We start from the raw sequence: 115343 nt of genomic DNA, 5'->3' as shown, positions 1-115343 counted from the left end.
GGCCCGGCAACTGCTCGCCCGCGGCTGGCAGGTACATGGGCTGCGTCGCACGGTGGGGCAACTGCCTGCAGGCGTTCTGCCGGTGGCGGCCGATCTGTCCGACCCCAGCATTCCTGCAGGTTGGCCCGAGCGTTCCCCGGATTATCTGGTGTATTGCGTGGCGGCCAGCCAGCACGATGAAGCCGGTTATCGAGCCGCCTACGTGGAGGGTTTGCGCCACGTGCTGACTTGGTTGGCGGACAAGGGGCAGCACCCGCGCCGCTTGCTGTTCGTGTCCAGCAGCAGCGTCTATGCGCAGCAGGGCGGCGAGTGGGTCGAGGAAGGTGCGGCTACCGAGCCCGAGGGATATTCGGGGCGGATCATGCTGGAGGCCGAGCGCTTGGCGCTCGAGAGCGGGATTGCCGCCAGCCTGGTGCGCCTGACGGGGATCTATGGCCCCGGCCGCGAGTGGCTGCTTAGCCAGGTGCGCCAGGGATATCGGGTGACCGAGGAGCCGCCGCTGTACGGCAATCGCATTCATGCCGAGGACGCGGCCGGTTTGCTGGCGTTCCTGCTGCAGGCAGACGCGGACGGGGTGGCGCTGCAGGACTGTTACATCGGTGTCGACGACGATCCGGCCCCGCTGGCCGAGGTGGTGGCCTGGCTGCGCCAGTACATGGGCGTTACCGAGTGGTCTGACGAGCAGCGCGTGCGCCGCACCGGCAGCAAGCGCTGCAGCAACGCGCGGGCACGGGCGCTGGGCTGGGTGCCGCAGTATGCGAGCTACAAGGAAGGGTACGCGGCGATCCTGAAAGGCTGAAGCCAAGCCTCGACCACCGGTGTCGAGGCTGGCCGGGTACCCGTAGGAGCGGGCTTGCCCGCGAATCGGATACCGCGCTGCATGGCACCGGCTTCGCCGGTGATCGCGGGACAAGCCCGCTCCCACAGGGATTGGGCTGGTCTTTAAATTTTGGACGAGACAATTGCTCCTGCAGGTAGTGGATCAGTCGCGCTCAAGCACCCACTGCCGCGCGCCAGCCGCGAGTTCTGGCATTTCGTCGGGCTGCGCACGGTTCACTGCACGGAAGATCTCCAGCTTGTCGTCATCACGCTTGAACACCCAGGGGGCGCCGCGTTGGTCGCGCTCCAGCCAGAGGCTGTCGTTGTCGCCGCCCATGGTCGCGCAATCGCCGGCCAGGCAAAGGGCGTAACGGTCCAGATCGGGCAAGCCGGTCACGCCGCCGTCGTCGGCGAAGCGGACCTTGGCGCCCTGGCCTGGGCCTTCGACGATTTTCCATTCGCCACCCAGGTACGCCTTGTACAGGGCCTTCTCGAAGCTGCCACCCAGCGGTGCGTCGGCGGGTGCCGGGGGCTTGCTGCGCACGAAAGTCTGCTTGGCGCCGGAGGTGTCGGTCGTTTGCAATTCGTCGCCATCGAGGCTCAATTGCTCGCTCTGGCCGCCTTCGAAATTGGCTTGCCATTGCTTGTCGGCCGCGACGAGGCTGCCCTCAGCGGCTTCGAAGCCATTGCTGTACCGGGCTTGCTGGCTGGCGACGTCAATCTTCCATTCGAACACCGGACCATGGCTGGACAGCGCCTTGCGCAAGCTGTCGCCCTTGACGGCGGCGTCGATGGCATCCTGGTTGATCCAGGTACCGTTGAAATCTTCAGGTTTGTGGCTGGCGCAGCCGCCCAGAAGCAGGGCTGCCAGCGCGAGAGGCAGGGCATGACGCATGGTGGGAACCTTCAGGAAGGAAAGGCGGCAGGCCGGGCGCCCGCCGCCTGGGGCATCACTCGATGACGAGGATGGCGTCCATCTCGACTTGCGAGCCCTTTGGCAGGGCAGCTACGCCAATCGCGGCGCGGGCTGGGTAGGGCTGCTCGAAGTAGCGACCCATGACCTCATTGACCTTGGCGAAGTGGCTCAGGTCGGTGAGGAAGATGTTCAGCTTGACGATATCCTTGAACGAACCGCCAGCGGCCTCGGCAACAGCCTTGAGGTTTTCGAAGACCTGCACGGTCTGTGCCTCGAAGCCTTCAACCAGCTCCATGGTCTTGGGATCCAGAGGAATCTGGCCCGACATGTAGACGGTGTTGCCAGCCTTGATCGCCTGGGAGTAGGTGCCGATGGCGGCAGGGGCCTTGTCGCTGTTGATGACGGTCTTGGTCATGTTGACTCCTTGCGGTTGACGGATTACGCACGCGTTCGGGTGATGCGGACCACGCCGGTCAGGGTGCGCAGCTTCTTGATCACGCGAGCCAGGTGCACGCGGTCGCGCACGCTGACCACCAGTTGGACCACGCTGACGCGACCGTCGCGCTCATCCATGCTGATCTTCTCGATGTTGCCGTCGGCGGCGTTGACGCTGCTGGCCAGCAGGGCGATCAGGCCGCGCTGGTGTTCCAGTTCGACACGCAGTTCGACATTGAACTCGCCGGTGACGTCCTTGGCCCAGGAGAGCTGCAGGCACTTCTCCGGGTTGTGTCGGATTTCACTGATGTTGCGGCAGTCTTCCAGGTGCACGACCATGCCCTTGCCCGCCGACAGGTGGCCGACGATGGGGTCACCCGGGATCGGCGTACAGCACTTGGCGTAGCTGAGCACCAGGCCTTCTGTGCCGCGGATCGCCAGCGGACCCTCTGGCGATGGTAGTTGCTCGCCTTCGGCGGACAGCAGGCGGCGGGCGACCACGTAGGCCATGCGGTTGCCCAGGCCGATGTCTTCGAGCAGGTCTTCGACGAGCTCCAGGCGGTATTCGGTGAGGATGGCCTGGACGCGCTCGGCGGCGATCTTGTCCAGGCTGCTGTCGAAGCCTGTCAGCACTTTGTTCAGCAGGCGTTCGCCGAGGCTGATGGATTCGGAGCGGCGCTGCTGTTTGAGCGCATGGCGAATGTGCGTGCGTGCCTTGCCGGTAACCACGAAGTTGAGCCAGGCCGGGTTTGGGCGTGCGCCCGGTGCACTGACGATCTCGACCGTCGAGCCACTTTGCAACGGCTCGGAGAGCGGTGCCAGGCGACGGTTGATGCGGCAGGCGATGCAGCTGTTGCCGACGTCGGTGTGCACCGCGTAGGCGAAGTCGACGGCAGTGGAGCCTTTGGGCAGCTCCATGATCCGGCCTTTGGGCGTGAAGACATAGACCTCGTCCGGGAACAGGTCGATCTTCACACTCTCGATGAACTCCAGCGAGTTGCCGGCCCGCTGCTGCAGCTCGAGGATGCCCTTGACCCATTGACGGGCGCGGGCGTGGCTGCCCTTGGGCTGTTCTTCCTCGTTCGACTTGTACAGCCAGTGCGCGGCGATGCCGTTGTTGGCCATCTCTTCCATTTCGCGGGTGCGGATCTGGATTTCGATGGGCACACCGTGCATGCCGAACAGCGTGGTGTGCAGCGACTGGTAGCCGTTGGCCTTGGGAATCGCGATGTAGTCCTTGAAGCGCCCCGGCAGCGGCTTGTACAGGTTGTGCACGGCACCCAGCACGCGGTAGCAGGTGTCGACCTTGTCGACGATGATGCGGAAGGCGTACACGTCCATGATCTCGTTGAAGGCGCGGCGCTTGCCGCGCATCTTCTTGTAGATGCCATAGAGGTGTTTCTGCCGGCCGCTGACCTCGCCCTCGATGCCGTCCGCCGCCAGGCAGTTGGCCAGCGAGGTCTCGATCTTGGCGACGATTTCCTTGCGGTTGCCGCGCGCGCTCTTCACCGCCCGGTGAATGAGCGAGGAGCGCATGGGATGCATGGCCTTGAAACCAAGATCCTCGAACTCCACGCGCACGGTGTGCATGCCCAGCCGATTGGCGATGGGGGCGTAGATCTCGAGGGTTTCCTTGGCGATGCGCCGGCGCTTTTCACCGGACAGCACTTCCAGGGTGCGCATGTTGTGCAGGCGATCGGCCAGCTTGACCAGGATCACGCGGATATCGCGGGCCATGGCCATGGCCATTTTCTGGAAGTTCTCGGCTTGCGCCTCGGCCTTGGTCTCGAAATTCATCTGGGTCAGCTTGCTGACCCCGTCGACCAGCTCGGCGACGGTTTCGCCGAACTGCTGGCTGAGGGCTTCCTTGGCGATGCCGGTATCTTCGATCACGTCGTGCAGCATGGCGGCCATCAGGCTCTGATGGTCCATGTGCATGTCGGCGAGAATGCTGGCGACTGCCAGCGGATGGGTCACGTAGGGCTCGCCACTGCGGCGGCGTTGCCCGTCGTGTGCCTGTTCGGCATAGAAATAGGCCCGGCGAACAAGATTGACCTGTTCGGGGCCCAGATAGGTCGACAGCCGCTCGGCGAGGGCTTCTATACCCGGCATGGTTTCACCTCTTGCAGAGGAAGAGGATCGTGTGCCGCGCGACGTCGACCGGGCATGAATCAGACGGCCTCGTTGTTCTCGTCCTCGAACGCAGCGAACACCGGATCCTCGGTGACGATCTCTTCGGCGGCGATGAATTCATTGGTCACGATGCCTTCGGCAATTTCGCGCAGGGCGACGACGGTTGGCTTGTCGTTTTCCCACGCCACGCGTGGCTCCTTGCCGCCGGTGGCCAGTTGGCGGGCGCGCTTGGTCGAGAGCATGACCAGCTCGAAGCGGTTATCCACGTGTTCCAGGCAGTCTTCAACAGTTACGCGGGCCATGGTCTTCCTCAGTAGCAGATGCGATTAGCGTGCAGCCCAGAATGGGCAGGCGGACTCGATAGTTTAAAAAATCACCAGCCAATAGGGAAGGGCTGTTTTGTCTGGTGATCCGTGTCACCTGCTCGTGGGGGCGGGCTTGCCCGCGAAAGGGCCGTAACAGACAGCCTCTCGCTTGAACATGACGATAACGCTTCCCGTCCCGCGAACACAACAGCTTCAGCGCATCGCGTCGCGCAAGCGTGGGGTCAGCTCCTCGAACAAAGTCTGTACCGAACGCAGCGCTCGACAATCGGGGCGGGTCAGCAGCCACAGTTGGGTGTCACAACCTGGCAGCGCGCCGCTCAAGGCCTCGACGCCGGGCAGGGTGTCGACCATGTAGTCGGCCAGCGCCGCCACCCCCATGCCGGTGCTGACCAACTGAGCAATGGTCGACATGCCACTGCACTGGTACCGCGGGATCAGGTCGGGGTGCTGCTGGTTGCGCCAGACTACCGTGGGGTGGTCCTGCATGGCGTCGTCAGGGGCGATCCACGGCACGCTGTTTGGCGACTCGGCCAGGCGCTCGCGAAACTCCGGGCGTCCGCAGATTACGTAGGAGGTCGAGCCCAGGCAGCGTCCGACCAGATGCTCCGGGGGTGTGTTGGTCAGGCGCAGGGCGATGTCGGCGTCGCGTCGGCTCAGGTTGGCGAAGGTGTTGGAGGTGCCCATTTCCAGCGACAGCGCGGGGTAGTTGGGCATGAATTCGGCCAGTGCGGGCAGCAACAGGCTGTGCAGCACGGCTTCGGTGCAGGTCAGGCGTACCGTACCGCTGACCACCTGCTCGCCGCTGGTCAGAGCGATGCGCGCGGCGTCCAGCGCCTGCTCGGCCCGTTCAGCCTGTTCGGCCAGGGCCTGTGCGGTGTCGGTTGGCAGGTAGCCCTTGCGGCTCTTGACGAACAGGGCGGTGCCCAGCGCCGACTCCAGTCGCCGGATCGAGCGAAACACCGTCGAAACATCGACCTTGAGCAGCTCGGCGGCCTTGGCCAGTGAGCGACCACGTTCCAGCGCCAGGACCAGGGCGAGGTCCGCGTGATTGATCTGATATTGCATTTGTGCACGCTCTGCTTGCCGATTTGCCAATGTCTGTTGCACTGGAGCCCACTTTATAGTGGAACGGCCCCCGGGAATCAATGCACCGGGCGAGCCACAGAATTTCCCCACGATGGGGCAGTGAAAAGAACAACAGCAGCAACCATCGTCGCCCTCGAGGCGCCAGCCATATCCCCACATCGCCGCTCCGAATCAAAGGATGTACAGCCATGACGTCGGTCTCCCCGTGCGCCCGTTCTTCCCGCGAGATGAATGAATTCCTGGAAGCCCACCCGGACACACAGTACGTCGACCTGTTGATCTCCGACATGAACGGCGTGGTGCGTGGCAAGCGCATCGAGCGGGCCAGCCTGCACAAGGTGTACGAGAAGGGCATCAACCTGCCGGCTTCGCTGTTCGCCCTGGATATCAACGGCTCGACCGTCGAAAGCACGGGCCTCGGCCTGGATATCGGCGATGCCGACCGCATCTGCTATCCGATCCCAGGCTCGCTCTCCAACGAGCCCTGGCAGAAGCGGCCGACGGCGCAGTTGCTGATGACCATGCACGAAATCGAAGGCGAGCCGTTCTTCGCCGACCCGCGTGAAGTGCTGCGCCAGGTGGTGAGCAAGTTCGATGCGCTTGGCCTGGATATTTGCGCAGCGTTCGAGCTGGAGTTCTACCTGATCGACCAGGACAATCTGAACGGTCGGCCGCAGCCGCCACGCTCGCCGATCTCGGGCAAGCGCCCGCAGTCCACCCAGGTCTACCTGATCGACGACCTGGACGAGTACGCCGACTGCCTGCAGGACATGCTCGAAGCCGCCAAGGAGCAGGGTCTGCCGACGGATGCGATCGTCAAGGAAAGTGCGCCGGCGCAGTTCGAGGTCAACCTGCATCACGTCGCCGATCCGCTCAAGGCTTGCGACTACGCGATCCTGCTCAAGCGCCTGATCAAGAACATCGCCTACGACCACGAGATGGACTCGACCTTCATGGCCAAGCCCTACCCGGGCCAGGCGGGCAACGGCCTGCACGTGCACATCTCGCTGCTGGACAAGAAAACCGGCAAGAACATCTTCGCCAACGACGATGCGCTGCAGAGCGAAACCCTGCGTCACGCCATTGGCGGTGTGCTGGAAACCATGCCGGCGTCGATGGCCTTCCTGTGTCCGAACATCAACTCTTACCGCCGCTTTGGTGCTCAGTTCTATGTGCCGAACGCCCCGAGTTGGGGCCTGGACAACCGCACCGTCGCCCTGCGCGTGCCCACCGACAGCAGCGATAACTTGCGTATCGAGCACCGCGTCGCAGGTGCCGATGCCAACCCTTACCTGATGCTTGCCGCGATTCTCGCTGGTATCCACCACGGCCTGACCAACAAGGTCGAACCCGGCGCGCCGATCGAGGGCAATTCGTACGAGCAGCTTGAGCAGAGCCTGCCGAACAACCTGCGTGATGCCTTGCGAGCGCTGGATGACAGCGAGGTCCTCAACCAATACATCAGCCCGGAATACATCGACATCTTCGTGGCCTGCAAGGAAAGTGAGCTGGCGGAGTTCGAAGTGTCGATCTCCGACCTCGAATACAACTGGTACCTGCACACGGTGTAAGCCCATGAGCGCAATCGCGGTTCCCTTGATCGGTGTCAGCGCCTGCCGCCAGCAGGTCGGGAAGAACTCGTCGCACACGGTGGGCGACAAGTATGTCGAGGCGGCAGGTTTTGCCGGGCTGCCTGTGATCCTGCCGGCGCGCGACACGGCCAGCGACCCGCAGGCGCTGCTGGCGCGTCTGAATGGCATTCTTTTTACCGGCTCGCCTTCAAATGTCGAGCCGCATCATTACAATGGCGCCCCCAGCGTGGACGGTACCCGGCACGACGTTGCGCGTGACCGCCTGACCCTGCCGTTGCTGCAGGCCGCCATAGCCGCCGGCGTGCCGGTGTTGTGCATCTGCCGTGGATTCCAGGAACTCAACGTGGCCTTGGGCGGCACTTTGCACCAGCGGGTGCAGGAACTGCCCGGCTACCTGGACCACCGCGAACCTGAGGACGCACCCCTGGAGGTGCAATACGGGCCTCGACACACGGTCGGCATTGCGCCGGGCGGGCTGTTCGAGCGCCTGGGCCTGGCGGAGCAGTTCGAGGTCAACTCGCTGCACAGCCAGGGCATCGACCGTCTGGCCCCGGGCCTGCGTGTCGAGGCACGGGCCCCGGATGGCCTGATTGAAGCGGTGTCGATGAGTGATGCGTCGGGCTTCGTGCTTGGCGTGCAATGGCACCCGGAGTGGCGTTTCGCCGAAAACCCGGTCTCCCTACGTCTGTTTCAGGCGTTTCGTGAGGCCTGCATTGCCCATGCTGCTCGGGAGGGCTCGCGCCAGAAGGCATTCTGACGTTACCCGAAGGTCTCGGATGACCCATCCCCTGCAGCAAGCTTTCAATGAGTGAAAGCGGGCCTTGTTCGCAAGGTCTGTGAAAACAATACCAATAGCAACGGCAAATAACTCATGAGCGAATACACAGAAGCCGGCCGCCCTCCCGATGTGGCGGCCGACGCGGGCAGCAACACCCAGCGCGCCAGCAAAGGCCTGGCCAAAGGTCGCCTGGGCCTGCTGGCCAGCGTGGTGCTGGGCATCTCCACCATTGCCCCGGTCTACACCCTGACCGGCGCCCTTGGCCCGACCGTGCGTGAGGTCGGCGCCCATCTTCCAGCGGTCTTCATTGTCGGCTTCCTGCCGATGCTGCTGGTTGCCCTCGGCTACCGTGAGCTGAACGCCGCGGAGCCCGACAGCGGCACCTCTTTCACCTGGTCGGCACGTGCCTTCGGTCCCATGATCGGCTGGATCGGTGGCTGGGGGCTGGTCGTCGCCACCACCATCGTGCTGTCGAACCTGGCCGGTGTGGCGGTCGATTTCTTCTACCTGTTCTTCGGGCAGATCACCGGGCATCACGAGTATGCCGCGCTAGCGGACAACCTGTTGATCAACGTCACTACCTGTTGTGCGTTCATCGCCCTGGCGGTGTGGATCTGCTGTCGGGGCATGGGGACCACCATGACCGTGCAGTACGGCCTGGTTGCCCTGCAATTGCTGGTGTTGGTGGGCTTTGGTTTTGCTGCGTTCGGCGAGACCACCGCGCCACCGCCGCTGGAATTCGATTTCGCCTGGTTCAATCCCTTCGGGGTCGAATCGTTCTCGGCCTTCGCGGCCGGGCTGTCGCTGTCGATCTTCATCTTCTGGGGCTGGGACGTGTGCCTCACCGTCAGCGAAGAGTCCATCGGCAGCGACGAAGTGCCTGGCAAGGCTGCCACCTGGACGGTACTGCTGATCCTCGGCCTGTACCTGTTCACCGCCATTGCCACCCTTCAGTTCGCCGGCATCAGCGACACTGGCCTGGGCCTGGGCAATCCGCGTATCCAGGAGAACGTCTTCGCCCACCTGGCAGGTCCGGTGATGGGGCCGCTGGCGATCCTGATGTCGATTGCGGTGCTGGCCAGCACAGCGGCGTCGCTGCAGTCGACCTTCGTGTCGCCGGCGCGCACCCTGCTCGCCATGGGCTACTACGGTGCGGTGCCGCAGCGCTTCGCCAGTGTCTGCCCACGCTCGCAGACGCCGCGTTACGCGACCATTTGTGCGGGCGTGGCTGCTGCCTTGTTTTACGTGACCATGCGTACCCTGAGCGAGAACGTGCTGGCAGACACCATCACCGCGCTGGGGATGATGATCTGCTTCTACTATTCGCTGACCGCGTTCGCCTGTGTCTGGTACTTCCGCGACAGCCTGTTCGACAGCCTGCGCCACTTCTTCATGCGCGGCCTGTGCCCGCTGGTGGGTGGGGTGATCCTGTCGGTGATCTTCGTGCGTACCGCGATCGACAGCGCCTCGCCCGACTTTGGCAGCGGCTCGCATGTCGGTGGGCTGGGGCTGGTGTTCGTGATCGCGGCGATCATCTCGGTGCTGGGGATCGTGCTGATGATGCTGTCGCGGCTGCGTGCACCGGCGTACTTCCTCGGGGCGACCTTGCAGCAGCAGGCGAGGTTGCAGTTGCAGGAATAAGGCGCAAGGGGTGGCTGCTGCGCAGTCCAATCGCGGGGCAAGTCGTTGCGACTTGCCCCGCGCTGGTTTCAGCGCGTGGTTCAGCCGACCAACTGCTTCAACAGCTCACCATGGCGCTGCTGCTGCTTCTTGAGCAGCAACCGGTTCGAACGGAACACCGACTTCAGGTCTTCGAGCGCGTCTTCGAAGTCATCGTTGACGATGACGTAGTCGAATTCGTTGTAATGCACCATCTCGCTGACCGCTTCCTTCATGCGCCCGGCGATGATCTCTTCACTGTCCTGGCCGCGCCCGTCCAGACGCTGGCGCAGGGCTTCCTGGCTCGGTGGCAGGATGAAGATCGACAGGGCCTCGGGCATCAGCTTGCGCACTTGCTGCGCACCCTGCCAGTCGATTTCCAGGATCAGGTCGAAGCCTTGGTCGAGGGTTTCCTGCAGCGCGCTGCGGGAGGTCCCGTAGAAGTTGCCGAACACCTCGGCGTGCTCGAGGAAGTCGCCTTGGGCAATCAATGCCTTGAACTCCTCGTGAACCACGAAGTGATAGTTCACTCCGTGGATCTCGCCTGGGCGCATGGCACGGGTGGTGTGGGAGACAGAGACGCGGATCTGCTGGTCTTGCTGGGTCAGAGCAGTGACCAGGCTGGTCTTGCCAGCGCCGGAAGGCGCCGAAACGATGTAGAGGGTGCCGCTGCTGTGCTTCATGGTGGGGTGGCCTTACTCGATGTTCTGTACTTGTTCACGCATCTGTTCGATCAGCACCTTCAGGTTGACCGCTGCTTGGGTGCTGCGCGGGTCGAAGGCCTTTGAGCCGAGCGTGTTCGCCTCGCGATTGAGTTCCTGCATCAGAAAGTCCAGGCGTCGCCCGGCGGCGCCGCCCGACTTGAGCACGCGGCGCACCTCGGTGACATGGGTGCTGAGACGGTCGAGCTCTTCGGCGACGTCGCTCTTTTGTGCCAGCAGCACCATCTCCTGCTCCAGGCGCTGCGGGTCGAGCTCGGCCTGCAGGTCGTTGAAACGGTCGACGATGCGCTGGCGCTGGGCGGCCAGCATTTGTGGCACCAGGGCGCGCAGGGTGGCGACTTCGGTGGTCATGGCGTCCAGGCGCTCGTTGATCAGTCGGGCCAGCTCCTGGCCCTCGCGCAGGCGGCCGGCCTTGAGCTCGGCGAGCGCCTCGTCGAACAGTGCCATCGCCTCGGTGTTCAGCGCCTGTGGGTCGGCGGCATCGGCTACCAGCACGCCGGGCCAGGCCAACACTTCGAGGGGATTGAGCGGGGCTGGCTGATTGATCAGCCCGGCCACGGTCTCGGCGGCAGCGACCAGTTGCGCGGCGCGCTCGCGATCGACCTGCAACGGCTTGCCGGTGCTGTCTTCGGACAGGCGCAAGGTGCATTCGACCTTGCCGCGCGACAGCCCCTGGCGCAGGCCTTCGCGTACCGCGCCCTCAAGATCGCGCAGGGCTTCGGGCAGGCGCAGGTGCGGTTCGAGATAGCGGTGGTTGACCGAGCGCAGCTCCCAGGCCAGGGTGCCCTGGCTGCCGGCGCGCTCGACGCGGGCAAAGGCGGTCATGCTGTGCACCATGGGGAGTACCTCGCGAATTCGGTTTGTACGGGGAAGCCTTTCGGCTGCAAGGCGCAGGATTGTAGCGCAGTGCGGCGATGGCGCCCAATCGGACCATGCTACAGGGCGTCGCAGGGATAGGTGGAAAAAGTCGACGGGTTGCGAGGCCGCGACAATAGGCATGTCCTCGCAGGACGCACGGCTCTATAATGGCCGCCTGATTCGAATTCCAGTACAGGTATCCCAGATGAAACGTCCAAGTGGTCGCGCTGCCGATCAGCTTCGCTCGATCCGCATCACCCGCAACTACACCAAGCACGCCGAGGGGTCGGTACTGGTCGAGTTCGGTGACACCAAGGTCATCTGCACGGTCAGCGTCGAGAACGGTGTACCACGCTTCCTCAAAGGCCAGGGGCAGGGCTGGTTGACGGCCGAGTACGGCATGCTGCCGCGCTCCACTGGCGAGCGTAACCAGCGTGAGGCCAGTCGTGGCAAGCAGGGCGGCCGCACCCTCGAGATCCAGCGCCTGATCGGCCGTTCGTTGCGCGCAGCCCTGGACATGAGCAAGCTGGGCGACATCACGCTGTACGTCGACTGCGATGTGATCCAGGCCGACGGCGGCACCCGCACCGCTTCGATCACCGGCGCAATGGTGGCCCTGTGCGACGCCCTGGCGGTGATCAAGAAGCGTGGCGGTCTCAAGGGCGGCAACCCGCTCAAGCACATGATCGCCGCGGTGTCGGTGGGCATGTACCAGGGCGAGGCAGTGCTGGACCTCGACTACCTCGAAGACTCGGCTGCCGAAACCGACCTCAACGTGGTCATGACCAGCGCCGGTGGCTTCATCGAAGTGCAGGGCACTGCCGAAGGCGCGCCGTTCCAGCCTGAAGACTTCAACGCCATGCTGGCGCTGGCGCAGAAGGGCATGACCGAGATCTTCGACCTGCAGAAGGCTGCATTGGCCGACTGAAGCTGCGCCAAGGAGGCGATGGACCCATGAGTGAGACGAATCTGCCGATCGAAACGCCGAGCGCCGAAGTTCGGCAATGGGCGATGTTCTGCCACTTCAGCGCCTTGCTCGGGCTGGTGATGCCGCTCGGGCATCTGCTCGGGCCACTGGTGATGTGGATCTGGAAGCGTGAGGTCGATCCGTTCGTCGATGCCCAGGGCAAGGAAGCGCTGAACTTCCAGATCAGCGTCACCATTGCCGGATTCATCTGCTTCCTGCTGATGTTCGTGGTGATCGGCATCGTACTGTTCGCCATCCTGGCGGTGGCAGTGCTGATTCTGATCATCCTGGCAGGGGTTCGGGCCAATGAAGGCAAGCCGTACCGCTACCCGCTGATCTGGCGGCCGATCAAGTAGCCCTGTGCGCTCACGGTAGCTGCAAACCGCCAGCTGCCTTGTGCAGGGCGCGCAGGTGTTCTCCTATCTGCTTCACGTTGGCCTCGATGGCCGCAATTTCCTTCGCGCGGGCTGGCTCCAGCAGCGCTCTGACTTCCTTGTCCAGGTCGGTACTCAGGCGTAGCAACTGCGCCTGCCGTTCACTGCTGACCTTTTCCAGATGCACCCGCTCCTGGGGTTGCGGCAAGCCGTAGCCATCCGCTTCGAGCAGCTCGGCCGGTCGGCTGAGGAATCCACTGTTGGCAAGCATCTGCTGCAGCGTGGCATTGGCCTTGTCGATGCTGCCGTCCTTGAGCGCGGTGGCATTGAGGTAGCGTTGCTTGACTTCGTCCTGGGCCAGCAGCAACTGGCGGCGCAGGCTGGCCTGCTCAAGCAGCAGCAAGGCCGCACTGGTGCGCAAGTCGGCCTGGGCGAACCAGGGGCGGCGTTGCTCGGCATCCTGGGCCAACCAGTCTTCCACGGCGCTCTGTTTGATCGGCAACTGCTTCTTCAACACTTCGAACATGGCCTGGTAGCGGTCGCGATAAGAGTCGAAGCGATAGCCCAGGCGCAGCGCTTCGCGCGGATCGTCGAGTACGCTGGTGTCGGCCAGACCCCTTCCCTTGAGGACTTCGAGCAAGCCGTTGGGCATGATCGCGTCGAGATCGCTGAAGCGCTGGTCGGCGGTGCCGCTGCGCATCAGCTTGAGGGTTTCCACCGCGCAATTGTTGGACAGGAAATAGTAATTGCCGTCGTAGCTCCAGTGCATTTCGGCAGCCTGGCGCACCAGGTCCTCGATCTGCTGGCGATCGAGCTTGAGCGGCACGGAGGCCAGGCTGCGCAGTTCGGTCTTGGTGTACTCGTCGATCACCTGGCCCAACGGCAGGACGAACAGGCGCGACGGATAGGCGCCGGTCAGGCCGTCCCAGCTGGACAGTTGCACATCATTGACGAACGCGCGGTACGACAACACCAGATGACGGTCCAGGTCCAGGCGGCAGTCTGGCCCGCGTGGGCGGCCCGGTGCGCAGATCACCAGGCGCAGCATGCTGTGTCCCCAGCGGCTGACCCAGTTCTGGTTGGCCTCGGCAAGCAGGTAGTCGACTTCGTAGACGCGCTCTGGGTCGATTTCGCCCAGCGGCTCGCGGGCGAAGTCACTGCCGGCGTTAAGGAACGGCAGGCCCTTGGCGCAGGTGTCCTGCTGGGGTGCCCAGCCGAAATGATCGTGCAGGTACTGGTTCAGGGCCGGGCGCCGGCAGCCATAGCTCGGGTCGAGGAGGAAGTACTCCATGTTGACCGCGACAAACTCCTTGGGGCTGCTCAGCTCATAGCTGTCCGGGGTGCGTACCAGTTGACCGTTGTGCTGTTCACGCTCGCCACGGCGGCCGACGTACTGCGGCCAGCCGGCAAGGTCAAGCAGGCGCGGATCGTCACTCAGGGTGAAGCGGCGAGCAGTCTGGCCACGGCATTGCTGGGGCAGGCCGATCTGGCCGAGGGTGCCCTGCTGGCGGTTGCAGCGGGCGATCAGCGAGCGCTCGGCACTGGGCCACAGGCGCGCGCGATCATAAATGTGGGTGAGCTCGTGCAGCACGGTGGCCAGCAGTTCTTCCCGCACCGTCCCGTGGGGGCGATGGGTTTTTTTCGCGGCGGCACTGCCATCGGCTAGCGCTGGCAGCAGGCGGCTGTTGAGATCTAGGGTCGAGACTGGCGAGGCCTGGCCGTAGGCATCGGCAGGCATCTTGTCGGTCCAGCCGACCTGGATACGGCGATCCAGGCGCTGTTTGAAGGAGGGGGGCAGCTTCGCCAGTGCCTCATCCAACAGCTGCTGGGAGGCCTGCTGCTGTCGAGCGTCCAGGCCGACAGTCTGCAGCTCGAGCTGCAGGTCGGCCAGGGCGGGCGTGCCGAGCAGCGTCAGGGCGCAGCCGAGCAGCCAGGCACGCACGCGCTTCACAGCGACAGGATGGCTTCGGCCAGTACCTGGTCGCTGGCGTCGCGCGCTTCAGGCACACGCTCGCGCAGGGTGTCGAATGCAGCTTCGAGCTGGGCGCCACGGATATCGCCATTGCTGGCGACGAAGCTGGCGGCGTCGTCGCGGGCTTCGCGCACGACCTTGGAGTCGCGGATCGAGGTGGTGGTGTCGGATGTGAAATCGATCGAGCGGCCAAAGGCGCGAACGATGATATTGCTGGTGGCCACCAGGGTTTGCGCCTGGGCCAGCTCGGCCAGCAGCAACATGCCGAGGGTAGCGGCGATCAGCGGTTTACGCATGGAGCATCTCCGAAAAATACAGGGAGTCAGGTGTGATCATTGGACGAGAATTGCTTCTGCCAGTTCAAGGTCGCCGACAGACTGATGCGAATAGATATGACGCAGTTCCGTCAGTGCGGCTTGCAGCCGCGCGCCGCGAATCCGGCCGTCACTGGCGACGAATGCGGCCGCATCATCATGGGCCATGCCGACGATCTTGCGGTCGAACGGCGCAGTGGTCACCTGGCTGGTGACATAGCCGGTCATGACCGGAAACTGGGTCGTGACATCCATGGCATGGGCGCTTCCCATACTGGCAATGGCGAGCAGCAAGGGCACAAGGTAACGCATGGGCTTGGACAACGCTCTGTCGGCAGGGTGAATGCTATTCCCGCAGGCGACGGGGGCGCCGTGGCCTGCGGGTACGATGGTTGGCGTCAGAGGGCCAGGATGGCCTGTGCCAGTTGCGCGTCGCTGGCTTGCAGTGCGGGCATCTGCTGGCGGATATGGATGAAGGCACTTTCCAGCTTCGCGCCGCGAATATCACCTTGGCTGCCAACGAAGCTGGCAGCGTCGTCACGGGCAGCCTGGACGATCTTGTCGTCACGGAACGAAGAGGAGACGTCGGAAGTGGCGTCGGTGGACGCGGCCACTGCGCCAACCACGGCATCGGTGGTGACGACGAAGCTGGTGGCGTGGGCGGTGCCCGCCAAGCTCAGCAGCATGGCAGCGCCAAACAGGTATTTACGGGACATGGGGGACTCCTGCGGGGGGTAGTTCTGATTATTCGGACGCTCGCACTGCTCGTCACGGTACTTTAGATAATAGGCAGCGCGTTTGACCAAGCTAACAGGCCGTTGTCGCAAGCGTATCACGTGGCTCTGTTTCCAGATGTGAAGGACGAGATCAGATAGAACTGTTACGGTCTTTTTTTAATTATCAGAAATTGTACTGCTTCTGTGTCGAGCTGCTCAACTGCGCGGGTTTGAAACAAAAAAACCCGTCGCAGTTCCCTGCGACGGGTTTTGAGAATTCGCGGTGCCGGCGTGGTGCCGGCAAGCCGGAGCTTAGCGCCAGAAAGGCTTGCTCAGCTCTTGGTAGCGCTGGGACTCGCTGATACCGGCGTCGGCCAGCAGGCGGGCATCCAGGCGAGCCAATTGACGGCGGCTGGCGATGCGACGCTGCCACAGCAGCAGGGTCGACAGGGCGCGCAGAGGAGCCGAGGCTTTGGATTCAACGTTGTTTTCGAAAACCAGACCGGAACTGAGGGTACGTTCCATGATGTGTCATCCTTCCGCTTGTGGCGGGATTAGGTAGTGATTTAACTGATGCCAATGATCCTCCTCTGTCGTCCATAACAGTAGATACAGTTCACCAGTATTGCGATGGGCCAGTTAACTGTTAAACGCTACTGTTGCACTCCGAATTGGCATAACTGTACTGGTCTGCACTGTTTTCGTGCATTTTCGCTGAGTTTTAAAATATCGGCGGGATTGAGGCGGGGATTTTAGCGGTACAGTAGTACAGTTTTATAGATTTAACCGTTTAACTGTTTTTTCAAGGCAGACATGATCGGGGGTGTTCCGCGAACACCGGCGCAGCCGGTGCCATGCATCGCGGTGTTCCTTTCGCGGGCAAGCCCGCTCCCACAGAGGCCTGAGCTGCTTTTGTAGGAGCGGGCTTGTCCCGCGATGGGCTCAGAAGACCGATACAGCTGGCCGATCAGCCAGCCAGCATCCGCCCGCTTTCTTCCAGGTTTTCGTGCCAGCTCAGCGCTTCGCGCAGGATATGCGGGGTGTGCCCGCCTCGCTGGCAGGCGCGGTCGAAGTAGTCGTTCAGTGCGGCGCGGTAGTCCGGATGCACGCAGTTGTCGATGATCGCCCGGGCACGTTCGCGCGGTGCAAGGCCGCGCAGGTCGGCCAGGCCCTGTTCGGTGACCAGGATGTCCACATCATGCTCGGTGTGATCGACATGGCTGACCATCGGCACCACGCTGGAAATCGCACCACCCTTGGCAATCGACTTGGTCACGAACACCGCGAGGTGGGCGTTGCGGGCGAAGTCGCCGGAGCCACCGATACCGTTCATCATCCGCGTGCCGCACACGTGGGTGGAGTTGACGTTGCCGTAGATGTCGAACTCCAGCGCGGTGTTGATCCCTATGATGCCCAGGCGACGCACTACTTCGGGGTGGTTGGAAATCTCCTGCGGGCGCAGCACCAGTTTGTCCTTGTAACGCTCGAGGTTGCCGAATACGTCGGCATTGCGGCGGGTCGACAGGGTGATCGAGCTGCCCGAGGCGAAGCGCAGCTTGCCGGCATCGATCAGGTCGAACGTCGAGTCCTGCAGCACTTCGGAGTACATGGTCAGGTCTTCGAACGGCGATTCGATCAGGCCGCACATCACGGCATTGGCGATGCTGCCGATGCCGGCCTGCAGCGGGCCAAGGCTGTTGCTCATGCGTCCGGCATCAACTTCCTGCTTGAGGAAGCCGATCAGGTGGTTGGCGATGGCCTGGGTCTCGTGATCCGGTGGCAGGACGGTGGATGGCGAGTCTGGCTGGTCGCTGATGACGATGCCGACGATCTTCGCTGGATCGATCGGGATCGCGGTGCTGCCGATGCGGTCATCGACCTTCACCAGTGGAATCGGCGTGCGGGTCGGGCGGTAGGTCGGGATATAGATGTCGTGCAGCCCTTCGAGGTTGGGGTTGTGCGACAGGTTGATCTCGACGATGACCTGCTTGGCGAAGATCGCGAAGCTGGCCGAGTTGCCCACCGAGGTGGTTGGCACGATGTGGCCCTGTTCGGTGATCGCAACCGCTTCGATGACTGCGATGTCCGGCAAGGTCAGCTGCTTGTTACGCAACTGCTCGACGGTTTCCGACAGGTGCTGGTCGATGAACATCACCTGCCCGTCATTGATGGCCTTGCGCAGGGTGCTGTCCACCTGGAAGGGCATGCGCCGGGCGAGTACACCGGCCTCGGTCAGTTGCTTGTCCAGGTCGTTGCCCAGGCTGGCGCCGGTCATCAGGCTGATCTTCAGTGGCGACTGCTTGGCACGTTCGGCCAGGGCGTGTGGCACTGCCTTGGCTTCGCCGGCGCGGGTGAAGCCGCTCATGCCGACGGTCATGCCATCCTCGATCAGGCCAGCGGCGTCGGCCGCACTCATTACCTTGCTGTGCAGGGAGGACAAGCGGATACGATCACGGTACATGGATTGTTATCTCGGGCTACTTGGGCTACTGCAGCGCAGTCTAGAGATTTAGCCCGATGCCGTCCCGCGACCATGGTCGTATGAGGAGCCTGGAAATAGAGCCGTTGATCTGGATCAGCAAAACGACAAGGCCCCAGGAAGAATCTTCCCGGGGCCTTCTAAAACAGTGTCGTCCAGCTCGGAAAAGGACTACTCCACGGCCTTGACCATGTCCTCGATGACTTTCTTGGCGTCACCGAACACCATCATGGTCTTGTCCAGATAGAACAGTTCATTGTCCAGGCCCGCATAACCGCTGGCCATGGAGCGCTTGTTGACGATGATGGTCTTGGCCTTGAAGGCTTCGAGGATCGGCATGCCGGCAATCGGCGACTTGGGATCGTTCTTCGCTGCGGGGTTGACCACATCGTTGGCGCCCAGCACCAGCACAACGTCGGCCTGGCCGAACTCGGCGTTGATGTCCTCCATTTCGAACACCTGATCGTACGGGACCTCTGCTTCGGCCAGCAGTACGTTCATGTGCCCGGGCATGCGCCCCGCCACCGGGTGAATCGCATACTTCACGGTTACACCGTTGTGGGTCAGCTTCTCGGTCAGCTCTTTCAGGGCGTGCTGGGCGCGGGCCACCGCGAGGCCGTAGCCGGGAACGATGATCACGCTGTCGGCATTGCTCAGCAGGAAGGTTGCATCGTCGGCCGAACCGGATTTCACCGGGCGTTGTTCTTTCGTGCCGGCCGCCGCGCCGCTATCGGTGTCGCCACCGAAGCCGCCGAGGATGACGTTGAAGAACGAGCGGTTCATCGCCTTGCACATGATGTACGAGAGGATTGCACCGCTGGAGCCGACCAGGGAGCCGGCGATGATCAGCATCGAGTTGTTCAGCGAGAAGCCAATGCCTGCCGCGGCCCAGCCCGAGTAGCTGTTGAGCATCGACACCACCACCGGCATGTCGGCGCCGCCGATCGGGATGATGATCAGCACACCCATGACGAAGGCGAGGACCAGCATCAGGGTGAAGGCGCTGTAGTGTCCGGTGAAGGTGAACAGCAAGCCCAGGGCGAGGGTGGTGATGCCAAGGATCAGGTTCAGCTTGTGCTGGCCGGCGAACTGTACGGGTGCGCCCTGGAACAGGCGAAACTTGTACTTGCCCGACAGCTTGCCGAAGGCGATCACGGAGCCGGAGAAGGTGATCGCGCCAATGGCTGCGCCGAGGAACAGCTCCAGGCGATTGCCGGTGGGGATCGGGTCGCTGATGCTGGCAACGATGCCCAGTGATTGGGGCTCGAGCACCGCGGCGATGGCGATGAACACCGCTGCCAGGCCGATCATGCTGTGCATGAAAGCGACCAGCTCTGGCATCTTGGTCATCTCGACGCGCTTGGCCATGATCGACCCGGCGCTGCCGCCGATCAGCAGGCCGACGAGGACATAGCCGATACCCGCGGTGGCGCCGCCGCTACCGACCGAGAGTGCAGCGAGCTTATAGATGAGGCCGATGGTGGTGAGCATGGCGATGCCCATGCCGATCATGCCGAACAGGTTGCCGCGCCGGGAGGTGGTCGGGTGCGACAGGCCTTTGAGAGCCTGGATGAAGCAGACCGAGGCGACCAGGTAGAGAAGGGTGACCAGATTCATGCTCATGCTTACTTCTGCCCCTCGTTCTTGGTTTTCTTCTTGAACATTTCCAGCATGCGGCGGGTGACCAGGAAGCCCCCGAACACATTGACCGCGGCCAGGGCCACGGCAAGGGTGCCCATCAGCTTGCCGGCCGGGGTGACCGTCAGCGCTGCGGCGAGCATCGCGCCGACGATGACGATCGCGGAAATCGCGTTGGTCACCGCCATCAGTGGGGTGTGCAGCGCCGGGGTAACGTTCCAGACCACGTGGTAGCCAACGTAGATGGCCAGCACAAAGATGATCAGGTTGTAGATTCCGTGGGAAATCAGCATGTCTTCCATTGTCGTGCTCCTCAGCCGTTCTTGCGCACGACCTGGCCGTCGCGGCACATCAGGCACGCGGCGACGATGTCGTCTTCCAGGTTGATCACCAGCGCGCCGTCCTTGTCGAACAGCAGCTTCATGAAGTCCAGCAGGTTGCGTGCGTACAGCGCAGAGGCGTCGGCAGCCAGCTGGGCGGGCAGGTTGGTCGGGCCGACGATGGTCACGCCGTGTGCCAGCACTACCTGATCGGCCACCGTGAGCGGGCAGTTGCCGCCTTGGGCCGCCGCGAGGTCGATGACGACCGAGCCGGGTTTCATCTGCGCCACGGTCTCGGCGCTGAGCAGCGTCGGTGCCTTGCGGCCGGGGATCAGTGCGGTGGTGATGACGATGTCGGCCTGCTTCGCGCGTTCGTGCACCGCCTGGGCCTGGCGTTGCATCCAGCTGGCCGGCATCGGGCGGGCGTAACCGCCTACGCCTTCGGCGCACTCGCGTTCTTCGTCGGTCTCATAGGGGACGTCGATGAACTTGGCGCCAAGGGATTCGATCTGTTCTTTCACTGCGGGCCGTACGTCCGACGCCTCGATCACTGCCCCGAGGCGCTTGGCCGTGGCGATGGCCTGCAGGCCGGCGACACCGGCACCGAGAATCAGCACGCGAGCGGCTTTCACGGTGCCCGCAGCGGTCATCAGCATGGGCATGAAGCGCGGATAGTGATGCGCCGCAAGCAGCACGGCCTTGTAGCCGGCGATGTTGGCCTGCGATGACAACACGTCCAGGCTTTGCGCGCGCGAGGTGCGCGGAGCGGCTTCAAGGGCGAAGGCGGTGATGCCGTGTTCGGCCATCCTGGCGATGAGCTCGCTGTTGAAGGGGTTGAGCATGCCCACCAGGATACTGCCGGGATTGATCCGGGCCAGTTCCTGGTCGCTGGGCGCCACCACCTTGAGCACCAACTGCGCGCCCAAGGCATCGCCAGCGTCACCCAAGGAAGCACCTGCGGCCTCATAGGCGCTGTCCGGGATGCTGGCTTTGAGTCCGGCGCCCCGTTCGACAGTGACCTGATGGCCCTGGCCGACCAGTTTCTTGATGGTTTCCGGGGTCGCGGCAACCCTCGCCTCACCCGTCTGCGTCTCTAGAGGAACACCAATGTGCACGACTTTGTCTCCTGCGGTGACCTTGTCATTGTTGATTCCAGCGCACTTCGGGTGGTGCTGCTGGAGCGGTCGTTGAGCAATGCATACCGCCGGTTCCGGGGCGGGCGAGGCATTTTGCAGACGAACCGCAGGTGCTTCAACCGGTTCTGGAGCGAAACGAAGTTAAAACTACAAGTCACCCTGTGACCACTTGTCGCAACCGTCCGCATCCAGGCCGTCAAGAACGCGGTATTGGGAGCTTAGGAGAAAAAATCGAAAATTTTTGGCGGTTTTCGTCCGTAGTTTGCTGGATGTCGTAAAAACAGCGGCAAACCCTCGCGGTTACTAGGGTTGATACGATTTTTTTCGCTAATGGAACAGTTTATGGATTTGCGACAAATCCATATATCTGTAGGTGTTTAAAATAATTGACTACGAAGTCAGCTTTTGGGTTTCATGTGCTTGCGGCGTAGTCGCGCGCCTGAATCACCAGCCAGTCGCGGAAGGCGCGCAGCGAAGCTGACTCCACCTTGCGCTCGGGAATCATCAGATAGTAGGCCTTGTCGCTCGACAGGGCATGCTTGTTTGCGACCACCAGTCGGCCCTCCGCCAGCTCGCGCTGGATGAGGAACGGCGGGATCAAGGCTATGCCCATTTCGTGCATTGCCGCCTGGCCCAGCATGGAAAACAGCTCGTAGCGCGGGCCGTTCATGTCGCGTTCCACGCTCATGCCCAGGCTGTCGAACCACTGCCGCCAGGCGTAGGGGCGGGTGGTCTGCTGCAGCAATGGCAGCTCCGCGATGTATCTGGCGTCTAGTGCGTCTCGTCCGTCGAGCCATTGCGGGCTGCACACCGGCACCGGATTTTCACCCATCAGGCGATGTGACTGGGTGCCAGACCAGTCGGCGTCGCCGAAGTAGATGGCGGCATCGAAGGTGGTGTCGGCGAACAGGAAAGGCCGCGTGCGGTTGGTGAGGTTGACCGTTACCTCCGGGTGGCGTTGCTGGAAGTCCTTCAGACGAGGGAGCAGCCACTGGGTGCCGAAGGTCGGCACTACGGCCAGTTCGAGGACGTTGGCGCCCTGCTGGCGCATCACCGACAGGGTATCCCGTTCCACCGCGTCCAATTGCGCCGAGACCTGGCGGCTATACGACAGACCAGCTTCGGTCAGCTTCACCCCCCGGCGCGAGCGTCGGAAAAGCTCCACATTGAGAAAGCCCTCCAGGCCACCGATTTGCCGACAGACGGCACCTTGAGTCAGCGCCAGTTCCTGGGCGGCCTTGGTAAAGCTCTCGTGGCGGGCGGCCGCCTCGAAGCAGACCAGGGCGGTGGTGCTGGGGATCTTGCGCCGCATGTACGTCATTCTCACTTATAAGAGGCGTTGGATAGGGATTTCGCTTATTACGGAGTGAGAAAATAGCACTAATAGGTGCGCAATCCTCGTTTGTCCGCCGACAGGTTCCGGCCTAGGATCAAGGCAACAAGAAATTTCGTCACATACCTTTCGAGGACTCTGCCCATGGCCGGTAAAGCAAGCTTCAACTGGATCGATCCGCTGCTGCTGGATCAGCAGCTCACTGAAGAAGAGCGCATGGTGCGTGACAGCGCTTATCAGTTCGCCCAGGACAAGCTTGCTCCGCGGGTGATCGAGGCGTTCCGTCACGAACAGACCGATCCGGCGATCTTCCGTGAGATGGGCGAGGTCGGCCTGCTGGGGGCGACCATTCCGGCGGAGTATGGTGGCAGTGGTCTCAACTATGTGTGCTATGGGTTGATCGCCCGTGAAGTGGAGCGGATCGACTCGGGCTACCGCTCGATGATGAGTGTGCAGTCTTCGCTGGTCATGGTGCCGATCAACGAGTTCGGCAGTGAGGCGCAGAAGCAGAAGTACCTGCCCAAACTCGCCAGTGGGGAATGGATCGGTTGCTTCGGTTTGACCGAACCCAACCACGGCTCCGACCCTGGCGCGATGATCACCCGTGCTCGCAAGGTCGAGGGTGGCTACAGCCTGACGGGCAGCAAAATGTGGATCACCAACAGCCCGATCGCCGATGTGTTCGTGGTCTGGGCGAAGGACGATGCCGGCGATATTCGTGGCTTCATTCTGGAACAGGGATGGAAGGGTCTGAGCGCTCCAGCCATTCATGGCAAGGTTGGCCTGCGTGCGTCGATCACCGGTGAGATCGTCATGGACGGCGTGTTCGTGCCGGAAGAGAACATCTTCCCCGAGGTCCGTGGTTTGAAAGGCCCGTTCACCTGTTTGAACTCGGCGCGCTATGGCATTTCCTGGGGCGCGCTGGGGGCGGCGGAGGCTTGCTGGCACACTGCACGCCAGTACACCCTGGACCGCAAGCAGTTCGGTCGCCCTCTGGCCGCCAACCAACTGATCCAGAAGAAACTCGCCGACATGCAGACCGAGATCACCTTGGGGCTGCAAGGCTGCCTGCGGCTGGGGCGGATGAAGGACGAGGGCACTGCGGCGGTGGAGATCACCTCGATCATGAAGCGCAACTCCTGCGGCAAGGCGCTGGATATCGCCCGTCTGGCGCGCGACATGCTCGGCGGTAACGGGATCTCCGACGAGTTCGGGGTGGCGCGTCACCTGGTCAACCTCGAGGTGGTCAACACCTATGAAGGGACGCATGACATCCATGCGTTGATCCTCGGCCGCGCACAGACCGGCATCCAGGCGTTCTATTAATAGAGGGCGCGGCCATGGGAGCACTGTCACATCTGCGGGTGCTGGACCTGTCGCGTGTGTTGGCCGGGCCGTGGTCCGGCCAGATTCTCGCCGACCTCGGGGCTGACGTGATCAAGGTCGAGCGCCCGGATAGCGGCGATGACACCCGGGCGTGGGGCCCGCCCTTCCTGCGGGACGCCCGAGGCGAGAACACCAGCGAGGCGGCCTACTATCTGTCGGCCAACCGGAACAAGCGTTCGGTGACTATCGACTTCACCCAGCCCGAAGGTCAGCGCCTGGTGCGTGAACTGGCGGCAAAGTCGGATATCGTCATCGAGAACTTCAAGGTGGGCGGGCTGGCGAGCTATGGGCTGGACTACGAACGCCTGAAGGCGGTCAATCCAAGGCTTATCTATTGTTCGATCACTGGCTTTGGTCAGACTGGGCCCTATGCCAAGCGCGCGGGCTACGATTTCATGATCCAGGGGCTGGGCGGATTGATGAGTCTGACCGGACGGCCTGAGGGTGAGCAGGGTGCCGGGCCCATGAAGGTGGGAGTGGCGCTGACTGACATTCTCACCGGGCTTTATTCTACGGTGGCGATCCTTGCAGCGCTGGCGCATCGCGATCAGTCGGGGGAGGGCCAGCATATCGATATGGCTCTGCTGGATGTGCAGGTGGCGTGCCTTGCCAACCAGGCAATGAACTACCTGACCACGGGCACACCGCCCAAGCGCCTGGGTAATGCGCATCCCAACATCGTGCCTTACCAGGACTTCCCGACGGCCGATGGTGACTTCATCCTTACGGTGGGTAACGACGGGCAGTTCCGCAAGTTCGCGGAAGTGGCCGGTCAGCCGCAGTGGGCAGATGATCCGCGCTTTGCCACCAACAAGCAGCGGGTTGCGCATCGGGCGGAGCTGATTCCTCTGATTCGACAGGCGACGGTGTTCAAGACCACTGCCGAGTGGGTGGCGGAGCTGGAAAGGGCTGGAGTGCCGTGCGGGCCGATCAACGACCTGGCGCAGATGTTCCAGGATCCGCAGGTCGTGGCGCGCGGCTTGAAGGTGGATGTTCCTCATCCGCTGGCGGGCAGTGTGCCTCAGGTGGCGAGCCCGATCAGGTTGTCGGAGACGCCCGTGGAGTATCGTCGGGCCCCACCTTTGCTGGGGGAGCATACCGAGGCGGTGCTGATGGATGTCTTGGGATTGGATGCAGCGGCTGTTCAGGTGCTGCGTTCTGCAGGGGTGCTGTGACAGCGTCTCAGCTATATAGAGAAGCGGGGAGGCCGGCAGGCCTCCCCGCTGTGTTTTCAGCGATCTGAAAGATTCTTGAAATAAAAGGTTGACGCCCTCTCAGATCCCCTTATAATGCGCCCCACTTCCGCAGCAAACGGAACGCAAAACTCTTTGTTAATCAACGAGTTAAGCGATTTCGGTGAGGCGTGAAGCGCTTCGATCACCTGATCGGCAGCGGTGAAAAAGGCAGTTGACAGCATCTTCGAGTGCTGTATGATTCGCCTCCCGCTACGAGAGATCGCAGCGAGTCAAGTGTTTGAAGCTAAACGAGTTTCTCGCGAAAAACTTCAAAATAAACGCTTGACAGCCAATGAGGAAAGCGTAGAATGCGCGCCTCGGTTGAGACGAAAGGCTCTTAACCAAACGCTCTTTAACAAATCGAATCAAGCAATTCGTGTGGGTGCTTGTGAGTACGGACTGATAGTCGCCAAGATTATCAGCATCACAAGTGACCATGCGAGAAATCACATAGTCATTTGAGATTGCTGAGCCAAGTTTAGGGTTTCTTAAAAACCCAAGCAGTATTGAACTGAAGAGTTTGATCATGGCTCAGATTGAACGCTGGCGGCAGGCCTAACACATGCAAGTCGAGCGGATGACGGGAGCTTGCTCCTTGATTCAGCGGCGGACGGGTGAGTAATGCCTAGGAATCTGCCTGGTAGTGGGGGACAACGTTTCGAAAGGAACGCTAATACCGCATACGTCCTACGGGAGAAAGCAGGGGACCTTCGGGCCTTGCGCTATCAGATGAGCCTAGGTCGGATTAGCTAGTTGGTGAGGTAATGGCTCACCAAGGCGACGATCCGTAACTGGTCTGAGAGGATGATCAGTCACACTGGAACTGAGACACGGTCCAGACTCCTACGGGAGGCAGCAGTGGGGAATATTGGACAATGGGCGAAAGCCTGATCCAGCCATGCCGCGTGTGTGAAGAAGGTCTTCGGATTGTAAAGCACTTTAAGTTGGGAGGAAGGGCAGTAAGTTAATACCTTGCTGTTTTGACGTTACCGACAGAATAAGCACCGGCTAACTCTGTGCCAGCAGCCGCGGTAATACAGAGGGTGCAAGCGTTAATCGGAATTACTGGGCGTAAAGCGCGCGTAGGTGGTTCGTTAAGTTGGATGTGAAAGCCCCGGGCTCAACCTGGGAACTGCATCCAAAACTGGCGAGCTAGAGTATGGTAGAGGGTGGTGGAATTTCCTGTGTAGCGGTGAAATGCGTAGATATAGGAAGGAACACCAGTGGCGAAGGCGACCACCTGGACTGATACTGACACTGAGGTGCGAAAGCGTGGGGAGCAAACAGGATTAGATACCCTGGTAGTCCACGCCGTAAACGATGTCAACTAGCCGTTGGAATCCTTGAGATTTTAGTGGCGCAGCTAACGCATTAAGTTGACCGCCTGGGGAGTACGGCCGCAAGGTTAAAACTCAAATGAATTGACGGGGGCCCGCACAAGCGGTGGAGCATGTGGTTTAATTCGAAGCAACGCGAAGAACCTTACCAGGCCTTGACATGCAGAGAACTTTCCAGAGATGGATGGGTGCCTTCGGGAACTCTGACACAGGTGCTGCATGGCTGTCGTCAGCTCGTGTCGTGAGATGTTGGGTTAAGTCCCGTAACGAGCGCAACCCTTGTCCTTAGTTACCAGCACGTTATGGTGGGCACTCTAAGGAGACTGCCGGTGACAAACCGGAGGAAGGTGGGGATGACGTCAAGTCATCATGGCCCTTACGGCCTGGGCTACACACGTGCTACAATGGTCGGTACAGAGGGTTGCCAAGCCGCGAGGTGGAGCTAATCTCACAAAACCGATCGTAGTCCGGATCGCAGTCTGCAACTCGACTGCGTGAAGTCGGAATCGCTAGTAATCGCGAATCAGAATGTCGCGGTGAATACGTTCCCGGGCCTTGTACACACCGCCCGTCACACCATGGGAGTGGGTTGCACCAGAAGTAGCTAGTCTAACCTTCGGGAGGACGGTTACCACGGTGTGATTCATGACTGGGGTGAAGTCGTAACAAGGTAGCCGTAGGGGAACCTGCGGCTGGATCACCTCCTTAATCGAAGACATCAGCCTGCTGATGAGCTCCCACACGAATTGCTTGATTCATTGTGAAGACGATCAAGACCCTATATAGGTCTGTAGCTCAGTTGGTTAGAGCGCACCCCTGATAAGGGTGAGGTCGGCAGTTCAAATCTGCCCAGACCTACCAATATGCGGGGCCATAGCTCAGCTGGGAGAGCGCCTGCCTTGCACGCAGGAGGTCAGCGGTTCGATCCCGCTTGGCTCCACCACTTACGCTGTACCTTGATCAGAACCTAGAAATGAACATTCGTCGATGAATGTTGATTTCTGGCTTTTGTCAGATCGTTCTTTAAAAATTCGGATATGTGATAGAAATAGACTGAATGCCAGTTTCACTGCTGGTAATTCAGGCTAAGGTAAAATTTGTGAGTTCTCACGAATTTTCGGCGAATGTCGTCTTCACAGTATAACCAGATTGCTTGGGGTTATATGGTCAAGTGAAGAAGCGCATACGGTGGATGCCTTGGCAGTCAGAGGCGATGAAAGACGTGGTAGCCTGCGATAAGCTTTGGGGAGTCGGCAAACAGACTGTGATCCAGAGATCTCTGAATGGGGGAACCCACTCAGCATAAGCTGAGTATCTTGTACTGAATACATAGGTGCAAGAGGCGAACCAGGGGAACTGAAACATCTAAGTACCCTGAGGAAAAGAAATCAACCGAGATTCCCTTAGTAGTGGCGAGCGAACGGGGACCAGCCCTTAAGTTGATTTGAGATTAGTGGAACGCTCTGGAAAGTGCGGCCATAGTGGGTGATAGCCCCGTACACGAAAGTCTCTTTTCAATGAAATCGAGTAGGACGGAGCACGAGAAACTTTGTCTGAACATGGGGGGACCATCCTCCAAGGCTAAATACTACTGACTGACCGATAGTGAACCAGTACCGTGAGGGAAAGGCGAAAAGAACCCCGGAGAGGGGAGTGAAATAGAACCTGAAACCGTATGCGTACAAGCAGTGGGAGCCTACTATGTTAGGTGACTGCGTACCTTTTGTATAATGGGTCAGCGACTTATATTCAGTGGCGAGCTTAACCGAATAGGGGAGGCGTAGCGAAAGCGAGTCTTAATAGGGCGCTTTAGTCGCTGGGTATAGACCCGAAACCGGGCGATCTATCCATGGGCAGGTTGAAGGTTAGGTAACACTGACTGGAGGACCGAACCGACTACCGTTGAAAAGTTAGCGGATGACCTGTGGATCGGAGTGAAAGGCTAATCAAGCTCGGAGATAGCTGGTTCTCCTCGAAAGCTATTTAGGTAGCGCCTCATGTATCACTGCTGGGGGTAGAGCACTGTTTCGGCTAGGGGGTCATCCCGACTTACCAAACCGATGCAAACTCCGAATACCAGCAAGTGCCGAGCATGGGAGACACACGGCGGGTGCTAACGTCCGTCGTGAAAAGGGAAACAACCCAGACCGTCAGCTAAGGTCCCAAAGTCATGGTTAAGTGGGAAACGATGTGGGAAGGCTTAGACAGCTAGGAGGTTGGCTTAGAAGCAGCCACCCTTTAAAGAAAGCGTAATAGCTCACTAGTCGAGTCGGCCTGCGCGGAAGATGTAACGGGGCTCAAACCATGCACCGAAGCTACGGGTATCACCTTTGGTGATGCGGTAGAGGAGCGTTCTGTAAGCCTGTGAAGGTGAGTTGAGAAGCTTGCTGGAGGTATCAGAAGTGCGAATGCTGACATGAGTAACGACAATGCGAGTGAAAAACTCGCACGCCGAAAGACCAAGGTTTCCTGCGCAACGTTAATCGACGCAGGGTTAGTCGGTCCCTAAGGCGAGGCTGAAAAGCGTAGTCGATGGAAAACAGGTTAATATTCCTGTACTTCCAGTTATTGCGATGGAGGGACGGAGAAGGTTAGGCCAGCCTGGCGTTGGTTGTCCAGGTTTAAGGTGGTAGGCTGAAATCTTAGGCAAATCCGGGATTTCAAGGCCGAGAGCTGATGACGAGCGCTCTTTAGAGTGCGAAGTGGTTGATACCATGCTTCCAAGAAAAGCTCCTAAGCTTCAGATAACTGGGAACCGTACCCCAAACCGACACAGGTGGTTAGGTAGAGAATACCAAGGCGCTTGAGAGAACTCGGGTGAAGGAACTAGGCAAAATGGCACCGTAACTTCGGGAGAAGGTGCGCCGGCGAGGGTGAAGGACTTGCTCCGTAAGCCCATGCCGGTCGAAGATACCAGGCCGCTGCGACTGTTTATTAAAAACACAGCACTCTGCAAACACGAAAGTGGACGTATAGGGTGTGACGCCTGCCCGGTGCCGGAAGGTTAATTGATGGGGTTAGCGCAAGCGAAGCTCTTGATCGAAGCCCCGGTAAACGGCGGCCGTAACTATAACGGTCCTAAGGTAGCGAAATTCCTTGTCGGGTAAGTTCCGACCTGCACGAATGGCGTAACGATGGCGGCGCTGTCTCCACCCGAGACTCAGTGAAATTGAAATCGCTGTGAAGATGCAGTGTATCCGCGGCTAGACGGAAAGACCCCGTGAACCTTTACTATAGCTTTGCACTGGACTTTGAGCTTGCTTGTGTAGGATAGGTGGGAGGCTTTGAAGTGGGGACGCCAGTTCTCATGGAGCCATCCTTGAAATACCACCCTGGCAACCTTGAGGTTCTAACTCAGGTCCGTAATCCGGATCGAGGACAGTGTATGGTGGGTAGTTTGACTGGGGCGGTCTCCTCCCAAAGAGTAACGGAGGAGTACGAAGGTGCGCTCAGACCGGTCGGAAATCGGTCGTAGAGTATAAAGGCAAAAGCGCGCTTGACTGCGAGACACACACGTCGAGCAGGTACGAAAGTAGGTCTTAGTGATCCGGTGGTTCTGTATGGAAGGGCCATCGCTCAACGGATAAAAGGTACTCCGGGGATAACAGGCTGATACCGCCCAAGAGTTCATATCGACGGCGGTGTTTGGCACCTCGATGTCGGCTCATCACATCCTGGGGCTGAAGCCGGTCCCAAGGGTATGGCTGTTCGCCATTTAAAGTGGTACGCGAGCTGGGTTTAGAACGTCGTGAGACAGTTCGGTCCCTATCTGCCGTGGACGTTTGAGATTTGAGAGGGGCTGCTCCTAGTACGAGAGGACCGGAGTGGACGAACCTCTGGTGTTCCGGTTGTCACGCCAGTGGCATTGCCGGGTAGCTATGTTCGGAAGAGATAACCGCTGAAAGCATCTAAGCGGGAAACTTGCCTCAAGATGAGATCTCACTGGGATCTTGAATCCCCTGAAGGGCCGTCGAAGACTACGACGTTGATAGGTTGGGTGTGTAAGCGCTGTGAGGCGTTGAGCTAACCAATACTAATTGCCCGTGAGGCTTGACCATATAACACCCAAGCAATCTGCCTTGCAGATTGCGGTGGTGAAGACGAAACGAACCGAAAGTTCGAAGCGACTCACAAAGATCACATATCCGAATTGGCTGGCGTGTCTGCAAGGACGCACTGGCAACCGAATTTCTTGACGACCATAGAGCATTGGAACCACCTGATCCCATCCCGAACTCAGCAGTGAAACGATGCATCGCCGATGGTAGTGTGGGGTTTCCCCATGTGAGAGTAGGTCATCGTCAAGATTCATTTCGCAAAACCCCTATCTGCGCGAGCAGGTAGGGGTTTTGTCTTTAAGTAGAGAGTACAGAGATTCGCAGGCACGTCCTTGAGACGGTCCAGCACACAGAATTTCTTGACGACCATAGAGCATTGGAACCACCTGATCCCATCCCGAACTCAGCAGTGAAACGATGCATCGCCGATGGTAGTGTGGGGTTTCCCCATGTGAGAGTAGGTCATCGTCAAGATTCATTTCGCAAAACCCCTATCTGCGTGAGCAGGTAGGGGTTTTGTCTTTCTGGCGTCCAAGAAAAACCGCTGCTGTGGTCAGTGCACTTCCCACAACAGCGGCCTGGGTTATCGCCTTCAGCTCAGCAGATTGCGCACGTTCGCCATCGCCTCATCGGCAAAGCCCTGGAGAAATGCCTGGAAGCCTGGCAATGCCTCCGGGCCGCCCTCCCAAGGTTCGGCCTGGATAGTCCAGACCGCACGGCTGCGATGCGCATCCAGCGCCTCGACCTGCATCGCAGCCCACAGGTTGCCGATATTCAGGCTGGTGTAGATCAGGCTCCAAGTCATCTGCATTGTCTGCTCGTCTCGCGAGTTCAACTGCTCGATGACCACATTGCCGTCCTTGAACAGTTTCTTGCGCACCGAACGTACGCCGCTTCCGGTCATGTCGATGTGGGCCAAAGCGGGGATGAACACCGGGAAGCCGGCGAAGTTGCCAACGATATTCCATACCGCCTCCGCCGAGGCTGCAATGTCCACGCTGGATACCACCAGGCAGCCTTGTGGATTACGGATCAGCGTGTCGGGTTTGAGTGTTTGCATGCGATGTTGCTCCTGTTGTGGATGAATCGAAGGAATCAGAGAAAGCCGATAGCGCTCAGGTAGCGGCAGCCGCGACGCAGCAACTGCGCGTCCTTGGCCGGGTAGCAGACACCCATGCGCCGAACGCCCTCGCGGGCATTACCGTGCTCGATGCTGGAGATATCGCCGATGTCTTCCTCGAAGCCGTCGAGGTAAAAGCCCAGGACATCGAACAGCGCGTTGTCGCGATCTACCCGACTCAACTGGCCTTGCCACTGCTCCACCTCGACCAGCTCGAAGTGGTGGCCCTGCTCGCGGAACGCGGCCAGGTAGTCTTGCCAACGCAGCGGTTCGGGGTTGTGCAGGTTGAAGACGCATTGCGCGGGGTGGTGCCTGCTGCTGTGGAAGGCGATGAAGCGGGCGAGGAAGTCCACCGGCATGAGGTCGAAATCGATCTCCAGTCGTGGTACCTGGCCCAGCTGCAGTGAGCCCTTGAGCATCAGCATCAAGCGATTGCGCTGGGGCTGGCATACGCCATTGCGGCTGTCGAAGCTGATATTCCCGGGGCGGAACAGATTTACCCGTACCCCTGCTTCACGCGCCCGCTGGAGAATACGTTCGCCGACCCATTTGCTCAGGTTGTAGCCGTTGCGGATGTAGATCGGCGGAGTCGACACGGGGCCTTGCTCCAGCACGCGGCCGTCGCTGTCCATTGCGCTACACGCAGAGAGCGTCGAGACGAAGTTGAAGACCTTCTTGCGCCGCCCTTCGCACAGGCGAAGGCACTCGAACAGCGGTTCGATGTTGTCGCTGGCCAGGGCCTGGTAGTCGAGTACGTGATTGACCTGGGCGGCGTTGTGCACCAGTGCACCGTAGTTCAGGTCGAGATCGTCGTAGTCCGCGTCGCTCAACCCCAGCCGAGGCCGGCGCAGGTCCGCGTCGAATACCCGCACGCGCTCATCATCGAGGCTCAGCTGATTGTCTGTCAGCGCCTGCCTGAAGCGTTCTCTGGCCGTCTGGGTTGCGTTGCTACGTACCAGGCACGCCACCTCCGTGGCCCCCCAGCCGAGCAGTGCTTCGACCAGATGCACGCCGAGAAAGCTGTTGGCGCCCGTGACGATGACCTTGTGCACATCTCCCATGGCCTGCAGGGGCAGTACCTGAAGGTTCAAGTCACGGTTGGCGTCCTGCTCCAGGCGTTCGAGTGAACTGTCCAGTGCGGCAGCGTCACCGTCGAGCAACGCACCCAGGCGCTGTAGCGTCGGCTGTTCGATGAAGCGATTGATCGCCACGCCGCGACCGAAGGCGTGACGCACCTCCAGCAGCAGCCTCGACAGCAGGATCGAATGTCCGCCCAGGCTGAAGAAGCTGTCGTCGGCGGAAATATCCGCCTGGTCCAGTTCCAGCAGCTCACTCCAGAGCCCCAGCAGACGCTGTTCGGTTGGTGTGCTGGGTGCTACTCGCTGTGCCGCTGGCAACGTCAGTGGCAGCGTCCGCAACGCCAGGCGGTCGACCTTGCCATTAGCGGTGTAGGGCATCTGCTCCAACACCTGGTAGAACCCCGGACGCATGTAGTCGGGCAGATGCCGCTCAGCATGCTGACGCAGTGCAGTGTCGGCCTGATGGCTTGTCGGCTGCGCAGCGAAAGCCAGCACGCGGCGCTGGGCATCGATCACCACCGCGATCTGTGCATACAGGCCGCTGTTGCGCAGGCAGTGTTCGATTTCTTCCGGCTCTACGCGAAATCCACGGATTTTCACCTGATTGTCGCGTCGCCCGCACAGCTCGATGCCCTGTGCGGTCCATTTGCCAATGTCACCTGTACGGTAGGTACGCAGCGAACGGCCATCGGGCAAGTCGAGTGCGATGAAACGCTCGGCGGTCAGTTCTGGATTGTTGAGATACCCCAGCCCGACCCCCGGGCCGCAGATGTACAGTTCTCCGGGCGTCTGCTGAGTGACCGGCTGCAAATCGTCGTCCAGGATCAGCACCTGAGTATTGGCGATCGGCACCCCCAGGTTGCGATTACTGTCACCGGCAGCGCAGATGCGAGTAGTCGCCAATACCGTGGTTTCGGTTGGGCCATAGATGTTGTGCATCCGGCATTGTTCGCTGTACCGAGCGATGACCTGGGGCTCGCAGACATCGCCTCCGGTGATCAGGTGGCGCAGGCCAAGCGGTTCATCAGGCGGGAGGATGCTCAGCAGTGCTGGCGGCAGAAACGCATGGCTCACGGCCTGGCTGTGGATAAGTTGCACCAGTAGCTGCGGATCACGGCGCTGGTCATCGCTGGGAATGACCAGTTCCGCGCCGCAGGCGAAGGTCGGCAGGATATCCAGCAGCGAGGCATCGAAGCCGATGGTTGAGAACTGCAGCACCCGGCTGTGCGCATCCAGCGCGACATGCTCGCGATACCAGGCGATGAAGTGGGTGAGGTTGCGCTGGCTGAGCAACACGCCTTTCGGTTGGCCGGTGGTGCCAGAGGTGTAGGTCGCCACGCAGGCCCGCTCTGCTGTCCCTTGCCGCAGGACCAGCGAGGGCAGGCAACTGTCAGTGGCCGCCTGCAGCGTGCGCACATCCAGCAGGGCCAGTCCGGCATGTGGCTGGCCGTCATGCAGCAGTACCCGCGCCCCGGAGTCCTGCAGGATACGTTGGCGACGCTCTGTGGGCGTCGTCGGGTCCAGTGGCAGGTAGATTGCGCCGCAACCCAATATCGCCAGCACGCTGGCATAGAGTGCCGGCGACTTGGCCAGACACACGCCCACCACCACAGGCTGATCGTCCTGATCAGGCAGTAATGGCATCAGTGCCCGTTGCAAGGTTACGGCGAGAGCGTGCAGGTCGTGATAGCTGCTGCGCTGGCCATCGCGGTTCAGCGCCGGTTTCTGCGCGTACTGGCGCAGAGGCTGCTCCAGGCCCTCCATCAAGCCGACTTCACTCGATACCAGCAGGTCTGCGCGCTGGGAGCGGTTGAACGGATGACGGTAGGCCAGCGTTTGCAGCCAATCCAGGCCGTGCTCACGCATCTGTAGGCCAGGCTCGACGGTGCACGTTTCGCTCAGGTGTTGCGGATCGCGGGCGAGGCAGGCGACCTGATGGGTGACCTGCTCCTCCAAAGCTCGCACGGCATCTTCACGCAGTTGCTGGCCATTGCCCGAGGAGGGTGCGACCAATGATACCCGGCTGATCAGGCGCGCAGCCGTGGCACTGGCGCACCAGCACAGCAGTTCCAGGTGTGGCAGGGTGTCGCCGTGGCTGGTGCCCAGGCGGATCCTGAGCAACGGCGTTTCCCCCAGGAGGGCCCAGTCACTGGTGCACAGCACCAGGCTGCCGTCTTCCAGAACCAGAGAGTGATGGCTAGCCAGGGCCTGGCGTAGCGCCGAGGGTGTACCGGCCAGCAGGGTGCCGTGGCCCTGCTCGTCGAGTATCCGGGCCAGGTTGCGCAGCGCGAGGCTGTGGCCGACCAATAGTATGTCGAGACGTCGCATGCGGATCTCCTCAGGGCAGGTAGCCGCGCAGGGCTTCCTGCACGCAAGGCGACTCGAGCATCGAGCTGCTGCGGAAGAAGCGCAGGATGTTGCCCAGCAACGGATGCTGGTGGTTGATCGGATAGGCCAGGCCGAGCACTTCTTCGCGCAGCGACTGGCGCAGTGTTTCGTTGACTGGCAACGCCTCGATCAGGTTGAAGTCGAAGGCCTGCTGGATGTCGTTGGTCAGGTACTGGCCCAGGAACACGGGCAGCACCTGGGCGATCATCTGGCGATCGACCTCCGGCGCGCCTTGCCAATAGATCCGCGTCAGACGCGCCCAGAAGCTCGAATGCCGACCCTCGTCGAGCAGGTGATCGGCCATCAGCCCCTTCACCGAAGGCTTGACCGTGTCATCGCGGGCAAAGGCGGCGACATCGTCGGTCAGGGTGTTTTCGGCGATGCCGACGCAGATCAGCTCAAGGGCGTCCCGCAGCGCTTCTGGCACCTGTGCCAGTGCAGAGGGGATCGCACGGCTGAGTTCGATCTCGGCAGGCAGGGCGATCGGCTCAAGGCCGGTCAGGGCGATGGTCTGCTGCAGGAAGTCCATGGCCACCAGCGCGTGGTAGTCCTCGTCGACCACCACGGTCATTGCGTCGTAGCGACAGGCGAAGGGAAAACGCACGGTGAAGCGGTCCTTGGCAATCCGCCGGGCCGTGCGGTCGACGATCTCGGTCTCGAAGATCACCACGTCGTTGATGAACTTGTAGAGGCTCTGCACCAGCACGAAATCACGCAGGTGTGGGCAAGCCCGTTGGAAGGTAGCGCTTTGCACCAATGGTTGGCGGCTGAGCGGGTAGATCAGCCGCTGGTCGTCCTCGATCCGACGCCGCGGGCGGGTGCGGATGGTGGCACGCTCCTCCCATGCGTCGGCGAAGGAGCGGTATTCGAGCGCATTCATGGCGTGACCTCGCTGGCGGCTACCTGCAGCGAGGCGCGCAGACGGTCCCACAACGCGGTGCGGCTCTGGACAGCGGCGATGGCGGCTTCGTACACCTCGTGCTGACGTTGCGGGTCATCGTTCACCAGGCGCGCCAGCAGCGCTTCGGCGGCCGGGCCGTGATCTTCGGCGTCGACCTCGATGTGGCGCTGCAGGTAATAGCGGAAGGTCGGGGCCTGCGCCTGGCCGATGCCCCACTCGTCGAGGATCTGCTGGAACATCGCCGGAATGACACTTTCGCGGCCATGCAGGAAGGCGGCTGCCACGCGATGGGCAGGCGCGTTGAGTGCCACGTCCAGTGTGTCGACGACGAAGTGCCTGGCTGCCTCGCTGGCGCCACATCGCTGCAGGGCGGTGGCGTAGTCGAGCCCCTGTTGTTGCAGGTGGACGAAGCGTTCGATGGCCTGGGTGCTGGCACCGACCTCGCGCATGGCGTCCAGGTACAGTTCGAAGTGGCTGTAGTGGCCGTGCTGCGGGCAGTCATCAGACTCTTCGCCGAGCACGATCTCGTTGATCAGCCGGGCAGCGGCGGGGTCTGCAGGTGGAAGCCAGGGCAGGCTTACGCAGGTCAGTTCCCGTTGCAGGCGCTTGGTCAGCGACATGAAGTCCCACACCGCGAAAACATGGGTTTCCATGAAGCGTTGCAAGGTTTCAACGGTGTCGATTTCTGAAAAGAGTGGATGTCGTGCGAGCGTGGCTTTATGACTGGCAAGTGTGCGCTTCAATGTGCTCATGAGTAATATCCATTGTGCGAAAGTTGGCATGTTTTCCCGATAAGTTGCAGCCTCTGAAATACATCGGGCGAACGCGGGCCTCGACATATACTCGATGGCTGAACAGTCTCAGGGATAATGGCCGCCCCTTGATTCATCTGGCTTGTGTGGAGTCAAGCCGTGGTGGGTGCCGGCGATATAAAAGTTAGAACAACATTAAAGTTTGTCGCAAATGGTTTTTGAAATATTTTTAATATTTAAAAAATTTCATTAATAGTGATCCGAATAAAACATTTTTGAATGTTTTATTTTGGCAAGACAGGCCCCTTCCGATAATTAATCATCAGAAAACGAAGTTGAGTGAATGCCTCACTCGAAGCACTGGTGAATGGGAGTGCGAGGATATTCCACTGTTGAGGGGCGGCTGATCGCCACGCGGCCCTTGCCCCGGTGTCGGGCTCCTTCTGCGGGTAAATGGAAGGCATACGACCGGGCCCGGGATGGACGATCAGCAGTCGCAGCGCGACTAGAGTGGGCTCAAACGACTCGCGCTGCCATGGTCATCGGCAGCGTATCGGGGGAAACAAGGACCTCAAGAGGGGGAGTTGCGTGCTTAGAAGCCCAGCAAGCCAAGATGCGTGTTGAAGATTCTGACGAGTCTTTGGTCTTGATATGACTTGTCGACGCTGTGCTCGGGCAGCTCGATGAGCTCCAGTTCGCGCCGGATGAAGGCGTGCCAGCCAAGCATTTCGGGGAGTGTTCCAGGTGGGTAGAGCACCGTCACCGGTATCCGTATGGCATTCGCGCTGGCAGCAGGCTCGGCGACCCTTGGGCTGTCACAGCTGGAAACAAACAAATGGCGGGTCTGCTCGGGGTATTCGCGTTCCGCGAGTTGGGCAAGCTCGAACGCCATGTGGGCGCCCAGGCGCTGACCAAAAAGGGCATGGGGCCCTTCAAGGTACGGATGCAGGTACTTGGCCACGGTTCGGGCGAGGGCGGAGGGGCCTTGCAGCGGATTACACGGGCTGCATTCGGCATGGCGTCTGACATCCACCGCTACCAGTTCGATATGGTCGCTCAGGGCATGGGACCAGGCGCGGTATTGCCCCAGGTGCTCCTGGCTGCAGGCAAGGCAGATGAGACGGGTTCTCGGGGGTTGCCCGGAGTGCTCGGTTACCGATGGTTTCTGGACGTGCACTGTCTGTCCTTCGCTCCGTTCGGTAACGGAGCTTCATGGCTGACACGGCTTGTGGCTGTGTCAGCGGGTGATTCACCTGGCGGCTTGGCTGTTCAGGTAGTTCCTGATGGTGCGGGATGCCGTATTGAGGTGCCTTTCCAGCACGTCGATGGCCTGGTCGACCAACTTGTCGCTGGCCGCGTCCACCAGTGCGATATGGTCGTCCTGAGTCAGCTTTCCCAGGCCCATCGACGACAGGTGGAAGCGCAGGAAACGCTCCTCTTCGTTGAGTTCGATCTCGATCATGCGCAGCAACTTGTGGTTGTGCGCCTTGCTGTACAGCGTCATGTGGAACAGGCGGTTGAGGCGTCCGATCTCGGCGTGGCGCGTCTCGTTTTCCAGTTGCTGGATATAGCTGCGGGCGAGGGCGATGTCGCTTGCGTCCAGGTGGGGAATCGACTGGCGCAGCGCTTCTGTCTCGAGCAGAACGCGCAGGCCGTAGGTGTCGACGGCATCCTCGTCGATCAGCGGTGCGACCACGGCGCCCTTGTGCATCACCACCTTGAGCAGTGATTGCGCCTCGAGCTGGCGCAGCGCCTCGCGTACCGGCATGCGGCTGACCCCGAACAGGCCAGCGAGCTCCTGCTGGCGCAAGGCAGTGCCAGGAGGCAGCCGGCCATCGACAATGGCGCTGCGCAGACGCTCTTCGATCACGCTGCGGGCCAGGTGTGCTGGCACCTGCTCGTTACCCAGCACGGAGCTGAGGAATCTGGTTTTCTCGGCCACGCGGAGTCTGCCTCGATGATTGCGATGATTGGATCCAATAACCCTAGCCAGCGGGGTGATGGCTTGTCAAACCGCGGTGACGGACGCCTGCGGCCGATGGAGTGCGGCTATCGTGAATGAAGTCATCGAGCAAAGGAAGTCGGACTTTTCCTGGCTCGATGATCGTAACCTCCTACGCTTTTTCAAGTGCACCGTGATTGTAAGGTGCCATTGTCTTTTCCCCCGGCAAGCCGCACCATCGCTGCTTTCGACTGGTCTGGATGGGTGTTCGCAGTGGCGATACCTGGAATGCTCAATTTGGCCGTGCGTCGCCTCGGCCTTGCCGTACTGCTTGGCTGCCTGCTGCTGGGCGGCCTGCATGCGGATTGGGATTTCGCCCAGATCAGCCGTCGCGCGCAACAGCTGTACGGTCCGCTTGGCCCAGGGCAGGGGCGTATCGACGCCTGGCAGAACCTGATGGCCACGCAGAACCAAGGCAGCGAGCTGGACAAACTGCAGGTCGTCAATCTGTTCTTCAACAAGCAGCTGCGTTATGTCGAGGACATCGACCTGTGGCATGAAGTCGATTACTGGGCCACGCCGGTCCAGTCGCTGATCAAGGGCGCCGGCGACTGCGAGGACTACGCCATCGCCAAGTATTTCAGCTTGCGCCGCATGGGGGTGCCCGCCGAAAAACTGCGCATCACCTACGTCAAGGCGTTGCGCCTGAACCGGGCGCACATGGTCCTGACCTATTATTCAAGCCCACAGGCCCAGCCGCTGGTGCTGGACAGCCTGATGGACGCGATCAAGCCGGCCAGCCAGCGCAACGACCTGCTGCCGGTCTATGCCTTCAATGGCGAGGGTTTGTGGCTGACCGGCGCCGGCGGCAACAAGAAGGTCGGCGACACCAAGCGCCTGTCACGCTGGCAGGACGTGCTGAAGAAAATGCAGGCCGAAGGGTTCCCGGCCGAACCGGTTTATTGAGGAGCACAGATGTCACTGTTCAAACAATTGTTGCTTGCCATATGCCTGCTCCTGGCCATCGCCTTCAGTGGCAGCTTCATGGTCAGCCTGGAGAGTTCGCGCAGCCAGTACGTCAACCAGCTGCGCTCCCACGCCCAGGACGCGGCGACGGCGCTGGCCTTGTCGCTCACACCCAACATCGATGATCCGGCAATGGTCGAGCTGATGGTCAGCTCGATCTTCGACAGTGGTTATTACTCGAGCATCAAGGTCATCGACCTGGACTCCAACGCCGTCCTGGTCGAGCGTCATGCCGAGCCGGACAGCAACGGGGTACCAGGGTGGTTCATCGGCCTGATCGGGCTTGAGCCGGCCGGCGGCGATGCCATTGTCAGCCGGGGATGGCAGCAGGCCGCGCGGGTCGAGGTCATCAGCCACCCGATGTTCGCCCTGGCCAAGCTCTGGCAGAGTGCCCTGGGCAGCCTGGGCTGGTTGCTGCTGTGCGGCGTGGTGAGTGCGGTGCTGGGTGCACTGCTGCTGCGCCGCCAACTGCGGCCGCTGGACTACATGGTGGCGCAGTCCCACGCGATCGCCCGCCGTGAGTTCCTCAGCCTGCCTGAGCTGCCGCGCACGCCAGAGCTGCGTCGGGTGGTGCAGGCGATGAACCAGATGGTCGAGAAGCTCAAGGCACTGTTCACCGAACAGGCCGAGCGCAGTGAAAAGCTGCGCAGCGAGTCGTACCAGGACAGCCTCACCGGGCTGGCCAACCGGCGCTACTTCGAAATGCAGTTGAACACGCGTGTCAGCAACCTCGAAGAGGCTCGAGCCGGTTATCTGCTGTTGCTGCGGGTGCAGGACCTGGCCGGCCTCAACGCCCGCCTGGGTGGTCAGCGCACCGACCAGTTGTTGCAGGCGGTGGGCGAGCAGCTGCGGCGCACATGTGCCAGCTACCCGGAAACCAAGGACCTGATCACCCGCAGCCGCGGTGGCGAGTTTGCTGTTCTGGCACCGGGCATGGTGCATGAAGAGGCGGTGCAACTGGCACAGGCCCTCGAGGCGACCTTGCAGAGCCTGCATGTGACAGGTGCCAGCGATGTCGACCCGGTGGCGTGTATCGGATTGGCGCCGTTCAGCCCTGGGGACGCACCGCAAGCCCTGTTGAAGCTGGCTGACGAGGCGCTGGCACGGGCCGAGAGCCAACCGGAGCCAGGCTGGGTCTGCCTGGAGCAGGGCGCTGCTGCCCAGGCTGCCGACAGCCATCACGCCTGGCATTCACGTCTTGACCAGGCTCTGGACAAGGGGCAGTTCCAACTGTTCTTCCAGCCCGTGGTGGACTGCCATGCGCCAGAGCGAGTCCTGCACTACAAAGTGATTTCGCGCCTGTACGACGGACAGGACGAGGCGCTTGTCGCAGGGCGCTTCCTGCCGTGGCTCGAGCGTTTCGGCTGGATGCCACGGCTCGACCTGCTGGTGCTGGAGAAGGTGTTGCGGCATCTGCAGCAGCATGGTGAGTCGCTGGCGCTGAACCTGTCTGCCGCCACCCTGGCCGATGCCAAGGCATTGCAGCGAGTCTACGAACTGCTGGGGCAGCATGCGGCATTGGGGCCGAGGTTGACCTTCGAGATCGGCGAGGAGCAACTGCCAGAACAGGCACAGCTGGAAAAACTGACCCGCCATTTGCACAAGCTCGGCTTCGGCCTGGCGCTGCAGCGCTTCGGCGGGCGCTTCAGCATGATCGGCAACCTGGCTCACCTGGGCTTGGCGTACCTGAAGATCGATGGCGGTTATATCCGCAGCATCGACCAGGAGCGGCACAAGCGGCTGTTCATCGAAGCGATCCAGGGGGCGGCGCACAGCATCGACCTGCCGTTGATTGCTGAGCGCGTCGAGACCGAAGGCGAGCTGCAGGTGTTGCGCGAGATGGGTGTGCAGGGGATTCAGGGGCAGTTGGTGGGCGAGCCTGCGCCCTGGAAATAAGGACGGTGTTGCGATCCGAAAAGGTGTGCCGCTCTTTCGCGGGTAGATCGGCACCCCGACTCACCCGCGAAACGAGCAGCGCGGTGTAAGCAACTCTTCAGATCAACCCGCCTTCTTCATCTTCTTCGATCAGGTTGTTCAGGCTTCCCAGCGCCTTGCGCGCGGTGGAGCGGTTGAGCAGTTTTGCTTGGGCGCCGGGAGGCAGGTCGGTGATGCTGAACACGCCCTTGGCGGTCAACACCTCGATCAGGTCCTCGAGCACACGGATCATGTCCAGATCGCTCTGTTTGAGCTGCTTGAGACTGTTCTCCACGACGTCATCGGCGAACCATTCCTGAATTTCGGCATGGTCGGCCGGCAGCGCTTCGGTGTACTCGGCAAAGGCAGCTGCTTCTACCCGCAGCAACTGGCCGTTGGCGTCGCGTTGCACGTAGAACATGGCATCGACCCTCGTCACGATGATTCCTTCTTGGTTGTCAGCAGCATAGGCAAAGTTCAACAGGCCTGCCGGGCCCGGCAAGCGAGTATGCGCCGTGAGGCGACGGCAGGAAAGCGCCGAGCCCCTGGCGGCCAGTGAGGGCCGTCAGGGGCGTGGGCATCAGCTGTTGGAGTTGTCGATCTTGATGGTCGGGTCGGCGCCACTGATCAACGAGTTGATCGTGGTGTTCGACCAGTTCACACCCTCGAGCTTGATCGACACATCCGCGTTGGCCAGGCCACCGGCGGCATTGAGCTTGCCCTCGGTGCTGACCTGCAAGGTCGACTCACCGTTCACGGTGGTGATCTTCAGGAAGTTGTCGATGGTGCTGGCCTTCTCGCCCTGCAGCAGGTCGCGCAGATCGAGGCGGTCGCCCTCACTGGCCTTGAAGTCCTTGATCACATCGTTGCCCAGGTCGCCGGCCTTCCACACGAAGGTGTCGGCACCGGTGCCACCGATGAGGATGTCATCGCCCTTGCCACCGATCAGCACGTCGTTGCCGGCACCACCGATGAGGATGTCGTTGCCTTCACCGCCCAGCAGGGTGTCGTTGCCGGTGCCGCCGAGCAGGATGTCGTTGCCACGACCACCGTCGATGTAGTCGTCGCCACCCTGGCCGAAGATGATGTCGTCACCATCGCCGCCCATCAGCGTGTCGTTGCCATCGTTGCTGCGCGATACATCGAACTCGGTGTAGTGCTCGGTGATGTACTTGTGCATCGCCCGCCCATCTACATCGCCCGCATCGAGGCCCAGCTTGTTGGCGACATAGCCGCGAATCGCATCGACACCGGTACCTGCGACCGAGTCGAAGGTGACCAGGTCACCGAAGATGATGTCGTTGCCATCACCGCCGTTGACCGTGTCGTTACCTGGCTGGGTGACCTCGGTGTGACCAAGGATGGCCTCGGCCAGCTTGCTCGGGTCGATGTTGGTCTGTGGCTTGCCATCGGTGTCGAACGGCTTGAGGTCATTGGCGTTGATATCGCTGTTCAGGCCGATGGCCTCGACCTGCGACAGCCCCGACAGCAGCTTGAAGGCGGCGGTCGAGTCGTTCAGGGTCGCGGTCGTGGTATCGGAGCCGTTACCGGCGCGGGAGGACAGCTCATAGCCACCGTTACCTTCAGCACGTACATCGCCGCTGGTGGTCACGGTCCAGCCGCCCCAGGAGTAGGTCTGGACGGTCAGCTTGCCGGTGCTGTCGATGGTTATGTAGTTGGTGTTGTTCAGGTACGTGGAAATCGTATTGCCTGGCTTCCAGTTGTTCGCAGTCAGGAAGCTGTCCAGCGTGGTGCTGGTGCTGCCCAGGGTCGGGTTGCCGCGCTCGCTGGTCTGGTAGTAGGTCGGCTTGCCGTCGGTGACGAAGAACGTCTGGTTGCTGCCGGTGTTGCCAGCATTCTGGAGGTTCTGGAACCAGTTGGCGGTGGTCTTGAAGGCGTCCTCGTAGTTGGTGCCGCCGTTGGCGTTCAGCGTCTTCAGGGCGTTGAGCAGGGTCTGCAGGCCGGCATCGTTGAGGGTCACCGAGACCGTGGATTTCACTTGGCTGGCGAAGTCTACGAGCAGGATGTTCACGGTACCGGACTGGTCGCCCTTGACGCTGGCGGCCAGGGTCTTGAATACCGACTCCAGCGACTTCTTCGCCGCATCCACGCCAGACGAGCCCATGCTGCCCGAGGTGTCGACGATGAAGGCGATGTTGTAGTTCTGACCTGGCACCACGTGCAGGCCGACCACGTCGGCGACGACGATATCGTTGCCATCGGTACCGGCAAAGTTGTCGCCTTCGGAGGTCAGGTTGCTGGTGTTGTAGGTCTGCGGGTACACCGTGACCTTGATGGTGCCCTCGTTGGTCGCGGTGCTGCCGCCAACGCTTTCGCTGGAGGTCGAGCTGACCTTCACGTCGAACTGGCCACTGTAGTAGGCCGGTGGCTTGATTGCCAGGCTGCCCAGGTTCCAGCCGGTGACATCCACCGCGCTGCTGCCGACGGTGAAGCTGTGGCCTGCGTTGTCGCTGATCACCGAACCTGCCGGGATGCCGCTGAGCTTGACGCTCAGGGTTTCCGAGCCGTCGGTATCGGTCAGGTTGGTGCTGATGCCCACCAGCTTGACCGGCGCGCCATTCTCGCGGCCTTCGTTGAGCTTGTAGCCTTCGTAGTAGCCTTGGCCGTTGCTGCCGTGCAGGTCGGAGACCGTCAGGCCTGCATTGGTCATGGAGCCTAGGTTCGGGTACATCGGGATGGTCGAGCTGTTCAGGTCGGTGACCGCGCCGTTGCCCACCTTGATGTTGATGTCCAGGCTGCCAGGGCCGGCCTGGTTGGCGTTGTAGATCTCCAGGGTGTAATAGCCGCTGGTGGTCGGGGTGTAGCTGCCGGTGATCGCGCCGCTGGCGTTGCCCCAGGTGCCGCTGGCGACGTTCTTGCCACCAATGACGATTTGCAGGCTGTCGTCGGCCGTGCCGCTGAAGGTGTAGGTTTTGCCGGCTTCCAGATAGATCAGGCCGGAGGTCTTCGAGCCGGTGCCCGGGGTCACGGTGGCGGTGGTGTCGACGGTCGTGACCTGCTCGCTCTTGTTCGCGTTGCCGGAGTTGGCGAACACGCTCTTGAGTTGGTCGCCGGTGATGCCGTTACCGTTGTTGCCCAGGCCGTTGAGGCTGTTCCAGGTTTCCTTGGTCAGGCCGATCGAGTTGACGTTGTTGTTGCCGATCGACAGGTCAGGCCTGTCGGCGACCGGCGCGATGTCGACCTTCATGGTCACTTCGCTGCCGGTGTTGGTGCCGTCGTTGGGCTTGTACTTGATCTGCGCGTAGTCGGCCTGCTTGTTGCCCACGCCGCTGCCACCGTAACCGTCGACGCCCGACTGGTTGGCCAGCGGAACGAACTTGAGCTTGCCGGCGGCGATGTCGGCCTGGCTGATGGTCTGGTTGAGCGACACGTCGACCCACGAAGTGCCGTTGAAGAACTTCAGGTTGCCCAGATCCGGCAGCTTGCTGATCGTCACGCCGAGGCCAGTGTCGCCATCGGCGTCGGTGACCTTGAAATCGCCCCACTGGAACACGTAGTCGGTGTCTTCGGTGCCGGTGACGGCGCCGCCTGGCGATACCGGCATGTGGTCATTGTCGATGATCGTGGTGGTGACGCTCGACTTGCTCGGGTTGACCTGCAGGTTTTCGAAGCCGCCGCCGCTGACACCGCTGATCTGGATGGTGAAGTTTTCCGAGCCTTCGACGAGCTGGTCGTCAATGGTCTTGATGTCGAAGTTGGCGGTGCTGGCGCCGGCCGGAATCTTCACGGTGACCACACCGGTGTAGTCCTGGCCGTTGGTGGCGGTGCCACTGTAGCTCAGGGTGACGGTGACCTCGGTCTTGGACGGATTGGTCAGGGTCAGGATGTAGTGCGCGGTGTCGCCTTCGGTCACCGAAGTGTCGCCGCTGATGCCCACGGTGGTCAGGTCGCCCTGGCCGCTCGGCTCGTCGGTGACGGTGGTGGTGACGGTGTTGCTGCCGAGGGTCAGCTTCTCGAAGTTGTCGCCGCCGGTGACCGATTCGATCTTGTTGACGATCGGTGCCTGGCCGCCGACATAGACGTCATCCTTGGCGGTGATGGTGAAGGTACCGGTGGCGCTGCCAGCCGGAACGGTCACTTTTGTGCCGTCGCTGAGGGTGAACACCAGGCCGTTGTGGCCGGTAACCGACAGGCCCTGGGTATTGGTCAGGGTGACGGTGTAGGTCACCTGGCCGCCTTCGGTGACGGTGGTCTTGTCGGCGGACAGGGTCGCGACGACTTCGCTGATGGTGTCGGCGATCTGTACGGTGGCCGAGCCACCCAGTTCCAGGTTCTCGAAGGTCTTGCCCGGAACGGTGGCGTCGCTGATGCCCACGGTCAGGGAGCCCGAGTCTTTGAAGACATCATCGCCCTGGGCTGGTGCCTTGTATTCCACCTGGGTCTGACCCGCGGCGATGGTGACCTTGTCGCCATTGCTCAGGGTGACGGTGAGCGGACGGTCCAGCGGCTGGTTCACTTTGACGGTGAACGACGGTTGCTGGTCTTCGGTGACGTTGCCATTGCTGACGATGGTGACCGAGACCTTGTCGCCCTGGTTGCCGGAGCCCGGCGTGCCCACGCCAGGTTCGTCGGTGACAGAGGTGGTGACAGTATTGCTGCCGAGGGTCAGCTTCTCGAAGTTATCACCACCGGTAACCGATTCGATCTTGTTGACGATGTTCGGCTGGCCGCCGACATAGACGTCGTCCTTGGCGGTGATGGTGAAGGTGCCAGTAGCGCTGCCAGCAGGCACGGTGACCTTGGTGCCATCGCTCAGGGTGAAGACCAGGCCGTTGTGGCCGGTGACCGACAGGCCCTGGGCGTTGGTCAGCGTGACGGTGTAGGTGACTTGGCCACCTTCACTGACTGTGGTTTTGTCGGCGGACAGGGTAGCGACTACTTCACTGATGGTGTCGGCGATATGTACGGTGGCCGAGCCACCCAGTTCCAGGTTCTCGAAGGTTTTGCCTGGTACGGTGGCATCGGAAATGCCGACGGTCAGGGAGCCCGAGTCCTTGAAGACGTCATCGCCCTGAGCTGGAGCCTTATACTCGACCTGGGTCTGGCCCGCGGCGATGGTGACTTTGTCGCCATTGCTCAAGGTGACGGTGAGCGGACGATCAAGCGGCTGGTTCACTTTGACGGTGAACGACGGTTGCTGGTCTTCGGTGACGTTGCCATTGCTGACGATGGTGACCGAGACCTTGTCGCCTTGGTTACCCGAGCCCGGCGTGCCCACGCCAGGTTCGTCGGTAACGGTGGTAGTGACGGTGTTGCTGCCGAGGGTCAGCTTCTCGAAGTTATCACCACCGGTAACCGATTCGATCTTGTTGACGATGTTCGGCTGGCCGCCGACGTAGACGTCGTCCTTGGCGGTGATGGTGAAGGTGCCAGTGGCGCTGCCCGCCGGCACGGTGACCTTGGTGCCATCGCTCAGGGTGAACACCAGGCCGCCATGGCCGGTAACCGAAAGGCCCTGGGCGTTGGTCAGGGTGACGGTGTAGGTCACCTGGCCGCCTTCGGTGACGGTGGTCTTGTCAGCGGACAGCGTTGCAATGACTTCGCTGATGGTGTCCGTGATCTGCACGGTGGCGGAGCCACCGAGCTCAAGATTCTCGAATGTCTTGCCTGGAACGGTTGCGTCGCTGATGCCAACGGTGAGCGAACCGGAATCCTTGAAGACATCGTCGCCTTGCGCTGGCGCCTTGTACTCGACCTGAGTCTGGCCCGCGGCAATGGTGACCTTGTCGCCATTGCTCAGAGTGACGGTGAGCGGACGATCCAGCGGCTGGTTCACTTTGACGGTGAACGACGGTTGCTGGTCTTCGGTGACGTTGCCATTGCTGACGATGGTGACCGAGACCTTGTCGCCTTGGTTACCCGAGCCCGGCGTGCCCACGCCAGGTTCGTCGGTAACGGTGGTAGTGACGGTGTTGCTGCCGAGGGTCAGCTTCTCGAAGTTGTCGCCACCGGTGACGGACTCGATCTTGTTGACGATGTTCGGCTGGCCGCCGACGTAGACGTCGTCCTTCGCGGTGATGGTGAAGGTGCCAGTGGCGCTGCCCGCCGGCACGGTGACCTTGGTGCCGTCGCTGAGGGTGAATACCAGGCCGCTATGGCCAGTGACCGACAGGCCCTGGGCGTTGGTCAGCGTGACGGTGTAGGTCACCTGGCCGCCTTCGGTGACGGTGGTTTTGTCGGCGGACAGCGTCGCGACGACTTCGCTGATGGTGTCGGTGATCTGCACGGTGGCCGAGCCACCCAGCTCGAGGTTCTCGAAGGTCTTGCCCGGAACGGTGGCATCGGTGATGCCCACAGTCAGGGAGCCCGAGTCTTTGAAGACGTCATCGCCCTGAGCTGGTGCCTTGTATTCCACCTGGGTCTGACCCGCAGCGATGGTGACCTTGTCGCCATTGCTCAAGGTGACGGTGAGCGGACGATCCAGCGGCTGGTTCACTTTGACGGTGAACGACGGTTGCTGATCTTCAGTGACATTGCCATTGCTGACGATGGTGACCGAGACCTTGTCGCCCTGGTTACCCGAGCCCGGCGTGCCCACGCCAGGTTCGTCGGTAACGGTGGTGGTGACGGTATTGCTGCCGAGGGTCAGTTTCTCGAAGTTGTCTGCGCCGGTGACCGACTCCAGCTTGTTGACCAGCGAAGGCTGGCCGCCAACGTACACGTCATCCTTGGCGGTGACGGTAATCGAGCCGGTCTTCTGGCCGGCTGCCACGGTGATCGTGGTGCCGTCGCTCAGGGTGAATACCAGACCTCCGTGGGCAATGACCGGGAAGGCCGGCGGGCTGACCAAGGTCACGGTATAGGTGACCTGGCCGCCTTCGGCGACGGTGCTCTTGTCCACGGACAGGTTGGCGAACACCTCGGTGATGGTGTCGCTGATCTGCACGGTGGCCGAACCGCCGAGCTCCAGGTTCTCGAAGGTCTTGCCTGGAACGGTGGCATCGGTGATGCCGACGGTGAGCGAGCCTGCGTCCTTGAAGACGTCATCGCCCTGAGCTGGCGCCTTGTACTCGACCTGGGTCTGGCCTGCAGCAATGGTGACTTTGTCGCCGTTGCTCAGGGTGACGGTCAGCGGGCGATCCAGGATCTGGCTGACTTTCACGGTGAAGCTTGGCTGTTGTGCTTCGTTCACATCGCCGTTGCTGACGATGGTGACCGAGACCTTGTCGCCCTGGTTGCCGGAGCCCGGCGTGCCGGTGCCGGGTTCGTCGGTGACAGAGGTGGTGACGGTATTGCTGCCGAGGGTCAGCTTCTCGAAGTTGTCGCCGCCGGTGACGGACTCGATCTTGTTGACGATGTTCGGCTGGCCGCCGACATAGACGTCGTCCTTGGCGGTGATGGTGAAGGTGCCGGTGGCGCTGCCAGCCGGAACGGTCACTTTCGTGCCGTCGCTGAGGGTGAACACCAGGCCATTGTGGCCGGTGACCGACAGGCCCTGGGCGTTGGTCAGCGTGACGGTGTAGGTGACTTGGCCACCTTCACTGACGGTGGCCTTGTCTGCGGACAGGGTCGCGACGACTTCGCTGATGGTGTCGGCGATCTGTACGGTGGCCGAGCCACCCAGTTCCAGGTTCTCGAAGGTTTTGCCCGGTACGGTGGCATCGGTGATGCCCACAGTCAGGGAGCCCGAGTCTTTGAAGACGTCATCGCCCTGAGCTGGTGCCTTGTATTCCACCTGGGTCTGACCCGCGGCGATGGTGACCTTGTCGCCATTGCTCAGGGTGACGGTGAGCGGACGATCCAGCGGCTGATTCACTTTGACGGTGAACGACGGTTGCTGATCCTCAGTGACATTGCCATTGCTGACGATGGTGACCGAAACCTTGTCGCCTTCGTTGCCGGTGCCTGGGGTGCCGGTACCTGGTTCGTCGGTGACGCTCGTCTTCACTTCGTTCTGACCCAAGGTCAGCTTCTCGAAGTTGTCAGCGCCAGTGACGCCTTCCAGCTTGTTGACGATCGCTGGCTGGCCGCCAACGTATACGTCATCCGGCGCATGGATGGTGATGGTTCCGGTGGCGCTGCCCGCTGGAACGGTGACTTTGGTGCCGTCCGAGAGCGTAAAGACCAGACCATTGTGGCCTTTGACGTCCAGGCCCTGGGCGTTGGTCAGCGTAACGGTATAGGTGATCTCGCCGCCTTCGCTGACAGTAGTTTTGTCGGCACTCAGGGTCGCGATGACTTCGCTTTCGGTATCGGCGATCTGTACGGTGGCCGAACCACCCAGTTCCAGGTTTTCGAAGGTCTTGCCTGGAACACTGGCGTCGCTGATCCCAACGGTGAGCGAACCAGAATCCTTGAAGACGTCATCGCCCTGGGCTGGCGCCTTGTACTCGACCTGGGTCTGGCCTGCAGCGATGGTGACCTTGTCGCCATTACTCAGAGTGACGGTCAGCGGGCGATCCAGAATCTGGTTCACCTTCACGGTGAACGACGGCTGCTGATCTTCAGTGACATTGCCGTTGCTGACGATGGTGACGGAAACCTTGTCGCCCTCGTTGCCAGTACCCGGAGTGCCAGTGCCTGGCTCGTCTGTCACCGTAGTAGTGACGGTGTTGTCGCCGAGGGTCAGCTTCTCGAAGTTGTCGCCGCCGGTGACGGACTCGATCTTGTTGACGATGTTCGGCTGGCCGCCGACATAGACGTCGTCCTTGGCGGTGATGGTGAAGGTGCCAGTAGCACTACCCGCCGGAACGGTAACCTTGGTGCCATCGCTCAGGGTGAATACCAGACCGCCATGGCCGGTGACAGACAGACCTTGGGCGTTCGTCAGGGTGACGGTGTAGGTGACCTGGCCGCCTTCGCTGACGGTGGTCTTGTCGGCGCTGAGAGTAGCGACTACTTCGCTGATGGTGTCGGCGATCTGCACGGTGGCCGAACCACCCAGTTCGAGGTTCTCGAAAGTCTTGCCCGGTACGGTGGCGTCGCTGATGCCAACGGTGAGCGAACCGGAATCCTTGAAGACGTCATCGCCTTGTGCCGGTGCCTTGTACTCGACCTGGGTCTGGCCTGCAGCGATGGTGACCTTGTCGCCATTGCTCAGGGTAACGGTCAGCGGACGATCCAGCGGCTGGTTCACTTTCACGGTGAACGACGGCTGCTGGTCTTCGGTGACGTTGCCATTACTGACGATGGTGACGGAGACCTTGTCGCCTTCGTTGCCGTTGCCAGGAGTGCCGGTGCCCGGTTCATCGGTGACATCGGTTTTCACTTCGCCCTGACCCAACGTCAGTTTCTCGAAGTTATCTGCGCCAGTGACGGATTCCAGCTTGTTCACGATCGATGGCTGACCGCCAACGTAGACGTCGTCCGGCGCATGGATGGTGATAGTCCCGGTGGCGCTGCCAGCCGGAACGGTGACTTTTGTGCCGTCGCTGAGCGTGAAGACCAAACCGCCATGACCTTTGACGTCCAGGCCCTGGGCGTTGGTCAGAGTAACGGTATAGGTAATCTCGCCACCTTCGGACACGGTGGTCTTGTCGGCGGTGAGGGTCGCGATGACTTCACTTTCGGTATCAGCGATCTGAACAGTGGCCGAACCACCGAGCTCGAGGTTTTCGAAGGTTTTACCTGGAACGGTAGCGTCGCTGATGCCAACGGTGAGCGAACCAGAATCCTTGAAGACGTCATCGCCCTGGGCTGGTGCCTTGTACTCGACCTGAGTCTGACCTGCCGCGATGGTGACCTTGTCGCCGTTGCTCAAGGTGACAGTCAGCGGACGATCCAGCGGCTGGTTCACTTTCACGGTGAACGACGGCTGCTGGTCTTCGGTGACGTTGCCATTGCTGACGATGGTGACGGAAACCTTGTCACCCTCGTTGCCAGTGCCCGGAGTACCAGTGCCTGGCTCATCGGTGACGTCGGTTTTCACTTCGCCCTGACCCAGAGTCAGTTTTTCGAAGTTATCGGCGCCAGTGACGGACTCCAGCTTGTTCACGATCGCTGGCTGACCGCCAACGTAGACGTCGTCCGGCGCATGGATGGTGATGGTGCCGGTGGCGCTGCCAGCCGGAACAGTCACTTTCGTGCCATCCGACAGAGTGAAGGTCAGACCGCCGTGGCCTTTGACGTCCAGGCCTTGGGCGTTAGTCAGGGTGACGGTATAGGTGATCTCGCCGCCCTCGCTGACGGTGGACTTGTCGGCGGTGAGGGTCGCGATCACTTCGCTTTCGGTGTCAGCAATCTGAACGGTGGCCGAGCCACCCAGTTCCAGATTCTCGAAGGTCTTGCCCGGAACGCTGGCATCGGTGATGCCGACAGTCAGAGAGCCTGAGTCTTTGAAGACGTCATCGCCTTGGGCTGGCGCCTTGTACTCGACCTGGGTCTGGCCTGCAGCGATGGTGACCTTGTCGCCATTGCTCAGGGTAACGGTCAGCGGACGATCCAGCGGCTGGTTCACTTTGACAGTGAACGACGGCTGCTGGTCTTCGGTGACGTTGCCATTACTGACGATGGTGACGGAGACCTTGTCGCCTTCGTTGCCGGTGCCAGGAGTACCAGTGCCTGGCTCGTCCGTCACTGTGGTGGTGACGGTGTTGTCGCCGAGGGTCAGCTTCTCGAAGTTATCACCACCGGTAACCGATTCGATCTTGTTGACGATGTTCGGCTGGCCGCCGACATAGACGTCGTCCTTGGCGGTGATGGTGAAGGTGCCAGTGGCGCTGCCGGCAGGCACGGTGACTTTGGTGCCATCGCTCAGGGTGAACACCAGGCCGTTGTGGCCGGTGACCGACAGGCCCTGTGCGTTCGTCAGGGTGACGGTGTAAGTGACCTGGCCGCCTTCGCTGACGGTGGTCTTGTCGGCGCTGAGGGTAGCGACTACTTCGCTGATGGTGTCAGCGATCTGCACGGTGGCCGAACCACCCAGTTCCAGGTTTTCGAAGGTCTTGCCTGGAACACTGGCGTCGCTGATCCCAACGGTGAGCGAGCCCGAGTCTTTGAACACGTCATCGCCCTGGGCTGGCGCCTTGTACTCGACCTGGGTCTGACCCGCAGCGATGGTGACTTTGTCACCATTGCTCAGGGTGACGGTCAGCGGGCGATCCAGAATCTGGTTCACCTTCACGGTGAACGACGGCTGCTGATCTTCGGTGACGTTGCCATTGCTGACGATGGTGACGGAGACCTTGTCGCCTTCGTTGCCGGTGCCAGGGGTACCAGTGCCTGGCTCGTCCGTCACGGTGGTGGTGACGGTGTTGTCGCCGAGGGTCAGCTTCTCGAAGTTATCTGCGCCAGTCACGCCTTCGAGTTTGTTGACGATCGAAGGCTGGCCGCCAACGTACACATCGTCTGGAGCATGAATGGTGATGGTGCCAGTGGCGCTGCCTGCTGGAACGGTGACTTTGGTGCCGTCCGAAAGGGTAAATACCAGGCCGCCATGACCTTTGACGTCCAGGCCTTGGGCGTTGGTCAGGGTCACGGTGTAAGTGATCTCGCCGCCTTCGCTGACAGTAGTCTTGTCGGCAGTCAGGGTCGCGATGACTTCACTTTCGGTGTCAGCGATTTGAACAGTGGCCGAGCCGCCGAGCTCCAGGTTCTCGAAGGTCTTACCTGGAACACTGGCGTCGCTGATACCAACGGTGAGCGAACCAGAATCCTTGAAGACGTCATCGCCCTGCGCTGGCGCCTTGTACTCGACCTGGGTCTGGCCCGCCGCGATGGTGACCTTGTCGCCGTTGCTCAAGGTGACAGTCAGCGGACGATCCAGCGGCTGGTTCACTTTGACAGTGAACGACGGCTGCTGGTCTTCGGTGACGTTGCCATTGCTGACGATGGTGACGGAGACCTTGTCGCCTTCGTTGCCGGTGCCCGGAGTACCAGTGCCTGGCTCGTCTGTCACTGTGGTGGTGACGGTGTTGTCGCCGAGGGTCAGCTTCTCGAAGTTATCTGCGCCGGTAACACCTTCCAGCTTGTTCACGATGCTTGGCTGACCGCCAACATATACGTCGTCCGGCGCATGGATGGTGATGGTACCGGTGGCGCTGCCAGCCGGAACGGTGACTTTGGTGCCGTCCGACAGGGTAAATACCAGGCCGCCATGACCTTTGACGTCCAGGCCTTGGGCGTTGGTCAGGGTCACGGTGTAAGTGATCTCGCCGCCTTCGCTGACAGTAGTCTTGTCGGCAGTCAGGGTCGCGATGACTTCACTTTCGGTGTCAGCGATTTGAACAGTGGCCGAGCCGCCGAGCTCCAGGTTCTCGAAGGTCTTACCTGGAACACTGGCGTCGCTGATACCAACGGTGAGCGAACCAGAATCCTTGAAGACGTCATCGCCCTGCGCTGGCGCCTTGTAATCGACCTGGGTCTGGCCCGCCGCGATGGTGACCTTGTCGCCGTTGCTCAAGGTGACAGTCAGCGGACGATCCAGCGGCTGGTTCACTTTGACAGTGAACGACGGCTGCTGGTCTTCGGTGACGTTGCCATTGCTGACGATGGTGACGGAGACCTTGTCGCCTTCGTTGCCGGTGCCCGGAGTACCAGTGCCTGGCTCGTCTGTCACTGTGGTGGTGACGGTGTTGTCGCCGAGGGTCAGCTTCTCGAAGTTATCTGCGCCAGTCACGCCTTCGAGTTTGTTGACGATCGAAGGCTGGCCGCCGACGTACACGTCATCAGGGGCGTGGATGGTGATTGTACCGGTGGCGCTGCCAGCCGGAACGGTCACCTTGGTGCCATCCGAAAGAGTGAAGGTCAGACCGCTATGACCTTTGACGTCCAGGCCCTGGGCGTTGGTCAGAGTAACGGTATAAGTAATCTCGCCACCTTCGGACACGGTGGTCTTGTCGGCAGTCAGGGTCGCGATGACTTCGCTTTCGGTATCGGCGATTTGAACGGTCGCCGAGCCACCCAGTTCCAGGTTCTCGAAGGTCTTGCCCGGAACGGTGGCATCGGTGATGCCAACAGTCAGAGAACCGGAATCTTTGAAGACGTCATCACCTTGGGCTGGCGCCTTGTACTCGACCTGGGTCTGGCCTGCAGCGATGGTGACCTTGTCGCCATTGCTCAGGGTAACGGTTAGCGGGCGATCCAGAATCTGGTTCACCTTCACGGTGAACGACGGCTGCTGATCTTCGGTGACATTGCCGTTGCTGACGATGGTGACGGAAACCTTGTCGCCTTCGTTGCCGGTGCCCGGAGTACCGGTACCCGGCTCGTCAGTAACCGTCGTGGTGACGGTGCCGTCACCCAGCGTCAGTTTCTCGAAGTTATCCGCGCCAGTAACACCTTCCAGCTTGTTCACGATCGACGGCTGGCCGCCAACATAAACGTCGTCTGGAGCAGTGATAGTGACCGTACCGGTAGCACTGCCCGCCGGAATGGTGACCTTGGTGCCATCCGAAAGGGTGAAGGTCAGGCCGCCATGGCCCGTAACATCCAGGCCCTGACCATTGGTCAGCGTAACGGTATAGGTAATCTCGCCACCTTCGGACACGGTGGTCTTGTCGGCGGTCAGGGTTGCGACAACCTCACTTTCGGTGTCAGCGATCTGCACGGTGGCCGAGCTGCCGAGCTCCAGGTTCTCGAAGGTCTTGCCTGGTACGGAAGCGTCGGAAATACCAACGGTCAGGGAGCCCGAGTCTTTGAAGACGTCATCGCCCTGAGCTGGAGCTTTGTACTCGACCTGAGTCTGACCCGCAGCGATGGTGACCTTGTCGCCATTGCTCAGGGTAACGGTCAGCGGACGATCCAGTGGCTGATTCACTTTGACGGTGAAGCTTGGCTGCTGGTCTTCGGTGACGTTGCCATTGCTGACGATGGTGACGGAAACCTTGTCGCCTTCGTTGCCGGTGCCCGGAGTGCCAGTACCTGGTTCGTCTGTCACTGTGGTGGTGACGGAGTTGTCGCCGAGGGTCAGCTTCTCGAAGTTATCGGCGCCAGTGACGGACTCCAGCTTGTTGACGATCGATGGCTGACCGCCAACGTAGACGTCGTCCGGCGCATGGATGGTGATGGTGCCGGTGGCGCTGCCAGCCGGAACAGTCACTTTCGTGCCATCCGACAGAGTGAAGGTCAGACCGCCGTGGCCTTTGACGTCCAGGCCTTGGGCATTGGTCAGAGTAACGGTGTAAGTGATCTCACCGCCTTCGGAGACGGTGGTCTTGTCGGCGGTGAGGGTCGCGATCACTTCGCTTTCGGTGTCAGCAATCTGAACAGTGGCCGAACCACCGAGCTCGAGGTTTTCGAAGGTTTTGCCCGGAACACTGGCATCGGTGATGCCGACAGTCAGAGAGCCCGAGTCTTTGAAGACGTCATCGCCTTGAGCTGGGGCTTTGTACTCAACTTGGGTCTGACCCGCAGCGATGGTGACTTTGTCGCCATTGCTCAAGGTCACGGTCAGCGGACGATCCAGCGGTTGGTTCACTTTGACGGTGAACGACGGTTGCTGATCTTCGGTGACATTGCCGTTGCTGACGATGGTGACGGAGACCTTGTCGCCTTCGTTACCGGTGCCTGGAGTACCAGTGCCTGGCTCGTCAGTCACGGTGGTGGTGACGGTGTTGTCGCCGAGGGTCAGCTTCTCGAAGTTATCGGCGCCGGTAACACCTTCCAGCTTGTTCACGATGCTTGGCTGACCGCCAACATATACGTCGTCCGGCGCATGGATGGTGATGGTACCGGTGGCGCTGCCAGCCGGAACGGTCACCTTGGTGCCATCCGAAAGAGTGAAGGTCAGGCCGCCGTGGCCTTTGACATCCAGGCCCTGGGCATTGGTCAGGGTGACGGTGTAAGTGATCTCGCCGCCTTCGGACACGGTAGTTTTATCAGCCGTCAGGGTCGCGACGACTTCACTTTCAGTGTCAGCGATCTGAACGGTAGCCGAGCCGCCGAGCTCCAGGTTTTCGAAAGTCTTGCCTGGTACGGAAGCGTCGGAAATACCAACGGTCAGGGAGCCCGAGTCTTTGAAGACGTCATCGCCCTGAGCTGGAGCTTTGTACTCGACCTGAGTCTGACCCGCAGCGATGGTGACCTTGTCGCCATTGCTCAGGGTGACAGTCAGCGGACGATCCAGAATCTGATTCACCTTCACGGTGAACGACGGCTGTTGATCTTCGGTGACATTGCCGTTGCTGACGATGGTGACGGAAACCTTGTCGCCTTCGTTGCCGGTGCCCGGAGTACCGGTACCCGGCTCGTCAGTCACCGTCGTGGTGACGGTGCCGTCACCCAGCGTCAGCTTCTCGAAGTTATCGGCGCCAGTTACACCTTCCAGCTTGTTCACGATGCTTGGCTGACCGCCAACGTAGACGTCGTCAGGAGCGTTAATGGTGATGGTGCCAGTGGCGCTGCCTGCTGGAACTGTGACTTTGGTGCCGTCGCTAAGCGTAAAGACCAACCCATTGTGGCCTTTGACGTCCAAGCCCTGAGCATTGGTCAGGGTAACGGTGTAAGTGATCTCGCCGCCTTCGCTGACAGTGGTTTTGTCAGCAGTCAGGGTGGCGACAACCTCACTTTCGGTGTCAGCAATCTCAACAGTGGCGGAGCTTCCCAGCTCGAGATTTTCGAAGGTTTTGCCCGGAACACTGGCATCGGTGATGCCGACAGTCAGAGAGCCCGAGTCTTTGAAGACGTCATCGCCCTGGGCTGGCGCCTTGTACTCGACCTGAGTCTGGCCCGCAGCGATGGTGACTTTGTCGCCATTGCTCAAGGTGACAGTCAGCGGACGATCCAGCGGCTGGTTCACTTTCACGGTGAACGACGGCTGCTGATCTTCAGTGACATTGCCATTGCTGACGATGGTGACGGAAACCTTGTCACCCTCGTTGCCAGTACCCGGAGTGCCAGTGCCTGGCTCATCGGTGACATCGGTTTTCACTTCGCCCTGACCCAGAGTCAGTTTTTCGAAGTTATCGGCGCCAGTGACACCTTCCAGCTTGTTGACGATTGCTGGCTGGCCGCCGACGTACACGTCATCAGGGGCGTGGATGGTGATGGTCCCGGTGGCGCTGCCAGCCGGAACAGTCACTTTCGTGCCATCCGAAAGAGTGAAGGTCAGACCGCCGTGGCCTTTGACGTCAAGGCCTTGGGCATTGGTCAGAGTAACGGTGTAAGTGATCTCACCGCCTTCGGAGACGGTGGTTTTGTCGGCGGTGAGGGTCGCGATCACTTCGCTTTCGGTGTCAGCAATCTGAACAGTGGCCGAACCACCGAGCTCGAGGTTTTCGAAGGTTTTGCCCGGAACACTGGCATCGGTGATGCCGACAGTCAGAGAGCCCGAGTCTTTGAAGACGTCGTCGCCCTGAGCAGGAGCCTTGTACTCGACTTGGGTCTGGCCCGCGGCGATGGTGACTTTGTCGCCGTTGCTCAGAGTGACTGTCAGCGGACGATCCAGCGGCTGGTTCACTTTGACAGTGAAGCTTGGCTGCTGGTCTTCGGTGACGTTGCCGTTGCTGACGATGGTGACGGAAATCTTGTCGCCTTCGTTGCCGGTGCCTGGAGTGCCAGTACCCGGCTCGTCGGTCACGGTAGTGGTGACGGTACCGTCACCGAGGGTCAGTTTCTCGAAGTTATCTGCACCCGTAACGCCTTCGAGTTTGTTGACGATCGAAGGTTGGCCGCCAACGTAGACATCGTCAGGAGCGTGAATGGTGATGGTGCCAGTGGCGCTGCCTGCTGGAACGGTAACTTTGGTGCCGTCGCTAAGCGTAAAGACCAACCCATTGTGGCCTTTGACGTCCAAGCCCTGAGCGTTGGTCAGCGTGACGGTATAGGTGATCTCGCCGCCTTCGGACACAGTGGTCTTGTCGGCAGTCAGGGTTGCGACAACCTCACTTTCGGTGTCAGCGATCTGCACGGTTGCCGAACCACCGAGCTCCAGGTTCTCGAAAGTCTTGCCTGGTACGGAAGCGTCGGCAATACCAACGGTCAGGGAGCCCGAGTCTTTGAAGACGTCATCGCCTTGAGCTGGGGCTTTGTACTCAACTTGGGTTTGACCCGCAGCGATGGTGACTTTGTCGCCATTGCTCAGGGTGACAGTCAGCGGACGATCCAGCGGCTGGTTCACTTTGACAGTGAACGATGGTTGCTGGTCTTCGGTGACGTTGCCATTGCTGACGATGGTGACGGAAACCTTGTCGCCTTCGTTGCCGGTGCCCGGAGTACCGGTACCCGGCTCGTCAGTCACCGTCGTGGTGACGGTGCCGTCACCCAGCGTCAGTTTCTCGAAGTTATCCGCGCCAGTAACACCTTCCAGCTTGTTCACGATCGACGGCTGGCCGCCAACGTAGACGTCGTCTGGAGCAGTGATAGTGACCGTACCGGTAGCACTGCCCGCCGGAACGGTGACTTTTGTGCCGTCCGAAAGGGTAAATACCAGGCCGCCATGACCTTTGACGTCCAGGCCCTGGGCGTTGGTCAGAGTCACGGTGTAAGTGATCTCGCCGCCTTCGCTGACAGTGGTTTTGTCAGCAGTCAGTGTGGCGACAACCTCACTTTCGGTGTCAGCAATCTGAACAGTGGCGGAGCTTCCCAGCTCAAGGTTTTCGAAGGTTTTGCCCGGAACACTGGCATCGGTCACGCCAATGGTGAGCGAGCCAGAATCCTTGAAGACGTCATCGCCCTGGGCTGGCGCCTTGTACTCGACCTGAGTCTGGCCCGCCGCGATGGTTACCTTGTCGCCGTTGCTCAAGGTGACAGTCAGCGGACGATCCAGCGGCTGGTTCACTTTGACAGTGAAGCTTGGCTGCTGGTCTTCGGTGACGTTGCCGTTGCTGACGATGGTGACGGAGACCTTGTCGCCTTCGTTGCCGGTGGCCGGAGTACCGGTACCCGGCTCGTCAGTCACCGTCGTGGTGACGGTGCCGTCACCCAGCGTCAGTTTCTCGAAGTTATCCGCACCAGTAACACCTTCCAGCTTGTTCACGATCGACGGCTGGCCGCCAACATAAACGTCGTCTGGAGCAGTGATAGTGACCGTACCGGTAGCACTGCCCGCCGGAATGGTGACCTTGGTGCCATCCGAAAGGGTGAAGGTCAGGCCGCCATGGCCAGTGACATCCAGGCCCTGACCATTGGTCAGGGTGACGGTGTAGGTGATCTGGCCGCCTTCGGACACGGTGGTCTTGTCGGCAGTCAGGGTCGCGACGACTTCGCTCTCGGTATCGCTGATCTGGACGGTGGCCGGACCGCCAAGCTTCAGATCCTCGAAAGTCTTGCCCGGAACGCTGGCGTCGGTCACGCCCAAGGTCACGGAGCCTGCGTCCTTGAATACGTCGTCACCCTGCGCCGGCAGGCTGTAGGTAGCCTGGGTCTGGCCAGCAGCAATGGTGACCTTGTCGCCATTGCTCAGGGTCACGGTCAGGTCGTGGTCGAGCTTCTGGCTGACTGAAACGGTGAAGGTCGGCTGCTGAGCTTCCGTCACGTTACCGTTGCTGGCAATGCTGACAGTCACAGTGTCGATGCTGTCGCTGACCACGGTCTGAGCCGGGGTCGGGTTCGGCACCAGATTCTCGAAGTTGCCGCCGGTGGTGCCGGTAATAGTGGTGCTGACCGTGCTGCCATTGACGAAGACATCATTGGCCGGGGTCTGGAAGTCGACCGAGCCACTGGTCTTGCCGGCTTCGACGGTGACGGTCTGGCCGTTGGACAGGGTGACGGTGACTGGCGTCTGTGCCGGGTTGGTCAAGGTCACGGTATAGGTGATCACGCCGCCTTCGGTGACGCTTGGCGAAGCAGTCAGGGTGGCGGTGGTGGTGTCGAACGAGTCGTTGATCACGGTCTGCGCCGGGGCCGGGTTCGGCACCAGGTTCTCGAAGTTGCCACCGGTGGCGCCGGTGATGGTGGTGCTGACCGTGCTGCCGTTGTTGTAGACGTCGTTGGGCGGGGTCTGGAAGTCGACCGAGCCGCTGGACTTGCCAGCCTCGACGGTGATTGTCTGGCCGTTGGACAGGGTGACGGTGACCGGCGTCTGTGCCGGGTTGGTCAGGGTCACGGTGTAGGTGATCACGCCGCCTTCGGTGACGCTTGGCGTCGCGGTCAAGGTGGCGGTGGTGGTGTCGATGGTGTCGGTGATCTGGGTCACCGCCGGGGTCGGGTTCGGGGTAATGACCAAGCCGTTGCCGCCGGTGGTGCCGGTAATGGTGGTGGAGATCTGGCCGCCATCGATGTAAGGCGTGTCGTTGGCCGGAATGTTGACGTTGACCGAGCCGCTGGTCTGGCCAGCCGGGATCACGATCACCGCGCCGTTGGACAGGGTGACGGTCAGGTTGCTCTGCGGCGCCTGGCCGACGGTGGCGGTATAGACGATGACGCCACCCGCTTCGCTGATCGAAGGGGTGGCGCTCAGGCTCAGGCCGGTTGGAATGGGATTGTTGTTGGTGGTGGTGTCGTTGTTGCTATCCAGCCCACCGACTTCTTCGTTTGCCAGGCCTGCGGCGAAGCCCAGGGGGCCGGTGGGGAACCCGATGCTCGGGTCGACCACGCCTGCGGTTTCTTCCAGCAGCACGAAGCTGTGACCACCACCGACCGAACCGCCGCCTGCGGCAGCAGGGCCGGCAGCAGGCGCTTCCAGCTCGGTGGTCGGGTCGACACCGGAGGCAATGGCCTGTTGCAGCTCTTCGACCGAGGGCGCGGCCTGCGCGGTGGCCTGGGCCAGGTCGGTGCTGCTGTCGGGCGCATCGGCGCTCCATTGAGTGTCGCGGCCCAGGTCGAGCATGCGACCGTCGGCCAATTCCAGGGTCACGGCGCCGCCCGGGCCGGTAAGGACTTCCTCGCCTGCGAACAGGCGATCGCCTTCGATCAGCACGCGCTTGATGCCTTCCGGGGATACTGCGATGACTTGGCCAACAATGCTTTTGACGATGGCAACGACAGTGCTCATGGAACTCTCCGGGATGTGTCTCAATTGGCTTCCGGTCGGCGTGCGAACCTGCTTCCGCTGGAATGTTACAGAAATGATTTGACGCTTTTATTCGTCAAATTTCTGTCAATAATTTTCGGCTATTAAGTTTATGCCAAAGTATTGACCTTCGTCTCGCCATCCTAAACAATTGGCAAACTAATGTCACATTGATATTTGAGTAAAAACCTCTTCCTTTCGTATTAATTACGTACAGTCTCGCAAGCTCGCCAATCGTTCAGTTCAGGCCGCCATTTTCAGGGGCCAGACCCGCTTCGGCCGTGATTTGGGACAACAGCGCCACTTGGGAATCAGTAAAAATGCGTGCGTCACTTTTCACCGTTCTTCCTCTCGCCCTTGCAGCCTCCATTGCCCAAGCACAAACCCTGCCGCAAGCCATGCAACAGGCCTTGGACGTGCACCCGGAAATCCAGGCCGGGGTCAACGCCCGCACCGCCGCGGACTATCAACTGCGCGCCGCGCAGGGTGGCTACCTGCCGCGCGTCGACATGACCGCCGGCTACGGCCGCGAGGGCAGCGATTCGCCGAGTACGTCGCATCGCTGGGAGACCTTGAACCGGGGTGAGTCAAGTATCCGTCTCCGCCAAATGGTTTTTGACGGTTTTGCCACCTCCAGCGAAGTGGGCCGTCAGCAAGCCACGGTCAACGCTCGTGCCTACTCCCTGATGGGCACCTCCGAGCGCACCGCGCTGACCGTTGCCCAGGTCTATCTCGATGTCCTGTCGCGCCGCGAGATGGTGCGCCTGGCCGAAGACAACCTGCGCAACCACGAACGCATCCTCGACCAGATCAAGCTGCGCACCAGCCGTGGCGTCGGCCGCCTGGCCGACCTCGACCAGGCCGAAGCGCGCCTGGCGCAGGCGCGTAACAACCTGATCACCGAGCAGACCAACCTGGCCGATGCCAACACCAACTACCTGAGCGTGATCGGGCAAATGCCTGACGAACTGAGCGCGCCTGCGCCGTTCATCGACCTGCTGCCGGCCACCCTGGACGAGGCTCGTCACCAGATGGTCGAGAGCAGCCCGATCCTGCGCTCGGCAGAATCCGACATCGCTGCCGCCGAGAAGCAATACGAAGCGGCAAAGTCTAGTTTCTATCCGCGTTTTGATGCAGAGCTCGGACGGACGGCAGACAACAACCTCGACGGTTCGGTCGGCCACAACAATGAGTGGCAGGCCATGCTGCGCATGAACTTCAACCTTTACGCCGGTGGCAGCAACAAGGCCGACCTGGAATCGAAGTCGTATCTGGCCAACCAGGCGCTGGATATTCGCAACAACGCCTTGCGTCAGCTCAATGAGGAGTTAGGCTTGGCATGGAATGCTCTGGACAACGCCAACGCCCAGTTGCCGATCGCCCAGCAGTATGTCGATCACAGCACCCGGGTGCGCAGCGCCTACCAGCAGCAGTTCGGCCTGGGCGAGCGAACCCTGCTGGACCTGCTCGACAGCGAGAATGAAACCTTCACCGCGCAACGTCGTCTGGTAGAAGTGAAGAACACTCAGTTGTTTACTCAGTACCGAATCAAGGCGACCATTGGTCAACTGCTGAAGAGCCAGGGTGTCGTAGCCCCCATGGCGACCGTCGTACAGAACGACCTGAAGCCAAAGGTGAACCTGCCAGGCATGAACTGAAGGCGCACCTGTCCTATCCAACCGCAAGGATGAAGAGAGCGCCGCGTGGAATCTGAAGTCAGTCGAGTACAACTCAACCATGATCCACGCAGTCAGCATGACGATCCGCTACTGGACAGCCTGCTGACCCTGTGTGTCCTGCACCAGAAACCCGCCAGCCGGGCCATGCTCACCACCGGCCTGCCGCTGCCGGCGCAGCGCCTGAGCGTCGAGCTGCTGCCGCGTGCCGCAGCTCGCGCGGGTCTGCAGGGGCGCCTGCTGCAGCGCAAGCTCGAGCAGATCCCCGGCATCGCCATGCCGGCGATGCTGCTTCTGAAGGAAGGGCGCAGTGCTGTCCTGCTCGGCTGGGAAAATGAAGACACCGCACGCCTGTTGCTCAGCGAGAGCGACGGCGGGGAAGTGCTGGTCACCCGCGAGGCGCTGCTCAGCGACTACAGCGGCAAGGTGTTCTTCGCTCAGCCGCAGCACAAGTTCGACGTCAACCACGGCAACCTGATCCCGCGCGCGCGCTCCTGGTTCCGCGACACCCTGATGCGCAGCAAATGGCTGTACATCGACGCCATCGCCGCCAGCCTGGTGATCAACCTGATTGCCCTGGCGGCGCCGCTGTTCGTGATGAACGTCTATGACCGCGTGGTGCCCAACCAAGCCACCTCGACGCTGTGGGTGCTGGCAGTGGGCATCGCCGGTGCCTACGTCTTCGACCTCATCCTCAAGGGGCTGCGCAGCCTCTGTCTGGACCTTGCCGGCAAGAAGACCGACCTGATCATTTCCGCGACGCTGTTCGAGCGTATCGTCGGCATGTCGATGAAATACCGCCCCGCGCGGGTCGGCAGCTTTGCGCAGAACATCCACGAGTTCCAGGGGCTGCGCGACTTCCTCGCTTCGCTCACCCTCACCAGCCTGATCGACCTGCCGTTTACCCTGCTGATCCTGACGGTGATCGCCATCATCGGTGGGCACCTGGTATGGATCCCGATATTGGCCTTCCCGCTGGCCCTGGGCATCGGCTATGCCCTGCAGAAACCATTGATGGCGACGATGGAGCGCACCATGGCGCTGGCGTCCGAGCGCCAGTCCAGCCTCATCGAGACCCTTGCCGGGCTGGATGCGGTCAAGGTCAACAACGCCGAGAGCGAGCGCCAGTACATGTGGGAGCAGACCCTCGGCACCCTCAGCCGCCTCGAACTGCGGGTCAAGGTACTATCGGGCCTGGCGATGAACATCACCATGCTGATCCAGCAGCTCGCCGGTGTGGCGATGATCTGCGTTGGCGTGTACCTGATCATCGACGGCAACCTCAGCATGGGCGGCCTGGTGGCCTGCTACATGCTCAGTGGTCGCGCGCTTGGCCCGCTGGGCCAGCTCAATGGTCTGCTGGCCCGCTACCAGCAGGCCAAGGTGACCATGGTCGCCACCGACCAGATGATGGAGCTGCCCCAGGAGCGCAATTTCGAAGAGCGTCCGCTGAGCCGCCAGGTGCTGCAGGGTGCGGTTGAGTTCCGCGGCGTCGAGTTCACCTATCCGAACCAGCAGAACCAGGCGCTCAAGGGCATCAACCTGGTCATTCGACCTGGCGAGAAGGTCGGCATCATCGGCCGCAGTGGTTCGGGCAAGAGCTCGCTGGCCAAGTTGATCGTCGGCCTGTATGAAGCCGACGGCGGCTCGCTGCTGGTCGATGGCGTCGATATCCGCCAGATCGACGTCAGCGAGTTGCGCCACAATATCGGCTATGTGCCCCAGGATATCCAGTTGCTGGCCGGGACCCTGCGCGACAACCTGGTCAGCGGTGCCCGCTACATCGAGGATGAGCTGATCCTGCAGGCCGCAGAGCTGGCTGGCGTGCATGAATTCGCCCGCCTTCACCCCGATGGCTATGAGCTGCAGGTTGGCGAGCGCGGCCAGAATCTCTCCGGCGGCCAGCGCCAGAACGTCGCCCTGGCCCGTGCGTTGCTGCTCAATCCGCAGATCCTGCTGCTCGACGAACCCACCAGCGCCATGGACAACACCGGCGAAGAACGCCTCAAGCAGCGCCTGGGTGCGGTGATCGAAGGCAAGACCGTGTTGCTGGTCACGCACCGGGCTTCGTTGTTGTCGCTGGTGGACCGGTTGATCGTCATCGATCGTGGACAGATCGTCGCGGATGGCCCGAAAGCCGCCGTCATGGAAGCGCTGAAGAAGGGGCAGATCAGTGTTGCATAAGCTGGATTTCGGGCGTTTCAAGGACAACCTGCGCCGCTATTTCAAAGGCTCCGAATCGCTGGCAGGCCAGCCGCTGCCAGAGGTCAACAAGGCGCTGATCGAGGATGCGCCGCGCATCGTGCGCCTGACCATCTGGGGCGTGATTGCCTTTTTCGTGTTCCTGATCGTATGGGCCAGCGTTGCGCCCATCGATGAAGTGACGCGCGGCGAAGGCAAGGCTATTCCTTCGTCCAAGGTACAGAAGGTGCAGAACCTCGAGGGCGGCATCGTCGCGCAGATCTACGCGAAGGAAGGCGAGATCGTCGAAGTCGGCCAACCGCTGCTGCGTCTGGACGAAACCCGCTTCGCCTCCAACGTCGACGAGACCGAGGCCTCGCGCCTGGCCATGGCCCTGCGCGTGCAGCGCCTGAGCGCTGAGGTCGACGACACGCCGCTGCAGATCGATGAAGAACTGCGCAAGGCCGCGCCGAGCCAGGCTGCCAGCGAGCAGTCGCTGTACCAGAGCCGACGCCAGCAGTTGCATGACGAGATCAGTGGCCTGGAGCAGCAACTGGTGCAGAAGCAGCAGGAACTGCGCGAGTTCAACTCCAAGCGCGCCCAGTACGCCAACAGCCTGCAGTTGCTGCGCCAGGAAATCGCCATGTCCGAGCCGCTGGTGGCCCAGGGGGCGATCTCGCAGGTCGAGGTGCTGCGCCTGCGCCGTGCGGAAGTCGAGAACCGTGGCCAGATGGACTCTACCGCCCTGGCCATTCCCCGTGCCGAAGCGGCGATCAAGGAAGTGCAGAGCAAGATCGAGGAGACCCGCGGCAAGTTCCGCAGCGAGGCCCTCACCCAGCTCAACGAGGCTCGCACTGAGCTGAACAAGGCGACGGCCACCAGCAAGGCGCTGGATGACCGGGTCAACCGCACCATGGTCACATCGCCCGTGCGCGGTATCGTCAAGCAACTGCTGGTGAACACCATCGGCGGCGTGATCCAGCCGGGCAGCGACATCATCGAGATCGTGCCGCTGGACGATACGCTGGTGGTAGAGGCGAAGATCCTGCCCAAGGATATCGCCTTCCTGCACCCCGGCCAGGAGGCCACGGTGAAATTCACCGCCTACGACTACACCATCTATGGCGGCATGAAGGCCAAACTCGAGCAGATCGGTGCCGATACCATCACCGATGAAGACAAGAAGACCACCTACTACCTGATCAAGCTGCGCACCGACAGAAGCCACCTGGGCTCTGACGAGAAGCCGCTGCTGATCATCCCCGGCATGGTCGCCACGGTGGATATCCTCACCGGCAAGAAGACCATCATGAGCTACCTGCTCAAGCCGATCATCAAGGCGCGTTCCGAGGCGTTGCGCGAGCGGTGATCCTGTGTGGGAGCGGCGCTCCTATAAGCCCGCTCCTGTATATGCATATTCGCTAAAGATATTTAAATTTCCATTCTTATGACTTTATAGTCGCTCCCACTGCGTACCTGCCGACCAATCGGCGCGCCGCACGACTCGAACCCACACGGGAAATCCCCGTGCGTTTCTGAATCGATGCGCGCCCCTGAAAGTCGCGCACTGCGTGGGAGTGAACAATGTCAGCCGCCTCGAACGCCTTGTCGTCCATCGACAGCGCACAGCCGCAACGCTTCGAAATCCGCCCGTTCTCCGGTGCCGTGGGTGCCGAGATCATTGGGCTGGACCTGTCCCGGCCGGTCAACGCCGAAGATTTCAACCGCATTCATCGCGCCCATCTGGACCATCACGTCCTGGTGTTCCGCGACCAGCGCATCACCCCCGAACAGCAGATCGCCTTCAGCCGCCGTTTCGGCGTACTGCAGATCCATGTGCTCAAGCAGTTCCTGCTAGAAAACCATCCCGAGATTCTGATCGTTTCCAACATCATCGAAGACGGTCGCAACATTGGCCTGGGTGATGCCGGCAAGTTCTGGCATTCGGACCTCTCCTACAAAGAGCTGCCGAGCCTCGGCTCGATGCTGCACGCCCAGGAACTGCCCAGCGAGGGTGGCGACACCCTGTTCGCCGACATGCACAAGGCCTGGGACGCGGTGCCCGATGCGCTGCGCAAGGTGGTCGAGGGACGCAGCGCTGCGCATTCCTATACCGCTCGTTATTCGGAAACCAAGTTCGAGGGCAACTGGCGCCCGACCCTGACCGCCGAGCAACTGGCCCAGGTCAACGAAGTCATCCACCCGGTGGTACGCACTCACCCGGAGAACGGCCGCAAGGCGCTGTTCGTCAGTGAGGGCTTCACCACTCGCATCGTCGGCCTGCCCGATGACGAGAGCCGCGATGTACTGCAGCAGCTCTACGCCCTGAGCGTGCTTGAGCAGAACATCTATCGCCACGCCTGGCAGCCCCACGACATGGTGTTCTGGGACAACCGTTCGCTGATCCACCTGGCTGCCGGCTGCCCCGCGCACCTGCGCCGCAAGCTCTACCGTACCACCATCCAGGGCGATGCCCCGTTCTGACGACTGAGGACCCTCATCATGCGTAAATCCATCAGCCGCCTGGCGGCCAGCATCGGCCTGGGCGCCAGCCTGATCGTAGGCGGCCTCGCGGCGCCGGCGGTGGCCCAGGCCGAAGGCAAGATCCGTATCGCCGAGCAGTTCGGCATCGTGTACCTGTTGCTCAACGTCGTTCGTGACCAGCAACTGATCGAGAAGCACGGCAAGGAGCAGGGCATCGACATTCAGGTCGACTGGGCGCAGCTTTCCGGGGGCGCGGCGATCAACGATGCGTTGCTGTCGGGCTCTGTGGACATTGCCGGCGCTGGCGTCGGGCCGTTGCTCACCGTCTGGGATCGCACCTACGGCCGGCAGAACGTCAAGGCCGTGGCCTCGCTGGGCAACTTCCCGTACTACCTGGTCAGCAGCAACCCCAATGTGAAGACCATCGCCGACATTTCCGAGAAGGACCGTATCGCCGTGCCGGCGGTGGGTGTTTCGGTACAGTCGCGCTTCCTGCAATACGCGGCGGCCAAGCAGTGGGGCGACAAGGAGTACAACCGCCTCGACAAGTACACCCTGGCCGTGCCGCATCCAGATGCCACAGCCGCGCTGCTGGCCGGCGGCACCGAACTCAACGGGCATTTCTCCAACCCACCGTTCCAAGACCAGGCGCTGGCCAACAAGAACGTGCACATCGTGCTCAACAGCTACGACCTGCTCGGCCCCAACTCGCCAACCCTGCTGTTCGCCACCGAGAAGTTCCGCAAGGACAACCCCAAGACCTACAAGGCGTTCGTCGATGCGCTCGCCGAAGCCGCCGACTTCGCCCAGAAAGACAAGGCCGCAGCCGCCGATACCTACATCCGCGTGACCAAGGCCAAGATCGATCGCAACGCGTTGATCAAGCTGATCGACAACCCGCAGTACGAGTTCACCATCACGCCGAAGAACACTTACCCACTGGCCGAATTCCTCTACCGGGTCGGCGCCATCAAGCACAAGCCCGAGTCGTGGAAGGACTACTTCTTCCAGGATGAGCGCCCATTGCAAGGGAGCTGATCGACCATGACCGCCCCATTGCCAGGCCACACGGCCAGCAACCTGAGCCGTGTCGACACCCCACCGCTGCTCAAGGTGGACAATCTCAGCCTCGAATACCGCACCGCGCAGCGCGTGGTGCGGGCTACTCACCAGGTCAGCTTCGAAGTCGATCGCGCCGACCGCTTCGTACTGCTGGGCCCATCCGGGTGCGGCAAGTCGACCTTGCTCAAGGCCGTGGCCGGTTTCATCGAGCCGCGCGAAGGGCAGATCCTGTTGCAGGGCCACCCGGTCAAAGGCCCAGGTCCTGACCGCATCGTCGTGTTCCAGGAGTTCGACCAGTTGCCGCCATGGAAGACGGTCAAGCAGAACGTCATGTTTCCGCTGCTGGTCTCTGGCCAACTCAAGCGCGCCGAGGCCGAGGCGCGGGCGCTGCACTATCTGGAGAAGGTCGGCCTGGCCGCCTTTGCCGATGCCTACCCGCACACCTTGTCTGGCGGCATGAAGGCGCGCGTGGCGATTGCCCGCGCGTTGGCCACGCAGCCGAAGGTGCTGCTGATGGACGAGCCCTTCGCCGCGCTCGACGCCCTGACCCGGCGCAAGATGCAGGAAGAATTGCTGCTGTTGTGGGAAGAGGTGCGCTTCACGCTGCTGTTCGTCACCCACTCTATCGAGGAGGCGCTGGTGGTGGGCAACCGCATCCTCTTGCTGTCGCCGCATCCGGGACGGGTACGGGCCGAGGTGCACAGCCACCAATACGATCTGGGCAGCCTGGGTGGCAGCGATTTCCAGGCCAGCGCCCGGCGTATCCATCGCCTGCTGTTCGACGAGGCCGGTGAGCCGGAGCAGGCCTCGGACCTGGGCTTCAACGATATCCGCATCGCTTACTGACAGGAGGAGCCTGCGCATGACGACCACACCTGCACGCCAGGAATACGAAGTGCCGCTGCAGCCCCTGCCAGGGCTTTCGCTGGAGCGTGATCTGCCGCTTGCCCAACGTCTGTGGCAACATGCCTGGTTGCGCAAGACCGTGATTCTCGTGCTGCTCGCCTTGATCTGGGAGGCGGTGGCGCGCTACACCGCCAACGACCTGCTGCTGCCGACCTTTCTGCAAACGGCGGTGGCGTTCTGGGACGGGATGGCCAGTGGCGAGCTGCCGGCGAAAGTCGGGGTCTCGCTGGTGGTGCTGCTCAAGGGCTATGTGCTGGGGATCGTACTGGCCTTCGGTTTGACCAGCCTGGCGGTCTCGACCCAGTTCGGCCGCGACCTGCTGGGTACCCTGACCTCCATGTTCAACCCACTGCCGGCCATCGCACTGTTGCCGCTAGCTCTCTTGTGGTTTGGCCTGGGCGACAACAGCCTGATCTTCGTGCTGGTGCACTCGGTGCTCTGGGCACTGGCGCTCAACACCTACGCGGGCTTTCTCGGCGTGTCCGAGACCCTGCGCATGGCCGGGCGCAACTATGGCCTGCGTGGGTTGCGCCTGGTGCTGCACATCCTGGTGCCGGCGGCACTGCCGTCGATTCTCTCGGGGCTGAAGATCGGCTGGGCCTTCGCCTGGCGCACCCTGATCGCCGCCGAGCTGGTGTTCGGCGCCAGCAGCGGCAAGGGCGGGCTGGGCTGGTACATCTTCCAGAACCGCAACGAGCTGTATACCGACAAGGTGTTTGCCGGGTTGGCGGTGGTGATTCTGATCGGCTTGCTGGTGGAGGGCCTGGTGTTCAATACCCTCGAGCGGTTGACCGTACGGCGTTGGGGGATGCAGAGGTAGTTCCGCGCGCAAGCAGGTTGGGTGCCTGTTCCGCGTTATCAGGTCAGGTATCGGGCGGCCGCATTACTCAGCGTCTTGTGAATCTCATCTCTCAGCGCCTCCGGCTGCTCGACCACCACGGCCTCACCCTGCCCCAATACCCACCAGCGTAACGTCCAGCCGTCTTCTACTGTCGCCCGCAGTCGATGGCCATGGTGCAGCGCCGTCAACTGCATGTTCGCGCTCAACGGCACTTCTCGCAGCTGTCGCGCCAGCTGATCGCTGACCCACGCCTGCAGTTCCAGCCCCGTGCCCTGACGGGGCTGCTGCGGGTCGCCACGCAGGTAGTCGAGCAAGTCGAAATTGCCACGCGGCTCGCCCATGGCGCTGGCCGACCAATGCCAGCCGAATGGAATGCTCTTGTCATTGCGCTCCAGCGGAAAGATCAGCGACAGCTCGTTGAGGTCGCGCTCGACCGTACGCTTGCTGACATTGAAGCCGACATCGCGCAGGCGCCAGACCAGTTCGGCGCTGGTGACTCCCGGTGAGCGGCTGGGCAATTGACGCAGCAGCGCCCACTGGCGGCTGAGGGTGGCGCGGGTAGTGGCGAACGGCAAAGGGTAACGTCCTTGTCTAGGCTTGCGGCATTAGCATGGCGGGCACCGCGGCAGATGGCAATTCGCTACTTTGCGCTGAGATCGCGGAACTGCGATTTGGTTGCGTCGAGGTGAATCGTTCGCGACAGGTTTCGTCGTGTCGTCGCGCAGAATCGCCTCATCACAGTCGAGGTCGGAACTGTGGGACGTTCAATGAGGATGAACATGTCTGCTGCCAGCAATATCCATTCGCTGCTCGCCCGTCTCCTGCCCGAGCGCATCGTGCCTGCGCCAGCCATTCCCCGGCGACACCTGCGCCTGTTCGCTGGCGTCGGCATGCCCACCCAGTGGGCGGTGCTGGGTGAGCGCTCTGCGCTGGTGAGCCGTCTGGACGAGGCAGTGGATGTGCAGGCTATCTACGCCGACCTGCGGCACCAGGCACTGGAGGGCAATGCCGCGGTGCTCAACGACCTGGGCTGGATCTGGCTCAATGGCCGCTACTGGCGCGCCGACACGGCGCTGGCCAGCCATCTGCTGCGCATGGCCGCGCTGCAGGGCAACGCCGCGGCCTGGTTCAACCTGGGGCAACAGCACTATTTCGGCAAGGGTGTGACGGTGTGCTATGCCACCGCCGCGGAGCATTACCGGCATGCTTTCGAACGTGGCCTGTCGCACGCTGCTGCGGCCCTGGGCGACCTGTACGAGGAAGAAGTCTGCGACGCCGATCAGGACTGGGAGGTAAACCCGGCCGAGGCATACCAGTGGTTCCTGCGCGGGGCCCAGCGTGGCGAGGCACGTTGCCGGTTCGAGGTGGGCTACCGGCTGTTGCATGGACTGCATGTCGAGTCGGATACGCGGGCGGCGCTGTACTGGCTGGAGCTTGCCGCGGGGGCGGGGGTGATGCAGGCGGCCGAGGAGCTGGCGGTGCATTTCAGTCGCAGCGATGAAGGACGCTACCTGGAGTGGCGCGACCAGGCGATCGCGCTGGGCAGCACCCTGGCCTTGACCATGAAGCTGGAGGACCAGGTTCAGCCTTGAGTCCGGTGGGATGGTGGTGAGGCCTTCGCGGGCAAGCCCGCTCCCACGAACACACTGTTCATCGCCCCCGGTTGACGAAGGGGGGAGGGCTGGGCGTATATTGATAGTTAGCAAACTATGAATATCCTCGGTTCTTCCACATGACACTCGACGCACTGCACCTGAAAGTCAGCAGCGGCATGGTCGTTGCCGGTCGCCACTGGCGGCGCATCTGCCATGCGGCACTGACCGGCTATGGCATCTCCGAAGCCTGTGCGGTGCCGTTGCTGATGATCGTGCGCCTGGGCGATGGTGTGCACCAGGTGGCCGTGGCCCAGGCCGCGGGCCTGGAAAGCCCGTCGCTGGTGCGTCTGCTCGACCAACTGTGCAAGGCCGGGCTGGTGTGCCGCACCGAGGATCCGCTCGACCGACGTGCCAAGGCGCTGAGCCTGACCGCCGAAGGCCGCACCCTGGCCGAATCCATCGAGCGCGAGCTGGTACGTCTGCGCCGCGAGGTGCTGCACGGTATCTCGGCCGCCGACCTGGAAGCCACCCTGCGGGTCATCCACGCCTTCGAAGTCGCTGCACAGGGGGCGCCGGTGTGAACGGCTTCTTCAGTTCGGTACCGCCGGCGCGCGACTGGTTCTACGGCGTGCGTACCTTCGCCGCGTCTATGCTTGCCCTGTACATCGCCTTGCTGATGCAACTGCCGCGCCCTTACTGGGCGATGGCCACGGTCTATATCGTGTCCAGCCCCTTCGTCGGCCCCACCAGTTCCAAGGCCTTGTACCGCGCAGTCGGCACGCTGCTCGGTGCTGCCGGCGCGGTGCTGCTGGTGCCGCCGCTGGTGCAGTCACCGTTGTTGCTGAGCATCGCCATCGCCCTGTGGACCGGCACCTTGCTGTTCCTCTCGCTGAACCTGCGCACGGCCAACAATTACATGCTGATGCTGGCCGGCTACACCTTGCCGATGATCGCCCTGGCCGTGGTCGACAACCCGCTCGCGGTGTTCGATGTCGCCTCGTCGCGGGCGCAGGAAATCTGCCTTGGCATCGTCTGCGCCGCGGTGGTGGGTGCGATCTTCTGGCCGCGTCGCCTGGCGCCGGTGGTGGTGGGCGCCACGGGCACCTGGTTTGGCGAGGCGATCCGCTACAGCGATCTGTACCTGAGCCGAGACACTGACGCCGGAAAGGTCGCGGGCCTGCGCGGCTCGATGGTTGCCACTTTCAACAGCCTGGAGCTGATGATCGGCCAGCTCGGCCACGAAGGCGCCGGCCCGCACACCGTGAAGAACGCCCGGGAACTGCGCGGCCGCATGATCCACCTGCTGCCGGTGACCGATGCCCTTGATGATGCGCTGGTCGCGCTCGAAGGTCGCGCGCCGGAGCAGTTCGCACAAGTCCAGCCGCTGCTGGCATCGGCCCGAGAGTGGCTCAAGGGCACCGCCGACAGCGCTTCGGTCGCGCGCTGGACCGCGCTGCACGAGCAGATCGCTCGCCTGCAACCGCACGCCGATGCGCTCGATCAGCGCCATGCCCTGCTGCTGTCCAACGCCCTCTACCGCCTCAGCGAATGGCTCGATCTCTGGCAGGATTGCTGCACCCTACAGCATGCCCTGCGCCTGGACGACACCAAGCCCTGGCGTGCGGTCTACCGTCATTGGCGGCTGGGCCGCCTGACGCCATTCTTCGATCGCGGCCTGATGCTGTATTCGGTGTTCTCCACCGTCACCGCGATCGTCGTCGCCTGTGGCCTGTGGATCGGCCTGGGATGGAACGACGGCGCCAGTGCCGTGATCCTCGCCGCCGTGGCCTGCAGCTTCTTTGCGGCGATGGATGATCCGGCGCCGCAGATCTACCGCTTTTTCTTCTGGACGCTGATGTCGGTGATCTTCTCCAGCGTCTACCTGTTCCTGGTGCTGCCGAACCTGCACGACTTCCCGATGCTGGTGCTGGCATTCGCCGTACCCTTCATCGTGGTCGGCACCCTCACCGTGCAGCCGCGTTTCTACCTCGGCACCCTGCTGACCATCGTCAACACCTCGACCTTCATCAGCATCCAGGGCGCCTACGACGCCGACTTCTTCACCTTCCTCAACGCCAACCTGGCAGGCCCGGTGGGGCTGCTGTTCGCCTTCATCTGGACCCTGGTGGTGCGCCCGTTCGGTGTGGAGCTGGCCGCCAAGCGCATGACCCGCTTCGCCTGGCGCGACATCGTCGAGATGACCGAGCCTGCGACCTTGGCTGAACAGCGCAAGGTCGGCGTGCAGATGCTCGACCGCCTGATGCAGCATCTGCCGCGCCTGTCGCAGACCGGTCAGGACAGCGGCGTTGCCCTGCGCGACCTGCGTGTGGGCCTGAACCTGCTCGACCTGCTGGCCTACATGCCGCGTGTCAGCCAGCAGGCCCGCCAGCGCTTGCAGACGGTCATCGAGGAAGTCGGCGGTCACTACTCGAGCTGCCTGCGCGCCGGCGAGCGCCTGCACGCACCTGCAGCGCTGCTGCGCAACATGGAGCGGGCACGCCTGGCGTTGGCACTGGACGAGCTGAACGAGCGCGGCGAGCCCCGCGTTCACCTGCTGCATGCCCTGGCCGGCTTGCGTCTGGCGCTGTTGCCGGGCGTCGAGGTGATGCTCGAGCCGGTCGAACAACCGCAACTGCCACCTGGAATCGACGGAGCGCCGCTGTGATCGGTGAACTGGATATCAGCGGGGTGTTCCTGCCCACGCTGCTGGTGATGATGTTTGCCACCTACCTGCTGTTCCTGGGCGTGCACGCTGTGCTGGTGCGCCTGCATTTCTACCGCCTGGTCTGGCACCGGGCGTTGTTCAACGTTGCTCTCTACGCCGTACTGCTGGGTGCGGTGGATCACTTTTGCCGAAGCCTGATGCTGCCATGAAAAAACCGTTGTTGACCTTGGGCCGTGTGGTCCTGACATTGCTGGTGGTGACCTTCGCGGCCGTGCTGGTCTGGCAGATGGTCGTGTATTACATGTTCGCGCCCTGGACCCGCGACGGCCATATCCGCGCCGACGTGATCCAGATCGCCCCGGATGTGTCCGGGCTGATCCAGAAGGTCGAGGTGCGCGACAACCAGGTGGTCAAGCGTGGTGACGTGCTGTTCACCATCGATCAGGACCGCTTTGGCCTGGCCTTGCGCCAGGCCCGGGCGACCCTGGCCGAGCGCGAGGAAACCCTGGCCCAGGCCGCCCGCGAAACCCGGCGCAATCGCAAGCTGGGCAACCTGGTGGCGGCCGAGCAGCTCGAAGAGAGCCAGTCGCGCGAGGCTCGTGCCCGCTCGGCGGTGAGCGAGGCGCAGGTGGCGGTCGATACCGCCCAGCTCAACCTCGACCGTTCGGTGGTGCGCAGCCCGGTGGACGGCTACCTCAACGACCGCGCTCCGCGGGCCCATGAGTTCGTCACTGCGGGCCGACCGGTGCTGTCTGTGGTCGACAGCGCCTCGTACCATGTCGATGGCTACTTCGAGGAAACCAAGCTCAGTGGCATCCATGTTGGTGATGCCGTGGACATCCGCGTGATGGGCGATGACACACGCCTGCGCGGCCATGTCGAAAGCCTGTCGGCAGGGATCGAGGACCGTGACCGCGTCAGTGGCGCCAACCTGCTGCCTAACGTCAACCCGGCGTTCAGCTGGGTGCGCCTGGCCCAGCGGATCCCGGTGCGTATCGCCTTCGATGAGGTGCCGGCAGATTTCCGCATGATCGCCGGGCGTACTGCCACGGTGTCGATCATCGAGGGCCAGCGGCCATGAAACGCCTGATGCTTGCAGGGCTGGCGCTGTCGCTGGGGGCCTGCGCCATGGTCGGTCCCGATTACCAGGTACCCGAGGATGCCGCGGTGCAGCGCAGCGACCTGAACGGCCCGTTGCGCCAGGATGCCGCGAGCGTGGTGTCGGCGCCGGTGCCGGATGACTGGTGGCAGTTGTACCAGGACCCGCGTCTCAATGCGCTGGTGCGCCAGGCGTTGAGCGCCAATACCGAGCTGCGCGTGGCGGCGGCGAACATCGCCAAGGCTCGCGCGCAGGTCGACGTCGCCGAGTCGCAGGGGGGCTTCAGCGGCGGCGCTAAGGCCGGCGCCCAGCGCCTGCAGGAGTCTGGCGAAGCTTTCCTGCTGCCGGAAAAAGTCCCGGTGGCCAACATCGGCGAGGCGATTCTCAGCGCCTCGTACCAGTTCGACCTGTGGGGTACCTTCAAGCGCGGCACCGAAGCTGCCAAGGCCAATGCCGACGCGGTGCAGGCCGCCGCCGACACCGCGCGCATCACCCTGGTGGCCGATGTGGTCAAGGCCTACACCCAGGTGTGCTCGGCCAATGAGGAATACCACATCGCCCGCGAATCGCTCGACCTGCAGCAGCAAAGCGTGCAGTTGAACCAGCGCCTGCGTGATGCTGGCCGTGGCGACGAGACCCTCGTTACCCGCTCGCAAACCCAGTTCAAGTCGTTGCGCGCCGAGTTGCCGCGCTTCAAGGCCGAGCGCGAGGCCGGGCTCTATACCCTCGCCGCATTGCTGGCCAAACCGGTCGACCAGTTGCCGCCGGGCACCGCCGAGTGCGCCGAGCTGCCGCATCTGGCCCAACTGATTCCGGTGGGCGATGGCGCGGCGCTGCTCAAGCGCCGTCCCGACGTGCGTCAGGCCGAGCGCCAACTGGCGGCTGCCACTGCGACCATTGGCGTGGCCACCGGCGCCCTGTATCCGAACATCAGCATTGGCGCCCAGGTCGGCACCATCGGCATTCTTGAAAACCTCGGCGAGCCTTCGACCAACCGCTGGGGCATTGGCCCGCAGATCAGCTGGGCCATCCCCACCAACGGCACCCGTGCCCGGATTCGCGAAGCCGAAGCCTCGACCCAGGCCGCGCTGGCGCATTTCGATGGCGTGGTGCTCAACGCCATCCGCGAAACCCAGACCCGCCTGGCGCAGTACAGCGCCTTGCTGGACCGTCGCGATGCACTGGCCGATGCCGAGCGCTCGGCGCAGGAAGCGGCCGACCAGACCCATCGCCGCTATGAGGCCGGGCGTGAGTCATTCCTTGCCGACCTGCAGGCGACCCGCGCCTATACCGACGTGCGTGCGCAATTGGCGGCCGCCAATACCCAGGTGGCGATGGGGCAGATTGGTGTGTTCCTGGCCTTGGGTGGCGGCTGGAAGGCGACAGCGGTGCAGTGAGTGGCACCGCGTCGTGGTATTCGTGGGCCTGTAGGAGCGGGCTTGTCCCGCGAACACGGGCGTAGCCCGTGCCAGGCAGCGCGGTGTCTTTTTCGCGGGTAAATCGGAGCGCCGAACCGCCGCCCCACAAGGTCTGCGCTATCTCTGGAGCGGGCTTGCCCGCGAAGCAGACGCCACGATCACATCGCGTGGAAAACGTTTGCGTATTTCCCGGTCCGACACTCAAGTATTCCTCCGCGACGCCGATCTACTAGCACCAGCGTCCCGGAAGAGGGCGCGATTTCCCGTTCAATAATAAAGCGGGTGGTCAGCGTGATCAGGATGATCCCGGCCTCTTGCCAGGAGCTTCGCCATGTCTCGACCCCGTGCCCGGATTGCCTCGCAACTCGGCGTCGCCCTCGCCATCGTGCTGGCGCTGGTGATCACCGGCAGTACCCTGTTCGCCCTGCGCTCGCTGGACGACGCCAACCTCGCCACCCGCCAGCAACACCTGGCCAGTGAAGCGCGGCTGCTGGCCGACCAGCTCGACACCTTCCACGGCTCGCTCAAGGACAACACCCAGCGCCTGAGTGGCCTGTTCGAGCGCCGCTTCGCCTCGGGCCTGTCGCTGCATGCCGGCGAGACCGTGCAGGTGGCCGGCCAGGCCACGCCTGCCCTGTACCTGGGCGATCAGCTGATGAACAACGACTTTCGGGTAGTCGATGAATTCCAGCAGATGACCGCCGGCATCGCGACGCTGTTCGTGCGCAGCGGCGACGACTTCGTGCGCATCACCACCAACCTCAAGAAACAGGACGGCAGCCGGGCCATTGGCACCCAGCTGGACCGCCAGCACCCGGCCTACAGCAAGCTGCTCGCCGGGCAGATGTATGTAGGGCGTGCGGTGCTGTTCGACCGTAACTACATGACCCGTTACGTGCCGGTGAGCGATGCCAGCGGCCGGGTGATCGCCGTGCTGTTCGTCGGTTTCGACTACACCGATGCGCAGAACGCTCAGTTCGCCAATCTCAAGCGCTTCCGCATCGGCCAGACCGGCTCGCTGGCGCTGCTCGACAACCAGGGGCAGTGGCTGGTGCCGCCTGCCGGCGTGGCCGATGCGCAGGCTGCGGTTACCGCTGTGGCCGGCCTGGGCGACAAAGGCCGCTTCTGGACCAACGGCCAGCAGCAACTGTTCAGCGTGGTCGAGCCCTTTGCCGAGGGGCCGTGGACCGTGGTGGCGAGCATGCCCGAGGCGGAAATTCGCGACGTGACCTGGAGTGTCGGCCTACGCCTGGCGATCGGCAGCCTGCTGGCGATGGTCCTGGCCGTGCTCGCCACGCTCTGGCTGCTGCGGCGCAAGCTTCGCCCACTGGACGACCTGGTGCGCCAGGCCGAAGCCCTGGGCGCGGGTGACCTCAGTGCACGCCTGGCGGTGACCAGCGAAGACGAGATCGGCCAGTTGGCGCGCAGCTTCAACCAGATGGGGGATGCCCTGGCGACCATGGTCGAGCACATTCGCAGTGCTTCCGAGCAGGTCAGCGCGCGCTCGCGCTCCCTGGCCGGGCTTTCGTCCGGTGCCTGCGAGGGCATGGAGCAGCAGTCAGGCGAGATCACCAGCATGGCTGGCGCCGTCGAGGAGTTCAGCGCCACCTCGATGAACATCGCCGAGAACATGGCCGGCACCGAGCGCATGGCCCAGGACAATGCCCAGCAGACGCGCATCGGCCGCAGCGCCATGGACCAGGCGTCCGTCTCGCTCAAGCAGATCGCCGAAGCGCTGGGTGGCACCGCCACAGTGATGGACAGCCTGGGCGCGCGTTCGCAGGAAATCGGCGGCATCGTCGGGGTCATCACCGCGATTGCCGAGCAGACCAACCTGCTGGCGCTCAACGCCGCCATCGAGGCGGCCCGCGCTGGCGAGCAGGGCCGTGGCTTCGCCGTGGTTGCCGACGAAGTACGTGGCCTGGCGGCGAGAACCCGCCAGGCCACCGATGAAATTTCCGGAATGATCGCCAGTATCCAGCAGCAGACCGGGCATGCGATCAGCACCCTGGAGCAGGGCAATCGCCTGATGCAGGAAGGCCTGGAACGCAACGAAAAGGTCGCCGAGGCACTGGCGCGCATCGACGAGCAGAGCCGCGCGGCGGGCGAGCAGTTCACCGCCATCAGCACTGCGACCCAGGAGCAGAGCAGCACCGCGAACCTGCTCAGCCGTAACCTGCAGAGCATCGCCCAGGCCAACAGCGAGCAGCACGACGTGGCCAATGAGCTGGCGGCCACGGCCAAGGAGCTCGAGGGCCTGGCCGGGCAGTTGCGCCAGGAAGTGGATCGCTTCCGGGTAGGGGGGTGATCTGATCTGAACAGGGCTGCAATGCAGCCCTGTACGCAAGTTTTTCCGCACTGTCGTCGATCCCTTCCTAGACTTGTAAGTCTCCACGAGAACTGGTCCAGGAAGAGAAGATCGCCATGTCCCAGTCGCCATCCCTGCTGCAACTGCAAGTACCCAACCCTTTTCTGCAGCGTCATCTGGGCCCGGATGCCCGCGAACAGAGCGCCATGCTCGCGGCCCTGGGGGTCGCCAGTCGCGATGCCCTGATCGAGCAGACCGTCCCGCCAGGTATCCGTTTCGGTCGCCCGCTTGACCTGCCCCCGGCCCTCGACGAGCAGGCAGCCCTGGCCAGACTGGCCGGATACGCCGGGCAGAACCAGGTGTGGACCAGCCTGATCGGCATGGGCTATCACGGTACCGTCACGCCAACCGTCATCCTGCGCAACGTGCTGGAAAACCCCGGCTGGTACACCGCCTACACACCGTATCAGCCGGAGATAGCCCAAGGCCGCCTCGAGGCGCTGCTCAATTTCCAGCAGATGATCATCGACCTCAGCGGCCTGCCGCTGGCCAACGCCTCGCTGCTCGATGAGGCGACGGCCGCCGCCGAGGCCATGGCCTTGGCCAAGCGGGTCGCACGCAGCAAGAGCAATGCGTTCTTCGCCGACGAACACTGCCACCCCCAGACGCTCTCGGTCTTGCGAACCCGTGCCGAAGGTTTCGGCTTCGAGCTGATCGTCGATTCGCTGGAGAACCTGGGCAAGCATCAAGTATTCGGTGCGCTGCTGCAGTACCCCGACACCCATGGCGAGGTCCGCGACCTGCGGCCGTTGATCGAGCAGTTGCATGGCCAGCAGGCGCTGGCCTGCGTTGCCGCCGACCTGTTGAGCCTGGTGGTGCTGACGCCGCCTGGCGAAACCGGGGCCGACGTAGTGCTCGGCTCGAGCCAGCGCTTCGGTGTGCCGATGGGCTATGGCGGACCTCATGCGGCGTATTTCGCCTGCCGTGACGACTACAAGCGGGCGATGCCCGGACGCATCATCGGCGTGTCCCGCGATGCCCGCGGCAACACCGCCCTGCGCATGGCCCTGCAGACCCGCGAGCAACACATCCGCCGCGAGAAGGCCAATTCCAACATCTGTACCGCCCAGGTACTGCTGGCCAATATCGCCGGTTTCTACGCCGTCTACCATGGCCCCGAAGGCCTGCGGCGCATTGCCCAGCGTGTGCAGCGCCTGACCCAGATCCTGGCGGCCGGGCTGCAGTCCAAGGGCATCAAGCGCCTCAATCAGCACTTCTTCGACACCCTCACCCTCGACGTCGGCGGCACCCAGGCCGCGATCATCGAAAGTGCCGAAGAAGCACGCATCAACCTGCGCATTCTAGGGCGCGGGCATCTGGGCGTGAGCCTGGACGAGACCTGTGACGAAGCGACGGTGCTCAAACTGTTCGACATCTTCCTCGGTGTCGACCACGGGCTGGATGTCGCCACCCTCGATCAGCAGCCCCTGCCCCCGGCAGTGCCGGACACTCTGCTACGCAGCACGCCGCTGCTCGAACATCCGGTGTTCAACCTGCACCACAGCGAAACCGAGATGCTGCGTTACCTCAAGCAGCTGGAGAACAAGGACCTGGCGCTGAACCAGTCGATGATCCCGCTGGGCTCGTGCACCATGAAACTCAACGCCACCAGCGAGATGATTCCCATCACCTGGCCTGGCTTTGCCCTGCTGCATCCCTTTGCACCGGCTGCACAGGTGCAGGGCTACAAGGCGATGATCGACGAGCTGGAGGGCTGGCTGTGCGCGATCACCGGTTTCGATGCGATCTGCATGCAGCCCAACTCCGGCGCCCAGGGTGAATATGCCGGGCTGATGGCCATCACCCGCTATCACCGCAGCCGCCATCAACCCCAGCGCACCCTGTGCCTGATTCCGTCGTCGGCCCATGGCACCAACCCGGCCTCGGCGCAGATGGCGGGAATGGAGGTAGTGATCGTCGACTGCGACGAGGCGGGCAACGTCGACCTCGATGATCTCAAGGCCAAGGCGCGCCAAGCCGGGGATCGATTGTCGTGCCTGATGATCACCTACCCCTCGACCCATGGGGTGTACGAGGAGGGCATTCGCGAAATCTGCGAGGTGGTCCATCAACAGGGCGGGCAGGTGTACATGGACGGCGCCAACCTCAACGCCCAGGTGGGCCTGGCGCGTCCGGCGGATATCGGTGCCGACGTCTCGCACATGAACCTGCACAAGACCTTCTGCATCCCCCATGGCGGTGGTGGGCCGGGCATGGGGCCGATCGGGGTGCGGGCACACCTGAAGCCCTTCGTCGCCAGCCACCCGGTGGTGCCGGTACCGGGCCTGGACCCGAACAATAGCGCCATCAGCGCAGCGCCCTGGGGCAGTGCCAGTATCTTGCCGATCAGCTGGATGTACATCGCCCTGATGGGGCCACAGCTCGCCGATGCCAGCGAGGTGGCGATCCTCAGCGCCAACTACCTCGCCAACCGCCTGGCGGGGGCCTTTCCGGTGCTCTATCGCGGGCGTAACCAGCGCGTAGCCCATGAATGCATCCTCGACCTGCGTCCGCTCAAGGCGCAGACCGGGATCACCGAGGAGGACGTGGCAAAGCGTCTGATGGACTATGGCTTCCACGCGCCGACCATGTCGTTCCCGGTGCCGGGCACGCTGATGGTCGAGCCGACCGAGAGTGAGTCGAAGGCGGAACTGGATCGCTTTGTCGAGGCGATGTTGGCGATCCGTGACGAGATTGCCCAGGTGCAGGAGGGGAATTGGCCAGCGGAGGACAATCCGCTCAAGCATGCGCCGCACACGCTGGCCGATGTGCTGGCACCCTGGAGTCGGCCTTATAGCCTGGAGCAGGCGGTCGCGCCCAGTGCGCATGTGCGCTTGCACAAGTACTGGCCGGCGGTGAATCGGGTGGACAACGTGTACGGCGATCGCAATCTGTTCTGTGCTTGCGTGCCGGTGGACGCGTATCGCTGAATCCGGGCCTGCTGTGGAGGCGGTGCTGCGCGGGTCTGCTCGCGCAGCCCGCTCCCGCAGCGGGCGTCGAATGCAGGTTACTGAGCGGTGAGATTATGGGCCAGGATCGCGTTGGCCAGTTCCATGTCGCTGGCCTGGACGCCAGGGTTGTCGGCGCGCACCTGACGCATCGCCGCCTCCAGGTACGGGCCGCGGATCGAACCTTCGCTTGCCACGAAGCTGCCGGCATCGTCCTGAGCGGCCGCGACCAGTTTGTGGTCTTTGAACGTCAGGTAGGTCGAACCGGTGGTCGCACCGGACGAAATGACGTTGCGCCAGAAGCCGTCGGCCATGGCGGAGCCGATCGGCAGGGACAGCAGGGCAGCAGCCGCAATGGCGGTTTTGAAACGCATGTGAATTACCTCGAACGATGAGGGCGGGGGATGCGAGTTTGGATCGTCGCGCGGGCCGCAAGTTCCTTTGCACGCTGCGTATGCCGGGCGCTCAGGCACATACCCGAAGGACTTCCGCGAGGCTGGTCATGCCCCGAGCCACCCTGTCTTCACCGCAGTGGCGCAGGTCGCGCATGCCCTGGGCCAGAGCCTGCTGGCGCAGGCTGGCAAGGTCGCTGTCCGGGCCGATCCGAGTTCGCAGGGCGTTGTCCAGCACGAGCAGTTCGAATAGCCCCGTGCGCCCTTGGTAACCAGTACCGCGACACTGGCGACATGCCGTTTCACGAGTGCCGGGACGTCCCTTGCAGGCGCTGCAGAAGGTGCGTGCCAGACGCTGGGCCATCACGCCGATCAACGTGGCCTTTATCAGGTAATCGGCCACACCCAGCTCCTGCAGGCGAGTAATGGCGCTGCAAGCGTCGTTGGTGTGCAGGGTCGATAGCACCAGGTGTCCGGTCAACGCCGCCTGGACCGCCACCTGGGCGGTTTCGCGGTCGCGTATCTCGCCGATCATGATGATGTCCGGGTCCTGGCGCAGCAGCGCGCGCACGCCGTTGGCAAAGCCGAGGTCGAGGCCGGGCTGGACTTGCAACTGATTGAAGCCGGGCTCCAGGCGCTCGATCGGATCTTCGATGGTGCACAGGTTGACCTCTGGCGTGGCCAGGTGCTTCAGGCTGGCGTAGAGCATGCTGGTCTTGCCCGAGCCGGTGGGGCCGGTGAGCAGGATGATGCCCTGGCGCTTTGCCAACAGCGCGTGCCACTGCTCCAGCAAGGCACCTTCGAGCCCCAGGCGCTCCAGGTCTTCGTGCAGTTGTTCGGGATCGAAGAGGCGCAATACCAGCTTTTCGCCGAACGGTGTCGGCAGGGTCGACAGACGCAGCTCGACCTGCGCGCTGCCGGGCAGGCGGCTTTTCAGGCGTCCATCCTGTGGACGGCGCTTCTCGGCGACATCCATTCGCCCGAGGTGCTTGAGGCGGCTGACCAGCGCCAGGACCACGCCCGCGGGAAACTGGTAGACCGTATGCAGCAGGCCGTCGATGCGGTAGCGCAAGCGACCTTCGTCGTGGTGTGGTTCGAGATGGATATCGCTGGCACGCTGCTCGATGGCGTACTGCAGCAGCCAATCGACGATATGCACGATGTGCGCATCATCGGCGCTGATGGCGGTGCTGCGCCCACCAAGCTCCAGGAGCTGCTCAAGTTCGCCCAGGCTTGCGCGCTGTTGCTGGTGGGCGCCCTGCACGGATCGCGACAGGCGCTGGAACGTGTCGCCGAGCTGGCGCAGTTGCACAGGGCTGGCCAGCACCCGGCGAATCGGCTGGCCTAGGCTGCGGCTCAGGTCGGCTTCCCACTCGCGTTGGTAGGGCTGTGCGCTGGCCACGGTAATGCCGGTCGCATCCAGCGCCACGGCGAGGATGCCGTGGCGCTGGGCGAAAGCGGGCGAGATCAGGCCGGCGACGCGAGCCAGATCGACCTGCAACGGGTCCAGGCGCAGAAAGGGTTGGCCGACCCTTTCTGCGAGCCATTGGCACAGGGTGTCGAGGTCCAGGGTATGACCGGGGCGCAGGCAGTCGCTCAGGGCCAGGCTGGCGAGGACTTCGAGCGGGTGGCCGGGCTGGCTGGCGGCGTGTTCGAGTGCACGCAGGGCATCGCCGGGGGCCAGGCGATGTTCGGCGAGCAGCGTGTCGAGGAGGCGTTTGAGGTCGAGGCTGTGATCGTGAGGGTTGTGCATGGCGGCGTCCTTGCCGAGGCTGCTGAGAGGCCCAGGCAAGGGTAGCTGCAGAGCGGGGCAGTGCCTTGGCGAAGGCGTTTCCGAATCTTGCGGGGCAGACGTCAGCCCGCCGCTACCTCAGACAGTTTCGGCACGCTTTCCAGAAAGACCTCGCCGACACACACCAGGTTACGCATCTTCTGCGCAATCACCCCGGCGCGGTGCCAGCTGAGGCCGTCGATACCGATCTCCAGCTCCAGCAGGTCGTCGCGCTGGCACACCTGCACGCTGTGTGGCGTGAGGAATTGCAGGGCGAAGAGATTGAGTACCCGGCACAAGCTGTCCGGCTCGGCCTCGATGTCGAGGCGGTAGCGGACCTCGCCATGCAGGGCGCTGGCGGCCCAGGCGTCGCTACGGGGCTGGGGGGTGTGCCGTTCGAGTGCATTCATGGAGCGTCTCCTTCGATGTGGAGAAATTGTCGCAGGTCGAAACCGGCATTTCTTCGCTATGATTCCCCTTTTTTGGTAGTTAGGCGAATAATAATCGTCGTATCTGTGGCGTTTGGAGAATTGATCATGCAAAGCGAGCTGGATGCCTACGACAGGCGCATCCTTGAACTGCTGCAGGAGGATGCGTCGCTGTCCAGCGCGCAGATCGCCGAACGTGTCGGGCTGTCGCAGTCGCCGTGCTGGCGTCGGATACAGCGCCTGAAGGATGAAGGGGTGATTCGCGCCCAGGTCACCTTGCTGGACCGTAAGAAGGTCGGTCTGAACACGCAGATATTCGCCGAGGTGAAACTCAACGCCCACGGACGTTCGAACTTTACCGAGTTCACCGAGGCGATCCGCGGCTTTCCGGAAGTACTGGAATGTTATGTGCTGATGGGGGCGGTCGACTTCCTGCTGCGTATCGTCACCTCGGACATCGAGGCCTACGAGCGGTTCTTCTTCGAGAAGCTGTCGAACGTACCGGGGATACAGGAAGTGAATTCGATCGTGGCGCTCTCGGAGATCAAGTCCACTACCTGCCTGCCGCTATCGAGGTGAGGCCTTCGCAGGTAAACCGGGTCGGTGCCCCGATTTACCGGCGAAGAAGCCGACGCGCGATTACACCTTGAGTAGGTGTTTCCAGGCGCGGCTCTGGTCGATGGCGCGAGCCTGCTCGATGCGGGCTTCGAACAGCGCGTCCGACTGCTCTTCGGCCAGCGGCTGCTCGGCCAGTTCGTGCAGCTTCTTCAGATCGCCGTACAGGCGGTCCAGTTGCGGCACTTCCAGCACCTGGCGGGCGTGGTGCAGCCAGGTCAGCAACTGCTCGATGCGCGGCAACTGCTCACCCAGATCCTCTGGGCGCTGGGTGTACAGCGGCAGTTTCAGCGCGCGGCCTTCTTCACCCAGTTGGTGGTGCAGCCAGCTGGCCAGTTGCGCCTTGCCCTGGCGCTCGCCGCGGCCCTTGCGCTCCACGGTCCAGGCGCGCGCCAGCAGCCAGCGCGAGGTTTCCAGGGAGAACTGGCCCCAGCGGGTGTCTTCCAGCTCTTCGGCGAACTGCTCGGGCGCGGCGCGGCGGATGTCTTCGTCATCGTTGCCGGCCTGTACCAGCGGGCGCCAGTCTTCGAGCAGGGCGTCGAGGCGGGCACGCAGGTCACGGGTGGTAGCTCGTGGCGCGGCCTGGCCCAGGCTGCTGGTGAGGGCGCGCAGCTCTGCCAGGCACTGCACCCATTCCTGCAGCAGGCGCCAGTGGCCGTTATGACGGTACTGTTCTGCCAGGCGCTGGCTGCTGCCCAGCAGTTGCCAGGCGAGCGCGGCGTAGGCGTCATCCACGGCCATTTCGGCGTCCAGCTCGGTGTGTGGCAGGCTCAACTCGTAGCTATCTGGCTCGAGCAGGCGGTAACCGCGCTCGGCCTTGCTGATGTCGCAGGGCATCAGGGCCAGCGTGGCGGAGAGCTCGGCAGCCAGCTCCAGCAGGGCTTCAGGGGCGCCTTCACGCAGCTCCAGCTCGAGCTCGCAGATTTCTTCCTTGCGTTTGCCGGCAATGACGAAGCCTTGGTCGAGCGCGGCTTCGATCACCACCTTGGCCTTGCCGCGACCCCAGGAGATCTCGGCGTATTCGCGGGTGAAATCGGTGGTGAACAATGGCTTGATGGTCTTCTTGTCCAGCTCGGCCAATTGCTCGGGCCAGCAGCTGGCGTCGAGTTTCTTCAGGTCCAGCTTGACCTTGTCCAGGTACCACTCGTACTCGTTGCGCTCGGACAGGCCGGCAACGCTCTGCCCACGGCACTTGAGGGTCTGGATGATGACCTCGCCGTCGCGGCGCAGGCGCAGGGCGACGCGGGCTGCAGAGAGCTCGCGGTCGGGGGTGTCGAAGTACTGGTTGAGCAGTTCGCGGGTCTGCCAGCCGGACTTGTTGCGCTTCTTCAGCAAGGGGTGCTCGCGCAGGGCGGCAAGGGTCTCGCGGCTGGCGCGGAGCTTGAGTTCGGTTTCTTTGTGCATCGCTGGCTCGAAGGAAGGCGTGGTTGCCGGAGAGTCTACAGGAGTTGCCCTGCCAAGGGACGGCATTGCTATGATGACCGCCATGCTTTACGAGGAGTCCGTGCATGCCGTTGCCATCGCTCAAAGACCAGTTCGCCGCCCTGATCGCCGCCCCCTCGGTCAGCTGCACCCAGGCCGCACTGGACCAGTCCAACCGCCAGGTCATCGACCTGCTCGCCAACTGGCTGGGCGATCTGGGTTTCCGTTGCGAGGTCCAGGAGGTCACTCCAGGCAAGTTCAACCTGCTCGCCAGCCGCGGTACCGGCCCGGGCGGCCTGGTGCTGGCCGGCCACAGCGATACGGTGCCGTTCGATCCACAGTTGTGGAGCAGCGACCCGTTGAAGCTCACCGAAGTGGATGGCCGCTGGGTAGGGCTGGGCAGTTGCGACATGAAGGGCTTCTTCGCCTTGGTGATCGAGGCGGTGATCCCGCTGCTGGAGCACGACTTCAAGCAACCGCTGCTGATCCTCGCCACCTGCGATGAAGAAAGCTCGATGTCGGGCGCTCGCGCCCTGGCCGAAGCGGGACAGCCGCTGGGCCGGGCGGCGGTGATCGGCGAACCCACTGGGCTGAAGCCTATCCGCATGCACAAGGGCATCCTCATGGACCGCATCGATATTCTCGGGCGCAGCGGCCATTCGTCGGATCCAAGCCTGGGCCACAGTGCCCTGGAGGCCATGCACGCGGTGATGGGCGAACTCATGGGCCTGCGCCAGCAGTGGCAGCAGACCTACCGCAATCCGCAATTCACCGTGCCCACGCCGACGATGAACTTCGGCTGCATCCACGGCGGCGACAACCCCAATCGCATCTGTGGCCAGTGCGCCCTGGAGTTCGACCTGCGCCCGTTGCCAGGGATGGACGTGGAGCAACTGCGTGCGGCTATCCGGGCCAAGCTCAAACCTGTGGCCGAGCGCCATGAAGTGCGCATCGACTATGCGCCGCTGTTCCCCGAGGTGCCACCGTTCGAGCAGGACGCCGACGCCGAGCTGGTGCAATTGGCCGAACGTCTGACCGGCCATCGTGCCGAAGCGGTGGCCTTTGGCACCGAAGCGCCTTATCTTCAACAGCTGGGTTGCCAGACCATCGTGCTCGGCCCCGGCGACATCGCTTGCGCCCATCAGCCGGGCGAGTACCTTGAAATGTCACGAATCGAGCCTACCGTGCGTCTATTGCGTGATCTTGTCCGGCACTATTGCCTGAGCTAGGGTCTGTATGAAAAGTCTTGAGACGAAGGTCAGGCAAGGCGAAAACAGCCGAGGAAGCGGAGTTTACGGGTTGTAAATGAGCATTCCGAGGCTGTTTTCAACGCAGCATCACCGAGTATCAAGGCTTTTCGTGCAGAGCCTAAACGTCCACTGACCTGAATCGTTCCTGCCTAGAGGAGACCGCGCGTGACCGCAAGCCTGTTCCGACGATGACTTTCGAACGTTGTGCGCCTTCACCCGTCTCGTTCACTTATCCACAGGCCCTGTCATGCCCGAATACGTCAACTGGCTGCGTCATGCCTCCCCGTACATCAATGCCCATCGCGACTGCACCTTCGTGGTCATGCTCCCCGGCGATGGTGTCGATCACCCCAACTTCGGCAATATCGTCCACGACCTGGTGCTGCTGCACAGCCTGGGCGTGCGTCTGGTACTGGTCCACGGCTCGCGCCCGCAGATCGAAAGCCGGCTGGCTGCCCGCGGCCTGACCCCGCATTACCATCACGGCCTGCGCATCACCGACGCCGCGACCCTGGAGTGCGTGATCGACGCCGTCGGCGCCCTGCGCCTGGCCATCGAAGCGCGCCTGTCGATGGATATCGCCGCATCGCCCATGCAGGGCTCGCGCCTGCGTGTGGCCTGCGGCAACCTGGTGACTGCACGGCCGATCGGCGTGCTGGAGGGGGTCGACTACCACCACACCGGCGAGGTACGACGCATCGATCGCAAGGGCATCAGCCGCCTGCTCGACGAGCGCTCCATCGTGCTGTTGTCGCCTCTGGGCTATTCGCCGACCGGCGAGATCTTCAACCTGGCCTGCGAAGACGTCGCCACCCGTGCCGCCATCGAACTGGGCGCTGACAAATTGCTGTTGTTCGGCGCCGAGCCGGGCCTGCTGGACGACAAAGGCAAGCTGGTGCGTGAGCTGCGGCCGCAGCAGGTTCCGGCGCACCTGCAACGCCTGGGCAGCGACTATCAGGGCGAGCTGCTCGATGCCGCCGCCGAGGCCTGCAAGGGTGGGGTAGCGCGCAGCCATATCGTCAGCTACGCCGAGGATGGTGCGCTGCTCACCGAGCTGTTCACCCGCGACGGCGGTGGCACGCTGGTAGCCCAGGAGCAGTTCGAGATCGTCCGCGAGGCGACCATCGAGGATGTCGGCGGCCTGCTCGAGCTGATCAGCCCACTGGAAGAGCAGGGCATTCTCGTGCGCCGTTCGCGCGAGGTGCTGGAGCGGGAAATCGAGCAGTTCAGTGTGGTGGAGCGTGACGGCATGATCATCGCCTGTGCGGCGTTGTATCCGATTGCCGAGTCCGAGGCGGGCGAGCTGGCGTGCCTGGCGGTGAATCCGGAATACCGGCATGGGGGCCGGGGTGATGACCTGCTCGAGCGTATCGAGACCCGTGCACGGCAGTTGGGCCTCAATACCCTGTTCGTGCTGACGACGCGTACGGCGCACTGGTTCCGCGAGCGCGGATTCCAGCCCAGTGGCGTGGAACGGCTGCCGGCGGCGCGGGCTTCGCTGTACAACTACCAGCGCAATTCGAAGATTTTCGAGAAATCGTTGTAGGTCAGTACCGGCCCTATCGCGGGACAAGCCCGCTTCCACAGGCACCCCTCCGACTGTGAGACCAGCGGATGCCTGTGGGAGCGGGTTTACCCGCGAAGCAGACACCGCGAACCTCAATGAAAAACGCCGCCCTTGAGGGCGGCGTTTTCGTTTACACGGTATGCAGATACCAGTTGTACTCGAGGTCGGAGATCGAGTGTTCGAACTCCTCCAGCTCGCTCTCCTTGCACGCGACGAAAATGTCGATGTACTTCGGATCGATGTACTTGTTCAGGATCTCGCTGTCGTCCAGCTCGCGCAGGGCATCGCGCAGGTTGTTCGGCAGGCTCTGTTCCAACTGCTCGTAGGAATTGCCTTCGATCGGCTCACCCGGCTCGATCTTGTTGGTCAGGCCGTGGTGCACACCAGCCAGGACCGCCGCCATCATCAGGTACGGGTTGGCGTCGGCACCGGCCACGCGGTGCTCGATGCGCACGGCGTCCGGCGAGCCGGTTGGCACGCGCAGGGCCACGGTGCGGTTGTCCAGGCCCCAGCTCGGCGCGTTCGGTACGTAGAACTGCGCGCCGAAACGGCGGTACGAATTGACGTTCGGGCAGAGGAACGCCATCGATGCGGGCAGGGTCTCGAGCACACCGCCGACAGCGTGACGAAGCGCGGCGTTCTGCTCGGGATCCTCGCTGGTGAAGATGTTGTTGCCATCTTTGTCCAGCACGGAGATGTGTACATGCAGGCCATTGCCAGCCTGGCCCGGGTAGGGCTTGGCCATGAAGGTGGTGTCCATTTCATGGTCGTAGGCGATGTTCTTGATCAGGCGCTTGAGCAGCACTGCGTAGTCACAGGCTTTCAGCGGATCAGGCACGTGGTGCAGGTTGACCTCGAACTGCGCCGGGGCGCTTTCCTTGACGATCGCGTCGGCCGGGATGCCCTGCTCCTTCGCGCCTTCGAGGATGTCCTGCAGGCAGTCGGCATACTCGTCCAGGTCGTCGATCAGGTAGACCTGGGTCGACTGTGGACGCTTGCCCGAGATCGGCGAGCGCGGCGGCTGCGGACGGCCGTTCACGTTCTCCTGGTCGATGAGGTAGAACTCCAGCTCGAATGCGGCGCAAATGGTCAGGCCCATGTCGGTGAACTTGCTCACCACCTGGCGCAACACTTCACGCGGGTCGGCGAAGAACGGCTCGCCTTCGATTTCGTGCATGGTCATCAGCAGCTGCGCGGTCGGGCGCTTCTGCCAAGGTTCGTTGGAGAGGGTGCCAGGGATCGGGTAGCAGATGCGGTCGGCGTCGCCGATGTCCAGGCCAAGGCCCGTGCTTTCGACGGTCGAACCGTTGATATCCAGGGCGAAGAGGGAGGCGGGCAGGTTGATGCCTTTCTCGTAAACCTTGTGAAGGCTCGTGCGTTCGATACGCTTGCCACGAACCACACCATTCATATCTGCAATCAGAAGGTCAACGTAGAGAACCTCAGGATGTTCCTTAAGGAACGCGTTCGCTTCGTTAAGCTGAACGGCACGCGGGGGTACCGACATGATGCAACACCTTTGTTGTTAAAAATATCAATCAAGGGGGGCTTGCAGACCCAGTCAATCGAAAAGACAAACTGATGTCAAGCCAACCTCCTGATGCCCTGAAATGGCACATCAACGGCGGATTTGCTGCATATAAGGGCATGCCATTATCCGCTAAATCTGTAGGAAAGGGCTACGGCGATAGTGGCGTATTTTATTTTTTACGGAGGTGTTGTGAAAAAAAATGAACGAGGCTAAGCTCGGTCGCAACCCATAACAGTAATAATACGAGGGTCACATGGTCCGCCAGTCGCGACCTGAAAGCGCCGCCTGCGCTGTGCAGTCAGGTATTTTCACCGCTTGCCGAAAGGCCCTCGCGCGCCTGGCCCATCCCAGGAGCAGACTGGCCGCAATAATTGACGACCGGCACAGTCAGCCCTCGCCCCGTAGCAGTTTACTGCACGCTTTTCTTCCTTCCTGCCCTTTGCTTTCGAGATCGACACGCGTTTTGCGCGTGGATCGGCTGCCGTCCTGCGCATGGGTTTTTGCTTTGGCAACGTACTCCATCCAGAATCAATGCGTGGGCCTTGCCAGGCCCTGCCGCGCCGAATGCGCCGACATTGACCGACGCCAGGCGTCAGTAGCGCCCGCCCCGCTGGGGCTGGGTCAAATGACCTCCTGAGGTATTTATGAGTAACAACCTCGACCAGCTCACCGATTGGTTGAAAGAGCACAAGATCACCGAAGTCGAATGCCTGATCAGCGACCTGACCGGCATCACCCGTGGCAAGATCTCGCCGACCAACAAATTCATCGCCGAAAAGGGCATGCGCCTGCCCGAAAGCGTTTTGTTGCAAACTGTGACTGGCGACTACGTCGACGACGACATCTATTACGACCTGCTCGATCCGGCCGACATCGACATGATCTGCCGCCCCGACCAGGACGCGGTGTTCCTGGTGCCCTGGGCCATCGAGCCGACCGCCCAGGTGATCCACGACACCTATGACAAGAAGGGCAATCCGGTCGAACTGTCGCCGCGCAACGTCCTCAAGAAGGTACTCAAGCTCTATGCCGACAAGGGCTGGCAGCCGATCGTCGCGCCAGAAATGGAGTTCTACCTGACCAAGCGCAGCGAAGACCCGGACTTCCCGCTGCAACCACCGGTGGGTCGCTCTGGTCGTCCGGAAACCGGACGCCAGTCGTTCTCCATCGAGGCCGCCAACGAATTCGACCCGCTGTTCGAAGACGTCTATGACTGGTGCGAACTGCAGCAGTTGGACCTCGACACCTTGATCCACGAAGACGGCACGGCGCAGATGGAGATCAACTTCCGTCACGGCGACGCGCTGCACTTGGCCGACCAGATCCTGGTGTTCAAACGCACCATGCGCGAGGCCGCGCTCAAGCACAACGTGGCCGCGACCTTCATGGCCAAGCCCATGACCGGCGAGCCCGGCAGCGCCATGCACCTGCACCAGAGCGTGATCGACATCGCCACCGGCAAGAACATCTTCTCCAATGAAGACGGCAGCATGAGCACGCTGTTCCTGCATCACATCGGCGGCCTGCAGAAACTCATTCCCGAGGCGTTGCCGCTGTTCGCACCGAACGTCAACTCGTTCCGCCGCTTCCTGCCGGACACCTCGGCACCCGTAAACGTGGAGTGGGGCGAAGAGAACCGTACCGTCGGCCTGCGCGTACCGGATGCCGGCCCGCAGAACCGCCGCGTGGAAAACCGCCTGCCGGGCGCCGACGCCAACCCCTACCTGGCCATCGCCGCGAGCCTGCTGTGTGGCTTCATCGGCATGGTCGAGGGCATCGAGGCCAGCGCGCCAGTCCAGGGCCGTGGCTATGAGCGGCGCAACCTGCGCCTGCCGCTGACCATCGAGGACGCCCTGGAGCGTATGGAGAACAGCCGGTCGCTTGTGCAGTACCTGGGCAAGAAGTTCATTACCGGCTACGTCGCCACCAAGCGCGCAGAGCATGAAAACTTCAAGCGCGTCATCAGTTCCTGGGAGCGTGAGTTCCTGCTGTTTGCCGTGTGATCAACCCTGGGGCCGCCCCACCGCGGCCATCGGATAGTGGAGAAGCAGATGAGCGTCAACAACCCGCAAACCCGTGAATGGCAAAACCTGAGCGGCGAGCACCACCTGGCACCCTTCAGCGACTATAAGCAACTGAAGGCGAAGGGGCCGCGCATCATCACCAAGGCCCAGGGTGTGCATTTGTGGGACAGCGAGGGGCACAAGATCCTCGATGGCATGGCCGGCCTGTGGTGCGTGGCGGTCGGCTATGGTCGCGAAGAACTGGTCCAGGCGGCAGAGAAGCAGATGCGCGAGCTGCCTTACTACAACCTGTTCTTCCAGACCGCGCATCCGCCGGCACTGGAACTGGCCAAGGCCATTACCGACGTGGCACCCGAAGGCATGAGCCATGTGTTCTTCACCGGCTCCGGCTCCGAGGGCAACGACACCGTGCTGCGCATGGTTCGCCACTACTGGGCGCTCAAGGGCAAGCCGAACAAGCAGACGCTCATCGGCCGGGTCAATGGCTACCACGGCTCCACCGTCGCTGGCGCCAGCCTTGGCGGTATGAGCGGCATGCACGAGCAGGGCGGCTTGCCGATCCCGGGTATCGTGCACATCCCGCAGCCGTACTGGTTCGGCGAGGGCGGCGACATGACCCCGGATGAGTTCGGGGTGTGGGCTGCCGAGCAGTTGGAGAAGAAAATTCTGGAGGTCGGCGAAGACAACGTCGCTGCGTTCATCGCCGAGCCGATCCAGGGCGCCGGCGGGGTGATCATTCCACCCGAGACTTACTGGCCGAAGATCAAGGAGATCCTCGCCCGCTACGACATCCTGTTCGTCGCCGACGAAGTGATCTGCGGCTTTGGCCGTACCGGCGAGTGGTTCGGCTCCGATTATTACGACCTCAAGCCTGACCTGATGACCATCGCCAAGGGCCTGACCTCCGGTTACATCCCCATGGGCGGTGTGATCGTGCGTGACAAGGTGGCCAAGGTGCTCAGCGAAGGTGGCGATTTCAACCACGGCTTCACCTACTCCGGCCACCCGGTGGCAGCGGCGGTGGGGTTGGAAAACCTGCGCATCCTGCGTGACGAGAAGATCGTCGAGCGCGCACGCACGGAAGTGGCACCGTACTTGCAAAAACGTCTTCGCGAACTGCAAGACCACCCGCTGGTGGGCGAGGTACGCGGCCTGGGCCTGCTCGGCGCAATCGAGCTGGTCAAGGACAAGGCGACCCGCAGCCGTTACGAAGGCAAGGGCGTGGGCATGGTTTGCCGCAACTTCTGTTTCGACAACGGCCTGATCATGCGCGCAGTGGGCGACACCATGATCATCGCGCCGCCGCTGGTAATAAGCCGCGAAGAAGTGGACGAACTGGTGGAAAAGGCGCGCAAGTGCCTGGATCTGACCCTGGAAGCGATTCGATAGGCGTTTGCTAGGCTAGCGATGTGACATTAAGTCGTTACAAGGCCCTGCTTTCCTTGAAACAGCGCCTTGTAACTTGCCAGACTAGCGGTTGTTTCAGTCGTCCAGCGCTTGCACCACGGGACCTGGCAGCTGAACAGATGGCTACTAAAAAAATTCTGGAGCATAACGCATGAAGAAAATGGGCAAGACGTTGCTGGCCGCCGCCCTGATGGGTGCCATGGCCACTGCTGTTCACGCTGAAGACAAGGTGCTGAACGTCTACAACTGGTCGGACTACATCGCTCCGGACACCATCGCCAAGTTCGAGAAGCAGACCGGCATCAAGGTCAAGTACGACGTCTTCGACAGCAACGAAACCCTGGAAGCCAAGCTGCTGGCAGGCAAGTCGGGCTACGACATCGTCGTGCCGTCCAACAACTTCCTGGCCAAGCAGATCAAGGCCGGCGTTTACGAGGAGCTCGACCGCTCCAAGCTGCCGAACTGGAAGAACCTCGACGAAGACCTGCTCAAGGCCGTTGGCGACGCCAGCGACAAAGGCAACAAGTACGCCTTCCCGTACATGTGGGGCTCCATCGGCATCGGCTACAACCCGGCCAAGGTCAAGGCCGCGCTGGGCGTGGACAAGATCGATTCGTGGGACGCCGTGTTCAAGCCGGAGAACATCGCCAAGCTCAAGAGCTGCGGCGTGAGCTTCCTCGATGCGCCGACCGAAATGCTTCCGGCCGCGCTGCATTACCTGGGCAAGCCGACCGACAGCACCACCAAGGAAGACCTGAAGGCGGCCGAGGACCTGTTCCTGAAGATCCGTCCTTCGATCACCTACTTCCACTCCTCCAAGTACATCGGCGACCTGGCCAACGGCAACATCTGCGTGGCCGTCGGCTACTCGGGCGACCTGGAGCAGTCCAAGGCCCGCGCCCACGAAGCCGGCGACAAGGTCAAGCTGGACTACATCATTCCGAAAGAAGGCGCTGGTACCTTCTACGACATGGTCGCCATCCCGAAAGATGCCGAGCATAAAGATGCCGCCTACCAGTTCATGAACTTCCTGCTGCAACCGGAAGTCATGGCCGAGATCACCAACGCCGTGCGCTTCCCGAACGGCAACAAGGCTGCGACCCAGTTCGTCGACAAGGACATCACCAGCGACCCGAGCATCTATCCGCCGGCTGATGTGAAGAAACAGCTGTACGCGATCGCTGCTCCTGAAGCGGCCGCCCAGCGTTTGATCACCCGTAGCTGGACCAAGATCAAGTCGGGCAAGTAAGCCCGATGCGGGGCTCTCTGGGCCGGGGTTTTCCGGCCCAGGGGGCATAAACCTCGATTGTCGATTGCGACATCCCAGCCACGCAGGTAAGTTGCGCGCCGGTTTTGCGTGTACGGCTGCTCCCAGCCGCCACCGAAGGCTCTGATTGTGAGGACCAACCACTTGTCTATTTCTGTATTGCGCAAGGCCATGATGGCTGGAGCAGGTCTGACGCTGGCCTGCAGCGTTCAAGCGGCGCCCACGGTGCACTTCTACAACTGGTCCGACTATGTCGGCCCGACCACGCTCGCGGACTTCGAGAAAGAGACGGGCATCAAGCCCGTGCAGGATGTCTTCGACTCCAACGAAACCCTGGAAGGCAAGCTGCTGGCCGGTAACACCGGCTATGACGTAGTGGTGCCGTCCAACCATTTCCTCGGCAAGCAGATCAAGGCGGGCGCGTTCCAGAAGCTCGACAAGCATCTGCTGCCCAATTATTCCAACCTGGACCCGGCGCTGATGAAGCGCCTGGAAAAGAACGATCCGGGCAACCAGTACGCCGTGCCTTACCTGTGGGGCACCAACGGCATCGGCTACAACGTCGACAAGGTCAAGGCCACGCTGGGCGTGGACAAGATCGACTCCTGGGCGGTGCTGTTCGAACCCGAGAACATGAAGAAGCTCTCCAAGTGCGGTGTGGCCTTCCTCGACTCGGCGGACGAGATGCTCCCGGCGGTGCTCAACTACATGGGGCTCAACCCCAACAGCACCGATCCAAAGGATTACGCCAAGGCCGAGAAGAAGCTGCTGGCGGTACGCCCGTACGTGACCTACTTCCACTCGTCCAAGTACATCACCGACCTGGCCAACGGCGACATCTGCGTCGCGGCAGGCTTCTCCGGCGATGTATTCCAGGCCAAGGCCCGTGCTGAAGAAGCCAAGAAGGGCGTGAACCTGGCCTACGCCATTCCCAAGGAAGGCGGCAACCTCTGGTTCGACGTGCTGGCGATTCCCAAGGACGCCAAGAACGTGAAAGAGGCCCACGCCTTCATCAACTATTTGCTGAAACCTGAGGTTATCGCCCAGGTCAGTGATTACGTCGGTTATGCCAACCCCAACCCCAAGGCTGGCGACCTGATGGACCAGGCTGTGAGAACTGACGCTGCGGTTTACCCATCGCAGGAAGTGCTGGACAAGATGTTCGTCAACGCGGAGTTGCCCCCCAAGGTGCAACGTCTGATGACCCGCAGCTGGACCAAGGTCAAGTCGGGCAAGTAAAAATCCAGACCCGACGCGGCCCTGCACACAGGCCGTTCGGGCACAAAAATCTTGTTGGGAGTTTCACTCATGGCAGTTGCCTCCGGTGCCTATAAGAAAGCCCTCGAGGGTGACCAGCAGCCCAAGCAGGTGCTGGTCAAGATCGACCGGGTCACGAAGAAGTTCGACGAAACCATCGCCGTGGACGATGTGTCCCTGGAAATCCGCAAAGGCGAGATCTTCGCCCTGCTGGGCGGCTCCGGTTCCGGCAAGTCCACCTTGCTGCGGATGCTTGCAGGCTTCGAGCGCCCGACCGAAGGTCGGATCTTCCTCGACGGTGTCGACATCACCGACATGCCGCCCTACGAGCGGCCGATCAACATGATGTTCCAGTCCTATGCGCTGTTCCCGCACATGACCGTGGCGCAGAACATCGCCTTCGGCCTGCAGCAGGACAAGATGCCCAAGGCCGACATCGAAGCCCGCGTGGCCGAGATGCTCAAGCTGGTGCACATGACCCAGTACGCCAAGCGCAAGCCGCACCAGCTCTCCGGCGGCCAGCGTCAGCGCGTGGCCTTGGCCCGCTCGCTGGCCAAGCGTCCGAAACTGCTGCTGCTCGACGAGCCGATGGGGGCGCTGGACAAGAAGCTGCGTTCGCAGATGCAGCTGGAGCTGGTCGAGATCATCGAGCGGGTCGGTGTGACCTGCGTGATGGTGACCCACGACCAGGAAGAGGCCATGACCATGGCCCAGCGCATCGCCATCATGCACCTGGGCTGGATCGCCCAGATCGGCTCGCCTGTGGATATCTACGAGACGCCAACCAGTCGCCTGGTGTGCGAGTTCATCGGCAACGTCAACCTGTTCGAAGGTGAAGTGATCGACGACGCCGAAGGCCACGCGCTGATCGCCTCGCCGGAGCTCGAGCGCAAGATCTACGTCGGCCACGGTGTCACCACCTCGGTCGAAGACAAGCACATCACTTATGCGCTGCGCCCAGAGAAGCTGCTGGTGACGACGACGCAGCCCGATTTCGAGCACAACTGGTCGCGCGGCAAGGTCCACGACATCGCCTACCTGGGCGGTCACTCGGTGTTTTACGTCGAGCTGCCGAGCGGCAAGATCGTCCAGTCGTTCGTCGCCAACGCCGAACGCCAGGGCGCCCGCCCGACCTGGGGCGATGAAGTCTACGTGTGGTGGGAAGACGACAGCGGCGTGGTACTGCGCTCATGAAACCGCGAAAGCTCAAACGAGCCCTCCAGCGCATCATCCCCGAGGGACGCCATCTGGTGATCGGCGTGCCGTTCATCTGGCTGTTCCTGTTCTTCATGCTGCCGTTCTTCATCGTGCTGAAGATCAGCTTCGCCGAAGCCGACGTGGCGATCCCGCCGTACACGGAGATCTACACCTACGTCGAGGACAAGATCCAGCTGGTGCTGAACCTGGCCAACTATGGCCTGCTCACCGAGGATGACCTGTACATCTCGGCCTACCTTGGCTCGCTCAAGGTCGCCTTCTTCAGCACTTTGCTGTGCCTGCTGATCGGCTACCCGATGGCCTATGCCATCTCCAAGGCCGAGAAGGAGATGCAGACGGTCTTGCTGCTGCTGATCATGATGCCGACCTGGACCGCGATCCTGATCCGCGTCTATGCCTGGATGGGCATCCTCAGCAACAACGGGTTGCTCAACAGCTTCCTGCTGTGGACCGGGCTGATCGATCAGCCGCTGCAGATCCTCAACACCAACCTGGCGGTGTATATCGGCGTGGTCTATTCGTACCTGCCATTCATGATCCTGCCGCTGTACGCGAACCTGGTGAAGCATGACCAGAGCCTGCTGGAAGCGGCGAGCGACCTGGGCTCGAGCACCTTCAACAGCTTCTGGAAGATCACCGTGCCGCTGTCGAAGAACGGCATCATCGCCGGTTGCATGCTGGTGTTCATCCCGGTGGTGGGCGAGTTCGTGATCCCTGAACTGCTCGGCGGTCCGGAAACCCTGATGATCGGTAAAGTGCTGTGGCAGGAATTCTTCAACAACCGTGACTGGCCGGTGGCATCCGCGCTGGCAGTGGTGATGCTGGCGATCCTGATCGTGCCGATCCTGCTGTTCAACCGCAGCCAGGCCAAAGAGATGGAGGGTCGGGCATGAAGCGCTTCAGTTTCTCCAAGCTGATGCTGGTGCTCGGCTTGCTGTTCATCTACCTGCCGATGCTGATCCTGGTGATCTACTCGTTCAACGCCTCGAAGCTGGTGACGGTGTGGGGCGGCTGGTCGGTGAAGTGGTACGTCGGTCTGCTCGACAACACCCAGTTGATGGGTTCGGTGATGCGCTCGCTGGAGATCGCCTGCTACACGGCGGTGGCTGCGGTGGCGCTGGGCACCCTGGCGGCCTTCGTGCTGACCCGGGTCACTCGCTTCAAGGGCCGCACGCTGTTCGGTGGCCTGGTCACCGCGCCGCTGGTCATGCCCGAGGTGATCACCGGTCTGTCCCTGTTGCTGCTGTTCGTGGCCATGGCGCAGATGATTGGCTGGCCGCAGGAGCGTGGCGTCGTCACCATCTGGATCGCCCACACCACCTTCTGTGCCGCGTATGTGGCGGTGGTGGTGTCGGCTCGCCTGCGTGAGCTGGACCTGTCGATCGAGGAAGCGGCGATGGACCTGGGTGCCAAGCCGTGGAAGGTGTTCTTCCTGATCACCATCCCGATGATCGCGCCTTCTCTGGCAGCAGGCGGCATGATGTCGTTCGCCCTGTCGCTGGATGACCTGGTGCTGGCCAGCTTCGTGTCCGGCCCGGGCTCGACCACCTTGCCGATGGAAGTGTTCTCGGCCGTGCGTCTGGGTGTGAAGCCCGAGATCAACGCCGTGGCCAGCCTGATCCTGCTGTCGGTGTCGTTGGTGACCTTCCTGGTCTGGTACTTCAGCCGTCGCGCCGAAGAACGCCGCCGCCGGGCGATCCAGCAAGCCATCGAGGAAGGTGCTGCAGCGAACGTCGGCCAACCGCAGGTACGGCGTCCGGCACAGGTTGCTGCGTCGGCCTGACCGGCCCTTTCGCGGGCAAGCCCGCTCCCACAGGATCGCCACAACTCTTCAGACTTGTGTTGCTCTTGTGGGAGCGGGCTTGCCCGCGAAGGCTTCACCACCGACTCAAAGCCAGACCGCATCCCAATGCGAATATTCACGCACACTGCTGACCAGCCCTGCTCTCAGCGGATTAGCGATGATGTATCTGGCTGCCTGCAGTACATCCTCCTCCTTGCGCAAAGCCGCGTCGTGATACCCCGGCTGCCAGATCGGCACATGCCGCACTCCGGCCTTGCGCAGGGTGATGGCGCTGCGCGACTTGAACCTGCGCATCAAACTCCCAAGCGTCACCCCCCTCAATTCGATCAACCAGTGCAGATGGTCCGGCATCAGCACCCAGGCCAGCGTGCGGCTGGCGTTTTCCTGATCGGACTGGCGTAGCTGTTTCACCACCAACCGGGCGCTGCGCAGATCGTGGAACAGTGGTTGTCGTTCGTGGGTGACGGCAGTCAGCAGGTAACACCTGCCAGGCTCTGAGCAGCGGCCGCGGCGCAGGCGGTGGGAATGGGCCAGGGGCATCGAATTTCCTCCATGAAATTGGCTTCTGGAGGTTAGCGCTGCTGTTCCGGGCTGGGTGCCAATCATGGTTTCCGGATTTTGCGCTGGCCTTTTCGCGGGCAAGTCGGAGCGCCGAACCGCCGCTTCCACAGGCCCACCCCCCTGTAGGAGCGGGCTTGCCCGCGAAAGCTTCCCCGCCGATCCAAAGCCGAACCCCCCAGTGCCGTTTATTGAACCCTGGACTACGCTGACAGTCGCATCCCACGAATCATTTGCGCGCAAGCAAGGAGCCTGCATGACGTTTACGCGTGCGCTGTTGGTCGTTTGCCTGGGGTTGTTGTCAGTGCTGTCAGGCTGCAAGGAACAGGCGTCCAGCCCTGAACTGCCACGCGTCGGCGTGGCACGGGTCGAACCTACCGATTTCGCCGCCAACGTCACCCTCACCGGTGATGTGCAGGCGCGCGTTCAGACCGACCTTTCGTTTCGCGTGGGCGGCAAGATCATCGCCCGTAGCGTCGACGTGGGCGACCACGTCAAGGCCAACCAGGTGCTGGCGCGCCTGGACCCGAAAGACCTGCAGAACAATGTCGACTCAGCCAAGGCCGAGGTATTCGCCGAGCAGGCGAGGGTCACCCAGACCCGCGCCGCCTTCGTGCGTCAGCAGAAACTGTTGCCCAAGGGCTACACCAGCCAGAGTGAATACGACTCGGCTGAAGCTGCCCTGCGCAGCAGCCAGAGCGCGCTCAAGGCGGCCCAGGCACAACTGGCCAATGCCCGCGAGCAATTGAGCTACACCGACCTGGTGTCCGAGGCGGATGGGGTGATCACCGCGCGCCAGGCCGAGGTTGGCCAGGTAGTGCAGGCGACCATGCCGATCTTCAGCCTGGCCACCGACGGCGATCGTGATGCCGTCTTCAACGTCTATGAGTCGCTGCTGGTGTCGCCACCCAGCGACGAGGGGGTGATCGTCCGGCTTGTGGATAACCCCAAGGTGCAGGCCGAAGGACGGGTGCGCGAGATCACCCCGACGGTGTCTGCCGAGAGCGGTACGGTGCAGGTCAAGGTGGCGCTGCGTAACGTGCCGGCTGCCATGCAGTTGGGCTCGCCGGTAACCGCCACGGCTCATGCCCAGGGGCGCCCAAGCGTCGAATTGCCCTGGTCGGCGCTGACCAAGGCGCTGCATGAGCCGGCGGTGTGGGTGGTGGGCGAGGGCGACAAGGTCGAACTGCGCAAGGTCCAGGTGGCGCGTTATCTCACCGGGCGCATCGTCATCAGCGACGGCGTGAAAAGCGGCGAAACCGTGGTGGTCAGTGGCGGCCAGTTGCTGCATCCGGGTATGCAGGTGCAGAAAGTCGACGCCAAGAGCCCCGGAGGTGAGCCATGAAACCCTTGCTGGTGTTGCTTGCCGCAGCCACCCTGCTGCCCGGTTGCAAGGGCGATGAGCCGGCGCCCGAGCCCGTACGGCCGGTGCTCTCGACTCTGGTCGAGCCACAGATGCAGTCGCAGCTCGGTCGTTTTGCGGGCACCATCCAGGCACGCTTCGAAAGCACCCTGGGCTTCCGAGTGTCCGGGCGCATTGCGCGGCGCTGGGTGGACGTGGGTGCGCAGGTAAAACCGGGCGACACCCTGGCCACTCTCGATCCCACCGACCAGCAGAACCAGCTGCGTGCCGCCGAAGGCGACCTGGCGCGCGTCCAGGCGCAATGGATCAACGCCCAGGCCAATGCCCGCCGCCAGCAGCAGCTGTATGACCGCGGCGTCGGCGCCCAGGCCCAGCTGGACATCGCCCAGACCGACCTGAAGACCACCGGCGCCTCGCTCGAGCAGGCCCGTTCGGCGGTCAGCCAGGCACGCGACCAGCTCGGCTACAGCACGCTCAAGGCCGACCATGGCGCCGTGGTCACGGCCTGGCGCGCCGAAGCCGGGCAGACGGTCAGTGCCGGCCAGGAAGTGGTCACGCTGGCGCGCCCGGACGTCAAGGAGGCGGTGATTGACCTGCCGATCTCAGTCGCCGAGCAGTTGACCCCGTCGCTGGTGTTCACCGTGGCATCGCAACTGGAGCCGGCCATCACCACCACCGCCACGCTGCGCGAGCTTGAGCCGCAGGCCGATGCCACTACCCGCACCCGACGTGCGCGGCTAAGCCTGGCCAGTACGCCGCAGGCGTTCCACCTCGGCACCGCTATCAGCGTCACGCTCAGCTCGGCGATCGCGCCGCGCACCGAGCTGCCGGCCACCGCCCTGCTGGAGCGAGACGGCAAGACCCAGGTCTGGGTGGTCGATCCGCAGCACAAGACCGTGTCCACCCGTGAGGTCACACTCGTGGAGCGCAGCGAACGGCGCGTTGTGCTGGGCGCCGGTGTGCAGCCGGGCGAACGGGTGGTGACGGCGGGTGTGAACAGCTTGAAGCCGGGCCAGCAGGTCAAATTCGACGAGGACGCACGATGAAAGGAAGCTTCAACCTGTCGGACTGGGCCCTGAAGCACCAGTCCTTCGTGTGGTACCTGATGTTCGTCGCCTTGCTGATGGGCGTGTTCTCCTACATGAACCTGGGCCGGGAAGAAGACCCGTCCTTCACCATCAAGACCATGGTGATCCAGACCCGCTGGCCCGGTGCGACCCAGGACGAAACCCTTTACCAGGTGACCGACCGGATCGAGAAGAAGCTCGAGGAGCTGGACTCGCTCGACTACGTCAAGAGCTACACTCGGCCCGGCGAGTCGACGGTTTTCGTCTACCTGCGCGATACCACCCAGGCCGAGGATATCCCGCAGATCTGGTACCAGGTGCGCAAGAAGATCCAGGACATCCGCGGTGAATTCCCCCAGGGCCTGCAAGGGCCGGGTTTCAACGACGAGTTCGGTGATGTGTTCGGCTCGATCTACGCCTTCACCACCGATGGCCTGGACCTGCGCCAGTTGCGCGATTACGTCGAGCAGGTGCGCGCCGAAGTGCGCGAGGTGCCGAATATCGGCAAGGTCGAAACCATCGGCGTGCAGGATGAAGTGCTGTACCTGAACTTCTCCACCCGCAAGCTGGCGGCGCTGGGCATCGACCAGCGCCAGGTGATGCAGGCGCTGCAATCGCAGAATGCGGTGACTCCGGCCGGGGTGATCGAAGCCGGACCAGAGCGCATCTCGGTGCGCACCACCGGCCAGTTCGCCTCGGAGAAGGACCTGCAGGTGGTCAACCTGAGAATCAACGACCGCTTCTTCCGCCTGGCCGACATCGCCGATATCGAGCGCGGTTTCCAGGATCCGCCCGCCCCCATGTTCCGCTACAACGGCCAGTCGGCCATCGGCCTGGCGATCGGCATGAAGAAGGGTGGCAACATCCAGGCGTTCGGCAAGGCACTGCGCGACAAGATGGACAGCATCACCGCTGAGCTGCCGGTGGGTGTGGGCGTGCATACCGTGTCGAACCAGGCCGTGGTAGTCGAGGACGCCGTGGGCGGCTTCACCAGTGCGCTGTTCGAGGCGGTGATCATCGTGCTGGTGGTCAGTTTCATCAGCCTGGGCATACGCGCAGGCCTGGTGGTGGCCTGTTCGATCCCGCTGGTGCTGGCGATGGTTTTCGTGTTCATGGAGTACAGCGGCATCACCATGCAGCGCATCTCGCTGGGTGCATTGATCATCGCCCTGGGCCTGCTGGTCGACGATGCAATGATCACCGTAGAGATGATGGTCACGCGCCTGGAGATGGGCGAGAGCAAGAACGACGCGGCGACCTATGCCTATACCTCGACGGCATTCCCGATGCTCACCGGCACTTTGGTCACCGTTGCCGGCTTCGTGCCCATCGGCCTGAACGCCAGCTCTGCGGGCGAATACACCTTCACCCTGTTCGCGGTGATCGCGGTGGCGCTGCTGGTGTCGTGGGTGGTGGCGGTGTTCTTCGCGCCGGTGCTGGGCGTGCATATCCTCAGCAGCAAGGTCAAACCCCATGATGAGGAACCCGGCCGCATCGGCCGCGCCTTCGAAAGCGGCTTGCTGTGGTGCATGCGCAACCGCTGGCTGACCATCGTTGGCACCGTGGTGCTGTTCGCCCTGGCGGTGTTTAGCATGCGGTTCGTGCAGAACCAGTTCTTCCCGTCTTCGGATCGCCCGGAGATCCTGCTGGAACTGAACCTGCCGCAGAACGCGTCGATCCAGGAAACCCGTCGTGCGGTCGATCGCCTGGAGGCCACCCTCAAGGACGATCCGGACATCGACCACTGGAGTACCTATATCGGCCAGGGCGCGGTGCGTTTCTACCTGCCGCTCGACCAGCAGTTGCAGAACCCGTACTACGCGCAACTGGTCATCGTCAGCAAGGGGCTGGAGCAGCGCAACACGTTGATTCCCAAGCTGCAGGAGCGGCTGCGCAATGATTTCGTCGGCATCGGCACCAATGTGCAATCGCTGGAGATGGGCCCTCCAGTGGGGCGTCCGATCCAGTACCGGGTCAGCGGCAAGGATATCGACCAGGTGCGCAAGCACGCCATCGACCTTGCGACCCTGCTCGACCAGAACCCCAACATTGGCGAGATGATGTACGACTGGAACGAGCCCGGCAAAGTCCTGCGGGTCGAGATCGCCCAGGATAAGGCGCGCCAACTGGGCCTGTCGTCCGAAGACGTCGCCAACGTGATGAACAGCATCGTCACCGGTGCACCGGTGACCCAGGTCAACGACCAGATCTACCTGGTGGACGTGGTCGCGCGCGCCAAGGACAGTGAGCGCGGCTCGCCCGATACCCTGCAGAACCTGCAGATCGTCAGCCCCAGCGGCACCTCGATCCCCTTGCTGTCGTTCGCCACGGTGCGCTACGAGCTCGAACAGCCATTGGTTTGGCGGCGTGACCGCAAGCCGACGATCACCATAAAGGCGTCGGTCAACGGCGAGATCCAGCCCACCGATCTGGTGGCCCAGCTCAAGCCGAAGATCGAAGAGTTCGCCGCTTCGCTGCCGGCCGGTTACGAAGTAGCCACCGGCGGCACCGTGGAGGAGAGCGGCAAGGCGCAGGGGCCGATCGCTCAGGTGATTCCGCTGATGCTGTTCCTGATGGCGACCTTCCTGATGATCCAGTTGCACAGTGTGCAGAAGCTGTTCCTGGTGGTCAGCGTGGCGCCGCTGGGGCTGATCGGCGTGGTCCTGGCGCTGGTGCCGACGGGAACGCCGATGGGCTTCGTTGCGATCCTCGGGATTCTTGCGCTGATCGGCATCATCATCCGCAACTCGGTGATCCTGGTGACCCAGATCGACGAATTCGAGGCCCAGGGCTACTCACCTTGGGACGCGGTGGTCGAGGCGACCAACCATCGGCGCCGGCCGATCCTGCTCACGGCCGCCGCGGCCAGCCTGGGGATGATCCCCATCGCCCGCGAGGTGTTCTGGGGCCCGATGGCCTACGCCATGATCGGCGGGATCATCAGCGCAACGCTGCTGACCTTGCTGTTCCTGCCGGCGCTCTACGTGGCCTGGTACAAGATCCGAGAGCCGCAGGCGCAGAATTGAAGCCTCGCCCCCTGTAGGAGCGGGCTTGCCCGCGAATGCAACAGTGGCTGCACCACGGCATTCGCGGGCAAGCCCGCTCCCACAGCCACCTACTGGGCTGTTCAGTAATTCAGTTATATAAACATTCTTAAACAGTATTTTTAAGAATATCCCGCCGTCACTAAGATTGCCCTCAAGCCAGGCGCAATCCCCTTCCTCTGCCCGGCACCCTTACTCAATGGAGAACGAGCATGAGTGCATCTCTGCGTAGCATCGACGGTCAGGACGAAGCCACCATTCTGCGTGAAATCCAGAGCGCGCTGCGCGACCTGCGCTTCGGTGCAGTGGAGATCACCGTGCACAACGCTCAGGTCGTGCAGATCGAGCGCAAGGAGAAATTCCGCCTGCAGCAGCCCGGCAACAAGTCCGGCTGACTCCGACACATCCAACTAGAAAAAATGCCAATCGGGAGCTTCACCATGTCCATCCGCCGTTATGCGCTCGCCGCTCTGGCCAGTGCCGTTTTTGCCGGTTCTGCCATCGCCAAGGATTACGAACTGCTCAACGTGTCCTATGACCCGACCCGTGAGCTGTACCAGCAGTACAACGCCGAATTCATCAAGCACTGGCAGCAGACGCATCCGGACGACAAGGTGAAGATCCAGCAATCGCACGGCGGCTCGGGCAAGCAGGCCCGCGCGGTAATCGACGGCCTGCGCGCCGACGTGGTGACCCTGGCCCTGGCTGGCGACATCGACGAAGTCGCCAAGCTCGGCAAGACCCTGCCGGAGAACTGGCAGACCCGTCTGCCGGATGCCAGCACCCCCTACACCTCGACCATCGTGTTCCTGGTGCGCAAGGGCAACCCGAAAGGCATCAAGGACTGGGGTGACCTGATCAAGAAAGACGTCTCGGTCATCACTCCGAACCCGAAAACCTCCGGCGGCGCGCGCTGGAACTTCCTCGCCGCCTGGGCCTATGGCCTGAAATCCGGTGGTAGCGAAGCCAAGGCCAAAGAGTACGTGCAGGAGCTGTTCAAGCACGTACCGGTGCTGGATACCGGCGCCCGCGGCTCGACCATCACCTTCGTCAACAACGGCCAGGGCGATGTCCTGCTGGCCTGGGAAAACGAAGCCTTCCTGGCACTGAAGGAAGACGGTGGCAGCGACAAGTTCGAGATCGTCGTGCCGTCGCTGTCGATCCTCGCCGAACCGCCAGTGGCGGTGGTCGACAAGAACGCCGAGAAGAAGGGCAACACCGCGATCGCCACCGAATACCTGAAACACCTGTACAGCCCTGCTGGGCAGAAGATCGCTGCGGAAAACTTCTACCGTCCGCGTGACGAGAAAGTCGCCGCCGAATTCGCCAAGCAGTTCCCGAAACTTGACCTGGTGACTATCGACAAGGACTTCGGTGGCTGGAAAACTGCTCAGCCGAAGTTCTTCAACGACGGCGGTGTGTTCGACCAGATCTACCAGGCGCAGTAGGGCCCGAGGACAGCGGGGCCGCTCCTGCAGGGGAACGCGACCCTTGCCGGAGCGGCCTTGTGCCGCGAATGGGCTGCGCAGCAGCCCCAGGATTCAAAAGTTTGCACCGGCCCGGGATTCTTCCGGGCCAAGTGCGTTCAACCAGGGATATTTATGTCACGTCGCATCTCCCCCGTCATACCCGGCTTCGGGCTGACGCTGGGCTACACCTTGGTGTACCTCAGCCTGATCGTGCTGATACCGCTGGCGGCCATGTTCATTCATGCCTCGCAGCTTACCTGGGAGCAGTTCTGGAACATCATCAGTGCACCGCGGGTCATCGCGGCGCTCAAGCTGAGTTTCGGTACCGCCCTGTTCGCCGCCATCATCAATGGCGTGATCGGCACCCTGCTGGCCTGGGTGCTGGTGCGCTACACCTTCCCCGGGCGCAAGATCATCGAAGCGATGATCGACCTGCCGTTCGCCCTGCCCACCGCCGTCGCCGGTATCGCCCTGACTGCCCTGTACGCACCTGCGGGCTGGGTCGGCCAGTTCGCCACTGACCTGGGCTTCAAGATCGCCTACACCCCGCTGGGCATCACCCTGGCCCTGACCTTCGTCACGCTGCCGTTCGTGGTGCGTACGGTGCAGCCGGTGCTGGCGGACATCCCGCGTGAGGTCGAGGAGGCCGCTGCCTGCCTGGGCGCCAAGCCGTTGCAGGTGTTCCGCCATGTGCTGGCGCCGGCACTGCTGCCGGCCTGGCTGACCGGCTTCGCCCTGGCATTTGCCCGGGGTGTTGGCGAGTACGGTTCGGTGATCTTCATCGCCGGCAACATGCCGATGAAGACCGAGATCCTGCCGCTGCTGATCATGGTCAAGCTCGACCAGTACGACTACACCGGCGCCACGGCCATCGGCGTGCTGATGCTGGTGGTTTCCTTCATCCTGCTGCTGCTGATCAACTTGCTTCAGCGGCGCATCGAAACCCCTTGAAGGAGGCCCGGTCATGTCTTCGTCATCCATAACTGCAAGCTCCGCCGCCAATGCCGCCCGCCGTGGCAGCGCCACCTCGCGCCGTGTACTGATCGGCCTTGGCTGGCTGGTGTTCGCGCTGTTCCTGCTGCTGCCGCTGGTGATCGTGGTGTCCCAGGCGCTGAAGAATGGCTTCGGCACCTTCTTCGAGGCGATCTTCGAGCCTGACGCGCTTTCGGCGCTCAAGTTGACGCTGCTCGCGGTGGTCATCTCGGTGCCGCTGAACCTTGTGTTCGGGGTCAGCGCCGCTTGGTGCGTGAGCAAGTACAGCTTCCGCGGCAAGAGCGTGCTGGTCACCCTGATCGACCTGCCGTTCTCGGTCTCGCCGGTGATCGCTGGCCTGGTCTACGTGCTGATGTTCGGCGCCCAGGGCCTGCTCGGCCCCTGGCTGCAGGACCACGATATCCAGATCGTCTTCGCCCTGCCGGGTATCGTGCTGGCGACCATTTTCGTCACCGTGCCCTTCGTCGCCCGTGAACTGATCCCGCTGATGCAGGAGCAGGGCACGCAAGAGGAAGAGGCCGCGCGCCTGCTGGGCGCCAACGGCTGGCAGATGTTCTGGCATGTCACTCTGCCGAACATCAAATGGGGCCTGATCTACGGCGTGGTGCTGTGTACCGCGCGGGCCATGGGCGAGTTCGGTGCGGTGTCGGTGGTCTCCGGCCATATCCGCGGCGTCACCAACACCTTGCCGCTGCACGTGGAGATCCTCTACAACGAGTACAACCATGTCGCGGCCTTCAGCGTGGCCAGCCTGTTGCTGATCCTGGCGCTCTTCATCCTGCTGCTCAAGCAGTGGAGCGAGAACCGTATTAACCGCCTGCGCCACAGCGCAGCGGAGGAATAAGTCATGTCGATCGAAGTTCGTAACGTCAGCAAGCGCTTCAACAGTTTCCAGGCCCTGAACAACATCAACCTGGATATCCACAGCGGTGAGCTGGTCGCGCTGCTCGGCCCCTCCGGCTGCGGCAAGACCACCCTGCTGCGCATCATCGCCGGCCTGGAGACGCCGGATGACGGCAGCATCGTGTTCCACGGCGAGGACGTCTCGGGCCACGATGTGCGCGATCGCAACGTCGGGTTCGTGTTCCAGCACTATGCGCTGTTCCGCCACATGAGCGTGTTCGACAACGTCGCCTTCGGCTTGCGCATGAAACCCAAGGGCGAACGTCCGAGCGAGAGCAAGATCGCCGAGAAGGTCCATGAGTTGCTGAACATGGTCCAGCTCGACTGGCTCGCCGACCGCTATCCCGAGCAGTTGTCGGGGGGCCAGCGCCAACGTATCGCCTTGGCCCGTGCCCTGGCGGTGGAGCCGAAGGTGCTGCTGCTCGACGAGCCGTTCGGCGCCCTCGATGCCAAGGTGCGCAAGGAGCTGCGCCGCTGGCTGGCGCGGTTGCACGAGGATATCAACCTGACCTCGGTGTTCGTCACCCACGATCAGGAAGAGGCCATGGAAGTGGCCGACCGCATCGTGGTGATGAACAAGGGCGTGATCGAACAGATCGGCTCGCCGGGCGAGGTGTACGAGAAACCGGCCAACGACTTCGTCTACCACTTCCTCGGCGATTCCAACCGCCTGGCCTTGAGCGAGGGCAACCATGTGCTGTTCCGTCCTCACGAGGTGTCGCTGTCGCGCCATGAGACCGAGGGCCACCACGCTGCCGAAGTCCGCGACATTCGCCCGCTGGGCGCGACCACCCGAGTGACGCTGAAGGTCGAGGGGCAGAGCGAGCTGATCGAGGCTGAAGTGGTCAAGGACCACGACAGCCTGACCGGGCTTGCGCGCGGCGAGACCCTGTTCTTCCGGCCGAAGGTCTGGCAGAAGGTGGCGGATATCTAAGCTGCCGAGTGCATGAAAAACCCGGGTTTGCAGTCCGGGTTTTTTATTGCCTGGGCGAAGGTCGGGGCTCCTGCGCAGCCCTTCGCGAGTAAATCCGCTCCCACAGGCTCCCCCTCGGCTTCAAGGACAGCGCTGTGCCTGTAGGAGCGGACTTGCCAGCGAAGGGCCGCGCAGCCCTCGCCGGATTTCGATACCTTCCACGAATATTTTGCATGCCGCACGTGCATGATTTTTCCCGATCATCGTTACAGCCCTTGTGCCACGCGGCTTTGCGGGAACCCTTAAAATCTTATATTCGATAAAGGCATAGCTTTAATTTTAAACATTACTTTCAGAGATAAGCCTCTGGAATGGATGATTCAGCCACGAGGACCGGCCAAGGTCCGAAGACCTGCATCACGTTTCCAGGAGTCGATTCAATGGGTAATGTCCAGACGGCCGCGAGGGCCTACGACCAGCCATGGCGCCCGGCCCCGGGCGACCTGGTCGAGCTTGGACGCACGCTTCGCCTGCCGCTGGCGCAGCTGCGCCTGCAGCGCACGCCGGTCAGTGGTCTCAAGCGTCGTGACAAGCTGGCGCTGGGGTTGCTGGTGCTGGTCCTGCATGGCGCTGCGGCCTACTGGGTCAGTCAGCGACCAACCCCCGAGCTGCCGGTGATTCCGCCAGAGATTCCGCCGATGACCATCGAGTTCGCCGCCCCGGCGCCGCCGGTCGTCGAGCCGCCACCCCCTGTGCCTGTGGTCGAGCCGCCACCGCCACCACCGCCGGTGGTCGATGAGCTGGCCGCCAAGCCTGCACCGAAGCCGGTACCTAAACCAAAACCGGTGCCAAAGCCCGTACCCAAGCCGCAGCCCAAACCGGTCGAGGCGCCACCACCGGCACCGACCCCAGCGCCTGCACCGCCTGCTCCGGCACCTGCACCACCAGCACCGGCACCGGTCACGCCCGCTTCAGCCAACGCCGCGTACCTGAAGAACCCGGCGCCGGAATACCCGCAACTGGCCCAGCGCCGTGGCTGGGAAGGCACCGTGTTGTTGCGGGTGGAGGTACTGCCTAGCGGCAAGCCGGGGCAGATCCAGATCCAGAAGACCAGCGGCCGCGATGCCCTGGATGCTGCCGCGCTCGCTGCGGTGAAGCGCTGGAGCTTCGTGCCGGCCAAGCAGGGTGACGTGGCCCAGGTGGGCTGGGTCAGCGTCCCGATCGATTTCAAGCTTCGTTAACTCGCGCCATCGAACCGAACATAGGAAGACTTCATCATGAGCCTGTTGGCATCCCCTCTCGAATCTGTTGAAAGCGCCGTCATCTGGCTGCTGGTTGGTTTTTCCGTGGTCACCTGGGCGTTGGCCCTGGTCAAGGTCGTGCAGTTCGTGCGGCTGAAGAACCAGGACAAGCGCTTCCATGCCCAGTTCTGGGCCGCTTCAAGCCTCGACTCGGCAGCCGAGATCAGCCACGAGCAGCCAGGCCCTGCGGCCCGCGTCGCCCAGGCCGGTTATGCCGCCATCGCCGTCGGCGAGCCGGGCCAGGCGGCCGACCTGAGCCATGCGATCAATCATCAGGACCGCCTCGAGCGCGCCCTGCGCCAGCAGATCGTGCGTGAGCGTCGCTCGCTGGAAACCGGCCTGGCCGTGGTCGCCAGTATTGGCAGCACCTCGCCGTTCATCGGCCTGTTCGGTACCGTGTGGGGCATCATGGAAGCGCTCAAGGGCATCAGCGCTGCCGGTTCCGCCAGCCTGGAAACCGTGGCCGGCCCGATCGGCGCGGCGCTGGTCGCCACGGGCGTGGGTATCGCCGTCGCGGTGCCGGCGGTGCTGGTCTACAACTACTTCCTGCGTCGCCTCAAGCTGACCGCTGCCGACCTCGACGACTTCGCCCACGACTTCTACAGCCTGGCGCAGAAGAGTGCCTTCCGCGTCCTGGTTCACCCGACCCTGCAAAAAGCCCAGGCCGGTTTCGGCCAGCCGGTGAAGGAGGCTTCCTGACATGGCGTTCTCGACCCAGGACAGCGACGAAGTCCTCAGTGAAATCAACGTCACACCGCTGGTGGACGTCATGCTGGTGCTGCTGGTGGTGTTCATCGTCACCGCGCCGCTGCTGACCAACGCCATCCCGATCAACTTGCCCAAGACCGAGGCCGTCGCGCCGGTGGAGCAGAAAGACCCGCTGGTGGTGAGCATCGATGGCGGCGGCAAGCTGTTCATCAACAAGGATGAGATCCAGCCGGACCTGCTGGAAACCAACCTCAAGGCGGCCAGGGAAAAGGACGCGGATGTGCGTGTACAGCTGCAGGCTGACGATGGCGTCAACTACGGCGAAGTGGCGCGAGCGATGGCAGCCATCGAACGTGCCGGGATCAGCAAGCTGGCGGTGATCACCGCGCGTTGATCGGCAATACCCTCTTCAGGCAAGTGCTTCAGGGCCATTTCTCTTGGCAGGGGATGGCCCTTTTTTTATTCACCTCCCTCTAGGAGCGGGCTTGTCCCGCGATGGCGTCCGCGCAGGCGACGATGTTGCCCAGGCGGACGTCATCGCGGGGCAAGCCCGCTCCTGCAAAGGGGCGTGCAATTACCTTGATTATGGTTATTAATAAATAGCTTCTTATTCCTTTACGAATATAACTGCCTCCCTATACTTGGTTCCCAAGCACGCAAACTTCCAAGGAGGCGTCCCCATGCGCAATGAGTCGATTCGTTACCTGATTGTGCCGGGCTGGCAAGGATCGCCAGACAATCATTGGCAAAGCCACTGGCAGCGCAGCCTGCCCAACAGCGCTCGGGTCGAGCAGCAAGATTGGCTCACCCCGCAGCGGCGCGACTGGGTGCAGGCGCTTGAGCAGGCGATTGCCGCCGAACGCTCGCCGGTGATCCTCATCGCCCACAGCCTGGGCTGCATCACCGTCGCCCACTGGGCCGGGCAGGCCAGCCCTGCGCTGCTGCGCCGGGTGCGAGGGGCGCTGCTGGTGGCGCCAGCGGACGTCGAACGGCCGACCTGCGCGCCGGCCTTGCGCAACTTTGCGCCCATCCCGCTGCACACGCTGCCGTTCCCCAGCCAGGTGGTCAGCTCGGACAACGATCCGGCCGTCAGCGTGCCGCGTGCACTGTACCTGGCCAAGGCCTGGGGTGCGGAAGCGGGGCTGTTGAGCAATGCCGGGCACATCAACGTCAAATCCGGTCACGAGCGCTGGGAACAGGGCTTCGCTTATCTGTATCGCCTGCAAGGCCGGATCGAGCAGCGCTCCCTGCGCCGCGCCTGACCTGGTCTCAACCGATTTCGCTGACTCCCCGGTCGCCTGCGGCCGGGGCGGGAGTTTTCCATGAGTTTCAACAATCCCTTCGGCCAGCCGCTGCTGACGTTCCCCGAGCTGGACAAGAGCCCGCTGAGTATCCGTGCCAAGGCGCTGGTATTCGTCGATGCACGTTCGCAGCAACTGCGCGAAGCGCTCGAACGCCTGGCGCCGCAACCGCTGCCGGTGCTGATCCGTGGTGAGACCGGCACCGGCAAGGAGCTGCTGGCCAGGCAGATCCACCGCGCCAGCGATCGCGCGGGGCTGTTCGTCTCGGTCAACTGCGCGGGCATCAGCCACACCTACGCCGATGCCGAGCTGTTCGGCTACAGCGCCGGTACCCATGGCGGCACGGCCAGCAGTCGCGCGGGCTGGTTCGGTTCGGCCAATGGCGGCACCTTGTACCTGGACGAGATCGCCGACCTGCCGTTGGCCATCCAGGGCAAGCTGCTGGCGGCACTGGAAAACCGCGAGGTCACCCGGGTCGGCGCCCAGCAGCCACAGGCCGTGGATGTGCGCCTGGTGGCCGCCTCCAGCATCGACCTGGCCCAGGCAGTGCGTGCCGGGCGCTTCAACGAGCGGCTGTACCTCTATCTGCGCGAGGGCGAACTGGAGCTGCCAGCGCTGCGCCAGAGGGTCGGGGACATCCTGCCGCTGGCTGAATACTTCGTCGGCATCTACAGCGTGCGCCTGGAACGCAGCGTGCCGCTGATCAGCGAAGCGGCGCAGCAAGCGCTGGAAGCCCATGCCTGGCCCGGCAACACCCGCGAGCTGGAGAACGTCATCCACTTTGCCCTGCTGGTGGCCGAGGGCGATGAAATACTCCCGCAGCATCTGGACCTGCCCGAGCGCGCGCCCCTGACCCGTCTGGCCAGCCAACTCGCGCAACTGGGGCGCAGCCGTGAGCCAGGTACGCTTGCCGCCTTGCGCGAATTGCTGGAGCGAAGCCTGGTCGAACTGAACACATCCGCGCGCT

At 62.3% G+C, this 115343-nt stretch carries 80 protein-coding genes, 2 tRNA genes and 4 rRNA genes (2 of these 86 cut by a window edge); 54 read left to right on the top strand and 32 right to left on the bottom strand.

Annotated features, from left to right (window positions below; translation table 11 throughout):
- Nucleotides 1-799: the 3' portion of an SDR family oxidoreductase gene (locus ACMGGG_RS23380; RefSeq protein ID WP_414154516.1), read on the top strand. 53 nt of this gene lie to the left of the window's left edge; only the last 799 of its 852 coding nucleotides appear in the window; the start codon falls outside the window, past its left edge; the stop codon is at nucleotides 797-799.
- 183 nt (nucleotides 800-982) lie between these two features.
- On the opposite strand, the gene ACMGGG_RS23375 is transcribed toward ACMGGG_RS23380, so the two are convergent.
- The 5 genes from ACMGGG_RS23375 to ACMGGG_RS23355 all read right to left on the bottom strand — a co-directional run bounded on the left by ACMGGG_RS23375 (nucleotide 983) and on the right by ACMGGG_RS23355 (nucleotide 5694).
- Nucleotides 983-1714, bottom strand: a complete 732-nt coding sequence (locus ACMGGG_RS23375) for a hypothetical protein (protein WP_414154515.1) — start codon at nucleotides 1712-1714, stop codon at nucleotides 983-985.
- A gap of 55 nt (nucleotides 1715-1769) precedes the next feature.
- Nucleotides 1770-2150 carry a RidA family protein gene (locus tag ACMGGG_RS23370; RefSeq protein WP_029612280.1) on the bottom strand — a complete coding sequence of 127 codons (381 nt, stop codon included), beginning with the start codon at nucleotides 2148-2150 and terminating at the stop codon, nucleotides 1770-1772.
- 23 nt (nucleotides 2151-2173) lie between these two features.
- Nucleotides 2174-4282: a bifunctional GTP diphosphokinase/guanosine-3',5'-bis pyrophosphate 3'-pyrophosphohydrolase gene (gene spoT, locus ACMGGG_RS23365; protein WP_054894872.1), complete on the bottom strand. Its 2109-nt coding sequence runs from the start codon at nucleotides 4280-4282 to the stop codon at nucleotides 2174-2176.
- Between the two features lie 59 nt (nucleotides 4283-4341).
- The gene (rpoZ, locus tag ACMGGG_RS23360) at nucleotides 4342-4605 is read right to left on the bottom strand and encodes a DNA-directed RNA polymerase subunit omega (RefSeq protein ID WP_003253383.1); all 264 of its coding nucleotides are present in this window, start codon (nucleotides 4603-4605) and stop codon (nucleotides 4342-4344) included.
- 216 nt (nucleotides 4606-4821) lie between these two features.
- Nucleotides 4822-5694, bottom strand: coding sequence for a LysR family transcriptional regulator (locus tag ACMGGG_RS23355; protein WP_054894871.1), 873 nt, complete (start codon nucleotides 5692-5694; stop codon nucleotides 4822-4824).
- A 209-nt stretch (nucleotides 5695-5903) separates the two neighbouring features.
- Between ACMGGG_RS23355 and ACMGGG_RS23350 the strand changes: the two genes are divergently transcribed.
- From ACMGGG_RS23350 to ACMGGG_RS23340, 3 genes are all read left to right on the top strand, one after another.
- Nucleotides 5904-7286 (top strand): glutamine synthetase family protein, encoded by a 1383-nt coding sequence (locus tag ACMGGG_RS23350; RefSeq protein ID WP_414154514.1) that lies wholly within the window; start codon nucleotides 5904-5906, stop codon nucleotides 7284-7286.
- Between the two features lie 4 nt (nucleotides 7287-7290).
- Nucleotides 7291-8064 carry a gamma-glutamyl-gamma-aminobutyrate hydrolase family protein gene (locus ACMGGG_RS23345; protein WP_054894869.1) on the top strand — a complete coding sequence of 258 codons (774 nt, stop codon included), beginning with the start codon at nucleotides 7291-7293 and terminating at the stop codon, nucleotides 8062-8064.
- 114 nt (nucleotides 8065-8178) lie between these two features.
- Nucleotides 8179-9726 (top strand): APC family permease, encoded by a 1548-nt coding sequence (locus tag ACMGGG_RS23340; protein WP_414154513.1) that lies wholly within the window; start codon nucleotides 8179-8181, stop codon nucleotides 9724-9726.
- Between the two features lie 80 nt (nucleotides 9727-9806).
- Here ACMGGG_RS23340 and gmk read toward each other — a convergent pair whose 3' ends face one another.
- Entirely contained in the window at nucleotides 9807-10427 is a 621-nt protein-coding gene (gmk, locus tag ACMGGG_RS23335) for a guanylate kinase (RefSeq protein WP_063541808.1), read from the bottom strand.
- A gap of 12 nt (nucleotides 10428-10439) precedes the next feature.
- Nucleotides 10440-11303, bottom strand: a complete 864-nt coding sequence (locus ACMGGG_RS23330; RefSeq protein WP_054894866.1) for a YicC/YloC family endoribonuclease — start codon at nucleotides 11301-11303, stop codon at nucleotides 10440-10442.
- A 226-nt stretch (nucleotides 11304-11529) separates the two neighbouring features.
- On the opposite strand from ACMGGG_RS23330, the gene rph reads away from it, so the two are divergent.
- Together rph and ACMGGG_RS23320 are read left to right on the top strand one after the other, a co-directional pair.
- Nucleotides 11530-12252: a ribonuclease PH gene (gene rph, locus ACMGGG_RS23325; protein WP_063541806.1), complete on the top strand. Its 723-nt coding sequence runs from the start codon at nucleotides 11530-11532 to the stop codon at nucleotides 12250-12252.
- Nucleotides 12253-12278: 26 nt separating this feature from the next.
- Nucleotides 12279-12647 carry a DUF4870 domain-containing protein gene (locus tag ACMGGG_RS23320; protein ID WP_054894864.1) on the top strand — a complete coding sequence of 123 codons (369 nt, stop codon included), beginning with the start codon at nucleotides 12279-12281 and terminating at the stop codon, nucleotides 12645-12647.
- Between the two features lie 10 nt (nucleotides 12648-12657).
- On the opposite strand, the gene ACMGGG_RS23315 is transcribed toward ACMGGG_RS23320, so the two are convergent.
- The 10 genes from ACMGGG_RS23315 to ACMGGG_RS23270 all read right to left on the bottom strand — a co-directional run bounded on the left by ACMGGG_RS23315 (nucleotide 12658) and on the right by ACMGGG_RS23270 (nucleotide 22552).
- On the bottom strand, nucleotides 12658-14616 hold the full coding sequence (locus ACMGGG_RS23315) for a DUF4105 domain-containing protein (protein WP_414154512.1): 1959 nt from the start codon (nucleotides 14614-14616) through the stop codon (nucleotides 12658-12660).
- Complete coding sequence (locus ACMGGG_RS23310) at nucleotides 14613-14933, bottom strand: DUF2388 domain-containing protein (protein WP_414154511.1); 321 nt, start codon at nucleotides 14931-14933, stop codon at nucleotides 14613-14615. Before ACMGGG_RS23310 ends, ACMGGG_RS23315 begins: the two co-directional genes overlap by 4 nt.
- A 36-nt stretch (nucleotides 14934-14969) precedes the next feature.
- Entirely contained in the window at nucleotides 14970-15263 is a 294-nt protein-coding gene (locus ACMGGG_RS23305; protein WP_414154510.1) for a DUF2388 domain-containing protein, read from the bottom strand.
- 86 nt (nucleotides 15264-15349) lie between these two features.
- Nucleotides 15350-15667, bottom strand: coding sequence for a DUF2388 domain-containing protein (locus ACMGGG_RS23300; RefSeq protein WP_054894860.1), 318 nt, complete (start codon nucleotides 15665-15667; stop codon nucleotides 15350-15352).
- A 312-nt stretch (nucleotides 15668-15979) separates the two neighbouring features.
- Nucleotides 15980-16192: a DUF1127 domain-containing protein gene (locus ACMGGG_RS23295; protein ID WP_054894859.1), complete on the bottom strand. Its 213-nt coding sequence runs from the start codon at nucleotides 16190-16192 to the stop codon at nucleotides 15980-15982.
- Nucleotides 16193-16634: 442 nt separating this feature from the next.
- Nucleotides 16635-18128 (bottom strand): acetyl-CoA hydrolase/transferase family protein, encoded by a 1494-nt coding sequence (locus ACMGGG_RS23290; RefSeq protein WP_054894858.1) that lies wholly within the window; start codon nucleotides 18126-18128, stop codon nucleotides 16635-16637.
- A gap of 189 nt (nucleotides 18129-18317) precedes the next feature.
- On the bottom strand, nucleotides 18318-19769 hold the full coding sequence (locus ACMGGG_RS23285) for an NAD(P)(+) transhydrogenase (Re/Si-specific) subunit beta (protein WP_054894857.1): 1452 nt from the start codon (nucleotides 19767-19769) through the stop codon (nucleotides 18318-18320).
- A gap of 2 nt (nucleotides 19770-19771) precedes the next feature.
- On the bottom strand, nucleotides 19772-20086 hold the full coding sequence (locus ACMGGG_RS23280) for an NAD(P) transhydrogenase subunit alpha (protein ID WP_023378063.1): 315 nt from the start codon (nucleotides 20084-20086) through the stop codon (nucleotides 19772-19774).
- 11 nt (nucleotides 20087-20097) lie between these two features.
- Nucleotides 20098-21219: a Re/Si-specific NAD(P)(+) transhydrogenase subunit alpha gene (locus ACMGGG_RS23275; protein WP_054894856.1), complete on the bottom strand. Its 1122-nt coding sequence runs from the start codon at nucleotides 21217-21219 to the stop codon at nucleotides 20098-20100.
- A gap of 433 nt (nucleotides 21220-21652) precedes the next feature.
- The gene (locus tag ACMGGG_RS23270) at nucleotides 21653-22552 is read right to left on the bottom strand and encodes a LysR substrate-binding domain-containing protein (protein ID WP_112899481.1); all 900 of its coding nucleotides are present in this window, start codon (nucleotides 22550-22552) and stop codon (nucleotides 21653-21655) included.
- 165 nt (nucleotides 22553-22717) lie between these two features.
- Between ACMGGG_RS23270 and ACMGGG_RS23265 the strand changes: the two genes are divergently transcribed.
- From ACMGGG_RS23265 to rrf (ACMGGG_RS23230), 8 genes are all read left to right on the top strand, one after another.
- Entirely contained in the window at nucleotides 22718-23899 is a 1182-nt protein-coding gene (locus ACMGGG_RS23265) for an acyl-CoA dehydrogenase (protein ID WP_414154509.1), read from the top strand.
- 14 nt (nucleotides 23900-23913) lie between these two features.
- Nucleotides 23914-25134, top strand: a complete 1221-nt coding sequence (locus ACMGGG_RS23260; protein WP_414154508.1) for a CaiB/BaiF CoA transferase family protein — start codon at nucleotides 23914-23916, stop codon at nucleotides 25132-25134.
- A gap of 568 nt (nucleotides 25135-25702) precedes the next feature.
- Nucleotides 25703-27239, top strand: a 16S ribosomal RNA gene (locus tag ACMGGG_RS23255).
- 76 nt (nucleotides 27240-27315) lie between these two features.
- Nucleotides 27316-27392: transfer RNA gene (locus ACMGGG_RS23250), tRNA-Ile, on the top strand.
- A gap of 6 nt (nucleotides 27393-27398) precedes the next feature.
- Nucleotides 27399-27474 (top strand) — tRNA-Ala (locus ACMGGG_RS23245).
- A 222-nt stretch (nucleotides 27475-27696) separates the two neighbouring features.
- Nucleotides 27697-30589 (top strand): 23S ribosomal RNA (locus ACMGGG_RS23240).
- Nucleotides 30590-30722: 133 nt separating this feature from the next.
- Nucleotides 30723-30838, top strand: a 5S ribosomal RNA gene (gene rrf, locus ACMGGG_RS23235).
- Between the two features lie 109 nt (nucleotides 30839-30947).
- Nucleotides 30948-31063 (top strand): 5S ribosomal RNA (gene rrf, locus ACMGGG_RS23230).
- The 16S, 23S and 5S rRNA genes sit together here with 2 tRNA genes alongside, the layout of an rRNA operon.
- A gap of 118 nt (nucleotides 31064-31181) precedes the next feature.
- Here the strand turns inward: rrf (ACMGGG_RS23230) and ACMGGG_RS23225 are convergent.
- From ACMGGG_RS23225 to ACMGGG_RS23200, 6 genes are all read right to left on the bottom strand, one after another.
- Complete coding sequence (locus ACMGGG_RS23225; protein WP_414154507.1) at nucleotides 31182-31649, bottom strand: SRPBCC family protein; 468 nt, start codon at nucleotides 31647-31649, stop codon at nucleotides 31182-31184.
- A 35-nt stretch (nucleotides 31650-31684) separates the two neighbouring features.
- Complete coding sequence (locus tag ACMGGG_RS23220) at nucleotides 31685-35116, bottom strand: amino acid adenylation domain-containing protein (RefSeq protein WP_414154506.1); 3432 nt, start codon at nucleotides 35114-35116, stop codon at nucleotides 31685-31687.
- Between the two features lie 10 nt (nucleotides 35117-35126).
- Nucleotides 35127-36056: a diiron oxygenase gene (locus ACMGGG_RS23215; protein ID WP_414154505.1), complete on the bottom strand. Its 930-nt coding sequence runs from the start codon at nucleotides 36054-36056 to the stop codon at nucleotides 35127-35129.
- The gene (locus ACMGGG_RS23210; RefSeq protein WP_151926559.1) at nucleotides 36053-36829 is read right to left on the bottom strand and encodes a DUF3050 domain-containing protein; all 777 of its coding nucleotides are present in this window, start codon (nucleotides 36827-36829) and stop codon (nucleotides 36053-36055) included. Before ACMGGG_RS23210 ends, ACMGGG_RS23215 begins: the two co-directional genes overlap by 4 nt.
- A 592-nt stretch (nucleotides 36830-37421) precedes the next feature.
- Entirely contained in the window at nucleotides 37422-38006 is a 585-nt protein-coding gene (locus tag ACMGGG_RS23205) for a thioesterase II family protein (RefSeq protein WP_063541784.1), read from the bottom strand.
- A 72-nt stretch (nucleotides 38007-38078) separates the two neighbouring features.
- Nucleotides 38079-38771 carry a GntR family transcriptional regulator gene (locus ACMGGG_RS23200; RefSeq protein WP_112899477.1) on the bottom strand — a complete coding sequence of 231 codons (693 nt, stop codon included), beginning with the start codon at nucleotides 38769-38771 and terminating at the stop codon, nucleotides 38079-38081.
- Between the two features lie 204 nt (nucleotides 38772-38975).
- Between ACMGGG_RS23200 and lapG the strand changes: the two genes are divergently transcribed.
- Together lapG and lapD are read left to right on the top strand one after the other, a co-directional pair.
- A complete protein-coding gene (gene lapG, locus ACMGGG_RS23195; RefSeq protein ID WP_172964801.1) occupies nucleotides 38976-39737 on the top strand; it encodes a cysteine protease LapG in 762 nt (253 codons plus the stop codon).
- Nucleotides 39738-39746: 9 nt separating this feature from the next.
- Entirely contained in the window at nucleotides 39747-41693 is a 1947-nt protein-coding gene (gene lapD, locus ACMGGG_RS23190; RefSeq protein WP_065862969.1) for a cyclic di-GMP receptor LapD, read from the top strand.
- A gap of 97 nt (nucleotides 41694-41790) precedes the next feature.
- On the opposite strand, the gene ACMGGG_RS23185 is transcribed toward lapD, so the two are convergent.
- Nucleotides 41791-42132, bottom strand: coding sequence for a hypothetical protein (locus ACMGGG_RS23185; RefSeq protein ID WP_054895500.1), 342 nt, complete (start codon nucleotides 42130-42132; stop codon nucleotides 41791-41793).
- A 159-nt stretch (nucleotides 42133-42291) separates the two neighbouring features.
- Nucleotides 42292-61542: a retention module-containing protein gene (locus ACMGGG_RS23180; RefSeq protein WP_414154504.1), complete on the bottom strand. Its 19251-nt coding sequence runs from the start codon at nucleotides 61540-61542 to the stop codon at nucleotides 42292-42294.
- Nucleotides 61543-61880: 338 nt separating this feature from the next.
- Between ACMGGG_RS23180 and ACMGGG_RS23175 the strand changes: the two genes are divergently transcribed.
- The 7 genes from ACMGGG_RS23175 to ACMGGG_RS23145 all read left to right on the top strand — a co-directional run bounded on the left by ACMGGG_RS23175 (nucleotide 61881) and on the right by ACMGGG_RS23145 (nucleotide 70689).
- Entirely contained in the window at nucleotides 61881-63218 is a 1338-nt protein-coding gene (locus tag ACMGGG_RS23175; RefSeq protein ID WP_063541776.1) for a TolC family outer membrane protein, read from the top strand.
- Nucleotides 63219-63263: 45 nt separating this feature from the next.
- The gene (locus ACMGGG_RS23170; protein WP_414154503.1) at nucleotides 63264-65420 is read left to right on the top strand and encodes a type I secretion system permease/ATPase; all 2157 of its coding nucleotides are present in this window, start codon (nucleotides 63264-63266) and stop codon (nucleotides 65418-65420) included.
- Entirely contained in the window at nucleotides 65410-66786 is a 1377-nt protein-coding gene (locus tag ACMGGG_RS23165) for an HlyD family type I secretion periplasmic adaptor subunit (RefSeq protein ID WP_065862335.1), read from the top strand. The genes ACMGGG_RS23170 and ACMGGG_RS23165 overlap by 11 nt, the downstream gene beginning before the upstream one ends.
- Before the next feature lie 215 nt (nucleotides 66787-67001).
- Nucleotides 67002-67901: a TauD/TfdA dioxygenase family protein gene (locus ACMGGG_RS23160; RefSeq protein WP_063541772.1), complete on the top strand. Its 900-nt coding sequence runs from the start codon at nucleotides 67002-67004 to the stop codon at nucleotides 67899-67901.
- Between the two features lie 18 nt (nucleotides 67902-67919).
- Entirely contained in the window at nucleotides 67920-68939 is a 1020-nt protein-coding gene (locus tag ACMGGG_RS23155; RefSeq protein WP_054895007.1) for an ABC transporter substrate-binding protein, read from the top strand.
- A gap of 6 nt (nucleotides 68940-68945) precedes the next feature.
- Nucleotides 68946-69809, top strand: a complete 864-nt coding sequence (locus ACMGGG_RS23150) for an ABC transporter ATP-binding protein (protein WP_414154502.1) — start codon at nucleotides 68946-68948, stop codon at nucleotides 69807-69809.
- A gap of 16 nt (nucleotides 69810-69825) precedes the next feature.
- A complete protein-coding gene (locus tag ACMGGG_RS23145) occupies nucleotides 69826-70689 on the top strand; it encodes an ABC transporter permease (protein ID WP_414154501.1) in 864 nt (287 codons plus the stop codon).
- 38 nt (nucleotides 70690-70727) lie between these two features.
- Here the strand turns inward: ACMGGG_RS23145 and ACMGGG_RS23140 are convergent, their stop codons facing one another.
- Nucleotides 70728-71285: a WYL domain-containing protein gene (locus ACMGGG_RS23140; protein ID WP_054895004.1), complete on the bottom strand. Its 558-nt coding sequence runs from the start codon at nucleotides 71283-71285 to the stop codon at nucleotides 70728-70730.
- A gap of 204 nt (nucleotides 71286-71489) precedes the next feature.
- On the opposite strand from ACMGGG_RS23140, the gene ACMGGG_RS23135 reads away from it, so the two are divergent.
- The 8 genes from ACMGGG_RS23135 (at nucleotide 71490) to gcvP (ending at nucleotide 82785) form a co-directional block, all read left to right on the top strand.
- Complete coding sequence (locus ACMGGG_RS23135) at nucleotides 71490-72302, top strand: tetratricopeptide repeat protein (RefSeq protein ID WP_063541768.1); 813 nt, start codon at nucleotides 71490-71492, stop codon at nucleotides 72300-72302.
- A gap of 140 nt (nucleotides 72303-72442) precedes the next feature.
- A complete protein-coding gene (locus ACMGGG_RS23130) occupies nucleotides 72443-72886 on the top strand; it encodes a MarR family winged helix-turn-helix transcriptional regulator (RefSeq protein ID WP_063541766.1) in 444 nt (147 codons plus the stop codon).
- A complete protein-coding gene (locus tag ACMGGG_RS23125; protein ID WP_414154500.1) occupies nucleotides 72883-74970 on the top strand; it encodes an FUSC family protein in 2088 nt (695 codons plus the stop codon). Before ACMGGG_RS23130 ends, ACMGGG_RS23125 begins: the two co-directional genes overlap by 4 nt.
- Nucleotides 74967-75179 (top strand): DUF1656 domain-containing protein, encoded by a 213-nt coding sequence (locus ACMGGG_RS23120; protein ID WP_054895000.1) that lies wholly within the window; start codon nucleotides 74967-74969, stop codon nucleotides 75177-75179. Before ACMGGG_RS23125 ends, ACMGGG_RS23120 begins: the two co-directional genes overlap by 4 nt.
- A complete protein-coding gene (locus tag ACMGGG_RS23115) occupies nucleotides 75176-76051 on the top strand; it encodes an HlyD family secretion protein (protein ID WP_063541762.1) in 876 nt (291 codons plus the stop codon). The genes ACMGGG_RS23120 and ACMGGG_RS23115 overlap by 4 nt, the downstream gene beginning before the upstream one ends.
- Nucleotides 76048-77466, top strand: a complete 1419-nt coding sequence (locus ACMGGG_RS23110) for an efflux transporter outer membrane subunit (RefSeq protein ID WP_414154499.1) — start codon at nucleotides 76048-76050, stop codon at nucleotides 77464-77466. The genes ACMGGG_RS23115 and ACMGGG_RS23110 overlap by 4 nt, the downstream gene beginning before the upstream one ends.
- Nucleotides 77467-77818: 352 nt before the next feature.
- A complete protein-coding gene (locus ACMGGG_RS23105; protein WP_414154498.1) occupies nucleotides 77819-79795 on the top strand; it encodes a methyl-accepting chemotaxis protein in 1977 nt (658 codons plus the stop codon).
- Between the two features lie 116 nt (nucleotides 79796-79911).
- Nucleotides 79912-82785, top strand: coding sequence for an aminomethyl-transferring glycine dehydrogenase (gene gcvP / locus ACMGGG_RS23100; RefSeq protein ID WP_414154497.1), 2874 nt, complete (start codon nucleotides 79912-79914; stop codon nucleotides 82783-82785).
- A 77-nt stretch (nucleotides 82786-82862) separates the two neighbouring features.
- Here the strand turns inward: gcvP and ACMGGG_RS23095 are convergent, their stop codons facing one another.
- The 3 genes from ACMGGG_RS23095 to ACMGGG_RS23085 all read right to left on the bottom strand — a co-directional run bounded on the left by ACMGGG_RS23095 (nucleotide 82863) and on the right by ACMGGG_RS23085 (nucleotide 85376).
- Nucleotides 82863-83177, bottom strand: a complete 315-nt coding sequence (locus ACMGGG_RS23095; RefSeq protein WP_414154496.1) for a DUF2388 domain-containing protein — start codon at nucleotides 83175-83177, stop codon at nucleotides 82863-82865.
- Between the two features lie 91 nt (nucleotides 83178-83268).
- On the bottom strand, nucleotides 83269-84948 hold the full coding sequence (locus ACMGGG_RS23090) for a GspE/PulE family protein (protein ID WP_414154495.1): 1680 nt from the start codon (nucleotides 84946-84948) through the stop codon (nucleotides 83269-83271).
- Between the two features lie 101 nt (nucleotides 84949-85049).
- The gene (locus ACMGGG_RS23085) at nucleotides 85050-85376 is read right to left on the bottom strand and encodes a hypothetical protein (RefSeq protein WP_065862344.1); all 327 of its coding nucleotides are present in this window, start codon (nucleotides 85374-85376) and stop codon (nucleotides 85050-85052) included.
- A gap of 126 nt (nucleotides 85377-85502) precedes the next feature.
- Here ACMGGG_RS23085 and ACMGGG_RS23080 point away from each other — a divergent pair, with 126 nt between their 5' ends.
- Nucleotides 85503-85973: an Lrp/AsnC family transcriptional regulator gene (locus ACMGGG_RS23080; RefSeq protein WP_063541750.1), complete on the top strand. Its 471-nt coding sequence runs from the start codon at nucleotides 85503-85505 to the stop codon at nucleotides 85971-85973.
- 60 nt (nucleotides 85974-86033) lie between these two features.
- On the opposite strand, the gene ACMGGG_RS23075 is transcribed toward ACMGGG_RS23080, so the two are convergent.
- Complete coding sequence (locus ACMGGG_RS23075; RefSeq protein ID WP_414154494.1) at nucleotides 86034-87413, bottom strand: inorganic triphosphatase; 1380 nt, start codon at nucleotides 87411-87413, stop codon at nucleotides 86034-86036.
- A gap of 104 nt (nucleotides 87414-87517) precedes the next feature.
- Here ACMGGG_RS23075 and argE point away from each other — a divergent pair, with 104 nt between their 5' ends.
- Together argE and argA are read left to right on the top strand one after the other, a co-directional pair.
- On the top strand, nucleotides 87518-88660 hold the full coding sequence (gene argE, locus ACMGGG_RS23070) for an acetylornithine deacetylase (protein ID WP_054894990.1): 1143 nt from the start codon (nucleotides 87518-87520) through the stop codon (nucleotides 88658-88660).
- A 268-nt stretch (nucleotides 88661-88928) separates the two neighbouring features.
- Entirely contained in the window at nucleotides 88929-90227 is a 1299-nt protein-coding gene (argA, locus tag ACMGGG_RS23065; RefSeq protein WP_063541744.1) for an amino-acid N-acetyltransferase, read from the top strand.
- Nucleotides 90228-90378: 151 nt separating this feature from the next.
- On the opposite strand, the gene ACMGGG_RS23060 is transcribed toward argA, so the two are convergent.
- A complete protein-coding gene (locus ACMGGG_RS23060) occupies nucleotides 90379-91755 on the bottom strand; it encodes a glutamine synthetase family protein (RefSeq protein WP_054894988.1) in 1377 nt (458 codons plus the stop codon).
- A 668-nt stretch (nucleotides 91756-92423) separates the two neighbouring features.
- Between ACMGGG_RS23060 and ACMGGG_RS23055 the strand changes: the two genes are divergently transcribed.
- The 7 genes from ACMGGG_RS23055 to ACMGGG_RS23025 all read left to right on the top strand — a co-directional run bounded on the left by ACMGGG_RS23055 (nucleotide 92424) and on the right by ACMGGG_RS23025 (nucleotide 100735).
- Nucleotides 92424-93782 carry a glutamine synthetase family protein gene (locus tag ACMGGG_RS23055; protein ID WP_054894987.1) on the top strand — a complete coding sequence of 453 codons (1359 nt, stop codon included), beginning with the start codon at nucleotides 92424-92426 and terminating at the stop codon, nucleotides 93780-93782.
- Between the two features lie 48 nt (nucleotides 93783-93830).
- Nucleotides 93831-95192: an aspartate aminotransferase family protein gene (locus ACMGGG_RS23050; protein ID WP_054894986.1), complete on the top strand. Its 1362-nt coding sequence runs from the start codon at nucleotides 93831-93833 to the stop codon at nucleotides 95190-95192.
- 169 nt (nucleotides 95193-95361) lie between these two features.
- Nucleotides 95362-96459, top strand: a complete 1098-nt coding sequence (locus ACMGGG_RS23045; RefSeq protein WP_063541740.1) for a polyamine ABC transporter substrate-binding protein — start codon at nucleotides 95362-95364, stop codon at nucleotides 96457-96459.
- Nucleotides 96460-96621: 162 nt separating this feature from the next.
- On the top strand, nucleotides 96622-97716 hold the full coding sequence (locus ACMGGG_RS23040) for a polyamine ABC transporter substrate-binding protein (RefSeq protein ID WP_054925889.1): 1095 nt from the start codon (nucleotides 96622-96624) through the stop codon (nucleotides 97714-97716).
- A 69-nt stretch (nucleotides 97717-97785) separates the two neighbouring features.
- Entirely contained in the window at nucleotides 97786-98928 is a 1143-nt protein-coding gene (locus tag ACMGGG_RS23035) for an ABC transporter ATP-binding protein (RefSeq protein ID WP_054894983.1), read from the top strand.
- Between the two features lie 35 nt (nucleotides 98929-98963).
- A complete protein-coding gene (locus tag ACMGGG_RS23030; RefSeq protein WP_172964842.1) occupies nucleotides 98964-99845 on the top strand; it encodes an ABC transporter permease subunit in 882 nt (293 codons plus the stop codon).
- Nucleotides 99842-100735: an ABC transporter permease subunit gene (locus ACMGGG_RS23025; RefSeq protein WP_054894981.1), complete on the top strand. Its 894-nt coding sequence runs from the start codon at nucleotides 99842-99844 to the stop codon at nucleotides 100733-100735. Before ACMGGG_RS23030 ends, ACMGGG_RS23025 begins: the two co-directional genes overlap by 4 nt.
- Nucleotides 100736-100840: 105 nt before the next feature.
- Here ACMGGG_RS23025 and ACMGGG_RS23020 read toward each other — a convergent pair whose 3' ends face one another.
- Nucleotides 100841-101296, bottom strand: a complete 456-nt coding sequence (locus tag ACMGGG_RS23020; RefSeq protein WP_414154493.1) for an REP-associated tyrosine transposase — start codon at nucleotides 101294-101296, stop codon at nucleotides 100841-100843.
- 274 nt (nucleotides 101297-101570) lie between these two features.
- Here ACMGGG_RS23020 and ACMGGG_RS23015 point away from each other — a divergent pair, with 274 nt between their 5' ends.
- The 13 genes from ACMGGG_RS23015 to ACMGGG_RS22955 form a co-directional block, all read left to right on the top strand.
- Entirely contained in the window at nucleotides 101571-102659 is a 1089-nt protein-coding gene (locus ACMGGG_RS23015; RefSeq protein ID WP_414154492.1) for an efflux RND transporter periplasmic adaptor subunit, read from the top strand.
- A complete protein-coding gene (locus tag ACMGGG_RS23010) occupies nucleotides 102656-103723 on the top strand; it encodes an efflux RND transporter periplasmic adaptor subunit (protein ID WP_414154491.1) in 1068 nt (355 codons plus the stop codon). Before ACMGGG_RS23015 ends, ACMGGG_RS23010 begins: the two co-directional genes overlap by 4 nt.
- Nucleotides 103720-106770 (top strand): efflux RND transporter permease subunit, encoded by a 3051-nt coding sequence (locus ACMGGG_RS23005; protein ID WP_414154490.1) that lies wholly within the window; start codon nucleotides 103720-103722, stop codon nucleotides 106768-106770. Before ACMGGG_RS23010 ends, ACMGGG_RS23005 begins: the two co-directional genes overlap by 4 nt.
- Nucleotides 106771-107000: 230 nt before the next feature.
- On the top strand, nucleotides 107001-107183 hold the full coding sequence (gene oscA, locus ACMGGG_RS23000; protein WP_016489716.1) for a sulfur starvation response protein OscA: 183 nt from the start codon (nucleotides 107001-107003) through the stop codon (nucleotides 107181-107183).
- Nucleotides 107184-107228: 45 nt separating this feature from the next.
- On the top strand, nucleotides 107229-108236 hold the full coding sequence (locus ACMGGG_RS22995; protein ID WP_414154489.1) for a sulfate ABC transporter substrate-binding protein: 1008 nt from the start codon (nucleotides 107229-107231) through the stop codon (nucleotides 108234-108236).
- 153 nt (nucleotides 108237-108389) lie between these two features.
- Entirely contained in the window at nucleotides 108390-109208 is an 819-nt protein-coding gene (gene cysT, locus ACMGGG_RS22990) for a sulfate ABC transporter permease subunit CysT (RefSeq protein ID WP_054891099.1), read from the top strand.
- 13 nt (nucleotides 109209-109221) lie between these two features.
- Nucleotides 109222-110094 (top strand): sulfate ABC transporter permease subunit CysW, encoded by an 873-nt coding sequence (gene cysW, locus ACMGGG_RS22985; RefSeq protein WP_112899462.1) that lies wholly within the window; start codon nucleotides 109222-109224, stop codon nucleotides 110092-110094.
- Nucleotides 110095-110097: 3 nt separating this feature from the next.
- The gene (locus ACMGGG_RS22980; protein ID WP_054891101.1) at nucleotides 110098-111087 is read left to right on the top strand and encodes a sulfate/molybdate ABC transporter ATP-binding protein; all 990 of its coding nucleotides are present in this window, start codon (nucleotides 110098-110100) and stop codon (nucleotides 111085-111087) included.
- Between the two features lie 419 nt (nucleotides 111088-111506).
- Nucleotides 111507-112307, top strand: coding sequence for an energy transducer TonB (locus ACMGGG_RS22975; RefSeq protein WP_063541728.1), 801 nt, complete (start codon nucleotides 111507-111509; stop codon nucleotides 112305-112307).
- 36 nt (nucleotides 112308-112343) lie between these two features.
- The gene (locus ACMGGG_RS22970) at nucleotides 112344-113066 is read left to right on the top strand and encodes a MotA/TolQ/ExbB proton channel family protein (RefSeq protein WP_054891103.1); all 723 of its coding nucleotides are present in this window, start codon (nucleotides 112344-112346) and stop codon (nucleotides 113064-113066) included.
- Nucleotide 113067: 1 nt separating this feature from the next.
- Nucleotides 113068-113469: an ExbD/TolR family protein gene (locus tag ACMGGG_RS22965; RefSeq protein ID WP_054891104.1), complete on the top strand. Its 402-nt coding sequence runs from the start codon at nucleotides 113068-113070 to the stop codon at nucleotides 113467-113469.
- Nucleotides 113470-113755: 286 nt separating this feature from the next.
- On the top strand, nucleotides 113756-114337 hold the full coding sequence (locus ACMGGG_RS22960; RefSeq protein ID WP_414154488.1) for an alpha/beta hydrolase: 582 nt from the start codon (nucleotides 113756-113758) through the stop codon (nucleotides 114335-114337).
- Between the two features lie 60 nt (nucleotides 114338-114397).
- Nucleotides 114398-115343 carry the 5' portion of a sigma 54-interacting transcriptional regulator gene (locus ACMGGG_RS22955; RefSeq protein WP_063541724.1) on the top strand. 2 nt of this gene lie beyond the right edge of the window, so only the first 946 of its 948 coding nucleotides appear in the window; it begins with the start codon at nucleotides 114398-114400; only part of the stop codon is in view: it crosses the right edge, with 1 base visible at nucleotide 115343.

The organism is Pseudomonas sp. BNK-44-b (assembly GCF_047456245.1).
GTDB classification, from domain to species: Bacteria; Pseudomonadota; Gammaproteobacteria; order Pseudomonadales; family Pseudomonadaceae; genus Aquipseudomonas; species Aquipseudomonas machongensis.
Note: the sequence above shows the minus strand (reverse complement) of the source record. Positions and strands in the feature narration are given on the sequence as shown.

Coding starts and splice junctions, on each gene's coding strand:
- ACMGGG_RS23375 (WP_414154515.1), bottom strand. CDS start 1,714: ATGCGTCATGCCCTGCCTCTCGCGCTGGCAGCCCTGCTTCTGGGCGGC.
- ACMGGG_RS23370 (WP_029612280.1), bottom strand. CDS start 2,150: ATGACCAAGACCGTCATCAACAGCGACAAGGCCCCTGCCGCCATCGGC.
- spoT (WP_054894872.1), bottom strand. CDS start 4,282: ATGCCGGGTATAGAAGCCCTCGCCGAGCGGCTGTCGACCTATCTGGGC.
- rpoZ (WP_003253383.1), bottom strand. CDS start 4,605: ATGGCCCGCGTAACTGTTGAAGACTGCCTGGAACACGTGGATAACCGC.
- ACMGGG_RS23355 (WP_054894871.1), bottom strand. CDS start 5,694: ATGCAATATCAGATCAATCACGCGGACCTCGCCCTGGTCCTGGCGCTG.
- ACMGGG_RS23350 (WP_414154514.1), top strand. CDS start 5,904: ATGACGTCGGTCTCCCCGTGCGCCCGTTCTTCCCGCGAGATGAATGAA.
- ACMGGG_RS23345 (WP_054894869.1), top strand. CDS start 7,291: ATGAGCGCAATCGCGGTTCCCTTGATCGGTGTCAGCGCCTGCCGCCAG.
- ACMGGG_RS23340 (WP_414154513.1), top strand. CDS start 8,179: ATGAGCGAATACACAGAAGCCGGCCGCCCTCCCGATGTGGCGGCCGAC.
- gmk (WP_063541808.1), bottom strand. CDS start 10,427: ATGAAGCACAGCAGCGGCACCCTCTACATCGTTTCGGCGCCTTCCGGC.
- ACMGGG_RS23330 (WP_054894866.1), bottom strand. CDS start 11,303: ATGGTGCACAGCATGACCGCCTTTGCCCGCGTCGAGCGCGCCGGCAGC.
- rph (WP_063541806.1), top strand. CDS start 11,530: ATGAAACGTCCAAGTGGTCGCGCTGCCGATCAGCTTCGCTCGATCCGC.
- ACMGGG_RS23320 (WP_054894864.1), top strand. CDS start 12,279: ATGAGTGAGACGAATCTGCCGATCGAAACGCCGAGCGCCGAAGTTCGG.
- ACMGGG_RS23310 (WP_414154511.1), bottom strand. CDS start 14,933: ATGCGTAAACCGCTGATCGCCGCTACCCTCGGCATGTTGCTGCTGGCC.
- ACMGGG_RS23305 (WP_414154510.1), bottom strand. CDS start 15,263: ATGCGTTACCTTGTGCCCTTGCTGCTCGCCATTGCCAGTATGGGAAGC.
- ACMGGG_RS23300 (WP_054894860.1), bottom strand. CDS start 15,667: ATGTCCCGTAAATACCTGTTTGGCGCTGCCATGCTGCTGAGCTTGGCG.
- ACMGGG_RS23295 (WP_054894859.1), bottom strand. CDS start 16,192: ATGGAACGTACCCTCAGTTCCGGTCTGGTTTTCGAAAACAACGTTGAA.
- ACMGGG_RS23290 (WP_054894858.1), bottom strand. CDS start 18,128: ATGTACCGTGATCGTATCCGCTTGTCCTCCCTGCACAGCAAGGTAATG.
- ACMGGG_RS23285 (WP_054894857.1), bottom strand. CDS start 19,769: ATGAGCATGAATCTGGTCACCCTTCTCTACCTGGTCGCCTCGGTCTGC.
- ACMGGG_RS23280 (WP_023378063.1), bottom strand. CDS start 20,086: ATGGAAGACATGCTGATTTCCCACGGAATCTACAACCTGATCATCTTT.
- ACMGGG_RS23270 (WP_112899481.1), bottom strand. CDS start 22,552: ATGCGGCGCAAGATCCCCAGCACCACCGCCCTGGTCTGCTTCGAGGCG.
- ACMGGG_RS23265 (WP_414154509.1), top strand. CDS start 22,718: ATGGCCGGTAAAGCAAGCTTCAACTGGATCGATCCGCTGCTGCTGGAT.
- ACMGGG_RS23260 (WP_414154508.1), top strand. CDS start 23,914: ATGGGAGCACTGTCACATCTGCGGGTGCTGGACCTGTCGCGTGTGTTG.
- ACMGGG_RS23225 (WP_414154507.1), bottom strand. CDS start 31,649: ATGCAAACACTCAAACCCGACACGCTGATCCGTAATCCACAAGGCTGC.
- ACMGGG_RS23220 (WP_414154506.1), bottom strand. CDS start 35,116: ATGCGACGTCTCGACATACTATTGGTCGGCCACAGCCTCGCGCTGCGC.
- ACMGGG_RS23215 (WP_414154505.1), bottom strand. CDS start 36,056: ATGAATGCGCTCGAATACCGCTCCTTCGCCGACGCATGGGAGGAGCGT.
- ACMGGG_RS23210 (WP_151926559.1), bottom strand. CDS start 36,829: ATGAGCACATTGAAGCGCACACTTGCCAGTCATAAAGCCACGCTCGCA.
- lapD (WP_065862969.1), top strand. CDS start 39,747: ATGTCACTGTTCAAACAATTGTTGCTTGCCATATGCCTGCTCCTGGCC.
- ACMGGG_RS23185 (WP_054895500.1), bottom strand. CDS start 42,132: ATGTTCTACGTGCAACGCGACGCCAACGGCCAGTTGCTGCGGGTAGAA.
- ACMGGG_RS23180 (WP_414154504.1), bottom strand. CDS start 61,542: ATGAGCACTGTCGTTGCCATCGTCAAAAGCATTGTTGGCCAAGTCATC.
- ACMGGG_RS23175 (WP_063541776.1), top strand. CDS start 61,881: ATGCGTGCGTCACTTTTCACCGTTCTTCCTCTCGCCCTTGCAGCCTCC.
- ACMGGG_RS23160 (WP_063541772.1), top strand. CDS start 67,002: ATGTCAGCCGCCTCGAACGCCTTGTCGTCCATCGACAGCGCACAGCCG.
- ACMGGG_RS23155 (WP_054895007.1), top strand. CDS start 67,920: ATGCGTAAATCCATCAGCCGCCTGGCGGCCAGCATCGGCCTGGGCGCC.
- ACMGGG_RS23150 (WP_414154502.1), top strand. CDS start 68,946: ATGACCGCCCCATTGCCAGGCCACACGGCCAGCAACCTGAGCCGTGTC.
- ACMGGG_RS23145 (WP_414154501.1), top strand. CDS start 69,826: ATGACGACCACACCTGCACGCCAGGAATACGAAGTGCCGCTGCAGCCC.
- ACMGGG_RS23135 (WP_063541768.1), top strand. CDS start 71,490: ATGTCTGCTGCCAGCAATATCCATTCGCTGCTCGCCCGTCTCCTGCCC.
- ACMGGG_RS23130 (WP_063541766.1), top strand. CDS start 72,443: ATGACACTCGACGCACTGCACCTGAAAGTCAGCAGCGGCATGGTCGTT.
- ACMGGG_RS23115 (WP_063541762.1), top strand. CDS start 75,176: ATGAAAAAACCGTTGTTGACCTTGGGCCGTGTGGTCCTGACATTGCTG.
- ACMGGG_RS23110 (WP_414154499.1), top strand. CDS start 76,048: ATGAAACGCCTGATGCTTGCAGGGCTGGCGCTGTCGCTGGGGGCCTGC.
- ACMGGG_RS23105 (WP_414154498.1), top strand. CDS start 77,819: ATGTCTCGACCCCGTGCCCGGATTGCCTCGCAACTCGGCGTCGCCCTC.
- gcvP (WP_414154497.1), top strand. CDS start 79,912: ATGTCCCAGTCGCCATCCCTGCTGCAACTGCAAGTACCCAACCCTTTT.
- ACMGGG_RS23095 (WP_414154496.1), bottom strand. CDS start 83,177: ATGCGTTTCAAAACCGCCATTGCGGCTGCTGCCCTGCTGTCCCTGCCG.
- ACMGGG_RS23090 (WP_414154495.1), bottom strand. CDS start 84,948: ATGCACAACCCTCACGATCACAGCCTCGACCTCAAACGCCTCCTCGAC.
- ACMGGG_RS23085 (WP_065862344.1), bottom strand. CDS start 85,376: ATGAATGCACTCGAACGGCACACCCCCCAGCCCCGTAGCGACGCCTGG.
- ACMGGG_RS23080 (WP_063541750.1), top strand. CDS start 85,503: ATGCAAAGCGAGCTGGATGCCTACGACAGGCGCATCCTTGAACTGCTG.
- ACMGGG_RS23075 (WP_414154494.1), bottom strand. CDS start 87,413: ATGCACAAAGAAACCGAACTCAAGCTCCGCGCCAGCCGCGAGACCCTT.
- argE (WP_054894990.1), top strand. CDS start 87,518: ATGCCGTTGCCATCGCTCAAAGACCAGTTCGCCGCCCTGATCGCCGCC.
- argA (WP_063541744.1), top strand. CDS start 88,929: ATGCCCGAATACGTCAACTGGCTGCGTCATGCCTCCCCGTACATCAAT.
- ACMGGG_RS23060 (WP_054894988.1), bottom strand. CDS start 91,755: ATGTCGGTACCCCCGCGTGCCGTTCAGCTTAACGAAGCGAACGCGTTC.
- ACMGGG_RS23055 (WP_054894987.1), top strand. CDS start 92,424: ATGAGTAACAACCTCGACCAGCTCACCGATTGGTTGAAAGAGCACAAG.
- ACMGGG_RS23050 (WP_054894986.1), top strand. CDS start 93,831: ATGAGCGTCAACAACCCGCAAACCCGTGAATGGCAAAACCTGAGCGGC.
- ACMGGG_RS23045 (WP_063541740.1), top strand. CDS start 95,362: ATGAAGAAAATGGGCAAGACGTTGCTGGCCGCCGCCCTGATGGGTGCC.
- ACMGGG_RS23035 (WP_054894983.1), top strand. CDS start 97,786: ATGGCAGTTGCCTCCGGTGCCTATAAGAAAGCCCTCGAGGGTGACCAG.
- ACMGGG_RS23025 (WP_054894981.1), top strand. CDS start 99,842: ATGAAGCGCTTCAGTTTCTCCAAGCTGATGCTGGTGCTCGGCTTGCTG.
- ACMGGG_RS23020 (WP_414154493.1), bottom strand. CDS start 101,296: ATGCCCCTGGCCCATTCCCACCGCCTGCGCCGCGGCCGCTGCTCAGAG.
- ACMGGG_RS23015 (WP_414154492.1), top strand. CDS start 101,571: ATGACGTTTACGCGTGCGCTGTTGGTCGTTTGCCTGGGGTTGTTGTCA.
- ACMGGG_RS23010 (WP_414154491.1), top strand. CDS start 102,656: ATGAAACCCTTGCTGGTGTTGCTTGCCGCAGCCACCCTGCTGCCCGGT.
- ACMGGG_RS23005 (WP_414154490.1), top strand. CDS start 103,720: ATGAAAGGAAGCTTCAACCTGTCGGACTGGGCCCTGAAGCACCAGTCC.
- oscA (WP_016489716.1), top strand. CDS start 107,001: ATGAGTGCATCTCTGCGTAGCATCGACGGTCAGGACGAAGCCACCATT.
- ACMGGG_RS22995 (WP_414154489.1), top strand. CDS start 107,229: ATGTCCATCCGCCGTTATGCGCTCGCCGCTCTGGCCAGTGCCGTTTTT.
- cysT (WP_054891099.1), top strand. CDS start 108,390: ATGTCACGTCGCATCTCCCCCGTCATACCCGGCTTCGGGCTGACGCTG.
- cysW (WP_112899462.1), top strand. CDS start 109,222: ATGTCTTCGTCATCCATAACTGCAAGCTCCGCCGCCAATGCCGCCCGC.
- ACMGGG_RS22980 (WP_054891101.1), top strand. CDS start 110,098: ATGTCGATCGAAGTTCGTAACGTCAGCAAGCGCTTCAACAGTTTCCAG.
- ACMGGG_RS22975 (WP_063541728.1), top strand. CDS start 111,507: ATGGGTAATGTCCAGACGGCCGCGAGGGCCTACGACCAGCCATGGCGC.
- ACMGGG_RS22970 (WP_054891103.1), top strand. CDS start 112,344: ATGAGCCTGTTGGCATCCCCTCTCGAATCTGTTGAAAGCGCCGTCATC.
- ACMGGG_RS22965 (WP_054891104.1), top strand. CDS start 113,068: ATGGCGTTCTCGACCCAGGACAGCGACGAAGTCCTCAGTGAAATCAAC.
- ACMGGG_RS22960 (WP_414154488.1), top strand. CDS start 113,756: ATGCGCAATGAGTCGATTCGTTACCTGATTGTGCCGGGCTGGCAAGGA.